Source organism: Mycobacterium sp. 852002-51961_SCH5331710 (genome assembly GCF_001665535.1).
Lineage (GTDB): Bacteria > Actinomycetota > Actinomycetes > Mycobacteriales > Mycobacteriaceae > Mycobacterium.
This window is the reverse complement of the sequence record NZ_LZSQ01000015.1, coordinates 1-82,956: the sequence shown is the minus strand read 5'-3', so window position 1 is coordinate 82,956 and position 82,956 is coordinate 1. Positions and strand designations below refer to the sequence as shown.

The window sequence follows — 82,956 nt, the reverse complement described above, 5'->3', positions numbered from 1 at the left end:
TCGTGAGATGTGTATAAGAGACCCCCAACCACCCGCCCCAACCACATCTGTGGATGAACCAGAACTTGGGGACAACCGCGCACCACATGGGCCGAAGCCCTGGGGATACCCCGGTCGTTTTGTTGGCGTGAGGCCAGCGTCGCGAGCAAGGCGGATCGGAGTCACACCTGGAGGGGGCTGGGCAGTGGCTTAACACATGGCCTAGATTTTGTTGCATGACTGCCTACGACGTCGGAGTGCTGATCCTGCGAGTGGTCCTGGGCCTGACCATGGCCGCCCACGGCTACAACAAGTTCTTCGGACCCGGAGGCCTCAAGGGCACCGCCGGGTGGTTCGACAGCATGGGGATGCGGCCGGGCAAGTTCCACGCCCGCGTCGCCGCGACGACCGAGATGGCGGCCGGCATCGGCCTCGCCGTGGGCCTGCTGACCCCGATCCCGGCGGCGGGCTTCGTCGCTCTGATGCTCGTCGCCGCATGGACCGTCCACCGGCCCAACGGCTTCTTCATCGTCAAGGAGGGCTGGGAGTACAACCTCGTGCTCGCCGCCGCCGCAGTCGGCATCGCCACCATCGGCGCAGGCAAGATCAGCCTCGATCACCTGCTGTTCAGCTCGATGGGCTTCTACGACCTGCTGCACGGCTGGTGGGGTCTGGTCATCTCGCTCGGTCTCGGCCTTCTCGGCGGCATCGGCCAGCTGGCGATTTTCTACCGCCCGCCGGCCAAGACCGACGCCTGACGCCGAGCCCGCCGCGAACCGCACCTGTGTAGCTAGAACACGTTCTAGTCTGTGTTCCCATGGGGTTCTTGAAGCAGGACGCGCCTGTCGTCGATTTCGAGGAATGGAGTAAGGGCACACGCGCCGAGAAAATCGTGCCGATGGCCCGGCACTGGGCCGAGGTGGGATTCGGGACGCCCGTCGTCCTGCACCTCTTCTACGTCGTCAAGATCCTGCTCTACATCCTCGGCGCGTGGCTGGTCGCGCTCAGCACCACCGGCATAGACGGTTTCACCAACGTCGCCTCCTGGTACAACGAGCCGATCGTGTTCGAGAAGGTCGTGCTGTACACGATGTTGTTCGAGGTGGTCGGCCTCGGCTGCGGGTTCGGCCCCCTCAACAACCGGTTCTTCCCGCCTATGGGCTCGATCCTGTACTGGTTGCGGCCGAAGACGATTCGGCTACCACCGTGGCCGACCCGCATCCCGCTGACCAGAGGCGACACTCGCACACCGTTCGACGCGCTGCTCTACGCAGCGCTTCTGGTGCTGCTCGTCGTAGCGATCTTCTCCGACGGCACCGGCCCGATACCCGAACTCGGCACGACGGTCGGCGTGCTGCCGGTGTGGCAGATCGGCGCCATCCTCGGGGTCCTCGCCGTGCTGGGCCTGCGCGACAAGGTGATCTTCCTGGCCGCGCGCGGCGAGGTGTACGCCTCGCTCGCGGTCTGCTTCCTGTTCGCGGGCCCCGACATCATCATCGCGGCCAAGCTCGTATGCCTGACGATCTGGCTCGGCGCCGCGACGTCGAAGCTCAACAAACACTTCCCGTTCGTCATCTCCACGATGATGAGCAACAACCCGGTGTTCCGGCCCAAGTGGATCAAACGCAGGTTCTTCGAACGCTTTCCGGATGATCTACGGCCGGGCCGGGCGTCGCGATGGCTGGCGCACTTCAGCACCGCAATCGAAGGGCTGGTCCCGTTGGTGCTGTTCTTCTCCCACGGCGGCTGGCCAACCTACATCGCCGCCTTCGTGATGCTGGTCTTCCACTTCGGCATCCTGTCGTCGATACCGATGGGTGTTCCGCTGGAGTGGAACGTCTTCATGATGTTCTCGGTGCTCGCATTGTTCGTGGGGCACACCGACATCGGCCTCGCAGACCTGCAGAGCCCATGGCCGATCGTGTTGTTCGCAGTCGTAGCGGGCACCGTGGTGATGGGAAACCTGTTCCCGCGCAAGGTGTCCTTCCTGCCCGGCATGCGGTACTACGCCGGCAACTGGGACACCGGGCTGTGGTGTGTGAAGCCGTCGGCCTCACAGAAGATTGAAGAGAACGTGGTCTCGATCGCGAGCATGCCGCAAGCCCAGATGGAGCGGTACTACGGCAGCCCGGAAACCGCGCAGATGTACCTGTACATGGGATATGCGTTCCGCGCGTTCAACTCTCACGGTCGAGCGATGTTCACCCTCGCGCACCGGGTGATGGCGGGGCACAACGAGGACGACTACGTCCTGACCGACGGTGAACGGATCTGCAGCACGGCGATCGGGTGGAACTTCGGTGACGGGCACATGCACAACGAGCAGCTGATCGACGCATTGCAGAAGCGCTGCCACTTCGAACCCGGCGAGGTGCTCGTCGTGCTTATCGACGGTCAGCCGATCCACAAGCAGCGGCAGGAGTACCGGCTGGTCGACGCCGCCACAGGCGAGTTCGAGCGCGGCTACATCAACGTCGCCGACATGGTGACGCGCCAGCCGTGGGACGACACCATCCCGGTACACGTGACGTGGCAGAGGGACAAGGCCGACGCGCCCTAGCTAGGCCATGACGCCGAGCTAGCCCATGACGTCGCGGACCTTGACATCCTCGAGGCCCTGCAACAGCAGTTCCCGCGCGGTGTCGAGGTGCTTGCGCCAGTGCGCTTCCGCGGCCGCGCCGTCACCGGATCGCAACAGCTGCATCAGCTTTCGGTACGACCGCATCAACTTGTCGAAGTCGGCTCGGGAGACGGGACGGCGTTCCTTGAACAGGAAGGCGTTGTGGCGCACGGTGATCTCGTGCAGCATTCCGGCGATGATGGACAGCGTCGCGTTGCCCGACAGTTCGACGACGCGCAGATGGAAGTCACCGGTCGTCTCGGCCAGGGTGTCGTTCTTCCAGCCCGACGGCACATGCTCTTCGAGCAAACGGTCGAGCTCGTCGAACGACTCTTCGGAACCGGATTCCGCGAGCAGCCGTACCGCCATCGGCTCGATACCGGCGCGCGCCGTCATCAGGTCGGCGATCGTCGCACCGGACAACTCGAGCAGCAGGCCGGCGGGACGCGCCACGATCTCGGGGCCCGGCACCCGCACGCGCGCACCGGTACGCGAACCGCGTCGCACCTCGACGAGGCGTTCGGATTCGAGAACCCGCACCGCCTCCCGCAAGGTCGGCCGGCTCACCCCGAAGTGGGCCATCAGCTCGGCCTCATTGGGAAGGAAGTCGCCGTCCTTGAGTTGGCCGTCGACCACCATGCGGCGCAGCGTGCCCGCGACGAGCTCGGCGGTCTTCGGAGACCGGACCGTCGTTCCGGCACCGACGCCGTCCGGACCGATCATCGGCGCCAGCGGTGTACTTCGAGCCACCACATCTCCCCAAGCGATTCTGGCCGTCAGCCAGCTGTACAACTCAGTAAACCATGTGCGGCGGCCACTGAGAGCTAAGGACTCAGCGCTGGTGGCGCGACGCGACATGTCGGGAGGGACGAACCCTATCCCGAACGACCAGGTTGTGCGACCCTCCGCTACGTTCGGCGACACCCACGGCGGACCGGGAGGCGCCGCCCACCAACCAGTAGGTTGACCTAGTAAACCTTGTTCGTTTACGTTCGGGGGTGGACCCCCGCGTGTGGGTGAATCATCGAACTTCGAAGGAGAAGTGTCATGGCTGAAGCCGTCATCGTCGAGGCAGTACGGTCGCCCGTCGGCAAGCGCAACGGCGGGCTGTCCGGGGTTCACCCCGGTGAGCTGTCGGCCCAGGTGCTCAACGGCCTCGTCGAGCGTGCAGGCGTGGATCCGGCCCTGGTCGACGACGTGATCTGGGGCTGCGTCATGCAGGCCGGCGAGCAGGCGCTCGACATCGCTCGTACCGCCGTCCTGGCGGCCGGATGGCCGGAGAGCGTGCCCGGTGTGACTGTCGACCGGCAGTGCGGCTCGAGCCAGCAGTCGGTGCACTTCGCCGCTGCCGGCGTGGTCGCCGGTCATTACGACGTCGTCGTCGCCGGCGGCGTCGAGGTCATGTCGCGCACCCCGATGGGCTCGTCGTTGGCCAACGGCGGCCATCCCTACCCGGAGGCGTTCCGCGGCCGCTACACCCAGACCCCGAACCAGGGCATCGGCGCCGAGATGATCGCCGAGCAGTGGGGCTTCGACCGCACCACGCTCGACCAGTTCTCCCTCGACTCGCACGAGAAGGCGGCCGCCGCGCAGGACTCGGGCGCCTTCGACGACCAGATCGTCGGCATCAAGACGAAGGATGAGGACGGCAACGAGAGCGTCGTGCTCAAGGACGAGGGCATCCGCCGGGGCACGCCGATCGAGAAGATGGCTCAGCTGAAGCCGGCCTTCAAGGAGGACGGCGTCATCCACGCCGGTAACTCCAGCCAGATCTCCGACGGTTCGGCGGCGCTGCTGTTCATGTCGGCGGAGAAGGCGAAGGAGTTGGGGCTCAAGCCGATCGCCAAGGTGCACACCGCGGTGCTGGCCGGATCCGATCCGGTGATCATGCTGACCGCGCCGATCCCGGCCACCCAGAAGGCGATCAAGAAGTCGGGCCTGAGCCTCGATCAGATCGGCGTGTTCGAGGTCAACGAGGCGTTCGCGCCCGTTCCGATGGCGTGGCTCAAGGACATCGGCGCCGACGAGAAGAAGCTCAACCCGAACGGCGGCGCGATCGCGCTCGGCCACCCGCTCGGCGGGTCGGGTGCCCGCATCATGACCACGATGCTGTACCACATGCGGGACAACGGAATTCAGTATGGTCTGCAGACCATGTGCGAGGGTGGCGGCCAGGCCAACGCCACCATTCTCGAACTGTTGTGACGACCGAAGTGACGACGCCCGCGGCGCTCACCGAGCGCCGCGGGAACGTCATGCTCATCACCATCAACCGTCCCGAGGCGCGAAACGCCGTCAACAGTGCGGTCAGCACAGCGGTCGGCGACGCGCTGCAGGCGGCGCAGGACGATTCCGAGGTGCGCGCGGTGGTCATCACCGGCGCCGGTGAATCCTTCTGCGCCGGTGCCGATCTGAAAGCGATCGCGCGACGGGAGAGCCTGTTCCACCCGGACCATGCCGAGTGGGGATTCGCTGGCTACGTGCAGCACTACATCGACAAGCCGACCATCGCGGCGGTCAACGGCACCGCGCTCGGCGGAGGCACCGAACTCGCGCTCGCCAGTGATCTGGTGGTCGCCGAGGAGCGTGCGAAATTCGGTCTGCCCGAAGTCAAGCGGGGCCTCATCGCCGCCGCCGGCGGGGTGTTCCGCATCGTCGATCACCTGCCGCGCAAGGTCGCGATGGAGCTGCTGTTCACGGGCGAGCCGATGTCGTCGGCCGACGCGCTCAGGTGGGGCCTGATCAACGAGGTCGTGCCCGACGGCACCGCGGTCGACGCTGCGCTCGCTCTGGCCGAACGCATCACCCGCAATGCGCCGCTTGCGGTTTGGGCGAGCAAGCGGGTGGCGATGGGTGTCGACGACGGCGTCATCACCGGCGACGAAGCCGGATGGTCGAGGACCATGCGTGAGATCTCGACGGTGATCCGGTCAGAAGACGCCAAGGAAGGACCGCTGGCATTCGCCGAGAAGCGCCAGCCCGTATGGAAAGCCAAGTAAGCGCCCTGACGAGCGCTTGCGCGAGGAAGAGATAACAGCGACGAGCGCTTGCGCGAGGAAGAGATAACAGCGACGAGCGCTTGCGCGAGGAAGAGAAAACACTGATGAAGAGAACGATCTACGAAGCCGAACACGAAGCATTTCGGGAAACCGTCAAGGAGTACATCGAGCGCGAGCTCGTTCCCAACCACGAGAAATGGGAGACCGAGCGCATCGTCGACCGGTCGGCGTACACCGCCGCGGGCAAGTACGGGCTCATCGGCTTCAACATGCCCGAGGAGTTCGGTGGCGGTGGCTCCGACGACTTCCGGTTCAACGCGATCATCGACGAGGAGATCGCCAAGGCCGGCGTCCATGGCCCCGCGCTGAGCCTGCACAACGACGTCGTCGGGCCGTATTTCAAGGACCTGACCAACGACGAGCAGAAGCAGCGGTGGCTGCCGGGCATCGCCAGCGGCGAGACGATCATTGCGGTCGCGATGACCGAACCCGGCGCGGGCAGCGACCTGGCCGGCATCCGCACCTCCGCAGTGCGCGACGGTGACGACTGGATCATCAACGGCTCCAAGACCTTCATCTCGTCGGGTATCAACTGCGATCTCTGCGTGGTGGTCGCCCGTACCGATCCGGAGGCCGGACACAAGGGCTTCTCGCTGTTCGTCGTCGAGCGCGACATGGAGGGCTTCAGCCGCGGGCGCAAGCTCGACAAGATGGGCCTGCACTCGCAGGACACCTCCGAGCTGCACTTCGAGAACGTCCGCGTGCCGAACGCCAACCTGCTGGGCAAGGAAGGTCGCGGTTTCTACCACCTGATGACCAACCTGCCCTCGGAGCGGCTGTCGATCGCCATTTCGGCCATCGCCGGCGCCCGCGCCGTGTTCGACGAGACGCTGCAATATGCCAAGGATCGCAAGGCTTTCGGCCAGCCGATCGGCAGCTTCCAGCACAACCGGTTCCTGCTCGCCGAGATGGAGACCGAGCTCGAGGTCACCGAGAACTACATCGACCGCTGCCTGCAGGGCGTGGTCGACGGTGAGCTGACCGCGGTCGAGGCGGCCAAGGCCAAGTGGTGGGCGACCGAGGTCGCCAAGAAGGTCGTCGACCAGTGCGTGCAGCTGCACGGCGGCTACGGCTACATGATGGAGTACCGCGTCGCCCGCGCCTACGTCGACGGACGGATCCAGACGATCTTCGGTGGCACCACCGAGATCATGAAGGAGATCATCGGCCGCGACCTAGGTGTATAGCCGGCTCAGCCGGCGTGGTGTATAGCCGGCTCGCAGTCCTGTCGGCCCAACGCCAAAGCCCCCGAAACAACGGAGTTTCGGGGGCTTTCGCGTGTCGCAGAAGGTCAGGCGGTCGGAGCCTCGGCCGGGGCCGGAGCGGCCGGCTCGGTGGTCTCGGTCGTCGTCTCGGTCGTGGTCGTCTCGCTGGTCGACGTCGCCGACGGCGTCGCCGCATCCGGCGGGCTGGCCGGATCGAGCACCGCGTCGATCAGGTAGATCCGGGCGTTGGCCGCCTGGATGCCACCGCAGACCACCTTGGCGGTGTCGTTGATCGTGACGTCGGCGTTCTCACCGGTCACCTTGATCTCGGCGCCCTGCTGCGTCGGCCGCTGACCCTTGACGTCCTTGGGTCCGAGGATCCCGAGGAAGACGTGGTAGTAGTCGAAGTCCGTCAACGCGGCGGGGTTGGCCTTCAGCGCGTCGAGCTGCGCGGGCGGAAGCGCGGCAAACGCCTCGTTCGTCGGCGCGAAGACCACGTAGGGACCGTTCTCCAGGACGGGCACCACGTTCACGACGGGATTGAAGCCACCCGAGATCGCGGAGTAGAAGGTGCTGGCGTCCGGTATGGCCTGCAGAGCCTGACCGACGGGAAGGTTGTTCAGCGACTTCCAGTTGGGCACGGCCTCCTTGAAGGCGTCACAACCCTTGCCCTCCGGGTTCGGGAGCTCGACCTCCTTCGTGGTGGTCGGCTCCGCCGGCTGCTCGGGCGCGGGCGGGTCGGCGTACGCGGTCACGGCCAGCGGCACCGAAAAGGCGATCGCGGCGATTCCGGCGGTGGCACCAAGAGCTTTGCTGGTGCGAGTCTTCACTTACGGCTCCTCAGCTAGACAGGTCGAAACGCATGTTAAAGGCAGCGCTACGCGACTGCCAAAGTCGTCACCTCGCCAAACGGCCTCCGCATGCCGTCTGACCTGCGCGTTGTCAATCTGCCCACATGGTGCCCCGAACGGCCTCAAAGGGGCGATGCATACGATGGCCCGCATGCCCGAGCCGCTGATCATCCCCATTCGTGGTCGTAGACCCTCCCTGCACGCCGAGGCGTGGGCGGCGCCCAACGCCAGCTTGATCGGGCAGGTGACGCTCGCCGCACGGGCCAGCGTTTGGTACGGCGCGACGTTGCGGGCCGAGGCCGAGCCCATCGAGATCGGTTTCGGCACCAACATCCAGGACGGAGTGACCATCCACGTCGACCCGGAATTCCCGGTCTGCGTCGGCGAAGAGGTCAGCGTGGGCCACAACGCCGTGCTGCACGGCTGCGTCATCGAGGACGGGGCGCTCATCGGCATGGGTGCGGTCATCCTCAACGGCGCGACGGTCGGCCAGGGCGCGCTGATCGCGGCGGGCGCGGTGGTGCCGCAGGGCTTCGTCGTGCCGCCGCGCACACTCGTCGCCGGCGTCCCCGCCAAGGTGCGCCGCGACCTCAGCGATGCCGAGGTCAACCACAACCGGTACAACGCGCAGGTGTATCAGCACCTCATCGATCTGCACCGCGACGCGTCCGCCTAGATTCTCCGGGGGTTGATCCGGGTACAGGCCTACCGTGAAACGTCTCCGCACCCTGGTGACCGGCGCGTCCGGTTACGTCGGCTCCCGGCTCGTCACCGCTCTGCTCACCGAGGGCCACGATGTCGTCGCGGCGAGCCGAAACCTGGACAGGCTCGCCGATTTCGGATGGCAGGACCGCGTCACCGCGGTCGCGCTGGACGCCCACGACGAGGACTCGGCGCGTTCGGCGTTCGCCGAGGCCGGCCCCATCGACGTCGTCTACTACCTCGTGCACGGGATCGGGCAGCCCGACTTCCGTGAAGCCGACAATCGCGCCGCGGCCAACGTGGCCCAGGCCGCCAAGGACGCCGGCGTGCGCCGCATCGTGTACCTCGGGGGGTTCGTGCCCGACGGCGACGACCTCTCGGAACACCTGGCGAGCCGTGCCGAGGTGGCCGAGGCGTTGCACATCGACGGCGGGCCCGACGTGGTGTGGCTCGGCGCGGCCATCATCATCGGGGCCGGGTCGACGTCGTTCGAGATGCTGCGCTACGTGGGCGATCGGTTCCTGATCATTCCCATGCCGGCGTGGTCGGCCAACCCGATCGACCCGATCTCGATTTGCGACGTGCTGCACTACCTCGTGGCCGCCGCGGACAGTGAGCGCGTACCGGCCGGGGCCTACGACATCACCGGCCCCGAAACCACGTCCTACGCCGAGCTGCTGCGGACCTACGCACGGATAGCGGGCAAGTGGCGGGCCGAACTTCCCGTCAACGGCGTCGACACCGGTCTCGTCTCCTGGGTGACGGCGGCGGTGTTGCCCGTCCCGGGCGGGCTGGCGGCCGACCTCGTGCAGTCGCTGGACCATCCGATGATGGCGTCCGAGACCGGGCTGCGTGAGTTCGTGCCGGACCCGCCCGCCGGGCTGATCTGCATCGAGGAGGCCATCACGCGGGCGCTGGCCAGCCGTCGGCGCCGGCCCGTCGACGAGCTCACCGACCCGCACCACCTCGCCGACACCGATCCCCGTTGGGCCGGGGGCGACACCCTGCGCCTGCGTCAGATGGCCGGCGCGGTCACACCGTCGATCGCGCGGCCGGCACTGGGTCTCATCGGCGGGGTGCCCGGGCCCGTCGCGGGCGCGGTGCGCACCGGGCTCGACACGCTGCTGCACTTCATGCCGAAGGTTGTTCCGACGTGACGGAGCCGACGCAGACGCGTCCGGGGTTGGTTCGGGAGATCCGCGACATCGTCGGCGCGTGCCCCGTTCCGCATCACGAACCACCCCACGTCGTACGACGTCGGCGCATCATCGTCGCGGTCGTCCTCATCATCGGCGCCGCGCTGCTCGGGTACTCGCTGACCCGGCCGCCCGGCGACCAGTCGTTCTACTGGCTGACGCTGGCGCTCGCCGGGGTGTGGGCGCTCGGCGCCCTGGTGTCGGGGCCGCTGCACATGGGCTGCATTCGCTTCCGCGACCGCAACCAGCGACCGGTGATCACCGGTATCGCAATGGGTTTGGGGCTGGGCGCGGTGTTCCTCGTCGGTGGTCTGATCGCGCGCGAGATCCCCGGTGTGCGCGAATACATCACGCGCGTGCTGGAATACGCCGATTACGGGCCGCTGATACTGGTCGCGTTCATCACGGTGATCAACGGCCTGGCCGAAGAGATGTTCTTCCGCGGCGCCCTCTATACCGCGCTGGGGACCGTGAAGCCGGTGCTGATCTCGACCGTCTTCTACGTGATCGCGACCGCGGCCACCACCGGCAACCCGATGCTCGGCTTCGCAGCGATCATCCTCGGCACGGTCTGCGCGTTCGAACGCCGGGCGACCGGCGGCATACTCGCACCGATGCTGACCCACTTCTTCTGGGGCCTGGTCATGGTGCTCGCGCTGCCGCCGCTCTTCGGCGTCTAGTCAACGCAGGGGATGGGCCAGCTCGTCTCGGCGCATTCGGGCCGCCCACACCGCGACTGCCGCGACCAATACCGGGGCGATGCCCGCGACGAGGAAGATCGTCTGCACCGAAACGACTTTCGACAGCGGTCCGACGATCGCGAACGACACCGGCATGAACGCCAGCGACACGAAGAAGTCGAGGCTCGACACACGGCCCAGCATCGCCGTCGGCACCCGTCGCTGCAGCAGCGTGCCCCAGATGACCATTCCCGTCCCATCGGTGAACCCGATGACGAACGTCGCAACCGCCATCACGGCGAACGAGGACGTGAAGCCGAAGACGACCAGCGGTATAGCGCCCACGCTCCACATCGCCATCATCACCGACAGATACCGGCGCGGCATCCGGCCCGACGACACCGTGAGTGCGCCGAGTGCACTACCCAATCCGAAGAACGCGAGGATGAAGCCGTACGTCCGGGCGCCGTCGGCGAAGCGGTCCTTGGCGATGAACGGCAGCAGCACCTCGATCGGTCCCAGAACGACCAGCACGAAGATGCTCGCGAACAACAGCGTCCACAACAGCCACGGGGTGCCGAGCACGAACACGAACCCGTCGCGCAGATCGCGCAGCACATGTGGGCTCTGCTGTGCTGCAGGCGGTTTCAGGACCGGTCTGGTCGCCACCAGTAGCGCCAGGCCGAGAGCGAACAAGCCGGCGACCGCCACCGCCCCGACCGCCGGGAAGGTCGCGCCGACGATGACACCGGCGGCGGCCGGGCCGACCGCGCGCTGGAAGACCGGGCGCACCACGCCCTCCACGCCGTTGGCCGCGAGCAGCTGCTCGGACGGAAGGAGCCTCGGCAGGATCGCGCTGTAGGCGGGAAAGAAGAACGCCGCCGCGGATCCCAGCGCGGCTGCGCCCACTGCCAGGTGCCAGATCTGCAGTGCGCCAAGCAGTCCCAGAACCGCGATGACAGACGAGGCGATGACATTGACCGTTTCGACCGCGATGATGATCGACCGCTGTGGGAAGCGGTCGGCGGCGATACCGCCGACCAACACGAACGCGACCAGGGCGCCGCCGAAGCAGGTCGTCACGATCGACAACGACACGGGATCGTTGTTCAGGTCGATGACCTGCATGGCCAGCACCACTGCGAACATGCCGTCGGCGAAGATCGACAACGTCACCGCCGCGATCAGCAGGCGGTACTCGCGGATGCGGAACGGTGCGAGCACGCGCCAACGACCGGCGCTGTGCACCGGTTGCTGAATGTCGAATTGCGTACTCACCTATCGATGGTCGCGGATGTGCGCCCGTCGAGTCCACCGATTTTCCGGGCGTGAGCCGTCAGCCCGAGATGCTCAGAAGTCGGAGAAGTTCGCCTTGCGGCGCTGCTGGAAGGCGGTGATGCCCTCGATGAAGTCCGGCGCACTCAACAGTGACAGCTGACCCTCGCGTTCGCGCCCGAGCGCGGGTTCGAACTCGGTGAGCGTGGCCGCGTTGATGGCGTGTTTGGTCTTGCGCAGCGCCACCGCGGGACCGGACTTCAGCGTGCTGAGCACCTTGTCGACCTCGGCGTCGAACTCATCGGCCGGATACACCGCGGCCGCCAGGCCCCAGTCGTAAGCCTCACGCGCGGAGACCTTTTCGGCCAGCAGCGCCATCCGGGCCGCGCGGGTGCGCCCGACCGCAGCGGCCACCAGCGCCGAGGCGCCGCCGTCGGGCATCAGCCCGATCTTGGTGAACGCCAACATGAAGTAGGCGTTGTCCGAAGCCAAGACGACGTCGCAGGCCAGGGCCAGCGATACGCCGACGCCGGCAGCCGCACCGTGTACCGCGGCGACCACGGGCTGGGGAAGATTCACGATCGCGCGGACCGCGTCGTTGGCGGCGTCGAGCACCGAGGCCGGGCCGTCGACGGTCTTCTGCGCCTGGTCGTCGCCGCTGATGCCGGCGCCCGAGCAGAACCCGCGACCCGTCCCACCGAGCCGTACCACCTTGACCCGTTGATCGGAGGCCGCGGTGTTGAGGGTGTCGGCGATACCGGCGAGCATCTCTCGATTCAGGGAATTGAGGCTCTCCGGTCGATTCAGCGTCACCGAAAGCACGCCATCGGCGAGTTCGACCGTCAGATCGTCGACACCGGTATACGTGGGTGCGCCTGAATCGAGGGTTGTCATGGCTGCACCCTAGAACCGGACGACTTGGTTATACAAGTAAGCTATGTCGGCGATCCGGAAGCGATTGTCCAACGAAGGGCGGTAAGCATGGCGGGACCTCTGCACGGACTGCGGGTGATCGAACTCGCGAGCATCGGACCCGGCCCGCACGCGGCGATGATCCTCGGTGACCTCGGCGCGGACGTCGTCCGCATCGAACGCCCGGGCAAGCTCGGCGGGATCCCGACCAGCAAGCGCGAGGCCGCGCTGCGCAACCGCCGTTCGGTGGCCGCGGACCTCAAGAGCGACGAAGGGCGCGAGCTGGTTCTGCGCCTGGTGGCCAAGGCCGACGTGCTGATCGAGGGCCTGCGCCCCGGCGTCACCGAACGACTCGGCCTCGGCCCGGAGGACTGCGCGAAGGTCAACGAGCGGCTGATCTACGGACGCATGACCGGTTGGGGCCAGACCGGGCCGCGCCGCCTGCAGGCCGGCCACGACATCAACTACATCTCCCTCAACGGCGTGCTGCACTCGATCGGCCGGGCCGGCGAGCGTCCCGTCCCGCCGCTGAATCTGACCGGTGACTTCGGCGGCGGCTCGATGTTCCTGCTCGTCGGCATCCTGTCGGCGCTGTTCGAACGCCAGACGTCGGGCAAGGGCCAGGTGGTCGACGCCGCGATGATCGACGGCTCGAGCGTGCTCGCGCAGATGATCTGGGGCTTTTTGCAAGACGGCCTGTGGACCGATCAGCGCGGGGTCAACATCCTCGACGGCGGTGCGCCGTACTACGACACGTACACCTGCGCCGACGGTCGCTACATCGCGGTGGGCTGCATCGAGCCGCAGTTCTACGCCGCGTTCCTCGAGGGTCTCGGGCTGGAGAACGCCGACCTGCCCGACCAGAACGACGCGAGCCGGTGGCCGGAACTGCGGGCCAAGCTAAGCGAGGTCATCGCGAGCAAGGACCGCGATCACTGGGCCAAGGTCTTCGCCGAGAGCGACGCCTGCGTGACGCCGGTGCTGTCGTTCAGCGAGGTGGAATCCGAACCGCACGTCACCGAGCGCAACACGTTCTATCGCGACGGCGACCACCTGCAGCCGATGCCCGCGCCGCGGTTCTCCCGCAGCGTGCCGCCGGCACCGACACCACCCGGACAAGCCGGAGCCGACACCGAAGCCGTCTTACGAGACTGGGCCTAAAGAAAGGAACACCCTCAAGTGGAGATCAAGGACGCCGTAGCCGTCGTCACCGGTGGCGCATCGGGCCTCGGCCTGGCCACCACCAAACGCCTGCTCGACAGGGGCGCGTCGGTGGTCGTCATCGACCTCAAGGGCGAGGAAGCGGTCAAAGAGCTCGGGGACCGCGCCCAGTTCGTCGAGGCCAACGTCACCGACCCGGAGCAGGTCAGCGCGGCGCTGGATGCGGCCGAGAAGATGGGCCCGCTGCGGATCAACGTCAACTGCGCGGGCATCGGCAACGCGATCAAGACGCTGAGCAAGGACGGCCCGTTCCCGCTCGATGGCTTCAAGAAGGTCATCGAGGTCAACCTGATCGGCACGTTCAACGTGCTGCGCCTGTCGGCCGAGCGGATCGCCAAGCAAGAACCGATCAACGGTGAGCGCGGCGTCATCATCAACACCGCATCCGTCGCGGCGTTCGAAGGTCAGATCGGCCAGGCCGCCTACTCCGCGTCCAAGGGTGGCGTGGTCGGCATGACGCTGCCGATCGCGCGCGACCTGTCGCGCGAATTCATCCGCGTTGTCACGATCGCGCCGGGTCTGTTCAAGACCCCGCTGCTGGGTTCGCTGCCTGAAGAGGCGCAGCAGTCGCTGGGCAAGCAGGTGCCGCATCCGGCCCGCCTCGGTGATCCTGACGAGTACGGCGCGCTGGCCGTGCACATCGTCGAGAACCCGATGCTCAACGGCGAGGTGATCCGTTTGGACGGCGCGATCCGGATGGCGCCGCGATGAGCGCTTGCGCGAAGAGAAGAGAGCACCGATGAGCATCAGGACGAAGTTCACCGAGACGTTCGGCATCGAGCACCCCATCGTGCAGGGTGGGATGCAGTGGGTCGGCCGCGCAGAACTGGTTGCGGCCGTGGCGAATTCGGGGGCGCTCGGTTTTATCACCGCGCTGACCCAGCCGACGCCGGCCGATCTGGCCAACGAGATCGCCAAGTGCCGCGAGTTGACCGACAAGCCGTTCGGCGTCAACCTGACGATCCTGCCGACGATCAACCCGCCACCCTATGACGAGTACCGCCAGGTGATCGTCGACGCCGGCATCAAGATCGTCGAGACCGCGGGCTCGAACCCGGCGCCGCACCTGCCGATGTTCCACGAGAACGGCATCAAGGTGCTGCACAAGTGCACCTCGGTGCGGCATGCGGTCAAGGCGCAGAGCCTCGGCGTCGACGGCATCAGCATCGACGGTTTCGAGTGCGCGGGTCACCCCGGCGAGGACGACATTCCGGGCCTGGTGCTGATCCCGGCGGCGTCGGCCAAGATCGACATCCCGATGATCGCCTCGGGCGGGTTCGCCGACGCGCGCGGTCTGGTGGCGGCGTTGGCGCTGGGCGCCGACGGCATCAACATGGGTTCGCGGTTCATGTGCACGGTGGAGTCGGCGATCCATCAGAACGTCAAGGAAGCGATCGTCGCTGGCACCGAACTCGACACCGAGCTGATCTTCCGGCCGCTGCGCAACACCGCCCGGGTGGCCAGCAACGCCGTCTCGCGCGAGGTCGTCGAGATCCTCAACCGTGGTGGTCAGTTCGAGGACGTCAAGGACCTGGTCGCCGGCAAGCGCGGGGTGAAGGTCTACGAGGTCGGCGATCTCGACGCCGGCATCTGGAGCGTGGGCACCGCGATGGGCCTGATCAACGACATCCCGACCGTCGGAGACCTGGTCGCGCGGATCGTCGACGAGGCCGAGGAAATCATCAGCGGCCGGCTCAGCGACATGATCGCCGACGACGAAGAAGAGAATGTGGCTTAGAAAAGGGGATCGGACTTAGCGGGCGGGATCGCCAAGAAGCGCCATCGGACCAGGCTCGGGCTCTGGGGCCGAACCGTCGGAGCGAATGCGCGACCCCTCGGCGCGCGTTCGTGTCAGACGGCGGTGCGCAGGGGGTGCTCGTCGTCGAGCTGCTCCGAGGTGTCGCCCTCTACCAGGACATCGCCGTGGTAGAGCGCTTCGAAGTCAACCTTGATGACATCGGCACTGGTGTCGTCGATCCACATGTACTCGACAGTAAGTGTTACCTCTAAGGAATCTTTGAGTCACGATTCGGAATATGTTGGCAATCCTTACCCGCGGGTAGGGTCCGGCGATACCCAATCCAATACCCGCCGGTAGCTTTTTGCTGGCCGGCTACGCCCTGGCCGTCAAATGGATCGGGTTCGTGCCGAGCAGGGCCACCCAAGTCAGGATCGCTGCGGCGAACGCCACGACCAGCAGGCCGACGGCGATGCGCCGTCCCCACGCCAGGCGGCCCAACGCCTTCGCGTCGAGTGAGTAGGCCCCGGCGCCGAGGAAGAGCAGCGCAGCGGCCCCGATGCCGATCATGAAGGGCACGTTGAACGGTTCGGACCAGAACGCGGACTCCGACACGTTGACCGCCCATGCGTCGACCATCGCCGCGACCACCGCGCACGCCGCCAGTGGTGTGAGCGCCCCGAAGATCAGGCCGAGGCCGCCGAGGGTCTCGGCCGCGGTCACCATGAAGGCCGCCAGTGCGGGCAACCGCCAGCCCGCGGCTTCCATGAACCCGACGGTGGCGCTGAAGTCCAAGAGTTTGATGAGCCCCGCCTGAAGGATGGCGGCGCCGACGCCGATGCGCAGGATGAGCAGGCCGATGTCCGTCGCGGTGTTGCGTGTGCTGGTGGCGGCCGTCGCCGCGTCCGTCGTGGTCATGCCCAATACGACTATCAGACGAGCCACAACTCATCGCGCGGATTCGTAGTGAACGCCGCACGGTCCTGAACCGTGTCCGAAGGGGGCCGTTGACGCCGCTGACTTACCGTTGTTAAGTTACCGTCGTTAGTCCGAGGACCGAGAGGACATGCAGTGCTGCAACGAATCGCACAGCTGGCCATAGCGGCGCCCCGGCGCATCATCGCGACAGCCGTCCTCGTGATGGTGGCGTGCGCGGTATTCGGGATCCCCGTCGCCAAGAACCTCTCGGCCGGCGGCTTCCAGGATCCGACGTCGGAGTCGGCGAAGGCCACCCAACTGCTGGTGGACAAGTTCGGCCAGGGCGACATGGAGCTGATCCTGAGCGTCCACTCCGACGACGGCGCGCAGAGCCCGGCGGCGCGTGCCGTGGGGGAGGAACTCGTCGCCGAACTGCGGGCCGCGCCCTCGGTCGTCGACGTCACCTCGCTGTGGAACGCGCCGCCGACCGCCGCGCCGGCGCTGGTCAGCGAGGACGGGAAGACGGGGCTGATCGTCGCAGGCATCACCGGCGGTGAGAGCGGTGCGCAGAAGCATGCGAAGGAGCTCACCGAGCGGCTCGTACACGACCGCGACGGCGTCAGCGTGCGGGCCGGCGGCGAGGCGATGATCTACGTGCAGATCAACGGGCAGAGCGAAAAAGACCTCCTGAAGATGGAGGCGATCGCGATTCCGCTGTGCTTCCTGGCACTGGTGTGGGTGTTCGGCGGGCTGCTCGCCGCTGCGCTGCCGCTGGCCATCGGCGGTATGGCGATCCTCGGCTCGATGGCGGTGCTGCGTGCGGTCACCTACGTCACCGACGTCTCGATCTTCGCGCTGAACCTCTCGGTGGCCATGGGTCTGGCGCTGGCCATCGACTACACGCTGCTGATCATCAGCAGGTACCGCGACGAGCTCGCCGACGGCGCCGACCGCGAAACTGCGCTGGTGCGCACGATGGCCACCGCGGGACGCACGGTGTTGTTCTCGGCGCTGACGGTCGCGCTGTCGATGGTCGCGATGGTGTTGTTCCCGATGTACTTCCTGAAGTCGTTCGCATACGCGGGGATCGCGGTGGTGACGTTCGCGGCCGTCGCCGCGATCGTCGTGGCGCCCGCGGCGATGGTGCTGCTCGGCGAGCGGCTCGACGCGTTCGATGTGCGCCGCCTCGGCCGCCGCCTGTTCGGCAGGCCGGAGCCGGTGCGCAAGCCCGTGGAGCAGACGTTCTGGTACCGGTGCACGAAGGTCGTGATGCGCCGGTCGATTCCGATCGCGTTGGTGATCGTCACGCTGCTGCTGGTGCTCGGCGCGCCGTTCCTCAACGCGCGGTGGGGTTTTCCCGATGAGCGTGTGCTGCCGCAGTCAGCTTCGGCGCGGCAGGTCGGCGACGATCTGCGCGCCAACTTCGCCGTCGACTCGGCCCGCAATGTCGCGGTCGTCATACCGGACACTCGGGGCGTCACGCCCGCGATGGTCGATCGCTACGCCGCCGAACTCTCTCGTGTCGCCGACGTGTCCTCGGTCTCGGCACCCGGCGGCACCTTCGTCGACGGCAGACCGGTCGGCCCGCCGTCGGCGGCGACGGGCGTCAAGGACGGCAGCGCTTTCCTCACGGTGGCCAGCACCGCGCCGCTTTTCAGCGATGCCTCCGAGGCGCAGCTCGACCGGTTGCAGGCCGTCGGCACGCCCGGCGATGTTCCGGTGCTGCTGACCGGCACCGCGCAGGTGAACCGTGACAGCGCCTCGGCGATCACCACGCGCCTGCCGCTGGTGCTCGGGGTGATCGGAGTCATCACGTTTGTGTTGCTGTTCCTGCTCACCGGAAGCGTCGTGCTGCCGTTGAAGGCGTTGGTGCTCAACGTCTTATCGCTGACCGCTGCGTTCGGCGCGCTGGTGTGGATCTTCCAGGAGGGCCACCTCGGTGCGCTGGGAACCACGCCCACGGGCACCTTGGTGGCGAACATGCCCGTGCTGTTGTTCTGCATCGCGTTCGGGTTGTCGATGGATTATGAGGTGTTCCTGGTCTCACGGATCCGCGAGTTCTGGCTGCAGTCCGGCGAGGACGGAGCACTTTCGGCGCGTGAACGCAACGACGAGAGCGTCGCGCTCGGCTTGGCGAAGACCGGCCGCGTCGTCACGGCGGCGGCGCTGTTGATGTCGATCTCGTTCGCGGCGTTGATCGCGGCCGAGGTCGCGTTCATGCGGATGTTCGGTGTGGGGTTGACGCTTGCGGTGCTCGCCGACGCGACGCTGGTGCGGATGGGTCTGGTGCCGGCGTTCATGCACCTGCTGGGGCGGTGGAACTGGTGGGCGCCCAAGCCGTTGGCGAAATTGCATGAGCGGATCGGTTTGCGCGAGTCGGGCGAACCCGCACCCGCAGCCGCCGGGAGTCCGACCGAACCGGCGGGGACGCGATGAAACGGCGACGCGCGCCCCGCGGGTCCGGGGAGCAGTTGCGCGAGGAGATCCTCGACGCGACAACCGACCTGCTACTCGAGGCCGGCACCGCGAAAGAGGTCTCGATCCGGTCGGTGGCGCAGCGGGTGGGTGTGACCCCGCCGTCGATCTATCTGCACTTCGCCGACAAGGACGCCCTGCTCGACGCGGTGTGCGCGCGGTACTTCGAGAAGCTCGACGAGGAGATGCAGTCCGTGGCGGCCGGGCAGCCCTCGACCATCGAGGTGCTGCGTGCCCAGGGACTGGCGTACGTTCGGTTCGCGATGAAAACCCCTGAGCTGTATCGCATTGCGACGATGGGGGAGAGTCGGCCGGGCAGCGATGTGGACGTGGCGTTGAACAGCTCGGCGTTCGTGCATCTGCGCGCCGCGGTCGAGGGCCTGATCGCGGAGGGAATCTATGCGCCGGGTGATTCGACGGCGATGGCGCTGGAGTTGATGACCGTCGCGCACGGGGTGGCCGCGATGCTGATCTCGAAGCCGTACCTACCGTGGGGTGATGTCGAGGAGTTCGCCGACCGGGTGCTGGCGGCTGTGTGCTTCGGTCAGATCGCCCGAGGCGCCGTCGACCTCGACAGGCCAGCGGAAGCCGTCGCACAGTTGAAAGGGGCGCTACATGTCGGACACGGTCAATAACCCGTTTTTCGCGCGGTTGTGGACGGTGATGTCCACCCACGAGACCGACGCCATCCGGCAACTCCGGCGGGAGAACCTCGCCGGGTTGTCCGGCCGGGTGCTGGAGGTCGGCGCGGGGACCGGGACGAACTTCGAGTTCTACCCCGACACCGTGACCGAGGTCGTGGCCGTCGAGCCCGAGCGCCGGTTGGCCGAACACGCCCAGCGGGCCGCTGCCGCGGCGCGAGTGCCCGTCACCGTCAGCACCGACACCGTGGAACAGTTCATGGCTTCCGGCAACGAACCGTTCGACGCCGTCGTCTGCTCGCTCGTGCTGTGCTCGATCGAGGACCCGGAGACCGTTCTGCGCCAACTCCATTCGTTGATGCGGCCGGGCGGTGAACTTCGCTACCTCGAGCACATCGCCAGCGCAGACGGCCGCGGGCGGCTGCAGCGGATCGCCGACGCGACGGTGTGGCCGCGGTTGTTCGGAAATTGCCATACGCACCGCCACACCGAGCAGAGCATTGCGGGCGCGGGATTCGATGTCGCAGGGTCGCGGCGGGAGTGGACGATGCCGCGGTGGGTGCCGCTGCCCGTATCCGAATTTGCGATCGGCCGCGCGGTCAAGCCCTAGCGATTTGTGTGCGATAGCGAGCGCTGAGCGCAACAAAGCGCACACAAATCGCTACTTAGGCGAGGGCGCGCCGGATCTCCGCGATCACTCGCTCGGGATACTGGGTGAGGTCCAACCACGTAAAGCGCAGGACACTCCACCCGAGCAACGCGATCTTGTTCTGCCGGTTGCGGTCTTTGACGAACACCTCGGCGTCGCTGTGGAATGCCCAGCCGTCGACTTCGATGGCGACTCTCTGCGCTGGGAATGCGACGTCGACCTTGTATCTGTCGACCGGATGGTTGGTGTACCACCCGCCAATACCAGCCTCACGCAACAACTTCACGAGCAGGCGCTCAGCTGCTGATCGTGCGCCGTCTGACGCTGCCTGTAGCAGTCGTCTGGCGGCCGGCGACCCGTGGCGGCCCCTGTTTCGCAGATGCGCTCGCCACAGGTCGCGCAACTCGACAACGCTCTGCAGTGCTGAATCCATCAACACGACACCATCGCGTTCGCGGATCGCGGCTTCGACGACCGTCAGCGGAATCGCTGTCACTCTCAGCCCTTTGCGTTCAACCACATCCGATGACGCGAGGTCCCGCCTTCGCGTGCGGATTCCCGCGCGGTGTGGATGATGGCTCTCCCTGGGCACCGTCACTTCGACGATGTCGGGCGCAAAGCGGGTCATGCTGTGCCACCATGCGGCCGACAACCCACTGGCCGTCGCTTGTGGGCCGTAACCCCACACGGCTGCCCGTACCCGTGCGGCACCGGTGAACGGCCGATCGTCGACGAAGTACACCCCGGGCGAGCAGCGTCGCCACCGGCCAGCGCGAACTCGTCTACCGATTGCGTGTCTGCTCAGGCCGCATCGCTCGGCCTGCGCAAGCGTGATGACTCCGTCGTGCCGCCGCAGATGATCTTCGAGCACGTTGGAAAGGACGCCGTAGGACCACGTTCGGTTCCGCAGTCTGCGATTTGTGTGCGTTCACGAGCGGTGAGCGCAACAAAACGTACACAAATCGCTCAGCCGAGCAGGGCCGGAAGCCGCTGCAACAGGTTCGGCAGTGCGTTCGCCGCCGTCTCGCGCACGGACGCCGTCGCGGAATCCGACAGCGGTGTGCGTTCCGGGTTGACCTCGATGACCGGGATGCCGTTGGCCAGCGCGATCTCGGGCAGGCCCGCCGCGGGATAGACGATCGACGAGGTGCCGACGACGATCACCAGGTCGGCGCCGCTGACCGCCTCGACCGACCGCTGCCAGGCGTCCTCCGGCAGTGCCTCGCCGAACCAGACCACATTGGGCCTGATGAGCCCTCCGCACACGCACCGTGGCGGGTCGACGGTCTCCACCGGTTCCGGCATGGCCGGCAGTTCGCCGGAGTACGCCCCCTGACAGAGGTCGCAGCGGAACTCGAACAGGCTTCCGTGTACGTGGTAGACCTTCTTGCTGCCCGCGCGCTCATGCAGGTCGTCGACGTTCTGGGTGACGACGTGCACGTCGGCGTAGTCCTGCCAGGCGGCCACCGCCAGGTGTCCGTTGTTCGGTTGCACCCCGCTCATCATGTAGTGGCGCCACAGGTACCACGCCCACACCTTCTCGGGGTGGGCTCGCCACCCCTCCGAACTGGAGATTTCGTAGGGGTCGACCTTCGCCCACAGGCCGGTTTCGGCGTCGCGGAAGGTCGGCACCCCGCTCTCGGCCGAGATACCCGCACCGCTGAGGACCGTTACCTGCACATGACCAAACTAGCCCGTGTGGGCGATACTAGGCACGTGGCCAACTTGGGGGATTGGGTACGCATCGACCAGCGCTCTTCCGGCGCCCTGTTCGACCAGCTCAGAACGCAGATCATCGATGGCGTGCGCGACGGCAGGCTGCCGCCGGGCACCCGGCTGCCGACGGTGCGCGAGCTGGCGGGCCAGCTCGGTCTCGCGGTGAACACCGTGGCCCGTGCCTACCGCGAGTTGGAGTCGGCGGGAATCCTCGAAACCCGCGGCCGCTTCGGCACATTCGTCGCTCATGAGGATCCGGCCGACGCCGCGATGGCCACGGCCGCCAACACCTTCGTGTCGGCGGCCAAGTCGCTCGGGGTGGGCAAGGACGATGCGCTGCGGTATGTGGAGACGGCGTTCGGGTAGCGGTGCTCACCCGAATTCGAGGACGGTGAAGACCGGTCGCACGGAGTCGAACCACGGGAGCCGCTGAGCGCTCCACATCAGCGCGTTGAGCACCCTGCCCCGTCCCGGCGGCAGCGCCACGTCGTGCACCGCGCGGATCCCGGGGATGTCGTTGACGAGGTCGGCGACCTGCGACGGTGTCATGTGGAACGGCATCGGCGGGACGCGGTAGCTCAGCGACGGCCGCAACAGGCCGCTGCTGATCGCGCGGGCGAACCAGGCCGGCGGTAGTTCGAACATCATCTGCCCGCCGGGGAAGCGGGCGGCGCACTCACGGATCAGGTCGAGCGCCTCCTCCGGCTGCAGGTACATCAGCAGCCCTTCGGCGGTGATGAACACCCCGTGCTCGGTGTCGACGTGGTCCATCCAGCTGTAGTCCAGCGCCGACTGGGCCAGCATGCGCACGCGATCAGAGGACGGCAGCAAGCGCCGGCGCAACTCGATGACGGGTGGTAGATCGACCGTGAGCCAACGAAATTCGTGCCCAACCTCGCCGGTGTCGAGCCGGTAGAAGCTGGTCTGGAGGCCCTCGGCGAGCGCCACGACCGTGGCGCGGGGATGGTCGCCGAGGTAGCGCCGTGTCTCGCGGTCGAAGCCCCGTGCACGCACCGCCATGTCCTGGCGGCGGGACAGCCCGAACTTCGCGAAGTCGAAGTCGATGGAGTCGACGAGTTGAATCGCCATCGGATCGTCGATCAGTCCATCCGGGCGGGCTGCCTCGGTCGCTCGCACCTTCAGCGTCATCAACGCGGTTTCGGAGACACCGGTCAGCATGGTCGCGTCGGTCCTGGCGGGCGAGTCGTTCGGTTCGGAGCTCACGCCCTCGAATCTACCTAGCGCAGGACCTTGTCCAGTGTCCTCAGGTTTCTGGTGGTGGTCGACGACTTGTACCGCTTCTTGCCCATCGTCTTGCCGATGGTGGTGTCCAGCGTCGCGGTCTTGGGCACCTGCCAGTAGATGACCCCGTCACCGCGCTCGATCTTCTCCTGAGCCGGGGCGTCCTTCGCCAGGTCGGCGAGTTCGTCGAGGACCTGTTCGTCGGTCACGAACGTGACATAGGAGTGGTGGTCGGGCACTTCGCGCTCGAACGGATAGGCGCGCGAGATCGCCGCCACCGTGTCGATCGGGTAGGCCAGCACCCAGGCGTCGTAGCCGAAGGAGTCGCGCAGCGCCTTCTCGGCCTTCTTCCGTACCGTATCGACACCTGAACCGCTGTCGAAGAGGACGTTGCCGCTGGCGAGAATGGTTCGCACCGAACGGAATCCGGCGTCTTCGAGAGCCTTCGCGACGTCGGCCATCTTGAGGTTGACGCCGCCGACGTTGACGCCGCGCAGGAACGCGGCATAGCGCGTCATCAGCCGAACTCCAGCAGGGTGTGGCTGGGCCGGCCGTGGCGCAGGAAGCCGACGCGGTCCCACGCAGCCGATGCCAGCACCTTGTACGCGCCCCGCCCGGGCGGCAGGGGGACATCGTGGGCCGCGCGCACACCCGGGATACGCCCGGCAAGTTCGACGGCCTCGTCCGGGCTGAGCCCGAAAGGCATCGGCGGGGTGACGTAGCGATCGGAGAGTTTGAGCTTGCCGCGCACGGTGCGCCGGCTGAACCAGGGCGGGACGGAGTCGAACATCAACCGCCCGCCGGGGAAGCGGGCCGCGCAGTCGCGGATCAGGTTCAACGCGACATCGGGATCGAGATACATCAGCAGCCCCTCGGTGGTGATGAAGACGCCGTTCGACGCGTCGACGCGGTCCATCCAACTGCGGTCCAACGCCGACTGTGCCAGCGTTACGATCCGATCCTCGCGCGGCAACAATTGCTCGCGCAAGGCGATGACGGGCGGCAGATCGACGGAGTACCACGTCAATTCGTCGGTGACGCCGTGCCGCTGCAATCGCCAGAAACTGGTCTGCAGACCTTCGGCGAGCGCGACCACCGATGCCTTCGGATGCTCGCTCAGGTACTCGCGGGTGGCGGTGTCGAAAGCGAGGGCGCGCAGCGCATGTGCCTGTTTGGGTTTGCCGAACTTGCCATAGTCGTAGTCGATCGTGTCCAGCAGCGTGACCGCCCACGGGTCGCGGATGACGCCGTCGGATCGCTTGGCCTCGCTTGCGCGGTAGTACAGCGTCCACAGTGCGGTCGCCGATACGCCCTCGAGAACGCTGCCGTCGATTCGCGATGCTGGACCGGTCACATCTCGATGGTAGAGACGTAGGCTCTTGGCATGGGACGCCATGTGTTCGACGACAAGCTTCTCGCATTGATCGGGGGAAACTCGCTGGGCGTGCTGGCGACTCTGAAGCGCGACGGGCGCCCTCAACTGTCGAACGTGTCGTATTACTTCGACCCGCGCGCACTGACCATCCAGGTGTCGATCACCGAACCGCGGGCGAAGACCCGCAACCTGCGGCGTGATCCCCGCGCGTCGCTTCACGTCAGCTCGGACGACGGCTGGTCGTATGCCGTCGCCGAGGGTGACGCGATCCTGACGCCGCCCGCCGCGAGGCCCGACGACGACACCGTCGAGGCGCTGATCGCGTTGTACCGCAACATCGCCGGTGAGCATCCCGACTGGGACGACTACCGGCGCGCGATGGTCGACGACCGCCGGGTGGTGATGACGCTGCCGATCAGCCACGTCTACGGGATGCCCCCCGGTAAGCGCTGAAAAGCAGGCGACGGCCCACCGATCGAGGGGCTAGGCTCCCGTCATGGCTGAAGAACCGGAAGACGACACCAAGCGCAGGTTCCGGGAAGCGCTGGAGCGCAAGAAGGCCAAGGCGGCCGGCGGGGGCGACCACAAGGACGGCGGAGCCAAGCAGCCGCGGGCGCACGGCCCGGTCGAGCATCGCCGGGAGTTCCGGCGCAAGAGCGGCTAACCTGCCCGAGAAGTGCGCGCTTCGCGCAGGAGGATCGCCGCGAGGCAGATGCCGGCGAGCACGGCCACTGCCACTGCGAAACTCACACCCGCCGTGCGTAATCCCCACTGCTGGGCGGCCAGGCCCTCGCCGACGACGGGCACCGAGATCGCCACGTAGCCGATGACGAAGAACGTGGAGTTGACCTCCGCGCGTCGGTCGGCCGGGCTGCGTTCGGAGATCGCCGCCAAGCCACGGCTGAAGCTCATACCCTGCCCGATGCCGGACACGACGGCGGCCGCGATCAACCCGATCAGCGACGAGAGTTGCAGTGCCACAGCCAGAGTCGCCATGCCGACCACCAGGATTGCGCAGCCGACCGCCAGCGCCCGCTGCGGCGCCATGGTGTTGGTAACGATCTGCGTCAGGGCCGAGGCGGCGAAGATCGAACCGGCGATCAGGCCGGCGACCGCCTGGTTGTCGATGCCGACGACTTCGGTCACGAACGACGGAGCCACCGCGGCGAACAGACCCGTCACCGCGAACCCGGCAAATCCGGCGATCGCGGCGAGAATGAACACCGAACGCACCTCGGGCGGCACCGAGAGCCGCTGCAGGGCGATCCGCCCCGAGCGCGGTGACGTCTCCGGTACCAGCAGCACCGCCACGCCCGCCAGTGCCGCCAGGACGATGTGCACGATGAAGCTCAGGTGCAGCGGCTGCGGCGCGTATTCGACGAGCACACCGGCCATCATCGGGCCGGCGCCGAGCCCGCCGATGTTGGCGACAGTCGCGACCGCGGCCGCCCGCGTGCGCCACCGTGGCGGTGCGGCCTCGACGACGGCCGCGGTGGCCGTCCCGGTGAAGACCCCGGCCGACAGCCCGGAGAACACGCGACCGACGAGCAGCAGCGGTACCGAATCCGCGGCGAGGAAAACCCCGGCACTGATCAACGCGGCGACCACGCCGCCGAGGAGCACCGGCCGCCTGCCGATCGCGTCCGACCACCGGCCGAACGCCAGCAGCGCGAACAGCACGCCGCCCGCATAGGCCGCGTACACGACGGTGGTGGTCAGCACCGAGAAATGCATCTGCTCGCCGTAGAGCGCGTACATCGGCGTCGGCATCGTGGTGCCGAGCATGATCGCGGCGAACGCGTACGCCAGGAGGCCGAAGGCCAGGCGGTGGGCGGTCGTGGCGGGGCCCGCTGGGGCGGCGTCGAGCATGTCTGTTGATAACCACCCCCGCGGGTGCCCTAATCCCCGTCAGGTCAGTGTGTGACCGCTTTCTCCGCGCCGATGCCGGTCAGCGAGCGCACCTCGAACTCGGCGTTGATGTCCGGGTCACCCCGGTCGGACGAGGTCAGGGTGCCGATCGCCCCGAGCGCGAACGCCAGCGGGATCGACACGATGCCGGGGTTGGCCAAGGGGAACCATGCAAAATCGACGCTGGACAGCATCGCGGTCTTCGAGCCCGACACGGCGGGGGAGAAGACGATCAGCACGATCGTCGAGATCAGGCCGCCGTACATGCTCCACAACGCGCCCCGCGTATTGAAGCGCGGCCAGTACAGCGAATACAGGATGGTCGGCAGGTTGGCCGCGGCCGCCACCGCGAACGCGAGAGCCACCAGGAACGCGATGTTCTGCTCGGCCGCCAGGATGCCGAGGCCGATCGCGAACACGCCCAGCACCACGACCGTGATCCGCGAGACCCGCACCTGTTCGTCCTCGCCGACCCCGTGGCTCTTCATCACGCTGGCGTAGATGTCGTGCGCGAAGGACGTCGCCGCGGTGATGGTCAGGCCGGCGACCACCGCGAGGATGGTCGCGAACGCGACCGCAGAGATGATGCCGAGCAGGATGACCCCGCCGAGCTGGAACGCCAGCAGCGGCGCGGCCGAGTTCTGACCACCCGGAGCGGCCAAGATGGTGTCGGGTCCGACGAGCGCGGCGGCGCCGTATCCGAGCGCGAGGGTGAACAGATAGAACGCGCCAATGAGCGCGATCGCCCACACCACCGAACGGCGGGCCTCCTTGGCGGTCGGCACGGTGTAGAACCGCATCAACACGTGCGGCAGACCCGCGGTGCCGAGCACCAGCGCCAGCGCCAGCGAGATGAAGTTGATCTGCGATGTCAGGGAGGCGCCGTACTGGGCGCCGGGCGCCAGAACGTCGCGGGCGGCGACGGCCTCGTTGGACGAGCCGGACACCGCGGACTGCGCGGCGCCGAGGATCTCGGAGAAGTTGGCGCCGAACTTGGCGAGCACCCACACGGTCATCAGCGCCGCGCCGCCGATCAGCAACACGGCCTTGATGATCTGCACCCAGGTCGTGCCCTTCATGCCGCCGATCAGCACGTAGACGATCATCAGCACGCCGACGACGGCGATGACGAGGGCCTGGCCGAGGTCGCTGTTGACGTTGAGCAGCAGTGCGACGAGCCCGCCGGCGCCGGCCATCTGTGCCAGCAGGTAGAACAGGCAGACAGCCAGCGTCGTCGTGGCCGCGGCGAGTCGTACCGGGCGCTGTCGCAGCCGGAAACTCAGCACATCGGCCATCGTGAATTTGCCTGCGTTGCGCAGCAATTCAGCGACCAGCAGCAGCGCGACCAACCAGGCCACCAGGAAGCCGATGGAGTAGAGGAAGCCGTCGTATCCGTACACCGCGATGGCGCCGGCGATGCCGAGGAAGCTGGCGGCCGACAGATAGTCACCGGAGATCGCGATGCCGTTCTGCGGACCGGTGAACGACCGCCCGGCGGTGAAGAACTCGGCGGCGGTCGCGTTGCGCTTGCTCGCACGGATCACGATGTAGAGCGTCACCGCGACGAACAGCGCGAAGATGCCGATGTTGGCGACGGGATTGCCGACGGCTGAGTCGGCGGCCAGCAGGGTGCTCATGCGGCGCCACCCTCCAGCTTGGTGCGGATGGCCTCGGCCCGCGGGTCCAGCTCCCGGTTGGCGAAGCGCACGTAAATCCCGGTGATGACGAAGGTGGAGACGAACTGCCCGATGCCGATCAGCAGGCCGACGTTGATGTCGCCCCACACCTTGGTCGCCATGAATTCGTGGGCGAAGGCGCCCAGGACCACGTACGCCGAATACCAGACGAGAAACAGCGTGCTCATCGGAAAGACGAAGCGCCGCAACCTGCTCCGTAGCTCCTGGAATTCAGGACTGGCCTGCACGGCGCGATATTCCTCGCCACTGATCGGAGTGTCCAAGGACGATCGGTGGATTTCGGGCACGGGCGACTCCTCATCTGGTGTAGTCGTGCGTGCGCAGCCGTGAGACGCGCGTCATACTCAGCTGATTGCCAGGCAACTGTAAGCCAACACGTCGGATTTAGACTGGCCCTGTGGCGAAACTGCAGCTAGTTCAAGATCCGGCGGCCGACGAGCTGCTGGAGTCCAACCCGTTCGCGCTGTTGGTCGGGATGCTGCTCGATCAGCAGTACCCGATGGAGGCGGCGTTCGCAGGACCGAAGAAGATCGCCGACCGTCTCGGTGGTTTCGACGTCCGCGAGATCGCCGACTACGACCCCGAGAAGTTTGCCGCGTTGTGCTCGAAAACGCCTGCCATACACCGCTTCCCGGGCTCGATGGCCAAACGTGTTCAGGCACTGGCGCAGTTGCTCGTCGATCGCTACGACGGTGATGCGGCCGCGTTGTGGACCGCCGACGACCCTGACGGCGCCGAGGTGCTTCGTCGCCTCAGGGCGCTTCCCGGGTTCGGTGAGCAGAAGGCGAAGATCTTTCTGGCGCTACTCGGCAAGCAGTACGGCGTGACGCCGCAGGGCTGGCGAAAGGCGGCCGGCGACTACGGCAAGGCCGGGTCGTTCCTGTCGGTGGCCGACGTGGTCGACGCGGGTTCGTTGGAGAAGGTGCGGTCGTACAAGAAGCAGGCGAAGGCGGCCGCGAAGGCCGCCAAGGCCTGAGCGGGCTAGGAGTTGGCGACCGCGGAGTCCTCGGCGTCCAGGCGCGCCAGCGTCTTGATGACACCGGCGACGACGTGGCCGGTGGAGGTCCCGGTGTCGATGCCCTCCTTGAGCGTGCGCAGCCGCAGGCCGCGGTCACAGAGTTCGGCGACGGTGCGGATGACGTCGGCGCCGGTGCGGCCGAGCCGGTCGAGCGCGACGACGACGATGGTGTCGCCCGAGCGGGCGTAGCTCAGCATCGCGTGCAGGCCCGCGCCGATGCGGTCGGCGGAGTCGGAGAGCCGGTCGGTGAACACCCGCCGGGGGTCGACTCCTGCAGCGTTGAGCGCCGCGAGCTGACCCTCGAGGCCCTGCTCGGCGGCGCTTGCTGTGGCGTAGCCCAGCGTGCAGGTCACGTCCCCAAGGTCTCACGAATTCGGTCGCCTCGAAACAGCTGCCGTGATGTTTGCGCCGAACCGTTACCGGACGTCGACATCCGAGAGATGAAGTAGCGCATTACGCATGGTGCAGGCGCCCAAGCGGCGCACACTTCTCGGCATGGCTGACGAAGTCCTGGACCCGGTCCGAGGGATTGACTTGGAAGTGCTCGACGAAGGCACGACCACGTCTCGGCATCCGGCGCCGCTGCTCTTCATCCACGGCGCCTGACATGCCGCATGGTGCTGGGAGAACTTCCTGGAGTACTTCGCCGAGAACGGTTATCGCGCAGTGGCGCTGAGCCTGCGCGGGCACGGCGGCAGTGCCATGCCGAAGAGATTCAGGTTCTGTTCGCTGGCCGATTACGTCGACGATGTCGGAAGCGTCATCGCGCAATTGCCCGCTGCGCCGGTTCTCATCGGCCACTCGATGGGCGGGTTCATCGTGCAGAAGTATTTGGAGCGCAACGACGCACCGGCCGCTGTGCTGATCGCGTCCGCCTCCGTCCACGGCAGCCGGGACTTCGCGCAGCGCCTGATGCGGCGCCATCCGTGGCTGATGGTCAGAAACATGATCACCGGCGACGGCGCCTACGGTCTCAACACGCCGAACATCGCTCGCGCATTGTTCTATTCACAGAACACCACCGAGGCGGACGTGGCCCGCTACGCGGCGCTGGTGGGCAACGAGAGTCTGCGGGTGGGCTTCGACACCTTCCGGCCGATCGCCAGCCCCGAGAGCGTGACGGCACCCGTGCTCGTTCTCGGCGCGGGACTCGACGGCGCGATCACCCGCGAGGAGATCGACGCGACCGCAACGGCGTATGGCGGGCAGGCCGAGGTCTTCCCGGACATGGGGCACAACATGATGCTCGAGCCGGGTTGGACCGAGGTGGCAGGCCACATCGACGCGTGGCTCACCGCTCGCGGCTTGTGAGCGCATCGCCGTCGAAGCGCTCCCGGGTGGCGATCTCGGAGACCGGTCTGCGGGTCAACTTGGTCAGCTGCCGGACCGGCTTTCCGAGCGGCAGGAGCGCGGCGACGGCGTAGTTGTCGGGGATCCCGAGCAACTCGCGCACCCGGGGCTCCTCGGCCACCGCCGCGGTGGTGAGGACGCCGCCGAAGCCCTCGTTGCGGGCGGCCAGCAGGATGTTCCACACGAACGGGTAGACCGAGGCGCCCGCGATCAGGCCGACGCGATCGAGGTGCTGGTCGAACGCGGCCACCACGCCGAGGTCGACGCAGACCACGAGCACCACCTCCGCAGTGCGCAGCGGCGACTGGTTCGGCACATTCACGGCAGCAATGGTCTGCTCGTCAACTTGGCAGGGCTGCAACGGATTCCACGGGCTCTCCCCGTTGCGCAGCTGTGCGATGTAGCGCTTGGCGCCGGGAATCCCGCATTCGATCAACGCCTCGCGCGTCGCCGGATCGCGGACCACGATCACCCTGTTGCCCTGACGGTTGCCTCCGCTGGGTGCGAAGCGGGCGTTGTCGAGGATGCGTTCGAGGACGTCGTCGGATAACGGATCGCCGGTGTACTCGCGCACCGCGGCCGTCGTGCGCATGACGTCGTAGAGGTCCATGGCTATATCTTGGGCCTTGTCGGTCACGACTTATGCGAAGGTGGGGAGATGAAGACGCACCTCAACTGCCCGTGTGGCGAAGCGATCGTCGGTAAGGATGAGGACGATCTGGTCGAGAAGGCCCAGGCGCACCTCTCCGAGGCGCATCCCGGCCGCGACTACGACCGGGACGCGATCCTCTTCATGGCTTACTGATCCCGCTCGGCGGGGTTTGTCGACCGGTTACGGGACGACCGTCGAGCCGATCGTCGGCATGAACTGGCACTGCCGTTCGGTGGTCGTCACCTGCCCGAAGATCGTCGAGAGGATGCTGCCTGAGCCGGTGTCGACGATCGCGGTCAGCGTGGTCGGCCCCTCGGGGTTGATATCCGGCCGCGGCTTGAGCGTCGCGCTGCCCGACTTACCGGTGGTCAGGTTGACCCACGTGACGTTGAGCGGCAGCTTCTGCTCGGCTGCGGGACCCGGCGTGCCGACCGCGGTGAACACATAAGCGGTCTGACCGGGGCCGGGGCCCGGCGTCGGGATCTTGGCCGGCCCGGCGACCGAGATCGCCGTGGCGAGGACGTTTCCGCCGTCGGCCAGGCAGCCGTTGCTGATCGACGGATACATGAAGTCCTGCGTGGGCGGGGCTTCCGGGCCGAAGGCCGGACCGGGTGCGGCGGCCTCAGGCGCCGGCGCGGGTGCCGGTGCGGGCGCAACCTCCGGAGCAGGCGCAGGGGCAGGGGCGGCCTCGGGCGCCGGCGCCGCCGCAGCCGCGACGGGCGCGACCTCGGGCGCGGGCGCCGCGGCAGGAGCCGCCGCGGGTGCGGGTGCGGCGGCCGCCTCCGGCACCGCGTCCTGCACCGGCCCGACGGCGTGCGCCGGATCGATGCCCGGCGGCAGGTGTGCTTCCTGGCCGGGCACGGCGCCGGGTGCCGGATTGTGGGCGACGAACTGGTTGACCGCCGACGCGACATTTCGCGAGTCGGCGGGGACGACCGCGTCACCGGCGAACACCGCGGCCGCGGCCATCAGCGTCGACGCGGCGTTCGTCGGATCGGCGGCGGCCTGCTGGATAGCCGGGCTGATGCCCTGAACCGCCGACAGGCCGGGCGCCTGCAGTCCCGGGATCGCTGGCGGGGGCGCGGGTTCGGCGCCGGCCACACCGGCCACGCCGCCGACAAGCAGCGTGGCCGATGAACCGATCGCGACGGCGACGGTGGCGAACATCCTTCGAGCTGACATGGCTCCCTCAGGGGTTGTAGTGGTCGTGTCTGCCAGTTGGTCGTTCGGCGTCGCCGCCGTCATCACGGAAGAGCCGACAGCGGCATCAGCAGCGGCGCCATGCCGGCGCCTGCCGGGGCGGCGGCGGGCGCAGCGGCAGCCGGGGCGGCCGCAGCGGCCGCGGGTGCGGCGACCGACGGCGTAGCCGCCTGCGCGGCCGCGGGCAGCAGACCGGTTAACGGCGTGCCCTCGGGGAGCAGCGAAGCCAGGCCCGTCGGCAGGTTGGACAGCAGGCTGGCCGGGTTGGCCGGCGCGGTCGAGGCCGCTGCGGGTGCCGCCGGCGCCGCGGGCATACCGGGCAGCGAGGCCGGCGGCTGCGGCAGGGTGACCGACGCCGTTGCCGACGGTGGAGTCGCGGCCGGGGCGGCCGGAGTCGAAGCGGTGTTCAGCAGGGAGGTGACGCCCTGCATGAGTTGCGTCGCGGCGGCCGGGTTCGACGCCAACTGCTGGATCAGCGGCAGGCCCGGCACGGTGGGTGCGGGTGCCGGCGCCGCGGGTTGCGCGGACGCGGTGGCGCTCAGCGCCAGCGCGGCCGAGACCGCCCCCGCAGCGGCGATCATGGTGGTCGCGAACAGTTTTCCGGTGCTGTGCATGGTTCTCCCAATCGGTTGTGTGGCACGCCTTCGCCCGAAGCTACGGAGTTACTGGTGTGACTCAAGTGACACGTGTGGCAGTGACTCAACCGTTACGCAAGCGAGGGGTTTCGGTGACCGGCCGATAGAGTCGGGCGAATAGACACCTCGACAAGCGCCGACCCGTCACCGTCGCGGATGGCCTCCCGACTGGCCGCTGCGGCGCCCGTGCTGCTGGCGCTCAGCATCGCGGCGCGACTGGCGTGGACCTACCTGGTACCCAACGGCGCGAACTTCGTCGACCTGCACGTCTATGTCGGTGGCGCCGCCACGCTGGACCAACCCGGCGCGCTCTACGACTACGTCTATGCCGACCAGACCCCGGACTTTCCTCTGCCGTTCACCTATCCGCCGTTCGCGGCCGTGGTGTTCTATCCGCTTCACCTGCTGCCGTTCGGCCTCGTCGCGTTCCTGTGGCAGGTCGGGATCATCGCCGCGCTCTACGGCGTGGTGCGTCTCAGCCAGCGGCTGCTGGGCTCCGGCGACCGGCGGGTCGCGATGCTGTGGACTGCGGTCGGCATCTGGGTCGAACCGTTGCGCAGCACCTTCGACTACGGGCAGATCAACGTGGTGCTGGTGCTGGCGGTCCTGTACGCGGTCTACAGCACGCGATGGTGGGTGTCCGGTCTGCTGGTCGGCGTCGCGGCCGGCTTGAAGCTGACGCCCGCGGTGTCCGGGCTGTACTTCCTAGGCGCCCGGCGATGGGCCGCGGTGGTGTTCTCAGCGGTGGTTTTCCTTGCCACCGTGGGGGTTTCGGCTCTGGTGGTGGGCGACCAGACTCGGCGCTATTTCACCGAACTGCTCGGTGACGCCGACCGGGTGGGTCCGATGGGGACGTCGTTCAACCAGTCGTGGCGCGGCGGGATCTCGCGGATCCTCGGCCAGGATGCGGGTTACGGGCCCGCTGTGGTGGCCGGAATCGTGGTGACGGCGGTGTTGGCGATCCTGGCGTGGCGGGCCATCGGCGGCGCGTCCGACCGGCTGGGCGCCATCGTGGTGGTGCAATTGTTCGGCCTTCTGCTGTCGCCGATCTCGTGGACTCATCACTGGGTGTGGCTGATCCCGTTGATGATCTGGCTTCTGCACGGGCCATTGCGCGACAGGCGCGGCGCGCGAGTGCTGGGTTGGGGCTGGCTCGCCCTGACCCTGGTCGGGGTGCCGTGGCTGCTGAGCTTCGCCCAGCCGACGATCTGGGTGATCCCGCGACCGTGGTATCTGGCCTGGGCCGGGTTGATCTACATCGTCGCCACGCTGGCGACGCTGGCGTGGATGGCCGTCGGGCGACGATCAAGCGGCGCCAGCCGCGTTGAGGAGTCCGACGATTCGACCTAGCTACGGGTCGACGATCCCGTTGATGTCCTTGGCCATCTCGAGGTCCTTGTCGGTGATGCCGCCCTCTGAATGCGTCACCAACGCGAAAGTCACTGTCCGCCAGCGGATATCGATATCGGGATGGTGATCCTTGGCCTCCGCGTGCTCGCCGACCCGGCGGACTGCGTCGATGCCGTCGAGAAAGGCGGGGAATTTGATCGAGCGCCGCAGGGCACCGTCGGCGCGTTCCCAGCCGGGCAGATCGGGCAGTGCGGCGTCCACTTGTTCGTCCGTTAACACAGCCATGGCTTCGACCGTATACCGTCAGCCGCAGTGTCGAACCAGATCGTTGTCGCCGGCGCCCTCATCTCGGAGGCTTCGCTGCTCGTCGCGCAGCGCGACCGGCCAGCCGAACTCGCCGGGCTGTGGGAACTGCCCGGCGGCAAGGTGGCCCCGGGTGAGACGGACGAAGCCGCGCTGGCCCGCGAACTGCACGAGGAGCTCGGTGTCGTTGTCGACGTCGGTGCGCGACTCGGCGACGACGTCGCCCTCACCGAAACCATGATCCTGCGGGCTTATCGCGTCACCCAGACTGGCGGAAGCCTGCACCCCAACGACCACCGGGCGCTGCGCTGGGTCACCATGGGCGAACTCGACGGCCTCGCGTGGGTGCCCGCCGACCGCACGTGGCTGGCCGCGCTCAGGCGAGCGCTCGGCGGGTAACCCGGCGGAACAGGCCTCAATAGCGCAGCCGGTCGTTGACCACCCGGACCGGCGGCTGGTGGTGCGCCGCGTAGATCGGATGCATCAACGCGGGATGTCGGCAGTGGACGCAGGATCCGGGCGACCGGTTGGTCGACGAGAACGTCATGTGGTGGCAGTGTGCGCACCGCACGACGTGGAACACGCCCATCCAATTGAGCAATCCGAGGTAGATCGCCGCCGTCGCGAAAGCCGCCAGCAGCGCGGCCAGAGCGATGGTGGAGACCTCGTAGATCGCCATCTGAGTCTCCTCTCTCTCGGCGCTTCCGACAGTAATTCGCGTACCTGCACGCCCGCTGTGAACGTTTGCCGGTGACGGTTCTCAAGATCGGCCGTTCGGCGGCGTGTGCTCACATAGTCTTGCCGTTCATGCGCGTGCTGCGGTTCGTGTGGCGAGGAGTGCTCGCCTTCGACCGGATCGGTTCGCGCATCCCGCAACTGGTGCAGATGTGGCTCGCCGAGTTGTTCTTCGCGCTGCCGCTGACCTTCTTCATCGCCAAGATGATCGACATCCGCGGTGCCTTCGGCGTGCCGGGCACCGGTGAATCGATGCCGGGCGTGTTCTGGGGTGCGTTGGTCGTCTCGCTGGTCTGCGGATTCTTCTTCTTCCGCAGCCTGATCAGGCCGCGGGTCAAGCAAGGAGCGTGGACACCGATGGTGCGCGCGGACATCGGCGATGCGACCGTGGTCGGCGGAACCCGCGCGTGGCGGGTCGAATACGAGTACCTGAGCAGTCATCCGTCGTACTCGCTGTTGCTCCTGCTCACCGCCCCCATCCCCGCCGTCATGGTGCTGATGACGATCAACCACGGCGACAGCACCTTCTATTGGCGCGTCGCGGGTGTCGTCGGGCTCATCGTGCTGGCGCTGATGGCGCTGGCCCGGCTGCTGAGTTGGTACGTCTTCCGATTCGGACGGCGCCAGATCGGCGATCATGCGGCAGCACAAGGGGTTTCGGATCGAAAGCTCGGCTGGGAGATGGCGTGGAAGCCGCTGCTCATGCTGATCGTGATGGTCTATGCGATCGTCGGGATCCCGCTCGCCTACATGTGGTGGGACGAATTGCGCACCATCGACAAGTTGCCCGTAGTGACCGTCGCCGACAGCGTCGATGCGGTGGGGCAGTACCGGCGCGTCGACGGTGCTCTCGCCGGCGATCCGGTGTACTGGGCACCGCGGGGTACCGGCCGCGGCGGCAACAATTTCTCGGGAGCCGGTGTGCTCGTACACCTTTCGGCCGGTGGCGAAGCGCTGCTACTGGCCGAGTCGCTGTCGGTACCCGACTTTGTCGGCGTCATGAAGGGCGTGCGGGACAACACGATTCACACACACGGCCGCGTGATCGACGAGATCACCGAAACCCAGCAGAAGTACTATGGCTTCGACGAAGAGGCTTTCCCAGATCCGCCGCTCGACGGCCGGGTGATGGTGCTGCTGTCCTACCCGTAGCCGGTGGGCCTACTTCCGCCGGCGGGCGCGCTTGTGAACCTTCACCAGATCCTTGCCGCGGATGCCGTTGCGTTCGGCCTTGCGCACCTGATGAACCACGACCGGGCAGCGCTTGCAGCGGGGTTGGCTACGGCAGCACTTCTTCTTCGGCTTGAGGTCGGCGAGCTTGCTGGGCTTCAAGTGACGGGCATCTCTCGTTTTCGTGATTGGCCGACCGCACTGCGACAATCTCGAAGTGAATTTTAGAAACGTCGCCATCGTGGCACACGTCGACCACGGGAAGACCACCCTGGTCGACGCGATGCTGCGCCAGTCCGGCGCTTTGACACACCGGGGTGACGACGCCACCGAGCGCATCATGGATTCCGGTGACCTCGAGCGCGAAAAAGGCATCACGATCCTGGCGAAGAACACCGCAGTGCACCGCCATCACGGCGACGGCACCGTGACCATCATCAACGTCATCGACACCCCCGGACACGCCGACTTCGGCGGCGAGGTCGAGCGCGGGCTGTCGATGGTCGACGGCGTGCTGTTGCTGGTCGACGCGTCGGAGGGCCCTCTCCCGCAGACCCGCTTCGTCCTGCGCAAGGCGCTGGCCGCCCACCTGCCGGTCATCCTCGTGGTCAACAAGACCGACCGCCCGGACGCCCGGATCAGCGAGGTCGTCTCCGACAGCCACGACCTGCTGCTCGACGTGGCATCCGACCTCGACGAGGAGGCCCAGAAGGCCGCCGAGGAGGCGCTCGGACTGCCGACGCTGTACGCGTCGGGCCGGGCCGGCATTGCCAGCACCACCGAACCCGCCAACGGTGAGAACCCGGACGGCACGAACCTCGACCCGCTGTTCGACGTCCTCATGGAGCACATCCCGCCGCCCAGCGGCGACCCCGAAGCGCCCCTGCAGGCGCTGGTCACCAACCTCGACGCCTCGGCGTTCCTGGGGCGTCTGGCACTGATCCGCATCTACAACGGCAAGCTGCGCAAGGGCCAGCAGGTCGCGTGGATGCGCGAGGTGGACGGCGTGCCCGTTGTCACGAACGCCAAGATCACCGAACTGCTCGCGACCGTCGGTGTCGAGCGCAACCCGACCGACGAGGCCGTCGCCGGTGACATCGTCGCCGTCGCCGGCATGCCCGAGATCATGATCGGCGACACCCTCGCCGACCCCGACCACGCGCACGCGCTGCCGCGCATCACCGTCGACGAGCCCGCCATCTCGGTCACCATCGGCACCAACACCTCGCCGCTGGCGGGCAAGGTGTCCGGCCACAAGCTGACCGCCCGGATGGTGCGCAACCGGCTGGACCAGGAGCTGGTCGGCAACGTGTCGATCAAGGTCGTCGACATCGGCCGCCCCGACGCGTGGGAGGTCCAGGGCCGCGGGGAGCTGGCGCTGGCGGTGCTGGTCGAGCAGATGCGCCGCGAGGGCTTCGAGCTGACCGTCGGCAAGCCGCAGGTGGTCACCCGCACGATCGACGGCAAGCTGCACGAGCCGTTCGAGGCGATGACCATCGACTGCCCCGAGGAGTTCGTCGGCGCCATCACGCAGCTGATGGCCGCGCGCAAGGGCCGCATGGAGGACATGACCAACCACGCGGCGGGCTGGGTGCGGATGGACTTCATCGTGCCGAGCCGCGGGCTGATCGGCTTCCGCACCGACTTCCTGACGATCACCCGCGGCACGGGCATCGCCAACGCGGTGTTTGACGGCTATCGGCCGTGGGCGGGGGAGATCCGCGCCCGCCACAGCGGCTCGTTGGTGTCGGACCGCAGCGGCCAGATCACGCCGTTCGCGATGATCCAGCTCGCCGATCGCGGCCAGTTCTTCGTCGAGCCCGGCCAGGACACCTACGAGGGTCAGGTCGTCGGCATCAACCCGCGCGCGGAGGATCTCGACGTCAACGTCACCCGGGAAAAGAAGCTGACCAACATGCGCAGCTCCACCGCCGACGTCATCGAGACGCTGGCCCGGCCGCTTGAACTGACCCTGGAACAGGCCATGGAGTTCTGCGCCGAAGACGAGTGCGTCGAGGTGACCCCCGAGGTCGTCCGGGTGCGCAAGGTGGAACTCAACGCGAGCCTCCGCGCCAGGGCCAAGGCGCGCGCGAAAGCCCGCGGCTGATCTTGGGGGTCGCCGATCGGCCGGACACACGCAAGCTGCCCGATACCCTGTTGGTCGTGTCCGGCCCCCGACGCGTCATCGCGATCTTGTCCGCGATGGTGACTCTCGTGGCCGCCTGCACCGTCAGCCCGCCGCCCGCGCCGCAGAGCACCGACACGCTGCAGTCGCCGCCGCCTCCTCCGATGAGGGCGACGCAGATCATCATGGCGATCGACTGGATCGGTCCCGGCTTCAATCCGCACCTGCTGTCCGACCAGTCGCCGGTCAACGCGGCGATCAGTTCGCTGGTGCTGCCCAGTTCGTTCCGGCCCATCGCCGATCCCAAGACGCCGACCGGGTCGCGGTGGGAGCTCGACAAGAGCTTGTTGGAGTCGGCGGAGGTGACGAGCCAGGACCCGTTCACCGTCACCTACAAGATCCGCCCCGAGGCGTCGTGGACCGACAACGCGCCCATCGCCGCCGATGACTACTGGTATCTGTGGCAGCAGATGGTCAGCCAGCCCGGGGTCGTCGATCCGGCGGGCTACGACCTGATCACCGGCGTCCAGTCGGTCGAGGGCGGCAAGACCGCGGTCGTGACGTTCTCGCAGCCGTATCCGGCGTGGCGCGAGCTGTTCAACAACATCCTGCCGGCCCACATCGTCAAGGACGTGCCGGGCGGATTCGCCGCCGGGTTGGCGCGGGCACTGCCGGTGACGGGCGGACAGTTCCGCGTCGAGAACATCGACCCCCAGCGCGACGAGATCCTGCTGGCCCGCAACGACCGGTACTGGGGCGCGCCCGCGAAGCCGGACCAGGTGCTGTTCCGGCGTGGCGGCGACTCCGCGGCGCTGGCCGACTCGATCCGCAACGGCGACACCCAGGTCGCCCAGGTGCACGGCGGGGCGGCCGCGTTCGCCCAGCTGTCCGCGATCCCCGATGTGCGCACGGCGCGGATCGTCACGCCGCGCGTGATGCGGTTGAGCCTGCGGGCCCAGCAGCCGGCGCTGCGGGAATCGCAGGTCCGCAAGGCGATCCTGGGCCTGCTCGACGTGGACCTGCTCGCCGCGGTGGGCGCCGGCGACGACAACACGGTGACGCTGGCCCAGGCTCAGGTGCGCTCACCGTCGGACCCCGGGTACGTCCCCACGGCACCGCCCGCGATGGCCAAGCAGGACGCCCTCGGGCTGCTGGCCGACGCCGGTTACGAGCTCGAACCGGTCTCGACCACTGCGCCACCCACCCCCGGCAACCCGCCGCCGGACGGCGACCGCGGCCGCATCACCAAGGACGGTGAACCGCTGACGTTGGTGATCGGCGTGGCGGCCAACGACCCCACATCGGTGGCCGTCGCGAACACCGCGGCCGACCAACTGCGCAACGTCGGCATCGCGGCATCGGTTACGGCTCTCGACCCGGTGGCCCTCTACGCCGATGCGCTGCCCAACAACCGGGTCGACGCGGTGGTCGGCTGGAACCACGCAGGCGGGGATCTGGCCACGGCGTTGGCTTCGCGGTTCGGATGCCGGGCGTTGGAGGCGACGCCGGTGGCGACGGCCCAACCCGGTCCCCGCACGACGACCAGCGGTACACCGACACCGACCACGACGCGGTCCACGCCGACCGCGACGACGCCGAGTCCACGGCCCGACCCCGAATCGGGGGAGCTCGTACAGGCGCCGAGCAACATCACCGGGATCTGCGATCGCAGCATCCAGCCGAAGATCGATGCGGCGCTCGACGGCAGAGAGGACATCGCCGACGTCATCACGGCCGTCGAACCGCGGCTGTGGAACATGGCGACCGTGCTGCCGATCCTGCAGGACACCACGATCGTGGCCTCCGGCCCGAGCGTGCAGAACGTCAGCCTGTCCGGCGCCGTGCCGGTCGGCATCGTCGGCGATGCCGGTGACTGGGTGAAGACCAAGCAGTGAGTCCGTGCGCCGCGAACGCCGCGATCGCGAACACCGCCAGAAGCCAGTAGGGCGGATGCGCGAGTTCCCAGACGAAGAGCGCCGCGAACGCCGGTGACCGCTGGGTGATCGCCAGCACGCCGGCTGCACACGTCAGCGACAACGCCGAGCCGTGCAGGTTGGTATCGGCCCACTCATTCAGGGCGAGCGCGACGAGCGATCCTGCGGCCGCACCCGTCGCCAGCGCCGGCGTGATCAGACCGCCGACGGCGCCGGCGCGCAGAAACACCGCGGTGAGAAGCGGTTTCAGCAGCAAGAGCATGGCCGCCCCGCCGAGGGTGAGGCCGCTGTTCACGCTGACCGTCAAGATGCTTCTGCCGTTGCCGGGCAACTCGGGCCACCAGATCGAGCACACACCGGTGGCCAATCCGGCCGCGGCGACCGTCAGAACCAGCACCCACGACCGGATCTGCACCCGCGGGCGCGCAGCGGACATGACCCGGTCGAACCCGAGGCCGATGACGGCAGCGAGCGGTGAAATCGTCACGGCCAGCAACGCGAACAGCGGCGACAGCTCGAAATCCGGCCACGTCAGCGGATGTTCGAGATGCGTGACCGGGGCCGCGACGGCGACGGCGAGGCTCGACGTGATCAGCGCCGCGCCGACGGCGCGCGGATGCCACGTCTTGAGCAGGATGCTTGCGGTGAACAGGGCGCCGCCCAACGGCACGCTGTAGACCGCGCCCAGGCCGGCGCCCGCCGCGCAGGCGAGCAGGATCTCCCGGTCGCGGGACGTCAGCGTGAGCTGCGTCGTGCCCAGATCGCCGAGGGCGGCGGCGATCTGGCGAGGCGCGCCCTCACGGCCCAGCGACGCGCCCGAGCCGACCAGAAGCACCTGCAGTGCGGCGTCGACGCACAACGGAGTGCGGGGCAAGGGGTGGGGTGAGGCGATCGCCGCCGACAGCGACGGGATCTCGGTGCGTCTGCGCAGCAGCCACCACCCGCAGCCCGCCAGCGCGCCGCCGATCATCGGGCCGACGGCGCGTCGGATCGGACTGCTCCCGCCGACGCCGGTCAGCAGGCTGCCGAACGAGTAGTGGTACGTGAGGTGTTCGACGCCGTGCAGCAGCAGCGTCGTCGCCGCGCCCGCGACGCCTGCGAGCAGGCCGATGATGACGATCGCGCAACCGAATTCGACGGTGCGCCGGGACACCTCGTGAATGTATGCCAGCGGGCAGGGCAAGCTGGTGCGAATGGACCCCAACACGACGGAACCCAGCGGCGGTCGTCTGCTGTTCGTGCACGCCCATCCCGACGACGAGACCCTCACGACCGGAGCCACGATCGCCCACTACGTCGCGCGCGGTGCGCAGGTACGCGTCGTCACGTGCACGCTCGGGGAAGAGGGCGAGGTGATCGGCGAGCGGTGGGCGCGCCTGGCCGTCGACGAGGCCGACCAGCTCGGCGGGTATCGCATCGGCGAGCTGACCGCGGCGCTGAACGCGCTGGGCATCGCCGAGCCGGAGTATCTCGGAGGGGCTGGGCGCTGGCGCGACTCCGGAATGGCGGGCACACCGCGCCGCCACCACCAGCGGTTCGTCGACGCCGATCCGGACGAGTCGGTCGGCGCACTGGTCGCGGTCATTCGCGAACTGCGTCCGCACGTCGTCGTCACCTACGACCCGCAGGGCGGCTACGGACATCCCGACCACATCCACACCCACGAGGTGACGATGTCGGCCGTGACGGCCGCCGCGGGGTCGCAGTTCCCTGGCGAGCCTTGGGTCGTGCCGAAGGTGTACTGGACGGTGACGTCGAAGGCCGCGATCGGCGAGGCGCTCGCCGACCTCGACGCGCCCGCCGAGTGGACGCGGGTGAGCGGCGACGAGCTGTCGTTCGGCTATCCGGACGACGAGATCGACGCGGTGATCGACGATCCCGGACAGCATCGCGCGAAGGTGGCGGCGATGCGGGCGCACGCCACGCAGGTCACCGTCGCGCCGAACGACCGCGCGTTCGCGCTGTCCAACAACATCGCGCTGCCGCTGAGCGCGGTCGAGCACTACATCCTCGTCGCGGGTACGGCCGGCGAGCGCGACGGTCGAGGCTGGGAGACGGACCTACTCGCCGGGCTGGACCTTCGATAGCGCCGCGGCAAGGAGTAAGCTCCCCGTCAGTCGGCGGCGCGATGAAGGGACTGCACATGGATCCGGATCTCGATCCCAACCTGCAGCACTGGCAGGACCGCTTCGACAGTTTTCAGTGGGTGCTCGGCTCGCTGACCGGAATGCTGGACAGCATCCCGACCTGAGCTCGCTGCCTTCGGCCGCCGAGCCTCGACGCGTGGCGGTCCTTACCCTGCTGGCCATCGACGGGGTGCTGTGCGCCATCGCCGCGGCCTTTTTCCTTCCGCTCCGCCTCGGGTCGACCCCCTTTCCGATCAGCGCGCTGATCGCCGGCCTGGTCAACGCCGCTCTCGTATGGGCCGCGCTGCACTGGACGTCGTCGCCGCGAATCGCGGCCCTTCCGCTGTGGACCTGGCTGCTCACGGTGCTGTTGATGACGTTGGGCGGGCCGGGCGACGACATCATCTTCGGCGGCGTCGGCATCATGGAGTACGCGGCCTTGCTGCTCATCGTGCTCGGCACGCTGCCGCCCGCCGCGGTCCTGCGGGCGGCCGTCAGGAAGATCTGACCTACGTCGTGCCGGCCGTGGACCCGGTCGCGTCGGCCGGGTCTTGGTTCGAATCGGCTTGCGGGTTCGGATCGCCACCTGCGTCATTCGAGGACGGCGCCTGTGTGGATGGCGCCTGAGGCGACAGCTCCTCGAACTCAGTTTTCGGATCCGGGGCAAGCGACCCGTCGGTCTTCTGTTCATTCGACGGGCCGGTCGGTGTGGCGATCGCCGACGCGCGGACCTCGCCTTGCGCCTGAACGGTTGCTGCGCCCGTTGTCACGGTGACCGTGGTGTCCGTCGTGGTTGCGGTCGTCAACTCCTTCTCACCATCGAGGTCGAGTTCCACTTCGGCAACCTCGGTGGGTCCGTCGGCGTTCGGCTCGGCCTTGAGCTTCTCGTTCCCCGGCACCCGTTCGGTCTGCGCCCCGTCGATGTCGGAGAGTTCGCCGACGACCTCGCCCTCGAATTCGCTGACGCCCTGTTGGGCGATGCCCTGCCGCTGGGTGAGCGTCTCGTCGACGTCCGTGGCGCCGTCGTCCAGGTGCCCCTCTGTTTTCGCGTGCAGGGTCGATTCGTCCAGCGCGGAAAGCTGTATCCCGGCTTCGGCGGCCTCGGCCGCGAACGGGCCGATGGGCGGTATCGGCGGGAGTGGCGGGAGCCAGAAGGCGAGCTGGTCGTTGGCGAGGAAGATGAACGAATTGATGGTGTCGACGGCGACGCGGACCAGCCCGTCCCAGAAGCTGATGTTGCCGCCGAGCCAGTCGGCGATGTTGAACGTGATGCTTCGTACGATGCGTTCGCCGAAGTTGTAGAAGATCTCGATCTGCGGGGCGAGCCAGCCGACGTAGGGGATCCAACCGACCGCGTATGCGGCCACGTCGAAGCCCCATTCCACCCACGGTTCGATCGCGTTGTAGACGTTCTTGATCGCGCTGTCGATCGAATTGCCGCCGACGACGTTCGGGAAGGCGGGTGTCGGGAAGGAAGCGCCGGCGCTCGGCGGCACAACTATTCGTTCCAACCACCAGATCAGCAACTCGGGCAGCTCGAGAGCGGGGACTGAGGGCCCGGTTCGCACCGCCAGTGGCGTCGTTTGCGCGGCTGCCACCAGTCGGACGGTGGCAGTCGGTTCGGGCGGCGGAGCGGGGCGTACGGGGGCGATCACGACAGCGCTCACCGCCAAGGTGACCACGGCCATCGTCAACATGGAGTGGGCAGAGCGCATCATTCAGTCCTCCAGACCCCGACCTACAGCAAGCTACGCCGACATTTGCTCATGCGTGACCAAACGGCGACGCGAGTTTGCTGCCGTTTGCCGAGGCGACGGCAGCGTCCCGCCGATACCACCGTGCCGACTACTGTTGCCCGTATGTCAGGCGCCGATGTTTCAGGAAGTGAGACGCGCGGATGATCCTCAACGAGTGCGGGGTTATACGGGAGTGGCTCTGAACCCCCAGTACGGCGCCGATCTGCCCAGCCCGGTGATACCACCGAGACCCGACCAGCCCAGTCCTGCGGCTCTGCGGCGGGTGCTGCGCCGCGCACGCGACGGAGTGGCGCTCAACGTGGACGAGGCCGCGATCGCGATGACCGCCCGCGGCGAAGACCTCGCCGACCTCTGTGCCAGCGCCGCGCGGGTGCGCGATGCCGGGCTCGAAGCGGCAGGGCGGCGCGGGCCGTCGGGACGCCTGCCGGTCAGCTACTCGCGCAAGGTGTTCATCCCCGTCACCCACCTCTGCCGCGACACCTGCCGCTACTGCACGTTCGTCACGGTTCCCGGCCGGCTGCGCGCCCAGGGCATGGGCATGTACATGGAGCCCGACGAGATCCTCGACGTCGCGCGCCGCGGTGCGGAATTGGGTTGTAAGGAAGCGTTGTTCACGCTCGGCGACCGCCCCGAGGCGCGGTGGGACGAGGCCCGTCAGTGGCTCGACGAGCGCGGCTATGACTCGACGCTGGACTATGTGCGCGCGATGGCGATTCGTGTGCTCGAGGAGACCGGGCTGCTGCCGCACCTGAATCCCGGCGTCATGAGCTGGTCGGAGCTGTCCCGGCTCAAGCCCGTCGCTCCGTCGATGGGCATGATGCTGGAGACGACGTCGCGCCGGCTGTTCGAGACGAAAGGCCTGGCGCATCACGGCAGTCCGGACAAGGACCCCGAGGTCCGGTTGCGCACGTTGGCCGACGCGGGTCGGCTGTCGATCCCGTTCACCACGGGCCTGCTGGTGGGCATCGGCGAGACGCTGCACGAGCGCGCCGAGACCATCCACGCGATCCGCCGGTCACACAAGGAGTTCGGGCACGTTCAGGAAGTGATCGTGCAGAACTTCCGCGCGAAAGACCACACCGCGATGGCCTCCTCACCCGACGCCGACTTCGAGGATTTCCTGGCGACGATCGCGGTCACCCGCCTGGTGATGGGGCCCAAGATGCGGATCCAGGCACCGCCGAACCTGGTGTCGCGCAACGAGTGCCTGGCCCTGGTCGGCGCGGGGGTCGACGACTGGGGCGGCGTGTCGCCGCTGACCCCCGACCACGTCAACCCCGAGCGGCCGTGGCCCGCGCTCGACGAGTTGGCCGCTGTGACCGCCGACGCCGGTTACGACCTGGTGCAGCGGCTCACCGCGCAGCCGCAGTACGTGCAGGCGGGCGCGGCGTGGATCGACCCGCGGGTGCGCGGGCACGTCGACGCGCTGGCCGACCCCGACACCGGGTTCGCGCTCGACGTCAATCCGGCCGGCCGGCCGTGGCAGGAGCCCGACGAGGCGTCGGAGTCGTTGGGCCGCACCGATCTTCACTCCGCGATCGATGAGGCGGGCCGGCTCACCGAGACGCGCAGCGACCTCGACAGCGCGTTCGGCGACTGGGAGTCGATCCGCGAGAAGATCTCCGAGCTCGCCGCCCGGGCGCCCGAACGCATCGACACCGACGTGCTCGCGGCACTGCGCGCCGCCGAGCGCGACCCGGCCGGGCTGTCCGACGATGAGTACCTGGCCTTGGCGTGCGCCGACGGTACCGCCTTGGATGCCGTTGCCGCGCTTGCCGATTCGCTGCGGCGCGACACCGTCGGCGACGACGTGACGTTCGTCGTCAACCGCAACATCAACTTCACCAACATCTGCTACACCGGTTGCCGGTTCTGCGCGTTCGCACAGCGCAAGGGCGACGCCGACGCGTACTCGCTGTCGGTCGACGAGGTCGCCGACCGGGCGTGGGAGGCGCACGTCGCCGGCGCGACCGAGGTGTGCATGCAGGGCGGTATCGACCCCGAGCTTCCGGTCACCGGCTACGCCGACCTGGTGCGGGCGGTGAAGAAGCGGGTGCCGTCGATGCACGTACATGCGTTCTCCCCGATGGAGATCGCCAACGGCGTCACCCGCAGCGGGCTGTCGATCCGCGAGTGGTTGACGTCGCTGCGCGAGGCCGGTCTGGGCAGCATTCCGGGCACGGCCGCCGAGATCCTCGACGATGAGGTCCGGTGGGTCCTGACCAAGGGCAAGCTGCCGACGTCGATGTGGATCGAGGTCGTGACGACCGCCCACGAGGTCGGGCTGCGGTCGAGTTCGACGATGATGTACGGCCACGTCGACCAGCCGCGGCACTGGGTCGGCCATCTGCGGGTGTTGCGCGAGATCCAGGACCGCACAGGCGGTTTCACCGAGTTCGTACCGCTGCCGTTCGTGCATCAGAGTTCGCCGCTGTACCTGGCCGGCGGTGCCCGTCCGGGGCCCACGCACCGCGACAACCGCGCCGTACACGCGCTGGCGCGGATCATGCTGCACGGCCGGATCGCCAACATCCAGACCAGCTGGGTCAAGCTCGGGGTCGAACGCACGCAGGTGATGCTCAACGGCGGCGCCAACGACCTCGGCGGCACCCTGATGGAGGAGACCATCTCGCGGATGGCCGGTTCCGAGTTCGGGTCCTACAAGACGGTCGAGGAACTCGTCTCGATCGCCGAGGGCATCGGTCGCCCGGCGCGCCAGCGCTCCACGACGTACACCCCCCTCGCCGCCTAGGCCCCTTCAAAGCGCGAGCGTGCGTGTTTGCACACGACACGCCGCGGTTTTCCAGCACTTCATGCACGCTCGCCGCACCCTTGTGGAACAAAATCGGACCATGGTCCGTTTAGCGAAATGGGTGACGGTCGTCGGCCGGAGCCCAAGCAGACGACCACGAAGGAGCAAGCAACCATGACCACAGCAGTCGACACCGGCCTGACCGCAGGTACCTGGACCATCGACCCCGTTCACTCGACCGTCGGGTTCTCCGTACGCCACCTCATGGTGAGCAAGGTGCGAGGAACGTTCGACACCTTCGACGGCGCGATCACCGTCGCCGAGGACGGCACCCCGTCCGTCACCGCCCAGATCGCGGTCGACTCCGTCAACACCCGCAACGAGCAGCGCGACGGCCACCTCAAGTCGGCCGACTTCTTCGACACCGCAGCGCATCCGACCGCCACCTTCACCTCGACCGGGGTCCGGTCCGACGGCGACACCTACCTCGTCGACGGCGACTTCACGCTCAAGGGCGTCACCAAGCCGACCACACTGCAGGTCGAGTTCCACGGCGTCAACCCCGGCATGGGCCACGGTGAGGTCGCCGGCTTCGAGGCCTCGGTCGTGTTGAACCGCAAGGACTTCGGCATCGACATCGACATGCCGCTCGAGACCGGCGGCACGGTCGTCGGCGACAAGGTCACCGTCACCCTCGAGATCGAGGCCGTCAAACAGGCCTGATCGTCACGTCTTCAACGGCAGCGGTGGTGGTGTCTCGTCGGGCACCACCACCGCGACGATCGACTCGAAAACCCAGAACACCACCGTCGCCACGACGATCACCAACGCCGGCGCGACGACGATCGGCGCGGCGACGAGCAGCACCAAAGCCAGCGCGCCCGGCAGGTCCTTCCACCACCCGGCCCCTCCCTTGCCCTGCACCATCGCCGACAGCCGCACCGTCGCCCAGATGATCCAGCGGCGCAACAGGCTCACGCCGTCACGTTGCATCTGCAGCCGGAAGCGGTGGTCGGCGGCGCGGCGATCGCAACCCGTGCGGTCGGGAAAGCGCCACAAATAGTCGTGCAGGACCGCGGCGCGCGCGTATCGCCCCGCTCGAGGGACGAACCAGGCGACCATTCCCGGAACCGACACCAGGTCGGTCGGAAAGTCGGCGCAGACCTCGAACCGCTCGTTGGGTCCCTCGAATCCGAGCGGCTGCGTGGTGCGCCATTCGTCCCACGCACTTTCCTTGAAGAACCTCTTGGCGGCGCGTACAGCGTCCAGTTCGGACGCGGTCAGCTGGCGGACATGAAGGACGGCGGACTTCTCGACGGGCGGGGCGCAACGTTCCATCTCGCAGGTATAGCAAGGGCCAGCCGCAGAAGAGGGGTGTCTGCTAGGCAGCTGTATGTGCAACGTTTAGTATCAGTAACCACGCGCAACCCCTAACCCGGGTTGCGTGTGAAGTTAGGGCACACTGAGACGACCGTGCAGGTATCGACCACGGATACTTGCGGCCGAGCTTGGATGCCCACCCCGTACGGCAGCCCACCGGACAGGAGATCGAGGAGACCTTGAGGAGAACACGGTGACGTACGTCATTGCCGAACCTTGTGTCGACGTTAAAGACAAGGCGTGTATCGAGGAATGCCCTGTCGACTGCATCTACGAGGGCGCTCGCATGCTCTACATCCACCCGGATGAGTGCGTGGACTGCGGTGCCTGCGAACCGGTGTGCCCCGTCGAGGCCATCTACTACGAAGACGACGTGCCCGACCAGTGGAGCAGCTACACGCAGGTCAACGCCGACTTCTTCACCGAGCTGGGTTCGCCCGGCGGTGCGTCGAAGGTGGGTCAGACCGACAACGACCCCGAGCCGGTCAAGAGCCTGCCGCCGCAAGGTGAGGACTGATAACGGCTCACGCACGGCTCCGTAGGCGCGTCAGCGCGTCGCTGCCGGCGTTCCCCTGGGACACCCTGGCCGACGTGACCGCGCTGGCGCGCGCGCACCCGGACGGCATCGTCGACCTGTCCGTGGGCACTCCGGTCGACCCGGTGGCGCCCGTCATCCGCGATGCGCTCGCGGCGGCCAGCGCGTCACCCGGTTACCCGACGACGGCGGGCCTCGCGGCGCTGCGTGAGGCGGCGGTGAACGCGCTGGAGCGGCGCTACGGCGTCTCGGGCCTCTCGCCCGACGCGGTGTTGCCGGTGATCGGCACCAAGGAGCTCATCGCCTGGTTGCCGACGCTGTTGGGCCTCGGCCCCGACGACGCCGTGGTGGCGCCCGAGCTGGCATATCCGACATACGACGTCGGCGCGCGGCTGGCGGGTGCGCAGATTGTGCGGGCCGATTCGCTGACACAGCTGGGTCCGCAGACACCGGCCCTGGTGTTTTTGAACTCGCCGAGCAACCCGACCGGCAAGGTGCTCGGCGTCGACCATCTGCGCAAGGTGGTCGGCTGGGCGCGCGAGCGCGGGGTTCTGGTCGCCTCCGACGAGTGCTACCTCGGCCTGGGTTGGGACGCCGAACCAGTCTCGGTCCTGCATCCGTCGGTCTGCGACGGTGACCACACCGGGTTGCTGGCCGTGCATTCGCTGTCGAAGACGTCGTCGCTGGCCGGCTACCGGGCCGGGTTCGTCGCCGGCGATCCGGAGGTGGTCGCCGAACTGCTGGCGGTCCGCAAGCACGCCGGGATGATGGTGCCGACACCGGTGCAGGGCGCGATGGTCGCCGCGCTCGACGACGACGAGCACGAACGCGAGCAGCGGGCCCGGTATGCGAAACGGCGCGAGATCCTGCTTCCCGCCGTGCGTTCGGCGGGGTTGACCGTGGAGGACTCCGAGGCCGGGTTGTACCTGTGGGCCACGCGCGGCGAGCCGTGCCGCGACACCGCCACCTGGCTCGCGCAGCTCGGCATCCTCGTCGCACCCGGCGAGTTCTACGGCGCCCGAGGAACCAAGCATGTGCGGATCGCGCTGACCGCGACCGACGAGCGTATTGCCGCTGCGGCGCAGCGCCTTTCGGCCTAAGCCTCCGTCGCGCGCAGGCCCAGCGCGAGCACCAGCCGGTCATCGGGATCGGTCAGCGACGTCGACAGCAGCTTCTCGATGCGGCGGATCCGGTAGCGCACGGTGTTGGGATGCACGTGCATCCGGTGCGCGACCGCGGCGATGTCGCCGAACGCGTCGAGGTAGGCGCCGAGCGTTTCCGCGAGCACCGGATCCTGTTCGCGCAGTCGATGTATCCGTGGGTCCACAAGGCGCGGACCCATCCGGGAGACGATCTCGTCGAGCAGCACGGTGATCCGTGCATCGTCGAGCGACGCGACGTCGCCGATGGCGCCGGGGTGGCGTTGTGCGCTGTCGAAGACCCGGTCCACCTCGGTGCGTGCGCCCGCGGCGGCCGCCAGCCCCGTGATCGGGGCTGCGACGACGGCCCGCAGCGAGAGGCCCAGTTCGCGGTCGAGCGTCGCGACCACGCCGCGCACCCAGGACATCACCGACGAGGCCGCGCCGATCTTCGGCAGCAGCACATAGACCCGGCCGTTGCTCGAGGCGATCTGCGCATCGGGCCGAAATGCACCGGCGCTCAGCGCGATCACGCCGGCCGGCGCCGTCCCCTCGGGGTCGGCGAACCCGACCAGCGCGGCGCGACCGTCGGCCGGGATACCGAGTTCCCTCGCCAGAGAGACGACATCGGCGGCGTCCCCCGACAGGCCGAGCAATTCCTGTACCTGTCGGGTGTCCGTTGATGGTGAGGCCGACAGCCGCGACATGATCCTGGCCGCCAAGACCGCCCCGCCCCGCAATACGTCCTCGACATCGTCTGCCAGCGGCGTCGAACCTTGTTGCAGCCAAATGGTTCCCGCGAAGCGGGTGGCCTTGCGGTCGGGAAGATGGATGCCGACGGCCAGGCGCGGTCGCAGCCCGAGCTCCGGCCGTTCGGCGACACGCACGACATCGGTGCCCGATCTCAGGGCGTCGAAGATGCCCCACTGCGCGATCCAGGCCAGGTGCTCGGGCGGGCCGGCGCGCCCCAGAATGGTCAACCGGCGCAGTTCGTCGGCCTCGTCGCTGGAGGCCGAATAGGCCAGCACATGCGAGTCCTCGTCTTCGATGCTGATCATTCCGCGAGTGCGGTCGGCGATCGACTGGGCCAGGCCGAACAAGTCGGTGCCCGGATCGTGGTGCGGGTCGCCGCGGTCGCCGTGGTGGTCGAAGGCGTGGTTGACCAACTTGTACAGGGACTCCCAGCGGGCCTGCGGTTCGACGGCCACGACCGCGGTGCCCAGCGCGACCGCCCGCTCGACGGCGGCGCTCGTGGGGTGTTTGACGAAGATGGCCGCGGGCGCCCGGGCCGTTCCCGCGGACTGCCGTTCGAGCCAGCGGACCGCCTCTGTGTCGTCGACACCGAGCAGGAAGAACAGATCGGCGGACCCGGGACCGACGGCCAGGCCCAGCCGAACGTCGTCGGCGTCGACCAGCGCGACCGACGCGACCGGCATGTCCAGGCCGCGCGGCGCCTCGACCAGCGTCACCATGGTGCGGTCCAGTGCGAGCAGCAGCTGACCCAACCCCAGCCCGGACCGTGGCTCCATCGCATGCCCCTTTGTCTGATCCGACTATAGAACCTCGATCGTGTTGTCGGATCGTCCATCGGATTCGGTGTCGAATCCGAGCATCATTTCGCCATGGATGCCATCACTGACGTGCCTGTACCGGCCAACGAGCCGGTCCACGACTACGCGCCCGGCTCGGGTGAACGCACCCGACTCGTCGAAGCACTGAGCACCGTCGCCGCCGATCCCGTCGACCTGCCGCACGTCATCGGCGGCCGGTACCGCATGGGTGACGGGGAACGGATCGACGTGGTGCAGCCACACCGCCACACCGATCCTTCTGGGCGGCTGGGGACGCTCACCAACGCGACCCACGCCGACGCCGCCGCTGCCGTCGAAGCCGCGATGGCCGCCAAGGCGCAGTGGGAGGCGACGCCGTTCGACGAACGGGCCGCGGTCTTCCTACGGGCGGCCGACCTGCTCGCGGGGCCATGGCGCGAAAGGCTCTGCGCCGCCACCATGCTCGGACAGTCCAAGTCGGCGTATCAGGCCGAGATCGACGCGGCCTGCGAGCTGATCGACTTCTGGCGATTCAACGTCTCGTTCGCGCGACAGATCCTGGCCCAGCAGCCGATCAGCGTGCGCGGGGTGTGGAACCGCACCGATTACCGGCCACTCGACGGATTCGTCTATGCGATAACGCCGTTCAACTTCACCGCGATCGCGGGCAATCTGCCGACGGCACCGGCCTTGATGGGCAACACCGTGGTGTGGAAGCCGTCGCCCACCCAGACCTTCGCCGCCTATCTGACCATGCAGTTGCTAGAACAGGCCGGCCTGCCGCCCGGCGTCATCAACATGCTCACCGGCGACGGGGTGGCGGTCTCCGATGTGGCGCTGGCGGATCCGCGACTGGCCGGCATCCACTTCACCGGGTCGACCGCCACCTTTCAGCACCTGTGGCGGGAGGTCGGCGCCAACATCGACCGCTACCACGGCTATCCGCGCCTGGTGGGGGAGACCGGCGGTAAGGATTTCATCGTCGCGCACGCCAGTGCGCAACCCGACGTGCTGCACACCGCGCTGATCCGCGGCGCATTCGACTATCAGGGCCAGAAGTGCTCGGCGGCGTCGCGAGCGTTCGTCGCGCGTTCGGTGTGGCAGCAGATGGGCGACGACTTTCTCTCCGCGACAGAGGAACTGCGCTACGGCGACATCACCGACCTGAGCAACTTCGGGGGCGCGCTGATCGACGACCGCGCGTTCGCCAAGAACGTCAAGGCCATCGAGAGGGCGAAGGACGCCCACGTGACCATCGCCGTCGGCGGTGAATACGACGACTCGGAGGGCTATTTCGTCCAGCCGACCGTATTGCTGTCCGACGATCCGGCCGACGAGGCGTTCAGCACCGAGTATTTCGGCCCGATCCTGGCCGTACACGTCTACCCGGACGACGACTACGGCCGCATCCTCGACGTCGTCGATACCGGCGCGAAGTACGCGCTGACCGGCGCGGTGATCGCCGACGATCGCGCCGCGGTGCTGCAGGCCGAGCGACGACTGCGCCACGCCGCCGGCAACTTCTACGTCAACGACAAGCCCACCGGCGCCATCGTGGGGCAGCAACCGTTCGGCGGGTCGCGCGCCTCGGGGACCAACGACAAGGCCGGGTCGCCGCTGAACCTGCTGCGGTGGACGTCGGCGCGGTCGATCAAGGAGACGCTCGTTCCGCCTACCGACCACAACTACCCGCACATGGGGCAGTGATGGGGGTCTTCGATCACGTCGCGCGACCGGCGATATTGGCCGCCAGCCGGCGCGACTACCTGCGTAGGACCGCCGAGCGGCTGCCCCTCACGCGGGAGGTCGTGCACCGGTTCGTGCCGGGAGAGACGGTGAACGACGCGCTCGACTCCGTTGCGCGCTTACGGGCTTCGGGGCGCCTCGTGTCGATCGATCACCTCGGCGAAGACGTGACGGACGCCGACACCGCGACCGAGAACGTCAACGCGTATCTGGCACTGCTCGACGGCTTCGCGCGGCGCGGGGAGGGGCTGGCCGTTATAGCGCCGCTGGAGGTCTCGCTGAAGTTGTCGGCCCTCGGCCAGGCGCTGCCCCGCGACGGGGAGAAGATCGCGCTGGAGAACGCCCACACCGTCTGCGAGCGGGCACAGCGCATCGGGGTGTGGGTGACGGTGGACGCCGAGGACCACACCACCACCGACTCCACCCTGTCGATCGTTCGCGATCTCCGAACCGAATTCGGTTGGCTGGGAACGGTGTTGCAGGCCTATCTCAAGCGCACCCACGCCGACTGTCAAGACTTCGCCGCTTCGGGGGCGCGAATCCGCCTGTGCAAGGGCGCATACGACGAACCTGCGTCGGTGGCCTATCGTGACCGCGACGACGTCACCGACTCGTATCTGCGTTGCCTGCGGGTGCTGATGGCGGGTGCCGGCTACCCGATGGTGGCCTCCCACGATCCGGCGATCATCGCTGCGGTTCCCGGGCTGGCCGCCGAGAACGGCCGCGGCGTCGACGATTTCGAATACCAGATGCTGTACGGGATCCGCGACGCCGAGCAGCGCAGGCTCGCCGATGCCGGTAATCATGTGCGGGTGTACGTGCCGTTCGGCAGCCAGTGGTACGGATACTTCGTGCGCAGGCTCGCCGAACGCCCCGCGAACCTGATGTTCTTCCTGCGGGCGCTGGCCGAACGCCGCAGCGCTTAGACGGGGCGGGCGGCGACGGGCATCAGAACCGTGCCGCGGCACGGCCCGGCGAGGATCTCGGTGTGCCAGGTCCCGAACAGCTGTCCATCGATGTCGGGGGCGTAGAACACCCGCGACCGGGCCGGGGCGTACTGGCTCGGCACGCCGTCTCCCTGGAAGCACTCCCACTGCCAGTTGTAGGCGTACTGCCACTTGGCGCCGTCCCAGGTGTAGCGGATCGGTTGGGGGATGGTCGGATTGCTCGGCGCCGGTCCTTCGACGACGGTGGCCACGCACAACCCTGCCGAGCAGTCGGTCACCAGCACGTACTGCGCGCCGAAGTCGGGTTCGGGTTGACGCGCGGCGATGCTGGTGCCCATCTTGTCCGACGCGTAGGTGACGATCTGGTAGCGCCCGTTCCATGCCGGGTTCGCTGCATCCGCCGACGGCAGCGCCGAAAGGCTCGCGGCGGCAGCACAAGTCACCCCGAACAGCGCGCTGGTCAGGGTGCGGACAGACATGTCGGGAACACTACTGAGCCGAATCACCGCCGACGTCCGCGACACGGTTTGCTGAAGGCTACGACACCGTCACGGATTGGTCTCGACGCGCCGGTCGCGGTTCGAATCAACGCCCCGACAGCAACAGCAGGCCCCATGCGGCGATCGACTGGGCGTCGGTGATGACGCCGTCGCGCATCATCTGCTCGACCTCGTCGCAGGTGAACCACTCGCTGTGCATGTCTTGTTCTTCGTGCTCGCGGTCGTGCTCGCCCTCGGTGATGCCCGTCGCCAGGAACACCCAGCCGCGCTGGCTGCTCATCCCCGGCGCCACGTCGAGCAGGCCGAGGCGCACGAACTCCGTCGCGCGCAGACCCGTCTCCTCGCGCAGTTCGCGTGCCGCGAGGTCGGCGGGAGCGAGGTCCTGCTGGTCAGGCGCGGTGCCCTGCGGGAACTCCCACCGCCGCAGACCCAGCGGATAGCGGAACTGCTCGACCAACCGGACCCGGTCGCCGTCTCGCGCGATCACCAGGGCGTACGTCGGCTTGTCGACGACCGCGTAGATGCCGTCGCTGCCGTCGGGCCTGCGGACGTCGTCCACACGCAGCGTCATCCAGTTGTTCCGGTACACCTCGCGTGAGGCCAGCCGCTCGATGTGGGTCACGCGCCCAGTATCGCCGAGCCGATGTGGGTAACCTCGCTGCTTATGCTGCTGGCTTCGTTGAACCCCGCCGCCGTCGCGGGTGGCGCCGACATCGAGGACGCTGTCCGCATCGACGGGGCGCGGTTGTCGCGCAGCGATCTGGTGGGTGCGGCGACCTCGGTGGCCGAACGCGTCGCCGGTGCGCAGCGGGTCGCCGTGCTGGCCACGCCGACGGTGCAGACGGTGCTGGCGGTGACGGGGTGTCTGATCGCCGGTGTGCCCGTTGTGCCGGTGCCCGCCGACGTCGGCGCCGCCGAGCGTAGGCATATCCTCACCGACTCGGGCGCGCAGGCGTGGCTGGGGGAGAAGCCGGACGAGACCGAGGGTCTGCAGCACGTCCCGGCCCGGCTGCACGCGCGCTCGTGGCACCGCTACGCCGAACCCGCCGACGAGTCGCCCGCGCTGATCATCTACACCTCCGGCACGACCGGCCCGCCCAAGGGCGTCTCTATCAGCCGCCGCGCGATCGCCGCCGACATCGACGCGCTCGCCGAGGCGTGGCAGTGGACGCCCGGCGACATCCTGGTGCACGGGCTGCCGCTGTACCACGTGCACGGGTTGATCCTCGGCCTGCTCGGTTCGCTGCGCATTGGAAATCGGTTCGTGCACATCGGTAAACCGCGCCCGCAGGATTACGCGGCCGCTGGCGGGTCGCTGTACTTCGGGGTTCCGACGGTGTGGTCTCGGGTGGCCGACGACGCGGAATCCGCCGCCGCGCTGAAGTCGGCGCGGCTGCTGGTCTCGGGCAGCGCCCCGCTGCCGGTGCCGGTGTTCGACAAGTTGGCCGAGCGGACCGGGCACCGGCCGATCGAACGCTACGGTTCGACGGAGTCGCTGATCACGATCAGCACCCGCGCCGATGGTGAGCGCAGACCGGGCTGGGTGGGTCTGCCGTTGAGCGGTATCGAGACGCGGTTGGTCGACGAGCACGGTGCCGCGGTCCCGCACGACGGGGAAACCATTGGCCAACTTCACGTTCGCGGCGCGACTCTGTTCGACGGCTATCTCAACCGGCCCGACGCGACCGCCGAGGTGCTCGACGCCGACGGTTGGTACCGCACCGGCGATGTCGCGGTGATCGACTCCGACGGCATGCACCGCATCGTCGGACGCGAGTCCGTCGACCTGATCAAGACCGGCGGCTTCCGGGTCGGGGCGGGGGAGATCGAGACCGCGATGCTGGGGCACCCCGGCGTGCGCGAGGTGGCGGTGGTCGGCGTGCCCGACGACGACCTCGGCCAGCGCATCGTCGCGTTCGTCGTCGGCGATGCCAGCCCTGATGAGTTGATTGAGTTTGTGGCGCAACAGCTTTCGGTACACAAGCGGCCACGCGAGGTGCGGCTGGTCGACTCGCTGCCCCGCAACGCGATGGGCAAGGTGCTCAAGAAGGAGCTGTCACGGTGACGCTCGAGTTCGACGAGATCTGCATCGACGCCCACGATGCCTCAGCGCTGGGCAAGTGGTGGTCGCAGGTGCTGGGCTGGCCCCACGACGTCGACGCCGACGGCGATGTCGTGCTGCACGCGCCGCCGGGTGCGGGCCCGAACTGGCTGTTCCTCGCGGTGCCCGACGAGAAGGTCGTCAAGAACCGCATCCACTTCGACTTTCGACCCGACGACCAGCAGGCCGAGGTCGAGCGCGTCGTCGCCCTCGGCGCCCGGCACGTCGACATCGGCCAGGGCGACGAAACCTGGGTTGTGCTCGCCGATCCCGAGGGCAACGAATTCTCCTTGGCCGCCGAAGATTGACCCCTCGGCCCCCATTGGCGCGAGCGTGCGTGTTTGTACACGACACGCCGCGAAAACTCAGCCTCATGTGCACGCTCGCGGCGGTTTCGGTGTGCGCAATCGCGGCGTGCGGTACGGCCGCGCCGCCTCCGGCGCCGGCCCCCCTTTTCGGCCAGGAACCCATGACGCTCGGACCGGCAGCGCAGGACACCGTCGGCGGTTGGCTGCCCGACGGTCGCATGCTCAGCCCGTTCGACAGCAGCGATCCGATCGTGGAGTGGCTGGACCCGGCGCTGCGCGAGGCGGTTCAGGAGGCGGCCCGCCACGCCGAGAGTGACGGCATCGAGATGCGCATCTCGTCGGGGTGGCGATCGAAGGGTTTCCAAGAAAGACTGTTCGCCGACGGTGTCATCAGGTACGGAAGCGTCGGAGCCGCACGGGAATTCGTGGCATCGCCGGAGAAGTCGAAGCACGTCACCGGTCAGGCCGTCGATATCGGTCCCGTCGAGGCGGACAAGTGGCTCATCGCCAACGGTCGAGAGTTCGGCCTGTGCCAGGTCTACGCCAACGAAATCTGGCACTTCGAGCTGGCCGCGGTCGATGGGCGCTGTCCGCCGCTGAAGCCCAACGCCGCGGCGGATTGAGCCCGCTCGCGGCAGAGCGGAAGCCCAGTCAGTTCTGGTGCAGGGCCTCGTTCAGCGTGATGCCGGTGCCGTCGCGCTTGACCACCTCGACGGCGCCCGACAGCGAATTGCGCCGGAACAACAGATTGTTGGCGCCCGAGAGTTCCCGCGCCTTGACGGTCTTGCCGTCGCCGGTCTGCACCTTGGTGCCCGCGGTGACGTACAACCCCGCCTCGATGACACAGTCGTCGCCGAGCGAAATGCCAAGGCCCGCATTGGCGCCGAGCAGGCACCGCTTGCCGATCGAGATCACCTCGGTGCCACCGCCCGAGAGCGTGCCCATGATCGACGCGCCGCCGCCGACGTCGGATCCGTCGCCGACCACCACGCCCGCCGAGATGCGCCCCTCGACCATCGAGCTGCCGAGCGTGCCCGCGTTGTAGTTGACGAAGCCCTCGTGCATGACGGTGGTGCCCTCGGCCAGATGCGCGCCCAGGCGCACCCGGTCGGCATCGGCCACCCGTACGCCGGTCGGCAACACGTAGTCGACCATCCGCGGGAACTTGTCCACTCCGTAGACCGTCACGGGGCCGCGCTTGCGCAGCCGCGCCCGCACGGTCTCGAAGTCGGGGACCGCGCACGGGCCGTGGTTCGTCCACACGACGTTGGTCAGCACGCCGAAAAAGCCATCGGCGTTCAGGCCGTGCGGCGCGACCAGCCGGTGCGAGAGCAAGTGCAACCGCAGATAGGCGTCGTAGGCGTCGGCGGCCTTGTCGTCCAGCGACGAGATCACCGTCCGCACCGCCACGATGTCGACGCTGCGATCCTCGTCGCGCCCGGTCAGCGCGCCCAACTCCTCGGGTACCTCGGCCACCGACAGCCGGGTCGTGCCCGACGGGCCGTCGCCGCCGAGTTCGGGTGCCGGGAACCATGTGTCGAGGACCGATCCGTCGGCGGCGATCGTCGCCAGCCCGATACCTGCAGCAGAAGTCACGCGGATAAGACTAACGTCAGCCGTGTGGGCCTCGATTTGCACGGTGATCCGATCGCGCTGACCGCTGCGCTGGTGGACATCCCCAGCGAGTCGCGCCACGAGAAGCGCATCGCCGACGAGGTCGAGGCCGCGCTGCGGGAACAGACGAACTTCGAAGTCCTCCGCAACGCCGACGCCGTGCTGGCCCGCACGAACCTCGGCCTGCCGTCGCGGGTTCTGCTCGCAGGCCACCTCGACACCGTGCCCGTCGCCGACAACCTGCCGAGCCGCCTCGTCGACGGCGAGTTGCACGGCTGCGGCACCTCCGACATGAAATCCGGTGACGCGGTGTTTCTGCACCTGGCCGCCACCGTCGCCGAACCGACGCACGACATCACGCTGGTGATGTACGACTGCGAGGAGATCGAGGCGTCCGCCAACGGATTGAACCGCATCGAGAAGGAATTGCCCGACTGGCTGCAGGCCGACGTGGCGATCCTCGGCGAACCGTCCGGCGGCTACATCGAGGCCGGCTGCCAGGGCACGCTGCGGGTCGTGATCAGCGCCACCGGCACCCGCGCCCACTCGGCGCGATCGTGGTTGGGCGACAACGCCATTCACAAGCTCGGCGCGGTGCTGGACCGACTGTCGTCGTATCAGCCCCGCAGTGTGGAGATCGACGGCTGCACCTACCGCGAAGGCCTTTCCGCCGTGCGCATCGACGGCGGCATCGCGGGCAACGTCATCCCCGATGCGGCATCGGTGACGGTGAATTTCCGGTTCGCGCCCGACCGCGGCGTCGACGAGGCGCTGCACCACGTTCGCGACGTGTTCGATGGCCTCGACGTCGAGATCGAACTGACCGACGCGGCGGCCGGGGCGCTGCCCGGGCTGACCAAACCCGCCGCGGCGGCGCTGGTAAAGGCCGCCGGGGGCCAGGTCCGGGCCAAGTACGGGTGGACGGACGTGTCCCGATTCGCCGCGCTCGGCATTCCGGCGGTCAACTACGGGCCCGGCGACCCGAACCTTGCGCACCGTGTCGACGAGCGCGTCGAGACCGCGAAGATCACCGCCGCGACCGACGTGTTGCGCCGGTATTTAACCGCTTGACCGCACACCTACCCTGAAGACATGTGAGTTGACGACGTCTCCGGGTGCTGCCCGGATCCGACCGTCCCTGCTTCCGTGCGATTCACGAAGAGATCACTCACATGTCTTCCATCGTCTGTTCAGATCTGTCTTTCGCGTGGCCCGATGACACGCTGCTGTTCGCCGGGCTGTCCTTCACCGTCGGCGAGGGCCGAACCGGTCTAATCGCCCCCAACGGTGCGGGGAAGAGCGCGTTGCTCAAGCTCATCGCTGCGGAGCTGACGCCGACGTCGGGCTCCGTCACCGTCGACGGCCGGCTTGGATATCTGCCGCAGTCTCTGCCCTACATCGCGCATCGCACCGTCGCCGAGCTCATGGGCGTCGCACCCGTGATCGAGGCGCTCGACGCCCTCGCCGACGGCAAATCCGACGAGGACGTCTTCGCCACGATCGGCGACGACTGGGACGTCGAGGAACGTGCGCGGGCCCAGCTGGATCGCCTCGGCCTGAGCCATATCGCGCTCGACCGTCGGCTCGACACGCTGTCGGGCGGCGAGATCGTGAGCATCGGCATCGCCGCCCAGCTGCTGAGCCGCCCCGACGTACTCCTGCTCGACGAGCCGACCAACAACCTCGACCTCGACGCGCGGCATCGGCTCTACGACGCGCTCGACGACTTCGCCGGTTGTCTACTCGTGGTCAGCCACGACCGGCTGCTGCTCGACCGAATGGACCGGATCGTGGAGCTGTACCGGGGCGAACTCCGCTCGTACGGTGGCAATTTCACGATGTACACCGAAGCGGTCGAGCTCGAGCAACGCGTCGCCGAGAGCAGTGTGCGCAGCGCCCAACAGCTCCTCAAGCGTGAGAAGCGGGAGAAACAACAGGCCCGCGAGCGGGCGGCGCGGCGAGCCGGTACGGCGGCCCGCAACATCAAGGACGCCGGACTGCCGAAAATCGTTGCCGGAGCGCAGAAGCGGCGTGCGCAGGAGTCGGCGGGCCGCGTCGACCGGGTCGGTGCGGCACGCGTCGACGACGCAAGAGACCGTCTGCAAGAGGCCGAACGCGCGGTGCGAGACCACGACACCCTCGTGCTCGATCTGCCCGAGACCGCCGTTCCCGCCGGCCGAGATGTGCTCACCGCCGAAGGGTTACGTCTCCTGGTGCGTGACCGGCCAATCCTCGACGGCGTCGATCTGTCGGTGCGCGGCCCCGAGCGCATCGCGCTCACCGGTCCGAACGGGACGGGCAAGTCGACGCTGTTGCGCATCGTGACCGCAGACCTGGAACCGGACGGCGGAACGGTGGCTCGCAGTGGCGGTCGCATCGCGTACCTGTCGCAGCGGCTCGACCTGCTCGATCCGCGCGACACGGTCGCCGAGAGTCTGGCCGCCTCCGCACCGAGCCTCTCGCACACGCGCCGCATGCATCTGCTGGCGCAATTCCTCTTCCACGGCGACCGCATCCATCTGCCGGTGAGCGCGCTGTCCGGCGGTGAACGACTTCGCGCGACGCTGGCTTGCGTGTTGTTCGCCGAACCGGCACCCGAACTGCTCCTGCTCGACGAGCCCACCAACAACCTCGACCTCGTCAGCGTCGGGCAACTCGAGGCCGCCCTGAACGCGTACCGCGGCGCGTTCATCGTCGTCAGCCACGACGAGCGGTTTCTCACCGAGATCGGCGTGCAGCGGTGGCTCCGGCTATCCGGCGGCCGTCTCGAGGAGGTGCGGATGCCCTGATCGCGCGTCGTGCGGGTCGAAATCGGCGCACGGACAGCTACCCGAGGCACGGTAAGTTTGAGACCCGAAGCGTGTCATCAAGGGGGTCGCGCCATGGGCATCACGCCCGATTCCAGCCCGTACGGTGGTCAGACCGTGACCGGCCCGGGCTGGCCGAACGTCGACGAGGAGACGTTGGCCGCCGCCGCGGCGTCCTACGAGGCGCTCGCGGGCAAGATCAGCGGCAATGTGGTCCCCGAACAGCAAGGCCAGCTGATGAAGCTGTCCGACTCCTGGGAGGGCGCGGGCGCGGTGGCCGCGGCGGGCGAGGCCACCACCATAATCGGCGGGCACGAGGCCAACGCGGCGCAGGCGGCCGCGATCGCCGCCAAGCTGCGCGCGATGGAGGCCACCGTCGTGAAGACGAAGACGCTGGCCAACACGATCGCCCAGGAGGTCCAGCAGGAGTGTGAAGCGATCGCGGCGATGCCGTTCAGCAACACCCAGGAGCTGGTGCAGAGCCGGATCAAGATGGGGCTGTCGCAGAACATCGCCAACATCACTGCCAACACCACCGAACTCGCCAACACCCTCGGCGTTCCGCCGAGCATCCCGCTGTTCGGCGCCCCGCCGGTGCCCGGCAGCAAGGAGGCGCAGGACAGCAGTAAAGATGCCGCGCAGCAGGCAGGTGACGGCTCACAGCAGGCCATGCAGATGATGAGCCAGATGGGCTCGATGGCCGCGCAGCTGCCCATGCAGCTCGGCCAGTCGCTGATGGCTGTGCCGCAGCAGATGGGCCAGCAGCTTTCGCAGCCGCTGCAACAGCTGACGTCCCTGTTCGGCCAGGGCGGCAAGGCCGACTCGCTCGGGGCCGCGGGGCTTCCGTTCTCGTCGTTCTCCAATCATCCGCTGGCCGGCGGCTCGGGTGCGGGCGGCGGTTCGGGCATGGTGCGCGCGGCGTCGCTGCCCGGATCCGGGGGTGCACCGCTGCAGACGCCGCAGATGGCGAACCTCGTCGGCAGCAAGGCCGTCAGCACCGCACCCGCCCGCGAGGGCGCGACGGCCGGCGCGGCCGCGGCCGGCGGCGCCGTCCCGATGGCCGCCGGTGGCGGCATGGGCGGGATGGCGCCGATGATGGGGCAGCGCGGTGCCAGCGGCGGCACCGTAGCGGGGCTGGCCGTGCCCGCGCCGCTCGAGCACGACTTGGATGATGACGACGATGACGACTGGTGACGAGGAGCGCACATGGGTGGCCCGCTGAGGAAGCCTGAGGGCATCAGCTGGAACGCGGCGGCGGTCGAGCTGCCCGAGATCCCGACGATCGCGCCGGGACAGGACGCGATGAGCGCCACCATCTCGGCGGTGCTGCCGACCCTGGCCGCTCAGCTGACCGCCAACGTCGCTGCGCTGTCGGCCAAGGAGAACACTTTCTCGGGCAAGGTGGGCGCCGCGCAGGCCGCCTACGAAAACTCCGATGACGTCGGATCGCAGTCGGTCGGCCAGATCGTCGGGATGCTCGGTCAGGTCGGTCAGCAGGCCGGCCAGATGGGGCAGATGGCCGGTGCCCCGTCGCAGGCCCTCGGCGGGCAGACCGGGATGTTCGGCTCGCTGATGCAGCAGGCCATGCAGGGCGCCCAGTCGGCGGGCGGCCCATCCTCGACCGGCCAGGGCGCCGCGGGCACGGCATCCGGCGGCGGCGCGCCCGGTGGTGCCGCCGCCGCGGGCGCTGGTGCCCCGGCGGGTCCGACGGCCCAGCAGCCGCGCGAGGACGCCCAGCTTCCGGCCGATCAGGGCGACGGTCGCGAGGACCGCCAGCTGCTGCAGCGCGCCGACGACCGCCCGTGGGACGGCGCGTCCGGACCGGAACGCGGCGAGACGGGCGCGGGCCCGGCGCCGGTCGCCCCGCCGGAGTCCAGGTCCGGCGACGACGACGTCGCTCGCAACCTGTAGCGCTAGCCCGCCTGCGGACGCGTCTGCGCGGGCCGCGGCGGCTCGACGACGACCGGCGGCGCGGGAGGCTGGGCTGATGTGTCGCCCTGCGGTGCGGCCTGGGCGCTTGGCTCTGCCCGGGCCGCGGGTTCGGGTGGCTCCTCGGGATCCTCGGATCGCTTGTCGGCGTCCTCGGGTTTGCGGTCGCGGCGCTTCGGGTCCTCGGTAGCAGATGTCGTAGCTCCTTGGGCCGCTTGCATGATCTGCTGCGGAACCTGTTGCAGCCCTTGGGCGAGACCCAGCAGCGGCGCCGTGACCGCACCGGCCAGCGCTCCGACCTGACCGAGCACCTGACCGAGCATCTGGTTGTTGGCGCCGGCGCTCTCACCGCTCACGGGGGCGCCGGCGCCCATGTCCGCGCGCTGGCTTCCGCCGGGCGTATCCCGTTGGACTGCAAGCTCTTCGGCAGCCGTGCGTAACGTCTCAGCACCCTCGCGGTCGCCCTGCTCGTACAGCTGGTCAGCCTTGCGCAGCAGTTCGGAGATCGTCGATCCCTCGTCGGCCGCGCCCTGCACCGTGCCGAGCCGTGCGTCGAGCGCACTCGACAACGCAGCGCCGACGCCGGCCGCGATCGCGCCGTGGCTCGCCTGGACTCCGGCGGCCTCAGAGGCACCGCCGCTCAATTGCGAGAGGTGGGTCGCGATGCGGTCGTGGAGCCCGGCCCAGCCCCGCAATCGGTCGGTCCTGGCGAACAATTCGCTCATGGCAGTCAAGCCTAGGGCCGCGGCGGCGCCGGTCCGGACACCAATTTTCAGCGATGGGCCTCACCCTGAGCGGCGGCGTCGGAGGCCGCACCGTGCCACCCGCGCGTCGCGTATCCGTGCGACGCCTCCGCCAGCGCAGCGCCATCCCGCGCCGCGAGGGCCCGGCCGTGGGCCAAAGCCAGATGTCCGGCGTCACAGTCGCATTCGACGCTGACCCGCTCGATCGCGTCGACAGCCCGCATATCGCCGAGCCGAACCGCGTCCACCAGAGCGCGCAGCGCGACAGCCGACTGCCCGCCGCGCTCCGCGTTGCGCACCGCCTCGCGGGCCGCGGCGACGGCGCCGTGCTCGTCGCGGCGCGCCCACATCGTCCACGCCCGCGCCAACGCCAACTCAGGGGCGAACAGCATCGACTTCAGGCCGTGTCGAGACTCCGCGCGCGCCAGGGCCTTTCCCGCCTCGGCGCCTGCGCCGAGCTGCCCAAGCGCCTGGGCCAGCAGCATCCACGCCAACGGCCCCCACGAGTACCCGGTCGGCGACAGTGCGGCCGCCGCCCGGCGCAACAGACGCGCCGCCTCCTCGAGTTCACCCTTGGCGATCAGCACGTCGGCCACCAGCACCTCGCCGATCGCGCGCCCGGGTTGCTGCAGTTGCGCGAAGTCCGTGAGCCGCTGAGCCAGCTGTTGCGCCCGATCCAGTTCGCCGGCCATCACCAGCGCCGTCGTTTGACCGAACCCACTGGTGAACCGCAACAGCCCCGGATGTCCGGCGGCCATCGCGCGTTCGGCCAACGCGTCGACATCCGCGAAGCGACCGGTCCGCGCCGAACTCAGCGCCGCGGCCGCCGCGGCCCAGCCGACGGCCGTGTCGTCGGCGGCCGGCGAGGCAAGCACCTCGGTGGCGATATCCATTGCCCGAGAGACGTTTCCGGCGTTCATCGCGAATGTCGCCGACAACGCGTCCAGCGTGGTCTGCGCCATCGGCGTGGACACCCGGTTTCTCGTCGCGCGCAGGAACGCGGTGGCGCGCTCGGGCTCGGAAAGCATCCAGAACTGGTTCGCCGCGCGGGGCAGTGCCCACGCCATCAGCTCGGTCTCCGACAATGCGGCGCTGTCCACGTCGGCGAGCACCGCGTCCGCGTCGCGTCCGCGCCCCTGCCAGGCCAGCGCGTACGCCAACGTCAGCCGCGTCGAGAAGTCTCCGGAGCGCTGCAGTGCGGCACGGCCGAGCCGTTCGCTGAGGACCAGATCGCCGAGCCGCAACGCCTCGGCGGCGGCCGCGGACACCTCGGCGGGCTCCTGCGGGCTGTCGCTGTCCAGCGCCAGCACCGCGCGGCGCAACCGGTCGACGGCGCCGTGTCCGGGCCGCTCGGCCATCCGGTCGACGATCTCACCGCGCAGCCTGCGCAGCTCGACGCCACCCAACGCCTCGCGCACCGCGTCGGCGAACAACGGGTGCGCCGGACGCACCCAGCCGTCGTCGACGACGACCGCGCCCGAAGACACTGCGGCCTCTACGGATTCGCGGTCGGTCAACGCTTCGAGCTCACCGAGCACCAGCGGATCGTCGACGGCCAGGTACTCCAACACGCGGTGGGCGGCCGAAGGTAACGCGGCGACGAACTCGTCGACCGAGGCGGCCAGGCGACGCTCGTCGTGACCCGGCGGCTGCAGGTCGATGCGCTCGACCAGGCCGTCGTCCCACAGCGCGGAGACCCCGTCGGCCATCACGCCGGCGGGCGCCACCGTCACGATCAGCGTCGCGGCCCCGCTGACCGCGAGCTGGTAGATCAGGGCCGCCGACAGCGGGTCGAGCAGATGACCGTCGTCGACCACCAGCAGTCGTCCGTCGCCCAACGTCTCTCGCGCGCTGCGCAACAGATCCGCGGTCTTGCCGGTGTCCGCGACCTCGATCAGCCTGCTGACCGCCGCAAACGGGACCGCGGCCATCGGCGCGGTGGCGGTCACCCAGTCGACGCGGTGGTAGTTGCCTGCGAACCGTTCGGCCGCGGCGCGCGCCAGCGATGTCTTGCCCACGCCGGCGGGCCCGATCAGGACGGCGCCGGATCGCTTCTGCAGACCGGCTTCGATCGAATCGAGTGCCGGTCCGGGCGGCGAGGTGACCCACTCAATCGGCACCGCCGGAGTCTATGGCTAAATCGATCGCCGCACTCCTCAACGCGGCCAAGGGGCCGCTTGATCGTCGTGCGGCTAAATCGATCGCCGCACTCCTCAACGCGGCCGGGGCCGCTTGATCGTCGTGCGGCTAGGTTGTGCTCGTGTCCGGAGAACCCAGCCCCCCACGCGAGTCGCACCGCCAGTGGGCGGTCTGCGTCTACTGCGCATCAGGCCCCACACACCCCGAGCTCATCGCGCTGGCCGAAGAGGTCGGGACCGCGATCGCCGAGCGGAACTGGAGCCTGGTCTCCGGCGGCGGCAACGTATCGGCGATGGGCGCGCTCGCCACCGCGGCGAGGTCCCGCGGTGGGCACACCGTGGGCGTCATCCCGAAGGCACTTGTGCATCGCGAGGTCGCCGACGTCGACGCCGACGAGCTCGTCGTCACCGACACGATGCGTCAGCGCAAGGAGGTGATGGAGGGACGGGCCGACGCGTTCATCGCCCTGCCGGGCGGGATCGGCACCCTCGAGGAGTTCTTCGAAGCCTGGACAGCGGGCTATTTGGGTATGCATGACAAGCCGGTCGTGCTGCTCGACCCCATCGGGCACTACGACGGCCTCTTGGCCTGGTTGCACGAACTGCGCGACAGCGGATACGTCGCGCAGGGCGCGCTGGACCGATTGAACGTCGTCGCCGATGTCGAGTCGGCCCTGGCGGCGTGCGCGCCGCGCCAAGAGCACGGTCACTAGGGTGTGCGACAAACGAACAGGGAGGGACGAACGCGCATGACCGAGAAGTCGGGGACTCGCAGCAACGTCGGGCTATTGGACATCGCCGCCCGCGTGCCGGGACTGATCGCGGACGTGCCGACGATTGTCAGCGGCGTGGTCACAGGGTTCAGCGCCCGACCCTCGGCCAAGACCTCGATCGGCAAGGTCTTTCAGGAGCGCGCCGCCCGCTTCGGCGACAAGGTGTTCCTGCGGTTCGGCGACGACGAGGTCACCTACCGCGAAGCCAACGAGAGCGTCAACCGTTACGCCGCCGTTCTGGCCGCCCGCGGCGTCGGGCACGGCGATGTCGTCGGCATCATGCTGCGCAACTCGGTCGACCCGGTCCTGCTGATGCTGGCGGCGGTCAAGTGCGGCGCGATCGCCGGAATGCTCAACTACCACCAGCGCGGTGACGTGCTCGAGCACAGCCTCGGGCTGCTGGGTGCCAAGACCGTCGTCGCCGACACCGACTTCGTCGAACCGATCACCGAGTCCGGGGCCGACACTGACGGCCTGGTCACCATCGACGAGATGAAGCGCCTGGCCGCCACGGCGCCCACCGGCAATCCCGCGACCACCGCGGCCGTGCTGGCCAAGGACAAGGCCTTCTACATCTTCACGTCGGGCACCACCGGCATGCCGAAGGCCAGCGTGATGACGCACTACCGCTGGCTGCGTGCGCTCGCCGGGTTCGGCGGCCTCGGAATGCGGCTGAACAGCAAGGACACGCTTTACTGCTGCCTGCCGCTGTATCACAACAACGCGTTGACGGTGGCGCTGTCGTCGGTGCTCAACGCCGGCGCGACGCTGGCCATCGGGAAGTCTTTCTCGGCGTCGAAGTTCTGGGACGAGGTGATCCGCTACGACGCGACCGCGTTCGTCTACATCGGCGAGATCTGCACGTACCTGCTCAACCAGCCCGAGAAGGACACCGACCGCAAACACAAGGTGCGGGTGATCGGCGGCAACGGCCTGCGCCCGGCGATCTGGGACGACTTCACCAAACGCTTCGGCATCGACCGGGTCTGCGAGTTCTACGCCGCCAGCGAGGGCAACACCGCGTTCGTCAACTTCTTCAACCTGGACAAGACCACCGGCATCTGCCCGTCGCCGGTCGCCTTCGTCGAGTACGACCACGACAGCGGTGAGCCGCTGCGCGACGACAAGGGCCGGGTCAAGAAGGTCCGCAACGGCGAACCGGGCCTGCTGCTGTCCAAGGTGAGCAGCTTCCAGCCGTTCGACGGCTACACCGACGACGAGGAATCGGAGAAGAAGCTGGTGCGCGGCGCCTTCAAGGAGGGCGACGTGTGGTTCAACACCGGCGACCTGATGCGCTCGCAGGGCTTCGGCCACGCGGCGTTCGTCGACCGGCTGGGCGACACGTTCCGGTGGAAGGGCGAGAATGTCGCCACCACCGAGGTGGAGGCGGCGCTGTCGATCGATCCGAGCGTCGACGAGTGCACCGTCTACGGCGTCGAGATCGAAGGCGCGGGCGGGCGGGCCGGCATGGCGGCGGTCAAGCTGAACGACGGCGACGACTTCGACGGCAAGTCGCTGGCGGCGACGCTGTACGACAAGTTGCCCGGATACGCGGTCCCGCTGTTCATTCGGGTGGTCGACGAGCTCGCGCAGACGTCGACGTTCAAGAGCCAGAAGGTCGACCTGCGCAAGCAGGGCTTCAACGTCGAGGAGATCGAGGACCCGATCTACGTTCTCGCGGGCCGCGACGAGGGCTACGTCGAGTTCTACGACGACTACCCCGAGGAAGTGAAGGCGGGCAAGAGGCCCAAGAACTAGCGACTTGTGCGTGAAAACGTTCGCTGACCGATCGAAATCACGCACAAATCGCACGGCCGTAGCCTGGAAGGCGTGACAACGCACCGCGGCCGATTCCTGGGCCGGCCCGTCGCCGCCGATCGGGCGCTGATCATGGCGATCGTGAACCGGACCCCGGACTCGTTCTACGACCGTGGCGCCGCGTTCACTGACGAGGCCGCCAAAACGGCGGCGCACCGGGTGATCGAGGAGGGCGCCGACGTCGTCGACGTGGGCGGGGTCAAGGCGGGCCCCGGCAACACCGTCGACACCGACGAGGAGATCGCGCGCGTCGTCCCGTTCATCGAGTGGTTACGCGGCGCCTATCCCGACCAGCTGATCAGCGTCGACACCTGGCGCTCGACGGTCGCCAAACAGGCGTGCGCGGCGGGCGCCGACCTGATCAACGACACCTGGGCGGGCCACGATCCCGCATTGCCCGAGGTGGCCGCGGAGTTCGGTGCGGGCCTGGTGTGCTCGCACACCGGCGGCGCCCAGCCGAGGACCAGGCCGTTTCGGGTCAACTACGGCATCACCGAACGCGGCGTCGTCGACGACGTCATCGCCGAGGTGACAACGGCGGCCGAACGGGCAGTCGCCGCGGGGGTGGCCCGCGACGCCGTGCTGATCGATCCGACGCATGATTTCGGCAAGAACACTTACCACGGTCTTACTTTGTTGCGCCATGTAAAAGAGCTTGTAAACACTGGATGGCCGGTCCTTATGGCGCTCAGCAACAAGGATTTCGTCGGGGAGACTTTGGGTGTGGGTTTGACCGAACGCCTGGAGGGCACCCTCGCAGCCACCGCCTTGGCGGCCGCAGACGGGGCCGCGATGTTCCGTGTGCACGAGGTCGGGCCCACACGACGCGTACTGGAGATGGTCGCGTCGATCCAGGGCGGACGGCCGCCGACGCGCACGGTGAGGGGACTGGCATGACACTCACACCCGAACTTCCCGCTACTGACGTCGTCACCTCGCGGTGGCTGGCCGACCACAGTTGGAACCGGCCCACCTGGACGGTCGCCGAACTGGAGGCCGCCAAACGCGGCCGCACCGTCTCGGTCGTCCTGCCCGCCCTCAACGAGGAAGAGACGGTGGGCAGCGTCGTCGAAACCATCACTCCGCTGCTCGGCGGGCTGGTCGACGAGCTGATCGTGTTGGACTCCGGCTCGACCGACGACACCGAGATCCGGGCCCTCGCCGCGGGCGCGCGGGTGATCAGCCGCGAAGCGGCGCTGCCGGAGGTGACTCCGCAACCGGGCAAGGGTGAGGTCCTGTGGCGCTCGCTTGCCGCCACGACAGGCGACGTGATCGTTTTCGTCGACTCGGATCTGATCGACCCCGACCCGATGTTTGTGCCGAAGCTGGTCGGTCCGCTGCTGACCACCGACGGCGTGCACCTGGTCAAGGGCTTCTACCGCAGGCCGCTGAAGGTCAGCGGCAGCGAAGACGCCAACGGTGGCGGGCGCGTGACCGAGTTGGTCGCCCGGCCGCTGCTCGCGTCGCTGCGGCCGGAGCTGAGCTGCATCCTGCAACCGCTGGGCGGTGAATACGCCGGCACCCGCGAGCTGTTGACGTCCGTGCCGTTCGCGCCGGGTTACGGCGTTGAGATCGGGCTGCTGATCGACGCCTACGACCGCCTCGGGCTCGACGGGATCGCCCAGGTGAACCTCGGTGTGCGTACGCACCGCAACCGGCCGCTGACCGAGCTCGCCACGATGAGCCGGCAGGTCATCGCGACGCTGCTGTCGCGGTGCGGGGTGCCGGATTCCGGGGTCGGGTTGACGCAGTTCTTCGCCGACGGTGAGGGCTACACGCCGCGGATGTCGTCGGTGTCGCTGGCCGATCGCCCCCCGATGGTGACGCTGCGCCCGCGCGGCTGAGGTTCTTCTCTGCAACTAGCGACGTCGTCCGCCGGGCTAGGTCGTCCGCCGGGCTAATTGGCGGACTCCTCAGCGCGGCTCGTTCCTCGCCGCTTGATCGTCGTCCGCCGAATGTCGGCCCCCTGAGGCAGTATCGAACCCGTGAGCCTGGTTCTGCTGTATCTGGTCGTGCTGGTTCTGATCGCCGTCGTGCTGTTCGCCGTGGGCAGCGTGGTGTTCGGCCGCGGTGAGCCGCTGCCGCCGCTGCCGCGGGACACCACCGCGACGGTGCTACCCGCCTCCGGTGTGACGAGCGCCGACGTCGACGCCGTCAAGTTCACCCAGACGTTGCGCGGCTACAAGACCAGCGAAGTCGACTGGGTGCTCGACCGGCTGGGCCAGGAACTCGACTCGTTGCGCGGTCAGCTCGCCACCCTGCGGGCGGCGCACGGCATCGAGGACGACGAACACATCGAGGGCGGCGCCCACGCCCTCCAGTCGGAGAACGGCGACGAGTCATGACCGCCGCGGTGAAACCCACCGTCGAACCCGACGGCCGCGTCCGTTGTGCCTGGATCGACGAATCTCGTTTGTCGCCAGCCGATTTCGTGCTGTACCGCGACTACCACGACGCCGAGTGGGGCCGGCCGCTGCGCGACTCGGTCGGCCTGTTCGAACGGGTCAGCCTCGAAGCGTTCCAGAGCGGGCTGTCGTGGCTGGTGATCCTGCGCAAGCGGGAGAACTTCCGCCGCGCGTTCCACGGCTTCGACGTCGACCGGGTGGCCCGCTACACCGAACGCGACATCGCGCGGTTGTTGGCCGACACCGGGATCGTGCGCAACCGCGCCAAGATCGAGGCCACGATCGCCAACGCCCGTTCGGTCGCCGACCTTCGCGACGGCGGCACCGATTTCGCCGAACTGCTGTGGTCCTTCGCGCCGCCGTCCCGGCCGCGGCCGGCCACCTTCGCCGACGTCCCGGCCGTCACCCCCGAGTCGACGGCGATGGCCAAGGAACTCAAACGCCGCGGCTTCCGCTTCGTCGGACCGACGACGGCGTACGCCTTGATGCAGGCGACCGGGATGGTCGACGATCACACCGCAGACTGCTGGGTGCCGCGACCGCGGCGGTGAGGATCGCATGGACACGAACTTCGAGAACACGACCCCGGTGGCCGGCACCGGCATCCTGGTCGCGGCGATCCGGGCCCATGAATCCACGCGCGAAGAGCCGCTGTTCGACGATCCCTTCGCGAGCCGACTCGCGGGCGAAGCGGGCATGAAGATGCTGGCGGGCATGATCGCCGAGGCGGGAGAAGAGTCGACGCTGGAGATCGTGGTGCGAACCCGCTTCTTCGACGAGGCGCTGCTGCGCGCGGCGACGACGGCCAAGCAGGTGGTCCTCGTCGCGGCGGGCCTCGATGCCAGGAGTTATCGCCTGCCGTGGCCGTCGGATACCACCGTCTACGAGCTGGACCAACCCGGCGTCATCGCCGCGAAGGACGAGCGGCTGGCCGGTGAGCAGCCCCGCGCCCGCCGCGTCACGATCGGCACAGACCTCGCGGGTGACTGGGCATCGGCGCTCACGTCCTCCGGACACGACGCCGCGAGCCCGACGATCTGGCTCATCGAGGGCCTGCTGCAGTACCTCGACGAACCGACGGTTCGCGAGCTGTTCCGCACCGTCGACGCGCTGTCGGCGCCCGGCTCGGTACTGCTCTACGACGCGGTCGGTAAGACGCTGCTCGAGTCCGACGCGATGGCGGGGCTTCTGCAGTCGATGGCCGAACAAGGGTCACCCTGGCTGTTCGGCACCGACGAGCCCGGCGAGTTGGCGGAGGCCCACGGGTGGACCGCCGTCGTCACCGACGTCGCCGAACCGGGCTACGCCTGGGGCCGGTGGCCGACACCTCCCGCGCCGAACGACGCCGAAGGAGTGCCGCGCGGGTACTTCGTCGAGGCGGTCAAGCACGGCGCCTCGGCACCCGCCTAGCCGACGCAGAAAACCCCCTTAGCCGGGTCTTTGCACACCGAACGGCGCCGATAGGGAACAATAGAGGCGTTCAGTAGCAGTTCAGTGCCGGGAACTGTCAAACGAGTGGGCAGTCTCGGCCCCGACCGAGCCCGCGAGTGGGCCGGCTCATGTGGAGGGAGCACTCGATGGCGGCGATGAAGCCCCGGACCGGCGACGGTCCACTGGAAGCAACCAAGGAGGGGCGCGGCATCGTGATGCGGGTACCACTGGAAGGCGGCGGGCGACTTGTCGTCGAGCTGACCCCTGACGAGGCAGCCGCGCTCGGGGACGAACTGAAGAACGTCACGAGCTGACGGTTCCGGTGCGACCGGCTACGCCGGAGCTCCCACTTTCCGGTAGATCTCCAGGGTCTGCTCGGCGATGTGCGCCCAGGAGAACTCCTGGATGCACCGCTGCCGCCCGGCCTCGCCGAACCGTCGGGCCTTCTCGGGGTCGGCGACCAGCTCGTTGACCGTCGCGGCCAACCGACTCTCATAGCCCGCCGCGTCCTGCGCGTCGTAGTGCACCAGCCGCCCGGTGTGCCCGTCGGCCACGACCTCCGGTATGCCGCCGACGTCGGAGGCCACCACGGCCGTCGCGCACGCCATCGCCTCCAGGTTCACGATGCCCAGCGGCTCATACACCGACGGGCATACGAACACCGTTGCCGCCGAAAGTATTTCGCGGATCTTGACGATAGGAAGCATCTCGCGGACCCAGAACACCCCGGCGCGGGCCTGCGACAGCTGCTGAACCGCCTCGGTCACTTCGGCCGCGATCTCGGGGGTGTCCGGCGCTCCCGCGCACAGCACCAACTGCACATCGGGGGCGAAGGCGTGGGCGGCGGCGATCAGATGCGCGACGCCCTTCTGCCGGGTGATCCGGCCGACGAACGCCACCATGGGCCGGGACAGGTCGACGCCGAGTTCGGCCAGCACCGATTCGCCCGGCTCGGGGGCGGCGGGGTACCAGACGTCGGTGTCGATCCCGTTGCGCACCACGTGAACCCGGTTCGGGTCCAGCGCGGGATAGGTCCGCAACACGTCCTCGCGCATACCGGAACTGACCGCGATGACGGCGTCTGCGCCCTCGACCGCCGTCTTCTCCACCCACGACGACACCCGGTACCCACCGCCGAGCTGTTCGGCCTTCCACGGCCGCATCGGCTCCAGCGAGTGCGCGGTCAGCACATGGGGAACGCCGTAGAGCAACGCGGCGAGGTGACCGGCGAGCCCGGTGTACCAGGTGTGCGAGTGCGCCACATCGGCCCGCGCCGCGGTGTTGACCATGTTGAGATCCGCCGACAGCATCGACAGCGCGGCGTTGGCGCCGAGCAGCGCCGGATCGGGTTGGGCGACGATCGCGTCGGCGCGCGGCGCACCCATGCAGTGCACGTCGACCTCGCACAGGTGGCGCAGCTGAGCGACCAGTTCGGTGACGTGCACTCCCGCCCCGCCGTAAACCTCGGGTGGATACTCCCGAGTCATCATCGCCACCCGCATGGTTTCGACCCTAGTTCCGGGGGCAAGCCACCGCAGGTGCGGATGGGTTTCGCACCGGACTCGGGGCACCAATGCCTAGCCCCGGACAGCGGCTGCCGATAGGTTTGTGTCATGAGGGAACTGCCACACGTGCTGGGCATCGTCCTGGCCGGCGGGGAGGGCAAGCGGCTCTACCCGTTGACCGCGGATCGAGCCAAGCCCGCCGTTCCCTTCGGCGGCGCTTACCGTCTCATCGACTTCGTCTTGTCGAATCTGGTCAACGCGCGGTATCTGCGGATTTGCGTGCTGACGCAATACAAGTCGCACTCGCTCGACCGCCATATCTCCCAGAACTGGCGGCTGTCCGGTCTTGCCGGTGAATACATCACGCCCGTGCCCGCCCAGCAGCGGCTGGGCCCGCGCTGGTACACCGGTTCCGCGGACGCGATCTACCAATCGCTGAACCTGATCTACGACGAGGACCCCGACTACATCGTCGTGTTCGGCGCCGACCACGTCTACCGCATGGACCCCGAGCAGATGGTCCAGTTCCACATCGAGAGCGGCGCCGGCGCCACGGTCGCGGGCATCCGGGTGCCGCGTGCCGAGGCCACCGCATTCGGCGTCATCGACGCCGACGAGTCCGGCCGCATCCGCAGCTTCGTCGAGAAGCCGGCCGATCCGCCGGGGACCCCGGACAATCCCGACGAGGCGTTCGTGTCGATGGGCAATTACATCTTCACGACGAAGGTGCTGATCGACGCGATCCGCGCCGACGCCGACGACGACCATTCCGACCACGACATGGGCGGTGACATCATTCCGCGTCTCGTCGACGACGGCATGGCCGCGGTGTACGACTTCAGCAACAACGAGGTGCCGGGCGCGACCGAACGCGATCACGGCTACTGGCGCGACGTGGGAACCCTCGACGCGTTCTACGACGCGCACATGGACCTGGTGTCGGTGCACCCGGTGTTCAACCTCTACAACAAGCGCTGGCCCATCCGCGGTGAGGCGGAGATGCTGGCGCCTGCCAAGTTCGTCAACGGCGGGTCGGCGCAGGAGTCGGTGGTCGGCGCGGGCAGCATCATTTCGGCCGCGTCCGTGCGCAATTCGGTGCTGTCGTCGAACGTCGTCGTCGACGACGGCGCGATCGTCGAGGGCAGCGTGATCATGCCCGGCGCCCGCATCGGCCGCGGCGCGGTGGTGCGCCACGCCATCCTGGACAAGAACGTGGTCGTCGGACCGGGGGAGATGGTCGGGGTCGATCTCGACAAGGACCGCGAACGGTTCGCGATCAGTGCCGGGGGAGTGGTGGCCGTCGGCAAGGGCGTCTGGATCTGAATCCCCTAACCCCCTAATCGCGGTTCGTTCCGCAGTCCCCACCACGCGATCGACGGTGGGGGTGCTCGTCCCGTTATGCCCAAAGCTCCTGTGTCTCATGCTGGTTCGACCAGCAGCGGCCGAGGAGGCCACAAACACAGGAGGCATGATGAAACGCACCAGCATCACCGCCACCGTCGCCGCCGGCGTCATGACCGTCGGCGCGCTGATGGCCACGACCGCCCCGGCCGCCCACGCGGAGAAGCTGTCGGACCAGACGATCAAGAGCGAATGCAAGGCCGCCGGCGGGACGTACAACAAGAAGGGGACGGTGTCCACCTGCGGCTACAAGGACTCCAGCGGCAAGCTGAACATCGACTACTACTCGGGCGGGCATTACGTCACGACCCTCACGTAGCGCGCCTGGGGTCAGCCCGGTGCGGCGTTGCGGCGGCGGCGACGCCGCAGGATCCGGAACGCCAGCCACGCCAGGGCGACGATGGCCACCAGCACCAGCACCGGCAGCAGGATCGCGACGAAGACCAGCCCCACGCTGACTCCGTCCTCGACGGTGCTCAGCACCGGCGCGGCCACCCCGGCGGTGGCGACGTTGGCGGCGGGCCGAACCGTCGATTTGGTCAGCGACACCACCAGTGCGACGACGACGCCGATGACCACAGGGATCCATTGCCCGGATTGGGCGAAGGCGCCGGGATCGGCCACCGCCGACGTTTGAGCGGCGGTGCCGGAACCGAACACGATGCCGCCCGCCGTGGGCCGCACGAACGTCTGGACGGCGTCGTTGACACTGTCCAGGGCGGGCACCTTGTCGGCGACGATTTCGATGACGAGCAGCGTCGCCACGATCGCCATGACCCAACCGTTCTCCAGCCACGCCCAGCCGGCGGGCAGGCTGATGAGGTCGGTGAACCGCGACAGCAGGCCGAGCGCGAGCAGCGGGATATAGGCGTTGAGCCCCGCCGCGGTCGCCAGGCCGAGCCCGGTCAGCAGTTCCACATCCGCATTATCGGCCGAGCAGCGCCAACTGAAGGTGACTCAGCCGATGTGGATCTGCATCGATCGTGATTCCGCCGATCCTGTCGTCGGTCACGGTGAACCGCAGCACCAGGCGCAGTCGTCCGGCCGGTGCGACCACGACCCCCGGCGCACCGTCGATCACGGCGGGTTCGGCGAACCTGGCGTTCGCGGCGAACCGCTGCGCGTTGCCCGCGATGGCGTGTGCGCCGCGAACGGTGGTGGCGATCCCGCCCGCGGAGGCGTCGACGTGCAGCACCGCGTCGGTGTGCAGGAGCGCGAGCAGCGCATCGAAGTCACCGTTGCGCGTTGCGGCGAGGAATGCGTCGACGAGGTGTCGCTGCCGCACGAATTCGGTTGCCTGCGGGGCGTCCTGGCCGCGGACGCGGCGGCGCGCACGGGAGGCGAGCTGAGCGGCGGTGTTCTCCGACCGCCCGACGATCGGGGCGATTTCGGCGAACGGCAGATCGAACATGTCGTGCAGGACGAACGCGAGCCGCTCGTCGGGCGACAGCGTGTGCAACACGACGAGCAGTGCGACGCCGACGGAGTCGGCCAGGACGGCCTCCTGTTCGGGGTCGAAACCGGAAGCGGGTGGTGCGTCACCTTCACCGAGATCGTCGAGCGGTTGTTCGGCTCGCGCGGCCCTGGCGCGCAGCATGTCCAGGCAGATGCGAGCGACGACGGTGGTCAACCAGCCGCCGAGGTTGCGCACGGCGCCGACGTCGGCGCGCCGCATGCGCAGCCATGCCTCCTGCACCGCGTCGTCGGCGTCGCTCGCCGAGCCGAGCATCCGGTAGGCCACCGCATGGAGGTGGTCGCGGTGCTCGTCGAACGTCCTCAGGTGCTCGTCGATCATGGTCATCGGGACGCTCCCGTCGTCATATCGTCCGGGTCTCATCCGTCATCTCTATGACGAATGCGGGCGGCCGGATATGACAGGAGGCGGATATGACCACACTACGAGCGGTACTCGTGGTGCACGGCGTGATCACGTTGGCCGGGGCGGCAGTCCTGATGCTGTTTCCCACGGCGATTCCGTCAGTCGCGGGCTTCACCTTGGACCGGCAGGCGTATCTGCTGGTGTACGTGGTCAGCGCGGCCGAGCTCGCGGTCGCGGTGCTGTCGTTCGGAGCCGCCCGATTGACGGACCGTGCCGCGCTGCGGTTGATCGTGGTGACGCTGGCCGTGCTGCACGCGACGAGCGGCGTGCTCGACATCGTCTACGTGAGCCTCACGCAGGCGAACACGACGATGGTCGTCAATGCGGTGGTGCGTTTCGTGGTGGCGGCGGTGTTCGTCGGGCTGTGGCGCACGGTCGGTCACCAGACGTACGGCACGAGGCGGTAGCGCACCTGGTTCGTGTACTCGGGGTAGCCCGCCAGTTGCCGACGCAGCATGGATTCCTCGTCAACGATCCGCGCCGCGAGCAGAGGCAGCGCGGCGACAACCGCGATCAGCGCCCAGAACGAGCCCAGCGCGAGTGGGGTGCCGAGCATCATGACCAGCGTGCCGGCATACATTGGATGTCGCACGATGCCGTACAGCCCCGTCGTCACCACGGACTGGCCGGTCTCGACGGTGATCGTCGCTGCGGCGTAGGAATTCTCGATGATCACCCACTGCGCGGCGACCAGACCGATCGCCACCAGGAGGTCACCGGCGACGACGAGCACGGTCGGTACGTGCGACCACCCGAACCGGTGGTCGAGCGCGCTGATCACGAGAACCGCGACGACGGCGGCGATGAGCCCGCTGATGATCAGCTTCTCCGAGGTTCTGGTTTCGGCGCCGGGACCCGCCTTCATCCGTCGTTTCAACGCGGCGGGATTACGCACCGCGAGGTACAGGCTCGGCACCAGGGTCGCGAGCATGAAGACGGCGATGAAAACCCAGGCCTGCCAATAGTTCAGCGTGCCGGCGGGAACGAACAGCAAAACCGCGAAGAAGGCGATTCCGAAAACCGCCGACGTGAGCGTCTGCAGGACGATCTTCATGAGACCACCCACCTTTCACCAGATGTAGGGCACCAGGCGATGACGAACCTGTCCGGCATACTCGGAGTAACCGGGTAACTCGTCGCGGAGTAGCGCCTCCTCGTCGAGAATGCGGAGCACGAAGATCGCCGTCCCCGGCACGAGCAGGGTCAGCCCCCAGAGCGAGTCGAGCGCCGGTGGACACCCAACCATCATGATCATCACGCCGAAATACATTGGGTGCCTGACAAATCCGTAGAGTCCGCTGGACACCAACTGTTGATCCGCTTGCACCGTCACCGTGGCGGCGGCGTAGCTGTTGACCAGGATCACCGCCATCCCGATGCCCAGCCCGACGGCGACCAGCACCTGACCCAGCACGACGACCGCCAACGGAACCGTCGACCATCCGAACCGATGGTCGAGCGCGCTGACGACGGCGATGGCCACGAACAGCAGCGGATAGCCGATGCTGACGAACTTCTGGATCGTCCTGCGTTCGGCGGTCGGCCCGGAGCGCATGCGACGACTCAGCACATCGGGCCGCCGTAATGCGAGATAGAAGTTCGGCACCGTGGTGGCCAGCGCGAAGATGGCGAGAAAGACCCACGCCTGCCAGTAGTTCAGCGTGCCCGCCGGCACGAACAGCAGCAGGGCGACGAAGAGGAGACCCGCGATGGTCGACAGTGTCAGCTGGACAAGGAGTTTCATGGCCGCCGCTTCAGATCGCGTCGCGCCTGCGGTACAGGGCGCCGGCGAACCACGTCAAGGCTGCGGCAACGACGACCATGACGACGAGCGCGGTCACGGGGTAGTCGCTCGGCGCCGTGGTTCGGCTGACCGGTGACAGGTCGATGACCCACCGGGGCAACCGCAGCAGCGGTCCCAGGTAGAGCGTGACAACGACCGCCGTCACCGCCATCCAGCCGATCCAGGGTCGACGGACCGCGACGGCCAGCGCGGCGACGCCGGCCATCACGGCCATGGCGGGCACGTAGGCGAACCCGGCCACGGTCAGCCGAAGCACCGTCGCGGCGTCGCCGACGGTGATGCCGGCGCCCAGGCCATTGCCGAGACCGGCGACGAACATCAGCAGGACCGAGCCGAGCAGCGCCGAACCCACCGCGGTGAAAAGCCAGCGCCACCGCGAAACCGACCCGGCCAGCACCACCTCGCCGAGACCACGCTCCTCGTCGGTGTACACGCGCAGCACCGCGCCGACGACGTACGCGCTCGCCGCGGCCGCAAGGAACTGCGTCATCGTGGTCTGAGCGCTGTCGGCGCCCTGCTGCGCGATCAGACGCTGGATCACCTCATTGGTCGCGGCCGCGTCGAGCAACGACTTGGTCATCGACCCGAACGCCAGGCCACCGAGGAACAACCCGACGGTCCACCCGATCGTCTGGCCGCGCTGCAGCGTCAGGTGCAGTTCCAGAACGGATGTGATGGGACGGGCGTCGGGGCGCTCGCCGGAGGAGGGCAATGTGCCGTCGTCGTACTGGCGCCTGCCCTCCAGCACGACGGCCAGCGCGATGAGGGCACCGGTGAGCGCGACCAGCAGCGTGAACGGCCACCACCGCAGGTCCACGAACGCACGCATCTGCTGGGCCCACGCGATCGGGGAGAACCAACTCAGCGCACTGCCGGAGTTGTCGATCACGTCACCGACGCCACGGACCACCGCGGCAACCGCCAGCGCGGCCATTGCGGCGCCCGACGCCGTACGCGACTGCCGCCACAGCTGCGCGGTCACGGCGGCCACCGCGCCGAACACCATGGCCACCCCGGTCACACCGATGCTCATCGCCGCGGCGTCGACGACGTCGAGCCCGTTGGCGGCCATCGCCAGCGTCAGTGCGACCGCGAGCACCGCGTTGACGGCACCGACGAGGATCAGCGCTGCCGCGGTTCTGGCGTATCGGCCCACGACCGACGACAACACCAACTCTGCTGCGCCGCTTTCCTCTTCGGCGCGGGTGTGCCGAATCACGGTGAGGATCGCGAGAATCGATGTGGCGACGATCAACGTCAGCATCATCTCGTTGGCCATCATCGCGCCGAGATCGGTCTCGTTGCGGCCGAACATGGGGCCACCCATCATCATCCCGGCCGGGGTCTTGAGCAGCTCGACGCGCGTCAGCCGTTGCAGCTCTTCGGGATAGGCCAGTTCCACGGCGGCCGGCGCGTAGGCCATCAGCGACGTCAGCACCGCGATCCAGACGCCGAGCCGGACCTTGTCGCGGCGCAGCGCAAGGCGCAGCAATTCGAAGGTTCCCGTCCACGCTGTCGAAGCGCCGCGCCGCAGTTCGGTCGGCGCGATGGTCGTCGTCATGGCGCCACCCCCTGGTACTCGCGCAGGAACATGTCCTCCAGCGAGGCCGGGGTGACCGTCAGGTCCAGAATCCCGAGATCGCTCAGAACGTCCATCGCCCGATCGAGGTCGTTGCGGTCGACCGCGAAGACGTAGTGGCCGTCCCGGATCGCGAAGTCGTGGACGAAGGGTGCGTCCTGGAGGCGCCTGCCGTCCTGGCGGGTTCGCGCGGTCACGGTCGTGCGCATCAGGTGGCGCAACTCGTCGAGGGCGCCCGCCCGCACGGTCCGGCCGGCGCGGATGATGGTGACGCTGTCGCAGAGCTTTTCGACCTCGGCCAGGATGTGGCTGGACAACAGCACCGCGGCGCCACGTTGGGCGACCTCACCGACGCACTGCTGAAACGCCCGTTCCATCAAAGGATCCAGTCCCGACGTCGGCTCGTCGAGTATGTACAGCTCGGCGTTGGTCGAGAACGCCGCGATGATCGCGACCTTCTGCCTGTTGCCCTTGGAGTAGGTTCGCGATTTCTTGTGCGGGTCGAGTTCGAAGCGCTCGATCAGCTGATCGCGTCGAGAGGTGTCCACACCGTTGCCGCGGAGGCGGGCCAAGAAGTCGATCGCCTGAAGCCCGGTCAGGTTGGGCCACAGGGTCACATCGCCCGGGACGTAGGCGATGCGGCGGTGCAGGGCAACCGCGTCGCGCCACGGGTCGCCGCCGAGCAACCGGACCGTGCCGCCGTCTGCCCGCAACAGCCCGAGCAACACGCGGATGGTGGTCGACTTACCCGCGCCGTTCGGCCCGAGGAACCCGGTGATCTGGCCCGGCGCGACGGTCAGATCCAGGCCGTCAAGCGCTCGGGTACGGCCGAACGACTTTGACAGACTGTGGATTTCGACCGCCGGTTCACCGCCTCGGCGGTCAGCTCGCCGCAGTGGTCCCGCCATCTGAGCCGTCATCGCGATCTCCCTTCTCGGTGCTGCTGAACGGAATTCCCTTCTCGCGCTGCGCGAGGAACGCGTCGTACATGGTCGAGTCGGTCATCAACCCCTGCGTGTAGACCTCGAGCGCGGGAAGAACCATCTCCTCGGCGTAATCGTGAAGAGCCACACGCAGATCCGCGGAGTCGTGCAGCTGCAGATACAGCAGGAAACCCCCGCCGCTGGCCATCGCCAGGAACCGAGCCCTGGCCCGGGGGTCGCGGCTCGGCTTGAGCAGCCCGGACCGGACCCCTTCGTCTAGATACTGCTCGGCGTTGTCGATCATCTGCTGCCAGAACGACTTGGCCAGCTCGCTACCCGACTGCAGGCTGCGCACGAGATAGGCCATCAGCGGCGCGTACGACTCGATCTCGGCCATCTGCGCCAGCCACGTGGCGGGGTCGTGCGTCTGCAGCGATTCGGTCTTGGTCTCGCGGATCACGTCGGCGACATGGGTGTCACACGCCTTGCGCAGGCCTTCCTTCGAACCGAAGTGATGGATGACCAGCGCGGCCGACACCCCGGCCGCCTCGGCGACGGCCCGAAGGCCGACGTTGAAGCCGTGTTGGCCCCATTGCTCGATCGCGGCGTCGCGGATCCGTGCGACCGCCGTCAGATCGTTCGATGCTGAACGCATGTTCAGTAGATTAAACGCGCGTTCAGCCGACGGTCAAGGGGGTGGCGCCGGAATGGCCCTCGCCCAGGTACCGCGAGCAGACGCGAAACTGCCTAAAAAGTCGCGGCGGTTTCTAGTGCTCTAAGCAACAGCTGTCGGTGTGGACGGGTTGGAGAGTAGTTCGTCGAGTGCTTCGGCGGG

At 68.1% G+C, this 82,956-nt stretch carries 88 protein-coding genes and 1 pseudogene; 51 read left to right on the top strand and 38 right to left on the bottom strand.

All coding sequences use genetic code 11. The annotated features are described in order from the left end of the window. Positions 1-215 precede the first annotated feature (215 nt). Positions 216-737, top strand: a complete 522-nt coding sequence (locus A5752_RS02810) for a DoxX family protein (protein ID WP_067081745.1) — start codon at positions 216-218, stop codon at positions 735-737. Between the two features lie 59 nt (positions 738-796). Beyond that, positions 797-2,539, top strand: coding sequence for a DUF3556 domain-containing protein (locus A5752_RS02805; protein WP_067081742.1), 1,743 nt, complete (start codon positions 797-799; stop codon positions 2,537-2,539). Positions 2,540-2,557: 18 nt separating this feature from the next. Here A5752_RS02805 and A5752_RS02800 read toward each other — a convergent pair whose 3' ends face one another. Further along, positions 2,558-3,349 (bottom strand): FadR/GntR family transcriptional regulator, encoded by a 792-nt coding sequence (locus A5752_RS02800; RefSeq protein WP_067081790.1) that lies wholly within the window; start codon positions 3,347-3,349, stop codon positions 2,558-2,560. 297 nt (positions 3,350-3,646) lie between these two features. On the opposite strand from A5752_RS02800, the gene A5752_RS02795 reads away from it, so the two are divergent. The 3 genes from A5752_RS02795 to A5752_RS02785 all read left to right on the top strand — a co-directional run bounded on the left by A5752_RS02795 (position 3,647) and on the right by A5752_RS02785 (position 6,845). Then, positions 3,647-4,804 (top strand): thiolase family protein, encoded by a 1,158-nt coding sequence (locus A5752_RS02795; protein ID WP_067081739.1) that lies wholly within the window; start codon positions 3,647-3,649, stop codon positions 4,802-4,804. Beyond that, positions 4,801-5,598, top strand: coding sequence for a crotonase/enoyl-CoA hydratase family protein (locus A5752_RS02790; RefSeq protein ID WP_067081736.1), 798 nt, complete (start codon positions 4,801-4,803; stop codon positions 5,596-5,598). The genes A5752_RS02795 and A5752_RS02790 overlap by 4 nt, the downstream gene beginning before the upstream one ends. Before the next feature lie 104 nt (positions 5,599-5,702). Continuing rightward, a complete protein-coding gene (locus A5752_RS02785; protein ID WP_067081733.1) occupies positions 5,703-6,845 on the top strand; it encodes an acyl-CoA dehydrogenase family protein in 1,143 nt (380 codons plus the stop codon). A 104-nt stretch (positions 6,846-6,949) separates the two neighbouring features. Here the strand turns inward: A5752_RS02785 and A5752_RS02780 are convergent, their stop codons facing one another. Next, positions 6,950-7,693: a fasciclin domain-containing protein gene (locus A5752_RS02780; protein ID WP_067081730.1), complete on the bottom strand. Its 744-nt coding sequence runs from the start codon at positions 7,691-7,693 to the stop codon at positions 6,950-6,952. A 172-nt stretch (positions 7,694-7,865) separates the two neighbouring features. On the opposite strand from A5752_RS02780, the gene A5752_RS02775 reads away from it, so the two are divergent. Genes A5752_RS02775 through A5752_RS02765 form a run of 3 tightly spaced genes read left to right on the top strand, consistent with a single transcriptional unit; the run spans position 7,866 to position 10,292 of the window. Next, the gene (locus tag A5752_RS02775; protein WP_067081787.1) at positions 7,866-8,390 is read left to right on the top strand and encodes a gamma carbonic anhydrase family protein; all 525 of its coding nucleotides are present in this window, start codon (positions 7,866-7,868) and stop codon (positions 8,388-8,390) included. Between the two features lie 34 nt (positions 8,391-8,424). Beyond that, the gene (locus tag A5752_RS02770) at positions 8,425-9,573 is read left to right on the top strand and encodes an NAD(P)H-binding protein (protein WP_067081727.1); all 1,149 of its coding nucleotides are present in this window, start codon (positions 8,425-8,427) and stop codon (positions 9,571-9,573) included. Beyond that, positions 9,570-10,292: a CPBP family intramembrane glutamic endopeptidase gene (locus A5752_RS02765; protein WP_082963711.1), complete on the top strand. Its 723-nt coding sequence runs from the start codon at positions 9,570-9,572 to the stop codon at positions 10,290-10,292. Before A5752_RS02770 ends, A5752_RS02765 begins: the two co-directional genes overlap by 4 nt. Here the strand turns inward: A5752_RS02765 and tet(V) are convergent, their stop codons facing one another. Both tet(V) and A5752_RS02755 read right to left on the bottom strand, forming a co-directional pair. Then, entirely contained in the window at positions 10,293-11,540 is a 1,248-nt protein-coding gene (gene tet(V), locus A5752_RS02760) for a tetracycline efflux MFS transporter Tet(V) (protein WP_502686619.1), read from the bottom strand. A 102-nt stretch (positions 11,541-11,642) separates the two neighbouring features. Continuing rightward, positions 11,643-12,461: an enoyl-CoA hydratase gene (locus tag A5752_RS02755; protein ID WP_067081725.1), complete on the bottom strand. Its 819-nt coding sequence runs from the start codon at positions 12,459-12,461 to the stop codon at positions 11,643-11,645. Positions 12,462-12,548: 87 nt separating this feature from the next. Between A5752_RS02755 and A5752_RS02750 the strand changes: the two genes are divergently transcribed. The 3 genes from A5752_RS02750 to A5752_RS02740 are packed head-to-tail and all read left to right on the top strand — an operon-like array spanning position 12,549 to position 15,438. Further along, positions 12,549-13,640, top strand: coding sequence for a CaiB/BaiF CoA transferase family protein (locus A5752_RS02750; RefSeq protein ID WP_067081722.1), 1,092 nt, complete (start codon positions 12,549-12,551; stop codon positions 13,638-13,640). A gap of 18 nt (positions 13,641-13,658) precedes the next feature. Continuing rightward, positions 13,659-14,411, top strand: coding sequence for a 3-hydroxyacyl-CoA dehydrogenase (locus tag A5752_RS02745; protein ID WP_067081718.1), 753 nt, complete (start codon positions 13,659-13,661; stop codon positions 14,409-14,411). Positions 14,412-14,439: 28 nt separating this feature from the next. After that, positions 14,440-15,438, top strand: coding sequence for an NAD(P)H-dependent flavin oxidoreductase (locus A5752_RS02740; protein ID WP_067081715.1), 999 nt, complete (start codon positions 14,440-14,442; stop codon positions 15,436-15,438). A gap of 113 nt (positions 15,439-15,551) precedes the next feature. On the opposite strand, the gene A5752_RS28140 is transcribed toward A5752_RS02740, so the two are convergent. Further along, positions 15,552-15,683 (bottom strand): hypothetical protein, encoded by a 132-nt coding sequence (locus tag A5752_RS28140; RefSeq protein ID WP_090278021.1) that lies wholly within the window; start codon positions 15,681-15,683, stop codon positions 15,552-15,554. A gap of 130 nt (positions 15,684-15,813) precedes the next feature. Continuing rightward, positions 15,814-16,356 (bottom strand): DoxX family protein, encoded by a 543-nt coding sequence (locus tag A5752_RS02735; protein ID WP_067081712.1) that lies wholly within the window; start codon positions 16,354-16,356, stop codon positions 15,814-15,816. 153 nt (positions 16,357-16,509) lie between these two features. On the opposite strand from A5752_RS02735, the gene A5752_RS02730 reads away from it, so the two are divergent. The 3 genes from A5752_RS02730 to A5752_RS02720 are packed head-to-tail and all read left to right on the top strand — an operon-like array spanning position 16,510 to position 20,082. Then, positions 16,510-18,792, top strand: coding sequence for an MMPL family transporter (locus tag A5752_RS02730; protein ID WP_067081709.1), 2,283 nt, complete (start codon positions 16,510-16,512; stop codon positions 18,790-18,792). After that, on the top strand, positions 18,789-19,466 hold the full coding sequence (locus tag A5752_RS02725) for a TetR/AcrR family transcriptional regulator (protein ID WP_067081706.1): 678 nt from the start codon (positions 18,789-18,791) through the stop codon (positions 19,464-19,466). The genes A5752_RS02730 and A5752_RS02725 overlap by 4 nt, the downstream gene beginning before the upstream one ends. Continuing rightward, positions 19,447-20,082, top strand: coding sequence for a class I SAM-dependent methyltransferase (locus A5752_RS02720; protein WP_067081703.1), 636 nt, complete (start codon positions 19,447-19,449; stop codon positions 20,080-20,082). The genes A5752_RS02725 and A5752_RS02720 overlap by 20 nt, the downstream gene beginning before the upstream one ends. A 55-nt stretch (positions 20,083-20,137) precedes the next feature. Here A5752_RS02720 and A5752_RS02715 read toward each other — a convergent pair whose 3' ends face one another. Further along, positions 20,138-20,992 carry a PDDEXK-like endonuclease domain-containing protein gene (locus tag A5752_RS02715; protein WP_067081701.1) on the bottom strand — a complete coding sequence of 285 codons (855 nt, stop codon included), beginning with the start codon at positions 20,990-20,992 and terminating at the stop codon, positions 20,138-20,140. Between the two features lie 95 nt (positions 20,993-21,087). Further along, a complete protein-coding gene (locus A5752_RS02710; RefSeq protein WP_067081698.1) occupies positions 21,088-21,801 on the bottom strand; it encodes an NAD-dependent deacylase in 714 nt (237 codons plus the stop codon). Between the two features lie 36 nt (positions 21,802-21,837). Here A5752_RS02710 and A5752_RS02705 point away from each other — a divergent pair, with 36 nt between their 5' ends. After that, entirely contained in the window at positions 21,838-22,203 is a 366-nt protein-coding gene (locus tag A5752_RS02705) for an Rv1152 family transcriptional regulator (RefSeq protein ID WP_067081695.1), read from the top strand. A gap of 6 nt (positions 22,204-22,209) precedes the next feature. On the opposite strand, the gene A5752_RS02700 is transcribed toward A5752_RS02705, so the two are convergent. Genes A5752_RS02700 through A5752_RS02690 form a run of 3 tightly spaced genes read right to left on the bottom strand, consistent with a single transcriptional unit; the run spans position 22,210 to position 24,475 of the window. Next, complete coding sequence (locus A5752_RS02700) at positions 22,210-23,016, bottom strand: class I SAM-dependent methyltransferase (RefSeq protein WP_067081777.1); 807 nt, start codon at positions 23,014-23,016, stop codon at positions 22,210-22,212. A gap of 59 nt (positions 23,017-23,075) precedes the next feature. After that, positions 23,076-23,597: a DUF1697 domain-containing protein gene (locus A5752_RS02695; RefSeq protein ID WP_067081692.1), complete on the bottom strand. Its 522-nt coding sequence runs from the start codon at positions 23,595-23,597 to the stop codon at positions 23,076-23,078. Further along, a complete protein-coding gene (locus A5752_RS02690; protein WP_067081690.1) occupies positions 23,597-24,475 on the bottom strand; it encodes a class I SAM-dependent methyltransferase in 879 nt (292 codons plus the stop codon). Before A5752_RS02690 ends, A5752_RS02695 begins: the two co-directional genes overlap by 1 nt. Here A5752_RS02690 and A5752_RS02685 point away from each other — a divergent pair. Continuing rightward, positions 24,464-24,907, top strand: coding sequence for a PPOX class F420-dependent oxidoreductase (locus A5752_RS02685; protein WP_067081688.1), 444 nt, complete (start codon positions 24,464-24,466; stop codon positions 24,905-24,907). The two genes, A5752_RS02690 and A5752_RS02685, sit on opposite strands and share 12 nt — an antisense overlap. 43 nt (positions 24,908-24,950) lie before the next feature. Continuing rightward, a complete protein-coding gene (locus A5752_RS27365; RefSeq protein ID WP_156613569.1) occupies positions 24,951-25,118 on the top strand; it encodes a DUF5302 domain-containing protein in 168 nt (55 codons plus the stop codon). Here the strand turns inward: A5752_RS27365 and A5752_RS02680 are convergent. Genes A5752_RS02680 through A5752_RS02670 form a run of 3 tightly spaced genes read right to left on the bottom strand, consistent with a single transcriptional unit; the run spans position 25,115 to position 28,346 of the window. After that, entirely contained in the window at positions 25,115-26,323 is a 1,209-nt protein-coding gene (locus A5752_RS02680) for an MFS transporter (RefSeq protein WP_067081685.1), read from the bottom strand. The genes A5752_RS27365 and A5752_RS02680 overlap by 4 nt on opposite strands. Before the next feature lie 44 nt (positions 26,324-26,367). Beyond that, a complete protein-coding gene (locus tag A5752_RS02675; protein WP_067081683.1) occupies positions 26,368-27,999 on the bottom strand; it encodes a monocarboxylic acid transporter in 1,632 nt (543 codons plus the stop codon). Continuing rightward, positions 27,996-28,346, bottom strand: a complete 351-nt coding sequence (locus tag A5752_RS02670; RefSeq protein ID WP_067081680.1) for a DUF485 domain-containing protein — start codon at positions 28,344-28,346, stop codon at positions 27,996-27,998. The genes A5752_RS02675 and A5752_RS02670 overlap by 4 nt, the downstream gene beginning before the upstream one ends. Positions 28,347-28,456: 110 nt before the next feature. Between A5752_RS02670 and A5752_RS02665 the strand changes: the two genes are divergently transcribed. Next, the gene (locus A5752_RS02665) at positions 28,457-29,035 is read left to right on the top strand and encodes an HhH-GPD-type base excision DNA repair protein (RefSeq protein ID WP_067081678.1); all 579 of its coding nucleotides are present in this window, start codon (positions 28,457-28,459) and stop codon (positions 29,033-29,035) included. A gap of 5 nt (positions 29,036-29,040) precedes the next feature. Here the strand turns inward: A5752_RS02665 and A5752_RS02660 are convergent, their stop codons facing one another. Further along, positions 29,041-29,430, bottom strand: a complete 390-nt coding sequence (locus A5752_RS02660) for a recombinase family protein (RefSeq protein WP_067081675.1) — start codon at positions 29,428-29,430, stop codon at positions 29,041-29,043. Between the two features lie 268 nt (positions 29,431-29,698). Here A5752_RS02660 and A5752_RS02655 point away from each other — a divergent pair. Beyond that, positions 29,699-30,388 (top strand): annotated as a pseudogene (locus A5752_RS02655) (alpha/beta hydrolase); the annotation flags it as partial. Here A5752_RS02655 and A5752_RS02650 read toward each other — a convergent pair. Beyond that, the gene (locus A5752_RS02650) at positions 30,369-31,037 is read right to left on the bottom strand and encodes a nitroreductase family protein (protein ID WP_067081671.1); all 669 of its coding nucleotides are present in this window, start codon (positions 31,035-31,037) and stop codon (positions 30,369-30,371) included. The pseudogene A5752_RS02655 and the gene A5752_RS02650 overlap by 20 nt on opposite strands. 48 nt (positions 31,038-31,085) lie before the next feature. Here A5752_RS02650 and A5752_RS02645 point away from each other — a divergent pair, with 48 nt between their 5' ends. Further along, positions 31,086-31,232, top strand: coding sequence for a DUF1059 domain-containing protein (locus tag A5752_RS02645; protein ID WP_067081668.1), 147 nt, complete (start codon positions 31,086-31,088; stop codon positions 31,230-31,232). Between the two features lie 27 nt (positions 31,233-31,259). Here A5752_RS02645 and A5752_RS02640 read toward each other — a convergent pair whose 3' ends face one another. Both A5752_RS02640 and A5752_RS02635 read right to left on the bottom strand, forming a co-directional pair. Further along, positions 31,260-32,261, bottom strand: a complete 1,002-nt coding sequence (locus A5752_RS02640) for an Rv1157c family protein (RefSeq protein ID WP_067081664.1) — start codon at positions 32,259-32,261, stop codon at positions 31,260-31,262. A 62-nt stretch (positions 32,262-32,323) separates the two neighbouring features. Beyond that, positions 32,324-32,893, bottom strand: coding sequence for a hypothetical protein (locus A5752_RS02635; protein ID WP_067081662.1), 570 nt, complete (start codon positions 32,891-32,893; stop codon positions 32,324-32,326). A 177-nt stretch (positions 32,894-33,070) separates the two neighbouring features. Here A5752_RS02635 and A5752_RS02630 point away from each other — a divergent pair, with 177 nt between their 5' ends. Continuing rightward, positions 33,071-34,264, top strand: a complete 1,194-nt coding sequence (locus tag A5752_RS02630; RefSeq protein ID WP_067081659.1) for a mannosyltransferase — start codon at positions 33,071-33,073, stop codon at positions 34,262-34,264. Here A5752_RS02630 and A5752_RS02625 read toward each other — a convergent pair whose 3' ends face one another. Next, positions 34,265-34,549, bottom strand: a complete 285-nt coding sequence (locus tag A5752_RS02625) for a 4a-hydroxytetrahydrobiopterin dehydratase (RefSeq protein WP_067081656.1) — start codon at positions 34,547-34,549, stop codon at positions 34,265-34,267. A gap of 27 nt (positions 34,550-34,576) precedes the next feature. Between A5752_RS02625 and A5752_RS02620 the strand changes: the two genes are divergently transcribed. Continuing rightward, complete coding sequence (locus A5752_RS02620) at positions 34,577-34,966, top strand: (deoxy)nucleoside triphosphate pyrophosphohydrolase (protein WP_067081653.1); 390 nt, start codon at positions 34,577-34,579, stop codon at positions 34,964-34,966. A 16-nt stretch (positions 34,967-34,982) separates the two neighbouring features. On the opposite strand, the gene A5752_RS02615 is transcribed toward A5752_RS02620, so the two are convergent. Next, a complete protein-coding gene (locus tag A5752_RS02615; protein WP_067081650.1) occupies positions 34,983-35,246 on the bottom strand; it encodes a hypothetical protein in 264 nt (87 codons plus the stop codon). A 71-nt stretch (positions 35,247-35,317) separates the two neighbouring features. Here A5752_RS02615 and A5752_RS02610 point away from each other — a divergent pair, with 71 nt between their 5' ends. Continuing rightward, positions 35,318-36,454, top strand: a complete 1,137-nt coding sequence (locus A5752_RS02610; protein ID WP_231983307.1) for a hypothetical protein — start codon at positions 35,318-35,320, stop codon at positions 36,452-36,454. 9 nt (positions 36,455-36,463) lie between these two features. Here A5752_RS02610 and A5752_RS27360 read toward each other — a convergent pair whose 3' ends face one another. Beyond that, complete coding sequence (locus tag A5752_RS27360; RefSeq protein ID WP_090275788.1) at positions 36,464-36,634, bottom strand: hypothetical protein; 171 nt, start codon at positions 36,632-36,634, stop codon at positions 36,464-36,466. A 55-nt stretch (positions 36,635-36,689) separates the two neighbouring features. On the opposite strand from A5752_RS27360, the gene typA reads away from it, so the two are divergent. Continuing rightward, on the top strand, positions 36,690-38,579 hold the full coding sequence (gene typA, locus A5752_RS02605; RefSeq protein ID WP_156613567.1) for a translational GTPase TypA: 1,890 nt from the start codon (positions 36,690-36,692) through the stop codon (positions 38,577-38,579). Between the two features lie 95 nt (positions 38,580-38,674). Then, complete coding sequence (locus tag A5752_RS02600; protein WP_067081771.1) at positions 38,675-40,492, top strand: ABC transporter family substrate-binding protein; 1,818 nt, start codon at positions 38,675-38,677, stop codon at positions 40,490-40,492. Here A5752_RS02600 and A5752_RS02595 read toward each other — a convergent pair. After that, the gene (locus A5752_RS02595; protein WP_082963710.1) at positions 40,422-41,684 is read right to left on the bottom strand and encodes a chloride channel protein; all 1,263 of its coding nucleotides are present in this window, start codon (positions 41,682-41,684) and stop codon (positions 40,422-40,424) included. The genes A5752_RS02600 and A5752_RS02595 overlap by 71 nt on opposite strands. Positions 41,685-41,724: 40 nt before the next feature. Between A5752_RS02595 and mshB the strand changes: the two genes are divergently transcribed. Next, complete coding sequence (mshB, locus tag A5752_RS02590; RefSeq protein ID WP_067081643.1) at positions 41,725-42,618, top strand: N-acetyl-1-D-myo-inositol-2-amino-2-deoxy-alpha-D-glucopyranoside deacetylase; 894 nt, start codon at positions 41,725-41,727, stop codon at positions 42,616-42,618. Positions 42,619-42,778: 160 nt separating this feature from the next. Then, on the top strand, positions 42,779-43,165 hold the full coding sequence (locus A5752_RS02585; protein WP_197500528.1) for a DUF6113 family protein: 387 nt from the start codon (positions 42,779-42,781) through the stop codon (positions 43,163-43,165). 1 nt (position 43,166) lies between these two features. Here A5752_RS02585 and A5752_RS02580 read toward each other — a convergent pair whose 3' ends face one another. Beyond that, positions 43,167-44,372, bottom strand: coding sequence for a hypothetical protein (locus tag A5752_RS02580; RefSeq protein WP_156613565.1), 1,206 nt, complete (start codon positions 44,370-44,372; stop codon positions 43,167-43,169). A 214-nt stretch (positions 44,373-44,586) separates the two neighbouring features. Between A5752_RS02580 and A5752_RS02575 the strand changes: the two genes are divergently transcribed. Both A5752_RS02575 and A5752_RS02570 read left to right on the top strand, forming a co-directional pair. After that, positions 44,587-47,166, top strand: a complete 2,580-nt coding sequence (locus A5752_RS02575) for a bifunctional FO biosynthesis protein CofGH (protein ID WP_067081634.1) — start codon at positions 44,587-44,589, stop codon at positions 47,164-47,166. 174 nt (positions 47,167-47,340) lie between these two features. Next, positions 47,341-47,889: a YceI family protein gene (locus tag A5752_RS02570; RefSeq protein ID WP_067081768.1), complete on the top strand. Its 549-nt coding sequence runs from the start codon at positions 47,341-47,343 to the stop codon at positions 47,887-47,889. A 3-nt stretch (positions 47,890-47,892) separates the two neighbouring features. Here the strand turns inward: A5752_RS02570 and A5752_RS02565 are convergent, their stop codons facing one another. Beyond that, positions 47,893-48,504, bottom strand: coding sequence for a DUF1353 domain-containing protein (locus A5752_RS02565; RefSeq protein ID WP_082963708.1), 612 nt, complete (start codon positions 48,502-48,504; stop codon positions 47,893-47,895). Positions 48,505-48,739: 235 nt separating this feature from the next. On the opposite strand from A5752_RS02565, the gene fdxA reads away from it, so the two are divergent. Then, entirely contained in the window at positions 48,740-49,063 is a 324-nt protein-coding gene (gene fdxA / locus A5752_RS02560) for a ferredoxin (RefSeq protein ID WP_067081631.1), read from the top strand. After that, positions 49,063-50,181 (top strand): succinyldiaminopimelate transaminase, encoded by a 1,119-nt coding sequence (dapC, locus tag A5752_RS02555; protein ID WP_067081628.1) that lies wholly within the window; start codon positions 49,063-49,065, stop codon positions 50,179-50,181. The genes fdxA and dapC overlap by 1 nt, the downstream gene beginning before the upstream one ends. Here the strand turns inward: dapC and A5752_RS02550 are convergent. Continuing rightward, complete coding sequence (locus tag A5752_RS02550) at positions 50,178-51,749, bottom strand: PucR family transcriptional regulator (protein WP_067081626.1); 1,572 nt, start codon at positions 51,747-51,749, stop codon at positions 50,178-50,180. The genes dapC and A5752_RS02550 overlap by 4 nt on opposite strands. Positions 51,750-51,842: 93 nt before the next feature. Here A5752_RS02550 and pruA point away from each other — a divergent pair, with 93 nt between their 5' ends. Together pruA and A5752_RS02540 are read left to right on the top strand one after the other, a co-directional pair. Next, the gene (gene pruA / locus A5752_RS02545; RefSeq protein WP_067081623.1) at positions 51,843-53,477 is read left to right on the top strand and encodes an L-glutamate gamma-semialdehyde dehydrogenase; all 1,635 of its coding nucleotides are present in this window, start codon (positions 51,843-51,845) and stop codon (positions 53,475-53,477) included. Next, positions 53,477-54,442 carry a proline dehydrogenase family protein gene (locus tag A5752_RS02540; protein ID WP_067081620.1) on the top strand — a complete coding sequence of 322 codons (966 nt, stop codon included), beginning with the start codon at positions 53,477-53,479 and terminating at the stop codon, positions 54,440-54,442. The genes pruA and A5752_RS02540 overlap by 1 nt, the downstream gene beginning before the upstream one ends. On the opposite strand, the gene A5752_RS02535 is transcribed toward A5752_RS02540, so the two are convergent. Both A5752_RS02535 and A5752_RS02530 read right to left on the bottom strand, forming a co-directional pair. Beyond that, positions 54,439-54,942, bottom strand: a complete 504-nt coding sequence (locus A5752_RS02535) for an Rv2253 family sensor-like surface protein (RefSeq protein WP_067081617.1) — start codon at positions 54,940-54,942, stop codon at positions 54,439-54,441. The two genes, A5752_RS02540 and A5752_RS02535, sit on opposite strands and share 4 nt — an antisense overlap. A 106-nt stretch (positions 54,943-55,048) precedes the next feature. Beyond that, positions 55,049-55,534 (bottom strand): NUDIX domain-containing protein, encoded by a 486-nt coding sequence (locus A5752_RS02530; protein WP_067081765.1) that lies wholly within the window; start codon positions 55,532-55,534, stop codon positions 55,049-55,051. 93 nt (positions 55,535-55,627) lie between these two features. Here A5752_RS02530 and A5752_RS02525 point away from each other — a divergent pair, with 93 nt between their 5' ends. The 3 genes from A5752_RS02525 (at position 55,628) to A5752_RS02515 (ending at position 57,995) form a co-directional block, all read left to right on the top strand. Next, complete coding sequence (locus tag A5752_RS02525; RefSeq protein WP_067081763.1) at positions 55,628-57,028, top strand: acyl-CoA synthetase; 1,401 nt, start codon at positions 55,628-55,630, stop codon at positions 57,026-57,028. Further along, on the top strand, positions 57,025-57,372 hold the full coding sequence (locus tag A5752_RS02520) for a VOC family protein (RefSeq protein WP_067081614.1): 348 nt from the start codon (positions 57,025-57,027) through the stop codon (positions 57,370-57,372). Before A5752_RS02525 ends, A5752_RS02520 begins: the two co-directional genes overlap by 4 nt. Positions 57,373-57,437: 65 nt before the next feature. Continuing rightward, positions 57,438-57,995, top strand: coding sequence for a M15 family metallopeptidase (locus A5752_RS02515; RefSeq protein ID WP_067081759.1), 558 nt, complete (start codon positions 57,438-57,440; stop codon positions 57,993-57,995). Between the two features lie 28 nt (positions 57,996-58,023). Here A5752_RS02515 and dapD read toward each other — a convergent pair whose 3' ends face one another. Beyond that, on the bottom strand, positions 58,024-58,968 hold the full coding sequence (gene dapD / locus A5752_RS02510; protein ID WP_067081609.1) for a 2,3,4,5-tetrahydropyridine-2,6-dicarboxylate N-succinyltransferase: 945 nt from the start codon (positions 58,966-58,968) through the stop codon (positions 58,024-58,026). A 24-nt stretch (positions 58,969-58,992) separates the two neighbouring features. Here dapD and dapE point away from each other — a divergent pair, with 24 nt between their 5' ends. The 4 genes from dapE to A5752_RS02490 all read left to right on the top strand — a co-directional run bounded on the left by dapE (position 58,993) and on the right by A5752_RS02490 (position 63,704). Continuing rightward, positions 58,993-60,057: a succinyl-diaminopimelate desuccinylase gene (gene dapE, locus A5752_RS02505; RefSeq protein ID WP_067081606.1), complete on the top strand. Its 1,065-nt coding sequence runs from the start codon at positions 58,993-58,995 to the stop codon at positions 60,055-60,057. A 101-nt stretch (positions 60,058-60,158) separates the two neighbouring features. Then, positions 60,159-61,775 carry an ABC-F family ATP-binding cassette domain-containing protein gene (locus tag A5752_RS02500; protein WP_067081756.1) on the top strand — a complete coding sequence of 539 codons (1,617 nt, stop codon included), beginning with the start codon at positions 60,159-60,161 and terminating at the stop codon, positions 61,773-61,775. A gap of 93 nt (positions 61,776-61,868) precedes the next feature. Next, positions 61,869-62,987, top strand: a complete 1,119-nt coding sequence (locus tag A5752_RS02495; RefSeq protein WP_067081601.1) for a hypothetical protein — start codon at positions 61,869-61,871, stop codon at positions 62,985-62,987. Between the two features lie 12 nt (positions 62,988-62,999). After that, positions 63,000-63,704, top strand: a complete 705-nt coding sequence (locus tag A5752_RS02490; RefSeq protein ID WP_067081598.1) for a hypothetical protein — start codon at positions 63,000-63,002, stop codon at positions 63,702-63,704. A 2-nt stretch (positions 63,705-63,706) separates the two neighbouring features. Here A5752_RS02490 and A5752_RS02485 read toward each other — a convergent pair whose 3' ends face one another. Further along, positions 63,707-64,447 (bottom strand): type VII secretion target, encoded by a 741-nt coding sequence (locus A5752_RS02485; RefSeq protein ID WP_067081595.1) that lies wholly within the window; start codon positions 64,445-64,447, stop codon positions 63,707-63,709. Between the two features lie 47 nt (positions 64,448-64,494). Further along, a complete protein-coding gene (locus A5752_RS02480) occupies positions 64,495-66,585 on the bottom strand; it encodes an AAA family ATPase (protein WP_067081592.1) in 2,091 nt (696 codons plus the stop codon). Positions 66,586-66,725: 140 nt separating this feature from the next. Here A5752_RS02480 and log point away from each other — a divergent pair, with 140 nt between their 5' ends. The 8 genes from log to A5752_RS02440 all read left to right on the top strand — a co-directional run bounded on the left by log (position 66,726) and on the right by A5752_RS02440 (position 73,344). Then, entirely contained in the window at positions 66,726-67,316 is a 591-nt protein-coding gene (gene log, locus A5752_RS02475; RefSeq protein WP_067081753.1) for a cytokinin riboside 5'-monophosphate phosphoribohydrolase, read from the top strand. 36 nt (positions 67,317-67,352) lie between these two features. Beyond that, a complete protein-coding gene (gene fadD6, locus A5752_RS02470; RefSeq protein WP_067081589.1) occupies positions 67,353-69,134 on the top strand; it encodes a long-chain-acyl-CoA synthetase FadD6 in 1,782 nt (593 codons plus the stop codon). A gap of 132 nt (positions 69,135-69,266) precedes the next feature. After that, entirely contained in the window at positions 69,267-70,091 is an 825-nt protein-coding gene (folP, locus tag A5752_RS02465) for a dihydropteroate synthase (RefSeq protein WP_067081750.1), read from the top strand. Beyond that, a complete protein-coding gene (locus A5752_RS02460; protein ID WP_067081586.1) occupies positions 70,088-71,038 on the top strand; it encodes a glucosyl-3-phosphoglycerate synthase in 951 nt (316 codons plus the stop codon). The genes folP and A5752_RS02460 overlap by 4 nt, the downstream gene beginning before the upstream one ends. Positions 71,039-71,179: 141 nt before the next feature. Beyond that, complete coding sequence (locus tag A5752_RS02455; RefSeq protein ID WP_067081583.1) at positions 71,180-71,539, top strand: DivIVA domain-containing protein; 360 nt, start codon at positions 71,180-71,182, stop codon at positions 71,537-71,539. Continuing rightward, positions 71,536-72,150, top strand: a complete 615-nt coding sequence (locus A5752_RS02450; RefSeq protein WP_067081579.1) for a DNA-3-methyladenine glycosylase I — start codon at positions 71,536-71,538, stop codon at positions 72,148-72,150. Before A5752_RS02455 ends, A5752_RS02450 begins: the two co-directional genes overlap by 4 nt. Positions 72,151-72,157: 7 nt before the next feature. After that, positions 72,158-73,009 (top strand): SAM-dependent methyltransferase, encoded by an 852-nt coding sequence (locus A5752_RS02445; protein WP_067081576.1) that lies wholly within the window; start codon positions 72,158-72,160, stop codon positions 73,007-73,009. A 167-nt stretch (positions 73,010-73,176) separates the two neighbouring features. Further along, positions 73,177-73,344 (top strand): DUF3117 domain-containing protein, encoded by a 168-nt coding sequence (locus A5752_RS02440; RefSeq protein ID WP_005059648.1) that lies wholly within the window; start codon positions 73,177-73,179, stop codon positions 73,342-73,344. Between the two features lie 18 nt (positions 73,345-73,362). Here the strand turns inward: A5752_RS02440 and glgA are convergent, their stop codons facing one another. Further along, positions 73,363-74,532 (bottom strand): glycogen synthase, encoded by a 1,170-nt coding sequence (gene glgA, locus A5752_RS02435; protein WP_067081574.1) that lies wholly within the window; start codon positions 74,530-74,532, stop codon positions 73,363-73,365. 111 nt (positions 74,533-74,643) lie between these two features. Here glgA and glgC point away from each other — a divergent pair, with 111 nt between their 5' ends. After that, the gene (glgC, locus tag A5752_RS02430; protein WP_067081572.1) at positions 74,644-75,858 is read left to right on the top strand and encodes a glucose-1-phosphate adenylyltransferase; all 1,215 of its coding nucleotides are present in this window, start codon (positions 74,644-74,646) and stop codon (positions 75,856-75,858) included. A 148-nt stretch (positions 75,859-76,006) separates the two neighbouring features. Continuing rightward, positions 76,007-76,255, top strand: a complete 249-nt coding sequence (locus tag A5752_RS02425; protein WP_156613559.1) for a hypothetical protein — start codon at positions 76,007-76,009, stop codon at positions 76,253-76,255. 11 nt (positions 76,256-76,266) lie between these two features. Here A5752_RS02425 and A5752_RS02420 read toward each other — a convergent pair whose 3' ends face one another. Next, positions 76,267-76,854 carry a DUF4126 domain-containing protein gene (locus A5752_RS02420; RefSeq protein WP_067081565.1) on the bottom strand — a complete coding sequence of 196 codons (588 nt, stop codon included), beginning with the start codon at positions 76,852-76,854 and terminating at the stop codon, positions 76,267-76,269. A gap of 7 nt (positions 76,855-76,861) precedes the next feature. Then, the gene (locus A5752_RS02415) at positions 76,862-77,737 is read right to left on the bottom strand and encodes a sigma-70 family RNA polymerase sigma factor (RefSeq protein ID WP_502686617.1); all 876 of its coding nucleotides are present in this window, start codon (positions 77,735-77,737) and stop codon (positions 76,862-76,864) included. Positions 77,738-77,823: 86 nt separating this feature from the next. Here A5752_RS02415 and A5752_RS02410 point away from each other — a divergent pair, with 86 nt between their 5' ends. Beyond that, entirely contained in the window at positions 77,824-78,222 is a 399-nt protein-coding gene (locus A5752_RS02410) for a hypothetical protein (RefSeq protein WP_156613557.1), read from the top strand. Here the strand turns inward: A5752_RS02410 and A5752_RS02405 are convergent. Genes A5752_RS02405 through A5752_RS02385 form a run of 5 tightly spaced genes read right to left on the bottom strand, consistent with a single transcriptional unit; the run spans position 78,195 to position 82,776 of the window. Continuing rightward, on the bottom strand, positions 78,195-78,869 hold the full coding sequence (locus A5752_RS02405; protein ID WP_067081560.1) for a methyltransferase family protein: 675 nt from the start codon (positions 78,867-78,869) through the stop codon (positions 78,195-78,197). The two genes, A5752_RS02410 and A5752_RS02405, sit on opposite strands and share 28 nt — an antisense overlap. A 15-nt stretch (positions 78,870-78,884) precedes the next feature. Next, positions 78,885-79,559, bottom strand: coding sequence for a methyltransferase family protein (locus A5752_RS02400; protein WP_067081557.1), 675 nt, complete (start codon positions 79,557-79,559; stop codon positions 78,885-78,887). 10 nt (positions 79,560-79,569) lie between these two features. Continuing rightward, positions 79,570-81,180 (bottom strand): ABC transporter permease, encoded by a 1,611-nt coding sequence (locus A5752_RS02395; protein ID WP_067081554.1) that lies wholly within the window; start codon positions 81,178-81,180, stop codon positions 79,570-79,572. Next, positions 81,177-82,118, bottom strand: coding sequence for an ABC transporter ATP-binding protein (locus A5752_RS02390; RefSeq protein ID WP_286159379.1), 942 nt, complete (start codon positions 82,116-82,118; stop codon positions 81,177-81,179). The genes A5752_RS02395 and A5752_RS02390 overlap by 4 nt, the downstream gene beginning before the upstream one ends. Further along, entirely contained in the window at positions 82,081-82,776 is a 696-nt protein-coding gene (locus A5752_RS02385; RefSeq protein ID WP_067081547.1) for a TetR/AcrR family transcriptional regulator, read from the bottom strand. Before A5752_RS02385 ends, A5752_RS02390 begins: the two co-directional genes overlap by 38 nt. Between the last annotated feature and the right edge of the window lie 180 nt (positions 82,777-82,956).

Coding starts and splice junctions, on each gene's coding strand:
- A5752_RS02500 (WP_067081756.1), top strand. CDS start 60,159: ATGTCTTCCATCGTCTGTTCAGATCTGTCTTTCGCGTGGCCCGATGAC.
- fadD6 (WP_067081589.1), top strand. CDS start 67,353: ATGACCGAGAAGTCGGGGACTCGCAGCAACGTCGGGCTATTGGACATC.
- folP (WP_067081750.1), top strand. CDS start 69,267: ATGGCGATCGTGAACCGGACCCCGGACTCGTTCTACGACCGTGGCGCC.
- A5752_RS02615 (WP_067081650.1), bottom strand. CDS start 35,246: ATGGCGATCTACGAGGTCTCCACCATCGCTCTGGCCGCGCTGCTGGCG.
- A5752_RS02755 (WP_067081725.1), bottom strand. CDS start 12,461: ATGACAACCCTCGATTCAGGCGCACCCACGTATACCGGTGTCGACGAT.
- A5752_RS02570 (WP_067081768.1), top strand. CDS start 47,341: ATGACCACAGCAGTCGACACCGGCCTGACCGCAGGTACCTGGACCATC.
- A5752_RS02810 (WP_067081745.1), top strand. CDS start 216: ATGACTGCCTACGACGTCGGAGTGCTGATCCTGCGAGTGGTCCTGGGC.
- A5752_RS02640 (WP_067081664.1), bottom strand. CDS start 32,261: ATGTCAGCTCGAAGGATGTTCGCCACCGTCGCCGTCGCGATCGGTTCA.
- A5752_RS02425 (WP_156613559.1), top strand. CDS start 76,007: ATGAAACGCACCAGCATCACCGCCACCGTCGCCGCCGGCGTCATGACC.
- A5752_RS02690 (WP_067081690.1), bottom strand. CDS start 24,475: ATGGCGTCCCATGCCAAGAGCCTACGTCTCTACCATCGAGATGTGACC.
- A5752_RS02720 (WP_067081703.1), top strand. CDS start 19,447: ATGTCGGACACGGTCAATAACCCGTTTTTCGCGCGGTTGTGGACGGTG.
- A5752_RS02645 (WP_067081668.1), top strand. CDS start 31,086: ATGAAGACGCACCTCAACTGCCCGTGTGGCGAAGCGATCGTCGGTAAG.
- A5752_RS02395 (WP_067081554.1), bottom strand. CDS start 81,180: ATGACGACGACCATCGCGCCGACCGAACTGCGGCGCGGCGCTTCGACA.
- A5752_RS28140 (WP_090278021.1), bottom strand. CDS start 15,683: ATGTGGATCGACGACACCAGTGCCGATGTCATCAAGGTTGACTTCGAA.
- A5752_RS02525 (WP_067081763.1), top strand. CDS start 55,628: ATGCTGCTGGCTTCGTTGAACCCCGCCGCCGTCGCGGGTGGCGCCGAC.
- A5752_RS02385 (WP_067081547.1), bottom strand. CDS start 82,776: ATGCGTTCAGCATCGAACGATCTGACGGCGGTCGCACGGATCCGCGAC.
- A5752_RS02740 (WP_067081715.1), top strand. CDS start 14,440: ATGAGCATCAGGACGAAGTTCACCGAGACGTTCGGCATCGAGCACCCC.
- A5752_RS02515 (WP_067081759.1), top strand. CDS start 57,438: ATGTGCACGCTCGCGGCGGTTTCGGTGTGCGCAATCGCGGCGTGCGGT.
- A5752_RS02630 (WP_067081659.1), top strand. CDS start 33,071: ATGGCCTCCCGACTGGCCGCTGCGGCGCCCGTGCTGCTGGCGCTCAGC.
- mshB (WP_067081643.1), top strand. CDS start 41,725: ATGGACCCCAACACGACGGAACCCAGCGGCGGTCGTCTGCTGTTCGTG.
- A5752_RS02795 (WP_067081739.1), top strand. CDS start 3,647: ATGGCTGAAGCCGTCATCGTCGAGGCAGTACGGTCGCCCGTCGGCAAG.
- A5752_RS02635 (WP_067081662.1), bottom strand. CDS start 32,893: ATGCACAGCACCGGAAAACTGTTCGCGACCACCATGATCGCCGCTGCG.
- pruA (WP_067081623.1), top strand. CDS start 51,843: ATGGATGCCATCACTGACGTGCCTGTACCGGCCAACGAGCCGGTCCAC.
- A5752_RS02675 (WP_067081683.1), bottom strand. CDS start 27,999: ATGAGCACCCTGCTGGCCGCCGACTCAGCCGTCGGCAATCCCGTCGCC.
- A5752_RS02725 (WP_067081706.1), top strand. CDS start 18,789: ATGAAACGGCGACGCGCGCCCCGCGGGTCCGGGGAGCAGTTGCGCGAG.
- A5752_RS02400 (WP_067081557.1), bottom strand. CDS start 79,559: ATGAAACTCCTTGTCCAGCTGACACTGTCGACCATCGCGGGTCTCCTC.
- A5752_RS02490 (WP_067081598.1), top strand. CDS start 63,000: ATGGGTGGCCCGCTGAGGAAGCCTGAGGGCATCAGCTGGAACGCGGCG.
- A5752_RS02410 (WP_156613557.1), top strand. CDS start 77,824: ATGACCACACTACGAGCGGTACTCGTGGTGCACGGCGTGATCACGTTG.
- glgC (WP_067081572.1), top strand. CDS start 74,644: ATGAGGGAACTGCCACACGTGCTGGGCATCGTCCTGGCCGGCGGGGAG.
- A5752_RS02495 (WP_067081601.1), top strand. CDS start 61,869: ATGGGCATCACGCCCGATTCCAGCCCGTACGGTGGTCAGACCGTGACC.
- A5752_RS02565 (WP_082963708.1), bottom strand. CDS start 48,504: ATGGAACGTTGCGCCCCGCCCGTCGAGAAGTCCGCCGTCCTTCATGTC.
- A5752_RS02460 (WP_067081586.1), top strand. CDS start 70,088: ATGACACTCACACCCGAACTTCCCGCTACTGACGTCGTCACCTCGCGG.
- A5752_RS27365 (WP_156613569.1), top strand. CDS start 24,951: ATGGCTGAAGAACCGGAAGACGACACCAAGCGCAGGTTCCGGGAAGCG.
- A5752_RS02625 (WP_067081656.1), bottom strand. CDS start 34,549: ATGGCTGTGTTAACGGACGAACAAGTGGACGCCGCACTGCCCGATCTG.
- A5752_RS02390 (WP_286159379.1), bottom strand. CDS start 82,118: ATGACGGCTCAGATGGCGGGACCACTGCGGCGAGCTGACCGCCGAGGC.
- A5752_RS02685 (WP_067081688.1), top strand. CDS start 24,464: ATGGGACGCCATGTGTTCGACGACAAGCTTCTCGCATTGATCGGGGGA.
- A5752_RS02775 (WP_067081787.1), top strand. CDS start 7,866: ATGCCCGAGCCGCTGATCATCCCCATTCGTGGTCGTAGACCCTCCCTG.
- A5752_RS02445 (WP_067081576.1), top strand. CDS start 72,158: ATGGACACGAACTTCGAGAACACGACCCCGGTGGCCGGCACCGGCATC.
- A5752_RS02785 (WP_067081733.1), top strand. CDS start 5,703: ATGAAGAGAACGATCTACGAAGCCGAACACGAAGCATTTCGGGAAACC.
- A5752_RS02405 (WP_067081560.1), bottom strand. CDS start 78,869: ATGAAGATCGTCCTGCAGACGCTCACGTCGGCGGTTTTCGGAATCGCC.
- A5752_RS02580 (WP_156613565.1), bottom strand. CDS start 44,372: ATGCGCTCTGCCCACTCCATGTTGACGATGGCCGTGGTCACCTTGGCG.
- A5752_RS02450 (WP_067081579.1), top strand. CDS start 71,536: ATGACCGCCGCGGTGAAACCCACCGTCGAACCCGACGGCCGCGTCCGT.
- A5752_RS02735 (WP_067081712.1), bottom strand. CDS start 16,356: ATGACCACGACGGACGCGGCGACGGCCGCCACCAGCACACGCAACACC.
- A5752_RS02750 (WP_067081722.1), top strand. CDS start 12,549: ATGGCGGGACCTCTGCACGGACTGCGGGTGATCGAACTCGCGAGCATC.
- A5752_RS02680 (WP_067081685.1), bottom strand. CDS start 26,323: ATGCTCGACGCCGCCCCAGCGGGCCCCGCCACGACCGCCCACCGCCTG.
- glgA (WP_067081574.1), bottom strand. CDS start 74,532: ATGCGGGTGGCGATGATGACTCGGGAGTATCCACCCGAGGTTTACGGC.
- A5752_RS02650 (WP_067081671.1), bottom strand. CDS start 31,037: ATGGACCTCTACGACGTCATGCGCACGACGGCCGCGGTGCGCGAGTAC.
- A5752_RS02440 (WP_005059648.1), top strand. CDS start 73,177: ATGGCGGCGATGAAGCCCCGGACCGGCGACGGTCCACTGGAAGCAACC.
- A5752_RS02535 (WP_067081617.1), bottom strand. CDS start 54,942: ATGTCTGTCCGCACCCTGACCAGCGCGCTGTTCGGGGTGACTTGTGCT.
- A5752_RS02540 (WP_067081620.1), top strand. CDS start 53,477: ATGGGGGTCTTCGATCACGTCGCGCGACCGGCGATATTGGCCGCCAGC.
- A5752_RS02600 (WP_067081771.1), top strand. CDS start 38,675: ATGGTGACTCTCGTGGCCGCCTGCACCGTCAGCCCGCCGCCCGCGCCG.
- A5752_RS02550 (WP_067081626.1), bottom strand. CDS start 51,749: ATGGAGCCACGGTCCGGGCTGGGGTTGGGTCAGCTGCTGCTCGCACTG.
- A5752_RS02530 (WP_067081765.1), bottom strand. CDS start 55,534: ATGACGCTGCGTGTGGACGACGTCCGCAGGCCCGACGGCAGCGACGGC.
- A5752_RS02415 (WP_502686617.1), bottom strand. CDS start 77,737: ATGACCATGATCGACGAGCACCTGAGGACGTTCGACGAGCACCGCGAC.
- A5752_RS02805 (WP_067081742.1), top strand. CDS start 797: ATGGGGTTCTTGAAGCAGGACGCGCCTGTCGTCGATTTCGAGGAATGG.
- A5752_RS02700 (WP_067081777.1), bottom strand. CDS start 23,016: ATGCTGACCGGTGTCTCCGAAACCGCGTTGATGACGCTGAAGGTGCGA.
- A5752_RS02695 (WP_067081692.1), bottom strand. CDS start 23,597: ATGACGCGCTATGCCGCGTTCCTGCGCGGCGTCAACGTCGGCGGCGTC.
- A5752_RS02485 (WP_067081595.1), bottom strand. CDS start 64,447: ATGAGCGAATTGTTCGCCAGGACCGACCGATTGCGGGGCTGGGCCGGG.